Origin of the sequence: Faecalibacterium sp. I3-3-33, assembly GCF_023347295.1 — a bacterium.
Lineage (GTDB): Bacteria > Bacillota > Clostridia > Oscillospirales > Ruminococcaceae > Faecalibacterium.
In genome coordinates this window covers 1,191,727-1,307,069 of the sequence record NZ_CP094469.1, presented here as the reverse complement: position 1 = coordinate 1,307,069, position 115,343 = coordinate 1,191,727, and the positions used below count along the sequence as shown (strand labels likewise).

At 52.5% G+C, this 115,343-nt stretch carries 99 protein-coding genes, 1 tRNA gene and 2 pseudogenes (2 of these 102 only partly in view); 24 read left to right on the top strand and 78 right to left on the bottom strand.

Annotated elements, in window-relative coordinates:
* The 13 genes from MTP39_RS06260 to MTP39_RS06200 form a co-directional block, all read right to left on the bottom strand.
* Nucleotides 1-198, bottom strand: the beginning of a protein-coding gene (locus MTP39_RS06260; protein WP_249241885.1) for a uridine kinase family protein. Its footprint begins 738 nt before the window's first position; the window shows 198 of its 936 coding nt (coding positions 1-198); its start codon is at nucleotides 196-198; its stop codon lies beyond the left edge, outside the window.
* Complete coding sequence (gene hemZ / locus MTP39_RS06255) at nucleotides 164-1,633, bottom strand: coproporphyrinogen dehydrogenase HemZ (RefSeq protein WP_249241884.1); 1,470 nt, start codon at nucleotides 1,631-1,633, stop codon at nucleotides 164-166. The genes MTP39_RS06260 and hemZ overlap by 35 nt, the downstream gene beginning before the upstream one ends.
* Nucleotides 1,634-1,645: 12 nt before the next feature.
* Entirely contained in the window at nucleotides 1,646-2,263 is a 618-nt protein-coding gene (locus MTP39_RS06250) for an MBL fold metallo-hydrolase (protein ID WP_117948238.1), read from the bottom strand.
* A gap of 2 nt (nucleotides 2,264-2,265) precedes the next feature.
* Entirely contained in the window at nucleotides 2,266-2,727 is a 462-nt protein-coding gene (gene dtd / locus MTP39_RS06245; protein ID WP_249241883.1) for a D-aminoacyl-tRNA deacylase, read from the bottom strand.
* A 4-nt stretch (nucleotides 2,728-2,731) separates the two neighbouring features.
* Nucleotides 2,732-5,074: a RelA/SpoT family protein gene (locus MTP39_RS06240; protein ID WP_249241882.1), complete on the bottom strand. Its 2,343-nt coding sequence runs from the start codon at nucleotides 5,072-5,074 to the stop codon at nucleotides 2,732-2,734.
* Nucleotides 5,075-7,207 carry a single-stranded-DNA-specific exonuclease RecJ gene (recJ, locus tag MTP39_RS06235; protein WP_249241881.1) on the bottom strand — a complete coding sequence of 711 codons (2,133 nt, stop codon included), beginning with the start codon at nucleotides 7,205-7,207 and terminating at the stop codon, nucleotides 5,075-5,077.
* A complete protein-coding gene (locus MTP39_RS06230) occupies nucleotides 7,204-8,559 on the bottom strand; it encodes a 5-bromo-4-chloroindolyl phosphate hydrolysis family protein (protein ID WP_249242042.1) in 1,356 nt (451 codons plus the stop codon). The genes recJ and MTP39_RS06230 overlap by 4 nt, the downstream gene beginning before the upstream one ends.
* Nucleotides 8,560-8,569: 10 nt before the next feature.
* Entirely contained in the window at nucleotides 8,570-10,165 is a 1,596-nt protein-coding gene (locus MTP39_RS06225; protein ID WP_249241880.1) for an NAD(P)/FAD-dependent oxidoreductase, read from the bottom strand.
* A gap of 21 nt (nucleotides 10,166-10,186) precedes the next feature.
* On the bottom strand, nucleotides 10,187-11,491 hold the full coding sequence (locus MTP39_RS06220; RefSeq protein ID WP_249241879.1) for a CdaR family protein: 1,305 nt from the start codon (nucleotides 11,489-11,491) through the stop codon (nucleotides 10,187-10,189).
* Nucleotides 11,488-12,390 carry a diadenylate cyclase CdaA gene (cdaA, locus tag MTP39_RS06215; RefSeq protein ID WP_005926885.1) on the bottom strand — a complete coding sequence of 301 codons (903 nt, stop codon included), beginning with the start codon at nucleotides 12,388-12,390 and terminating at the stop codon, nucleotides 11,488-11,490. The genes MTP39_RS06220 and cdaA overlap by 4 nt, the downstream gene beginning before the upstream one ends.
* Before the next feature lie 15 nt (nucleotides 12,391-12,405).
* Entirely contained in the window at nucleotides 12,406-13,572 is a 1,167-nt protein-coding gene (gene ispF, locus MTP39_RS06210; RefSeq protein WP_249241878.1) for a 2-C-methyl-D-erythritol 2,4-cyclodiphosphate synthase, read from the bottom strand.
* A gap of 243 nt (nucleotides 13,573-13,815) precedes the next feature.
* Complete coding sequence (locus MTP39_RS06205; protein ID WP_249241877.1) at nucleotides 13,816-15,498, bottom strand: phospho-sugar mutase; 1,683 nt, start codon at nucleotides 15,496-15,498, stop codon at nucleotides 13,816-13,818.
* Nucleotides 15,499-15,623: 125 nt separating this feature from the next.
* Nucleotides 15,624-15,998, bottom strand: coding sequence for a hypothetical protein (locus MTP39_RS06200; RefSeq protein WP_249241876.1), 375 nt, complete (start codon nucleotides 15,996-15,998; stop codon nucleotides 15,624-15,626).
* Nucleotides 15,999-16,126: 128 nt separating this feature from the next.
* Here MTP39_RS06200 and MTP39_RS06195 point away from each other — a divergent pair, with 128 nt between their 5' ends.
* From MTP39_RS06195 to MTP39_RS06185, 3 genes are all read left to right on the top strand, one after another.
* The gene (locus tag MTP39_RS06195; RefSeq protein ID WP_249241875.1) at nucleotides 16,127-17,665 is read left to right on the top strand and encodes a YifB family Mg chelatase-like AAA ATPase; all 1,539 of its coding nucleotides are present in this window, start codon (nucleotides 16,127-16,129) and stop codon (nucleotides 17,663-17,665) included.
* Nucleotides 17,666-17,696: 31 nt separating this feature from the next.
* Complete coding sequence (locus MTP39_RS06190) at nucleotides 17,697-18,980, top strand: amidohydrolase family protein (RefSeq protein WP_249241874.1); 1,284 nt, start codon at nucleotides 17,697-17,699, stop codon at nucleotides 18,978-18,980.
* Between the two features lie 148 nt (nucleotides 18,981-19,128).
* Nucleotides 19,129-19,599, top strand: a complete 471-nt coding sequence (locus MTP39_RS06185; protein WP_249241873.1) for a GNAT family N-acetyltransferase — start codon at nucleotides 19,129-19,131, stop codon at nucleotides 19,597-19,599.
* A gap of 211 nt (nucleotides 19,600-19,810) precedes the next feature.
* On the opposite strand, the pseudogene MTP39_RS06180 reads toward MTP39_RS06185, so the two are convergent.
* The 7 genes and pseudogenes from MTP39_RS06180 to MTP39_RS06150 form a co-directional block, all read right to left on the bottom strand.
* Nucleotides 19,811-19,933: pseudogene (locus tag MTP39_RS06180) on the bottom strand (type I restriction enzyme endonuclease domain-containing protein); the annotation flags it as partial.
* A gap of 160 nt (nucleotides 19,934-20,093) precedes the next feature.
* On the bottom strand, nucleotides 20,094-22,253 hold the full coding sequence (gnpA, locus tag MTP39_RS06175; protein WP_249241872.1) for a 1,3-beta-galactosyl-N-acetylhexosamine phosphorylase: 2,160 nt from the start codon (nucleotides 22,251-22,253) through the stop codon (nucleotides 20,094-20,096).
* Between the two features lie 27 nt (nucleotides 22,254-22,280).
* Nucleotides 22,281-22,472: a DUF6903 family protein gene (locus MTP39_RS06170; protein ID WP_249241871.1), complete on the bottom strand. Its 192-nt coding sequence runs from the start codon at nucleotides 22,470-22,472 to the stop codon at nucleotides 22,281-22,283.
* Between the two features lie 11 nt (nucleotides 22,473-22,483).
* Entirely contained in the window at nucleotides 22,484-23,380 is an 897-nt protein-coding gene (locus MTP39_RS06165; RefSeq protein WP_249241870.1) for a carbohydrate ABC transporter permease, read from the bottom strand.
* Between the two features lie 12 nt (nucleotides 23,381-23,392).
* The gene (locus MTP39_RS06160) at nucleotides 23,393-24,277 is read right to left on the bottom strand and encodes a carbohydrate ABC transporter permease (RefSeq protein ID WP_249241869.1); all 885 of its coding nucleotides are present in this window, start codon (nucleotides 24,275-24,277) and stop codon (nucleotides 23,393-23,395) included.
* Nucleotides 24,278-24,364: 87 nt separating this feature from the next.
* Nucleotides 24,365-25,735, bottom strand: coding sequence for a carbohydrate ABC transporter substrate-binding protein (locus MTP39_RS06155; protein WP_249241868.1), 1,371 nt, complete (start codon nucleotides 25,733-25,735; stop codon nucleotides 24,365-24,367).
* Complete coding sequence (locus MTP39_RS06150) at nucleotides 25,732-26,010, bottom strand: hypothetical protein (RefSeq protein WP_249241867.1); 279 nt, start codon at nucleotides 26,008-26,010, stop codon at nucleotides 25,732-25,734. Before MTP39_RS06150 ends, MTP39_RS06155 begins: the two co-directional genes overlap by 4 nt.
* Before the next feature lie 141 nt (nucleotides 26,011-26,151).
* On the opposite strand from MTP39_RS06150, the gene MTP39_RS06145 reads away from it, so the two are divergent.
* Complete coding sequence (locus MTP39_RS06145; protein WP_249241866.1) at nucleotides 26,152-27,018, top strand: helix-turn-helix domain-containing protein; 867 nt, start codon at nucleotides 26,152-26,154, stop codon at nucleotides 27,016-27,018.
* Between the two features lie 19 nt (nucleotides 27,019-27,037).
* Nucleotides 27,038-28,147: a phosphotransferase enzyme family protein gene (locus tag MTP39_RS06140; RefSeq protein WP_249242041.1), complete on the top strand. Its 1,110-nt coding sequence runs from the start codon at nucleotides 27,038-27,040 to the stop codon at nucleotides 28,145-28,147.
* Between the two features lie 1,045 nt (nucleotides 28,148-29,192).
* Here MTP39_RS06140 and MTP39_RS06135 read toward each other — a convergent pair.
* The 4 genes from MTP39_RS06135 to MTP39_RS06120 form a co-directional block, all read right to left on the bottom strand.
* Nucleotides 29,193-29,270: transfer RNA gene (locus tag MTP39_RS06135), tRNA-Pro, on the bottom strand.
* Nucleotides 29,271-29,426: 156 nt separating this feature from the next.
* Complete coding sequence (gene uvrA, locus MTP39_RS06130) at nucleotides 29,427-32,294, bottom strand: excinuclease ABC subunit UvrA (protein WP_249241865.1); 2,868 nt, start codon at nucleotides 32,292-32,294, stop codon at nucleotides 29,427-29,429.
* Complete coding sequence (gene uvrB / locus MTP39_RS06125) at nucleotides 32,281-34,338, bottom strand: excinuclease ABC subunit UvrB (RefSeq protein WP_005922217.1); 2,058 nt, start codon at nucleotides 34,336-34,338, stop codon at nucleotides 32,281-32,283. The genes uvrA and uvrB overlap by 14 nt, the downstream gene beginning before the upstream one ends.
* 93 nt (nucleotides 34,339-34,431) lie before the next feature.
* A complete protein-coding gene (locus MTP39_RS06120; protein WP_055186335.1) occupies nucleotides 34,432-35,151 on the bottom strand; it encodes a JAB domain-containing protein in 720 nt (239 codons plus the stop codon).
* Between the two features lie 170 nt (nucleotides 35,152-35,321).
* Between MTP39_RS06120 and MTP39_RS06115 the strand changes: the two genes are divergently transcribed.
* On the top strand, nucleotides 35,322-36,311 hold the full coding sequence (locus MTP39_RS06115) for an RluA family pseudouridine synthase (protein ID WP_249241864.1): 990 nt from the start codon (nucleotides 35,322-35,324) through the stop codon (nucleotides 36,309-36,311).
* Between the two features lie 72 nt (nucleotides 36,312-36,383).
* Here the strand turns inward: MTP39_RS06115 and MTP39_RS14090 are convergent, their stop codons facing one another.
* Nucleotides 36,384-37,511, bottom strand: a complete 1,128-nt coding sequence (locus MTP39_RS14090; RefSeq protein WP_442899423.1) for a sensor histidine kinase — start codon at nucleotides 37,509-37,511, stop codon at nucleotides 36,384-36,386.
* A 249-nt stretch (nucleotides 37,512-37,760) separates the two neighbouring features.
* Nucleotides 37,761-38,468 (bottom strand): annotated as a pseudogene (locus MTP39_RS06105) (response regulator transcription factor); the annotation flags it as partial.
* A gap of 165 nt (nucleotides 38,469-38,633) precedes the next feature.
* Here MTP39_RS06105 and MTP39_RS06100 point away from each other — a divergent pair.
* From MTP39_RS06100 to MTP39_RS06090, 3 genes are read left to right on the top strand one after another with little or no spacing between them, the layout of a single operon-like run.
* Nucleotides 38,634-39,560 (top strand): ABC transporter ATP-binding protein, encoded by a 927-nt coding sequence (locus MTP39_RS06100; protein WP_249241863.1) that lies wholly within the window; start codon nucleotides 38,634-38,636, stop codon nucleotides 39,558-39,560.
* Nucleotide 39,561: 1 nt separating this feature from the next.
* Nucleotides 39,562-40,311, top strand: coding sequence for an ABC transporter permease (locus MTP39_RS06095; protein WP_249241862.1), 750 nt, complete (start codon nucleotides 39,562-39,564; stop codon nucleotides 40,309-40,311).
* A 4-nt stretch (nucleotides 40,312-40,315) separates the two neighbouring features.
* Complete coding sequence (locus tag MTP39_RS06090) at nucleotides 40,316-41,050, top strand: ABC transporter permease (RefSeq protein WP_249241861.1); 735 nt, start codon at nucleotides 40,316-40,318, stop codon at nucleotides 41,048-41,050.
* 136 nt (nucleotides 41,051-41,186) lie between these two features.
* On the opposite strand, the gene atpC is transcribed toward MTP39_RS06090, so the two are convergent.
* The 8 genes from atpC to MTP39_RS06050 form a co-directional block, all read right to left on the bottom strand.
* The gene (gene atpC, locus MTP39_RS06085; RefSeq protein ID WP_005922235.1) at nucleotides 41,187-41,594 is read right to left on the bottom strand and encodes an ATP synthase F1 subunit epsilon; all 408 of its coding nucleotides are present in this window, start codon (nucleotides 41,592-41,594) and stop codon (nucleotides 41,187-41,189) included.
* Nucleotides 41,594-43,006 (bottom strand): F0F1 ATP synthase subunit beta, encoded by a 1,413-nt coding sequence (gene atpD, locus MTP39_RS06080; protein WP_005922238.1) that lies wholly within the window; start codon nucleotides 43,004-43,006, stop codon nucleotides 41,594-41,596. The genes atpC and atpD overlap by 1 nt, the downstream gene beginning before the upstream one ends.
* Before the next feature lie 81 nt (nucleotides 43,007-43,087).
* Nucleotides 43,088-43,966, bottom strand: coding sequence for an ATP synthase F1 subunit gamma (gene atpG / locus MTP39_RS06075; protein ID WP_242915623.1), 879 nt, complete (start codon nucleotides 43,964-43,966; stop codon nucleotides 43,088-43,090).
* Nucleotides 43,953-45,707, bottom strand: coding sequence for a F0F1 ATP synthase subunit alpha (gene atpA / locus MTP39_RS06070; RefSeq protein WP_005922243.1), 1,755 nt, complete (start codon nucleotides 45,705-45,707; stop codon nucleotides 43,953-43,955). The genes atpG and atpA overlap by 14 nt, the downstream gene beginning before the upstream one ends.
* Nucleotides 45,697-46,188: an ATP synthase F0 subunit B gene (locus tag MTP39_RS06065; protein WP_249241860.1), complete on the bottom strand. Its 492-nt coding sequence runs from the start codon at nucleotides 46,186-46,188 to the stop codon at nucleotides 45,697-45,699. Before MTP39_RS06065 ends, atpA begins: the two co-directional genes overlap by 11 nt.
* A 15-nt stretch (nucleotides 46,189-46,203) precedes the next feature.
* Nucleotides 46,204-46,431, bottom strand: a complete 228-nt coding sequence (gene atpE / locus MTP39_RS06060) for an ATP synthase F0 subunit C (protein WP_005922245.1) — start codon at nucleotides 46,429-46,431, stop codon at nucleotides 46,204-46,206.
* Nucleotides 46,432-46,471: 40 nt separating this feature from the next.
* Nucleotides 46,472-47,155 (bottom strand): F0F1 ATP synthase subunit A, encoded by a 684-nt coding sequence (locus tag MTP39_RS06055; RefSeq protein WP_015538221.1) that lies wholly within the window; start codon nucleotides 47,153-47,155, stop codon nucleotides 46,472-46,474.
* Between the two features lie 557 nt (nucleotides 47,156-47,712).
* The gene (locus tag MTP39_RS06050) at nucleotides 47,713-48,177 is read right to left on the bottom strand and encodes a DUF2798 domain-containing protein (protein ID WP_249241859.1); all 465 of its coding nucleotides are present in this window, start codon (nucleotides 48,175-48,177) and stop codon (nucleotides 47,713-47,715) included.
* Nucleotides 48,178-49,248: 1,071 nt separating this feature from the next.
* On the opposite strand from MTP39_RS06050, the gene MTP39_RS06045 reads away from it, so the two are divergent.
* From MTP39_RS06045 to MTP39_RS06030, 4 genes are all read left to right on the top strand, one after another.
* A complete protein-coding gene (locus MTP39_RS06045) occupies nucleotides 49,249-49,566 on the top strand; it encodes a hypothetical protein (protein WP_249241858.1) in 318 nt (105 codons plus the stop codon).
* 17 nt (nucleotides 49,567-49,583) lie between these two features.
* Nucleotides 49,584-49,895 carry a hypothetical protein gene (locus MTP39_RS06040; protein WP_249241857.1) on the top strand — a complete coding sequence of 104 codons (312 nt, stop codon included), beginning with the start codon at nucleotides 49,584-49,586 and terminating at the stop codon, nucleotides 49,893-49,895.
* Nucleotides 49,896-49,904: 9 nt separating this feature from the next.
* Nucleotides 49,905-50,126: a hypothetical protein gene (locus MTP39_RS06035; RefSeq protein ID WP_249241856.1), complete on the top strand. Its 222-nt coding sequence runs from the start codon at nucleotides 49,905-49,907 to the stop codon at nucleotides 50,124-50,126.
* 73 nt (nucleotides 50,127-50,199) lie between these two features.
* Nucleotides 50,200-50,502, top strand: a complete 303-nt coding sequence (locus tag MTP39_RS06030; RefSeq protein ID WP_117554078.1) for a Dabb family protein — start codon at nucleotides 50,200-50,202, stop codon at nucleotides 50,500-50,502.
* Nucleotides 50,503-50,692: 190 nt separating this feature from the next.
* Here MTP39_RS06030 and MTP39_RS06025 read toward each other — a convergent pair whose 3' ends face one another.
* The 18 genes from MTP39_RS06025 to MTP39_RS05940 all read right to left on the bottom strand — a co-directional run bounded on the left by MTP39_RS06025 (nucleotide 50,693) and on the right by MTP39_RS05940 (nucleotide 71,956).
* Nucleotides 50,693-51,802 (bottom strand): hypothetical protein, encoded by a 1,110-nt coding sequence (locus MTP39_RS06025; protein WP_249241855.1) that lies wholly within the window; start codon nucleotides 51,800-51,802, stop codon nucleotides 50,693-50,695.
* Nucleotides 51,803-51,923: 121 nt separating this feature from the next.
* Nucleotides 51,924-52,157, bottom strand: a complete 234-nt coding sequence (locus tag MTP39_RS06020) for a hypothetical protein (protein ID WP_005922262.1) — start codon at nucleotides 52,155-52,157, stop codon at nucleotides 51,924-51,926.
* A gap of 90 nt (nucleotides 52,158-52,247) precedes the next feature.
* Nucleotides 52,248-53,063, bottom strand: a complete 816-nt coding sequence (locus MTP39_RS06015) for a TatD family hydrolase (RefSeq protein ID WP_249241854.1) — start codon at nucleotides 53,061-53,063, stop codon at nucleotides 52,248-52,250.
* Nucleotides 53,060-54,019, bottom strand: coding sequence for a DMT family transporter (locus tag MTP39_RS06010; protein WP_249241853.1), 960 nt, complete (start codon nucleotides 54,017-54,019; stop codon nucleotides 53,060-53,062). The genes MTP39_RS06015 and MTP39_RS06010 overlap by 4 nt, the downstream gene beginning before the upstream one ends.
* Nucleotides 54,020-54,031: 12 nt before the next feature.
* A complete protein-coding gene (gene metG / locus MTP39_RS06005) occupies nucleotides 54,032-56,029 on the bottom strand; it encodes a methionine--tRNA ligase (protein WP_249241852.1) in 1,998 nt (665 codons plus the stop codon).
* Nucleotides 56,030-56,512: 483 nt separating this feature from the next.
* A complete protein-coding gene (glmM, locus tag MTP39_RS06000; RefSeq protein ID WP_249241851.1) occupies nucleotides 56,513-57,898 on the bottom strand; it encodes a phosphoglucosamine mutase in 1,386 nt (461 codons plus the stop codon).
* 406 nt (nucleotides 57,899-58,304) lie between these two features.
* Nucleotides 58,305-58,985: a hypothetical protein gene (locus MTP39_RS05995; RefSeq protein WP_249241850.1), complete on the bottom strand. Its 681-nt coding sequence runs from the start codon at nucleotides 58,983-58,985 to the stop codon at nucleotides 58,305-58,307.
* A 15-nt stretch (nucleotides 58,986-59,000) separates the two neighbouring features.
* Nucleotides 59,001-60,140, bottom strand: a complete 1,140-nt coding sequence (locus MTP39_RS05990; protein WP_249241849.1) for an SPFH domain-containing protein — start codon at nucleotides 60,138-60,140, stop codon at nucleotides 59,001-59,003.
* A gap of 158 nt (nucleotides 60,141-60,298) precedes the next feature.
* Nucleotides 60,299-61,051 carry a glycohydrolase toxin TNT-related protein gene (locus MTP39_RS05985; RefSeq protein ID WP_249241848.1) on the bottom strand — a complete coding sequence of 251 codons (753 nt, stop codon included), beginning with the start codon at nucleotides 61,049-61,051 and terminating at the stop codon, nucleotides 60,299-60,301.
* Between the two features lie 14 nt (nucleotides 61,052-61,065).
* Nucleotides 61,066-63,759: an ATP-binding protein gene (locus tag MTP39_RS05980; RefSeq protein WP_249241847.1), complete on the bottom strand. Its 2,694-nt coding sequence runs from the start codon at nucleotides 63,757-63,759 to the stop codon at nucleotides 61,066-61,068.
* A 177-nt stretch (nucleotides 63,760-63,936) separates the two neighbouring features.
* The gene (locus tag MTP39_RS05975; protein ID WP_249241846.1) at nucleotides 63,937-65,160 is read right to left on the bottom strand and encodes a hypothetical protein; all 1,224 of its coding nucleotides are present in this window, start codon (nucleotides 65,158-65,160) and stop codon (nucleotides 63,937-63,939) included.
* A 1,177-nt stretch (nucleotides 65,161-66,337) separates the two neighbouring features.
* Entirely contained in the window at nucleotides 66,338-66,685 is a 348-nt protein-coding gene (locus tag MTP39_RS05970) for a hypothetical protein (RefSeq protein WP_249241845.1), read from the bottom strand.
* 95 nt (nucleotides 66,686-66,780) lie between these two features.
* The gene (locus tag MTP39_RS05965; protein WP_249241844.1) at nucleotides 66,781-67,830 is read right to left on the bottom strand and encodes an AAA family ATPase; all 1,050 of its coding nucleotides are present in this window, start codon (nucleotides 67,828-67,830) and stop codon (nucleotides 66,781-66,783) included.
* Entirely contained in the window at nucleotides 67,827-68,261 is a 435-nt protein-coding gene (locus MTP39_RS05960; protein ID WP_249241843.1) for an AAA family ATPase, read from the bottom strand. Before MTP39_RS05960 ends, MTP39_RS05965 begins: the two co-directional genes overlap by 4 nt.
* Nucleotides 68,262-68,696: 435 nt before the next feature.
* Complete coding sequence (locus MTP39_RS05955; protein ID WP_178668728.1) at nucleotides 68,697-69,122, bottom strand: HIT family protein; 426 nt, start codon at nucleotides 69,120-69,122, stop codon at nucleotides 68,697-68,699.
* Between the two features lies 1 nt (nucleotide 69,123).
* Entirely contained in the window at nucleotides 69,124-70,386 is a 1,263-nt protein-coding gene (locus MTP39_RS05950; RefSeq protein ID WP_178668730.1) for a PEP-utilizing enzyme, read from the bottom strand.
* Between the two features lie 121 nt (nucleotides 70,387-70,507).
* Nucleotides 70,508-71,152: a PEP/pyruvate-binding domain-containing protein gene (locus MTP39_RS05945; RefSeq protein ID WP_249241842.1), complete on the bottom strand. Its 645-nt coding sequence runs from the start codon at nucleotides 71,150-71,152 to the stop codon at nucleotides 70,508-70,510.
* 156 nt (nucleotides 71,153-71,308) lie between these two features.
* Complete coding sequence (locus tag MTP39_RS05940) at nucleotides 71,309-71,956, bottom strand: hypothetical protein (RefSeq protein ID WP_249241841.1); 648 nt, start codon at nucleotides 71,954-71,956, stop codon at nucleotides 71,309-71,311.
* A 585-nt stretch (nucleotides 71,957-72,541) separates the two neighbouring features.
* Here MTP39_RS05940 and MTP39_RS05935 point away from each other — a divergent pair.
* Nucleotides 72,542-72,856, top strand: coding sequence for a hypothetical protein (locus tag MTP39_RS05935; protein WP_249241839.1), 315 nt, complete (start codon nucleotides 72,542-72,544; stop codon nucleotides 72,854-72,856).
* On the opposite strand, the gene MTP39_RS05930 is transcribed toward MTP39_RS05935, so the two are convergent.
* From MTP39_RS05930 to MTP39_RS05825, 22 genes are all read right to left on the bottom strand, one after another.
* Complete coding sequence (locus MTP39_RS05930) at nucleotides 72,853-73,311, bottom strand: VanZ family protein (protein WP_249241837.1); 459 nt, start codon at nucleotides 73,309-73,311, stop codon at nucleotides 72,853-72,855. The genes MTP39_RS05935 and MTP39_RS05930 overlap by 4 nt on opposite strands.
* Entirely contained in the window at nucleotides 73,308-74,693 is a 1,386-nt protein-coding gene (glmM, locus tag MTP39_RS05925) for a phosphoglucosamine mutase (protein ID WP_249241835.1), read from the bottom strand. Before glmM (MTP39_RS05925) ends, MTP39_RS05930 begins: the two co-directional genes overlap by 4 nt.
* 143 nt (nucleotides 74,694-74,836) lie before the next feature.
* Complete coding sequence (locus MTP39_RS05920; RefSeq protein WP_249241834.1) at nucleotides 74,837-76,069, bottom strand: nucleotide sugar dehydrogenase; 1,233 nt, start codon at nucleotides 76,067-76,069, stop codon at nucleotides 74,837-74,839.
* Nucleotides 76,070-76,112: 43 nt separating this feature from the next.
* Nucleotides 76,113-76,853, bottom strand: coding sequence for a nucleotidyltransferase family protein (locus MTP39_RS05915; protein ID WP_249241832.1), 741 nt, complete (start codon nucleotides 76,851-76,853; stop codon nucleotides 76,113-76,115).
* Between the two features lies 1 nt (nucleotide 76,854).
* Nucleotides 76,855-78,036, bottom strand: a complete 1,182-nt coding sequence (locus MTP39_RS05910; protein ID WP_249241830.1) for a GHMP family kinase ATP-binding protein — start codon at nucleotides 78,034-78,036, stop codon at nucleotides 76,855-76,857.
* Between the two features lie 18 nt (nucleotides 78,037-78,054).
* A complete protein-coding gene (locus MTP39_RS05905) occupies nucleotides 78,055-79,086 on the bottom strand; it encodes an NAD-dependent epimerase/dehydratase family protein (protein WP_249241828.1) in 1,032 nt (343 codons plus the stop codon).
* Between the two features lie 11 nt (nucleotides 79,087-79,097).
* Complete coding sequence (locus MTP39_RS05900) at nucleotides 79,098-80,285, bottom strand: UDP-N-acetyl glucosamine 2-epimerase (RefSeq protein WP_117554180.1); 1,188 nt, start codon at nucleotides 80,283-80,285, stop codon at nucleotides 79,098-79,100.
* Nucleotides 80,286-80,317: 32 nt separating this feature from the next.
* A complete protein-coding gene (locus MTP39_RS05895) occupies nucleotides 80,318-81,514 on the bottom strand; it encodes a polysaccharide biosynthesis C-terminal domain-containing protein (protein WP_249241827.1) in 1,197 nt (398 codons plus the stop codon).
* A gap of 12 nt (nucleotides 81,515-81,526) precedes the next feature.
* Nucleotides 81,527-82,093, bottom strand: coding sequence for a PglD-related sugar-binding protein (locus MTP39_RS05890; protein ID WP_249241825.1), 567 nt, complete (start codon nucleotides 82,091-82,093; stop codon nucleotides 81,527-81,529).
* Nucleotides 82,086-83,132 (bottom strand): polysaccharide biosynthesis protein, encoded by a 1,047-nt coding sequence (locus MTP39_RS05885; RefSeq protein WP_249241824.1) that lies wholly within the window; start codon nucleotides 83,130-83,132, stop codon nucleotides 82,086-82,088. The genes MTP39_RS05890 and MTP39_RS05885 overlap by 8 nt, the downstream gene beginning before the upstream one ends.
* Nucleotides 83,133-83,225: 93 nt before the next feature.
* The gene (locus tag MTP39_RS05880) at nucleotides 83,226-84,686 is read right to left on the bottom strand and encodes a lipopolysaccharide biosynthesis protein (RefSeq protein WP_249241822.1); all 1,461 of its coding nucleotides are present in this window, start codon (nucleotides 84,684-84,686) and stop codon (nucleotides 83,226-83,228) included.
* 107 nt (nucleotides 84,687-84,793) lie between these two features.
* The gene (locus MTP39_RS05875) at nucleotides 84,794-85,990 is read right to left on the bottom strand and encodes an O-antigen ligase family protein (RefSeq protein WP_249241820.1); all 1,197 of its coding nucleotides are present in this window, start codon (nucleotides 85,988-85,990) and stop codon (nucleotides 84,794-84,796) included.
* Entirely contained in the window at nucleotides 85,945-87,033 is a 1,089-nt protein-coding gene (locus tag MTP39_RS05870; RefSeq protein WP_249241819.1) for a glycosyltransferase, read from the bottom strand. The genes MTP39_RS05875 and MTP39_RS05870 overlap by 46 nt, the downstream gene beginning before the upstream one ends.
* Before the next feature lie 4 nt (nucleotides 87,034-87,037).
* On the bottom strand, nucleotides 87,038-88,258 hold the full coding sequence (locus MTP39_RS05865; RefSeq protein WP_249241818.1) for a glycosyltransferase: 1,221 nt from the start codon (nucleotides 88,256-88,258) through the stop codon (nucleotides 87,038-87,040).
* Nucleotides 88,259-88,260: 2 nt separating this feature from the next.
* Nucleotides 88,261-89,436, bottom strand: a complete 1,176-nt coding sequence (locus MTP39_RS05860; protein ID WP_249241817.1) for a glycosyltransferase family 4 protein — start codon at nucleotides 89,434-89,436, stop codon at nucleotides 88,261-88,263.
* A gap of 64 nt (nucleotides 89,437-89,500) precedes the next feature.
* The gene (locus MTP39_RS05855; protein ID WP_249241815.1) at nucleotides 89,501-90,841 is read right to left on the bottom strand and encodes a Gfo/Idh/MocA family oxidoreductase; all 1,341 of its coding nucleotides are present in this window, start codon (nucleotides 90,839-90,841) and stop codon (nucleotides 89,501-89,503) included.
* A gap of 21 nt (nucleotides 90,842-90,862) precedes the next feature.
* Nucleotides 90,863-91,936, bottom strand: coding sequence for a pyridoxal-phosphate-dependent aminotransferase family protein (locus MTP39_RS05850; RefSeq protein ID WP_249241813.1), 1,074 nt, complete (start codon nucleotides 91,934-91,936; stop codon nucleotides 90,863-90,865).
* A 17-nt stretch (nucleotides 91,937-91,953) separates the two neighbouring features.
* On the bottom strand, nucleotides 91,954-93,108 hold the full coding sequence (locus MTP39_RS05845; RefSeq protein WP_249241812.1) for a CDP-glycerol glycerophosphotransferase family protein: 1,155 nt from the start codon (nucleotides 93,106-93,108) through the stop codon (nucleotides 91,954-91,956).
* Entirely contained in the window at nucleotides 93,080-93,982 is a 903-nt protein-coding gene (locus tag MTP39_RS05840) for a GNAT family N-acetyltransferase (RefSeq protein WP_249241810.1), read from the bottom strand. The genes MTP39_RS05845 and MTP39_RS05840 overlap by 29 nt, the downstream gene beginning before the upstream one ends.
* Before the next feature lie 810 nt (nucleotides 93,983-94,792).
* Nucleotides 94,793-96,148: a sugar transferase gene (locus MTP39_RS05835; protein ID WP_249241809.1), complete on the bottom strand. Its 1,356-nt coding sequence runs from the start codon at nucleotides 96,146-96,148 to the stop codon at nucleotides 94,793-94,795.
* Between the two features lie 90 nt (nucleotides 96,149-96,238).
* Nucleotides 96,239-97,828: a DEAD/DEAH box helicase gene (locus MTP39_RS05830; RefSeq protein WP_249241808.1), complete on the bottom strand. Its 1,590-nt coding sequence runs from the start codon at nucleotides 97,826-97,828 to the stop codon at nucleotides 96,239-96,241.
* A gap of 577 nt (nucleotides 97,829-98,405) precedes the next feature.
* On the bottom strand, nucleotides 98,406-98,654 hold the full coding sequence (locus MTP39_RS05825) for a hypothetical protein (RefSeq protein ID WP_249241807.1): 249 nt from the start codon (nucleotides 98,652-98,654) through the stop codon (nucleotides 98,406-98,408).
* Nucleotides 98,655-98,794: 140 nt separating this feature from the next.
* Between MTP39_RS05825 and MTP39_RS05820 the strand changes: the two genes are divergently transcribed.
* From MTP39_RS05820 to MTP39_RS05785, 8 genes are all read left to right on the top strand, one after another.
* Complete coding sequence (locus tag MTP39_RS05820; protein WP_249241806.1) at nucleotides 98,795-99,409, top strand: SprT-like domain-containing protein; 615 nt, start codon at nucleotides 98,795-98,797, stop codon at nucleotides 99,407-99,409.
* Between the two features lie 69 nt (nucleotides 99,410-99,478).
* The gene (locus MTP39_RS05815) at nucleotides 99,479-99,763 is read left to right on the top strand and encodes a hypothetical protein (protein WP_249241805.1); all 285 of its coding nucleotides are present in this window, start codon (nucleotides 99,479-99,481) and stop codon (nucleotides 99,761-99,763) included.
* 69 nt (nucleotides 99,764-99,832) lie between these two features.
* On the top strand, nucleotides 99,833-100,033 hold the full coding sequence (locus MTP39_RS05810) for a helix-turn-helix domain-containing protein (protein WP_117553550.1): 201 nt from the start codon (nucleotides 99,833-99,835) through the stop codon (nucleotides 100,031-100,033).
* A 198-nt stretch (nucleotides 100,034-100,231) separates the two neighbouring features.
* Entirely contained in the window at nucleotides 100,232-100,630 is a 399-nt protein-coding gene (locus MTP39_RS05805; protein WP_112091280.1) for a hypothetical protein, read from the top strand.
* A gap of 54 nt (nucleotides 100,631-100,684) precedes the next feature.
* Complete coding sequence (locus MTP39_RS05800; RefSeq protein WP_249241803.1) at nucleotides 100,685-100,867, top strand: hypothetical protein; 183 nt, start codon at nucleotides 100,685-100,687, stop codon at nucleotides 100,865-100,867.
* Nucleotides 100,868-101,284: 417 nt separating this feature from the next.
* The gene (locus MTP39_RS05795; protein ID WP_055185326.1) at nucleotides 101,285-101,494 is read left to right on the top strand and encodes a helix-turn-helix domain-containing protein; all 210 of its coding nucleotides are present in this window, start codon (nucleotides 101,285-101,287) and stop codon (nucleotides 101,492-101,494) included.
* Between the two features lie 2 nt (nucleotides 101,495-101,496).
* Nucleotides 101,497-103,548, top strand: coding sequence for an N-6 DNA methylase (locus MTP39_RS05790; RefSeq protein ID WP_249241802.1), 2,052 nt, complete (start codon nucleotides 101,497-101,499; stop codon nucleotides 103,546-103,548).
* Complete coding sequence (locus tag MTP39_RS05785) at nucleotides 103,545-104,711, top strand: restriction endonuclease subunit S (protein WP_330221083.1); 1,167 nt, start codon at nucleotides 103,545-103,547, stop codon at nucleotides 104,709-104,711. Before MTP39_RS05790 ends, MTP39_RS05785 begins: the two co-directional genes overlap by 4 nt.
* 342 nt (nucleotides 104,712-105,053) lie before the next feature.
* Here MTP39_RS05785 and gap read toward each other — a convergent pair whose 3' ends face one another.
* The 3 genes from gap to MTP39_RS05770 all read right to left on the bottom strand — a co-directional run bounded on the left by gap (nucleotide 105,054) and on the right by MTP39_RS05770 (nucleotide 108,440).
* Nucleotides 105,054-106,085 (bottom strand): type I glyceraldehyde-3-phosphate dehydrogenase, encoded by a 1,032-nt coding sequence (gap, locus tag MTP39_RS05780; protein ID WP_015538211.1) that lies wholly within the window; start codon nucleotides 106,083-106,085, stop codon nucleotides 105,054-105,056.
* Between the two features lie 199 nt (nucleotides 106,086-106,284).
* Nucleotides 106,285-107,070, bottom strand: a complete 786-nt coding sequence (locus tag MTP39_RS05775) for a hypothetical protein (RefSeq protein WP_249241800.1) — start codon at nucleotides 107,068-107,070, stop codon at nucleotides 106,285-106,287.
* Complete coding sequence (locus MTP39_RS05770) at nucleotides 107,070-108,440, bottom strand: citrate synthase (RefSeq protein ID WP_005922275.1); 1,371 nt, start codon at nucleotides 108,438-108,440, stop codon at nucleotides 107,070-107,072. The genes MTP39_RS05775 and MTP39_RS05770 overlap by 1 nt, the downstream gene beginning before the upstream one ends.
* A gap of 232 nt (nucleotides 108,441-108,672) precedes the next feature.
* Here MTP39_RS05770 and spoIID point away from each other — a divergent pair, with 232 nt between their 5' ends.
* Nucleotides 108,673-109,689, top strand: a complete 1,017-nt coding sequence (spoIID, locus tag MTP39_RS05765) for a stage II sporulation protein D (RefSeq protein WP_249241799.1) — start codon at nucleotides 108,673-108,675, stop codon at nucleotides 109,687-109,689.
* Between the two features lie 179 nt (nucleotides 109,690-109,868).
* On the opposite strand, the gene MTP39_RS05760 is transcribed toward spoIID, so the two are convergent.
* On the bottom strand, nucleotides 109,869-110,894 hold the full coding sequence (locus MTP39_RS05760) for a hypothetical protein (protein WP_249241797.1): 1,026 nt from the start codon (nucleotides 110,892-110,894) through the stop codon (nucleotides 109,869-109,871).
* A gap of 607 nt (nucleotides 110,895-111,501) precedes the next feature.
* On the opposite strand from MTP39_RS05760, the gene MTP39_RS05755 reads away from it, so the two are divergent.
* Nucleotides 111,502-115,343, top strand: the 5' portion of a protein-coding gene (locus MTP39_RS05755) for a right-handed parallel beta-helix repeat-containing protein (RefSeq protein ID WP_249241796.1). It continues 211 nt past the right edge of the window; 3,842 of the gene's 4,053 nt are visible here — the first part of the coding sequence; its start codon is at nucleotides 111,502-111,504; its stop codon lies off the right edge, out of view.

The window sequence follows — 115,343 nt, the reverse complement described above, 5'->3', positions numbered from 1 at the left end:
GCTGGTGGTCTTGCCGCTGGCGGAAGGTCCGGTCAGCATAACGATCTTTGCTCCGGAGCCGCGCACCTTCTGGGCAGCATACTGCACCCGCCGGGCGTAGCTATTCTCGCTCAGCTCGGCCAGCGCCTGCGGGCTGCGGGCTGCTACATTATAGAGGTCTACTTCAACCAGTCGTTTCGGTACCCAGATCGTGATCATAAAACTCAGCCACTCCTTTTTTCCGGTCCAGTACCTCCGCAAAGCGCTGGATATACTCGTTCGGATACTTAAAATTGAAGATGCGCTGCATCCGTTTGCCCCCATCGGCCACCAATTTGGTGCTGCCGCCCGCACCTGCCGAGAGGATGGTCTGGACTTCCTCCATGATATAAATATTATAGTAACCCTCGTGACCCGGCTTGCACCAGCCCACGTTTTCCAGATTTTGCAGCGTATTCTTCTGCCGGTAGAGGTAATAGGGGCGGTAGCCCGCTTCGGCCAGCAGATGGCATTTTTCCAGCATGGCGGCTACGTCCGCGTAGTCGTTCTCCTTCTGATCCTCGATGACGATGCGGGACGCACGCTTGAGGGTAAGGGTGTGGACAGTGATGTTCTCCGGCTGCAAGGCAATGGCCTGCCGCAGGCTGTGCTCAAAGCCCTCCACCGTATCGCCGGGCAGACCGGCAATGAGGTCCATGTTGATGTCCTCGTGCCCGGCGCAGCGGGCATCGGCGTAGCAAGCCAGAATATCCTGTGCCGAGTGCTTGCGGCCGATGTTAGCCAGCACCGTGTCCGAGAAGGTCTGGGGGTTGATGGAGATGCGGGTAGCGCCGTATTCCTTGATGACCGCCAGCTTTTCGGCGTCAGTGCAGTCCGGGCGGCCTGCCTCCACGGTATATTCTACGACCTTGCTCAGGTCAAAATTCTCCCGCACGGTGCCCATGAGCTGCCGCAGCTGGGCAGCGGAAAGGCTGGTGGGCGTACCGCCGCCGATGTAGATGCTGCACAAAGTCAGCCCGGCACGCTCGGCCTGCACCCGAATCTCTGCAACCTCTTTGCACAGGCAGTCCACATAGGGCTGCACCAGCTTGCGGTCGCGGTCCAGATTGCAGCTGACAAAGCTGCAATAGCTGCACCGGGAGGGGCAGAACGGGATGCCGATATACAGGCTGTACGTCTTGGGCGCACTGCCCAGCTGCAAGATCGGCTCCTGCAAGTCGGCAATTTCCTTTGCCATTTCGTATTTTTGCTCCGAGCAGTCGAACCGCTGCAAAAAGAAACGGTCGATCTGCTCTGCGCTCCACCCGGCGGCGCGCTTATCGTGGATCAGCCGCACAGGGCGCACACCGGTCATCTTGCCCCAAGGCGGGCGGATGCCCGTCCACGAGCGCAGCAGGTCATAAGTCAGGCTGGCAAGGGCAAACTCCGGCGTTTCCCCGCCCTGCTCCACCGGCAGCGGCAGCGGGGCTTCCAGCGTTTTGCTCTTTTCTCCCTGCCGCACCAGCACCCGCAGACCGGTATCGGTCTTTTCTGCCCACAGACAGTCCTCGGCAGGCTCCGGCGGGGTCAGGGTCAAGGGTGCCATGGGGTAAAACAGGCGGGCAAGATGCTCCACCTCGTACCCGGAGGGCAGCCCAGTGATATAGATCTTCATGTTGTTCTCTCTTTAAAAAATGTCGTTGCCGCCGCGCAGGGCGCTGCGGATATAATAGTTGTTGTCCAGCTCCGCGCCAAAGGTGGAAAATTCGCCGTGGCCGGGCAGCACCTGTGTTTCGCGGGGGATGGGCAGCTGTGCCAGCTTGCGCAAGCTGTCTGCCATCTGTGCGCTGCTGCCGCCCTCCAGATCGGTGCGGCCGATGCTGCCTGCAAACAGTGTATCGCCGCAGAACAGATGCTCGCCGCACAGCAGCACCACGCTGCCGGGGGTGTGGCCGGGGGTGTGCCACGCGGTAAAGCGCAGCTCGTCCACCGCGATCTGCTCGCCTTCCGTGTAGCCGCAGTCCGCAGCGGAAAGCGGGTACATCCTGTCGCCGGCAAGGTCTGCCTTTTCGCAGTAGAGGGTGGCGTTCCACTCTGCTTTCAGCGCAGCCGCACTGCCCACATGGTCGTAGTGGCCGTGGGTGCACAGAATGGTGGTAAGGGTGGCGTTGTGCTGCTTTAAAATTTCGTCGTAGCTGTGCACCTCTGCCGCCGGGTCGATGACCACGGCATGGCCTGCATCGGAGATGAGCAGAAAGGTGTTGGTATACAGCGGCGGTGCCGCAGGAATGTGAAAGCCTTGCATCGTTACTCCTTCTTCTTCCACTCGTCGGTATCAATGATGATGGTGCAGGGGCCTTCGTTCACCAGCGACACCTGCATGTGCGCGCCGAACTCGCCGTGCTGCACGTCCTTGAGGCCGTGCTTGCCCATCTCGGCAAGGAACAGCTCGTAGGCATCCACCGAGAGGGGCGGCTTTGCAGCCTTGATAAAGCTGGGGCGGTAGCCCTTTTTGGTGTCGCCGTAAAGGGTGAACTGGCTGACCACCAGCGCGGAATAGCCCAGATCCCGGGCGCTCAGGTTCAGCTTGCCCTCCGCATCCGGGAAAATGCGCAGACCCGCGCATTTATCGGCAAGTTTTGGCACGATGTCCAGCGTGTCGGTGTCCCTGACCCCCAGCAGGATCATGATGCCCGGCCCGATGGCGCGGGGCTCGCCGCCTTCCACCCGCACACTGGCGGAGGATACGGCCTGAATGACTGCTCGCATTGCGTTAACTCCTTGTCACCTTGAGCACATCCCGCACCTTGGAAAGGCGCGCCACCACACGGTTGAGGTGCTCGGTATTGTTGATGCCGATGGTCAGGCTGACCACGGCGCAGTTGTTTTCTACCTGACGGGCGTTCATGGCATAGATGGGCACCCGGATATCCGCCAGCGCGCTGAGCACATCCTGCAGCAGCTCGTTGCGGTTCAGGGCAATGATCTCCAGCCCGGCCTTGTAGCTGTCCTTGACGCTGTCTGCCCAGTATGCCTTGACCCAGCGGGGAGCGTTGGAGGGATCCTTCATGCTGGCAACGGCGTTGGCGCAGGTCTGCTTGTGGATGGAAACACCGAAGCCGCGGGTGATAAAGCCCACGATAGGGTCGCCGGGCAGCGGGCTGCAGCACTTGGCAAACTTGATGGGGGTGTTATCGAAGCCCTCCACCACCACGCCGTCGGTGGCGTGCACGCGGCTCAGGTCCACCTTGGGCAGATCCTCCACCGACTTATTTTCTTCGGCCTCGGCAGCCTTGAGTTTCTGCCACTCTTCCTTGAGCTTGGGCAGGCAGTTGGCAATGGTCATGCCGCCGTAACCGATGGCGGCGTACAGTTCCTCGGCGCTGTTCTGGCGCATCCGGCGGGAGCAGCTGTCGATAAAGTCATCCAACTGGTCATCCGGGATGATGATCATCTCCCGGCGCAGCTCCTTGGCCAAGGCGTCCCGTCCCTGCTGGATATTCTCCTCCCGGCGCATCTTCTTGAACCAGTTGCGGATCTTGCTCTTGGCCTCGCTGGTGCGCACGATCTTGAGCCAGTCGCGGCTGGGGCCTTTATCTGCCGGGCCCAGCAGCACCTCAATGATCTCGCCGGTAGCCACCACATGGTCGATGGGCACCATGCGGTTGTTCACCTTACAGCCCACCATGCGGTTGCCCACCGCCGAATGGATGGCGTAGGCAAAGTCGATGCAGGTAGCACCGGTGGGCAGGTTGATGACATCGCCCTTGGGGGTAAAGGCGAACACTTCTTCCGGCAGCAGGTCACTCTTCAGATCGTGGAGCAGGTTACCGGAATCCTCGCTCAGGCGCTGGTTTTCCAGCAGCTGGCTGACCCATGCCAGACGGTCGTCCAGCTTATCGTGGCCTTCGCGGCCCTCCTTGTACTTCCAGTGGGCGGCAACGCCGTACTCGGCCTGCTCGTCCATTTTGCGGGTGCGGATCTGCACCTCAAAGGGGATGCCCTCGTGCCCGATGACGGTGGTGTGCAGGCTCTGGTAGCCGTTGGGCTTGGGGGTGGAGATATAGTCCTTAAAGCGGTTGGGCAGCGGATGGTACATATCGTGGATGAGGCCAAGGGTGCTGTAACACTCGGCCAGAGAATCCAGAATGACACGGACCGCGTAGATATCGTAGATCTCGTCAAAGGACTTATTCTGCATGATGGTCTTGCGGTAGATGCCGTAGATGCTCTTGACCCGGCGCTTGATGGTGGCACCCTCGATGCCGCTTTCCACCAGACGGCGCTCGATGACGCCGGACACCTTGATCAAAAACTCCTCACCGGCGCGCTCGCTGAGCATCCGGCTGATCTCGGCATAGCCCACGGGGTCCAGATAATGCAGACTGCGATCCTCCAGCTCCTCCTTGACGTTCAGAATGCCAAGGCGGTTGGCGATGGGAGCGTACACCTCCATGGTCTCGCGGGCCTTGTCGCGGCGCTTCTGCTCCGGCCAAGCGTCGCCGGTGCGCATATTGTGCAGCCGGTCGCACAGCTTGATGATCATCACACGCACGTCCCGGCTCATAGCCAGCAGCATCTTGCGCAGGTTCTCGGCCTGCAATTCTTCAATATTGGAGAACTGGATCTTGGTCAGCTTGGTCACGCCGTCCACCAGCAGTGCCACTTCCTCGCCAAAGGCGGCTTTCAGGTCGTCCAGCGTGGTGGGGGTATCCTCCACTACGTCATGCAGCAGGGCGGCGGCGATGCTCTCGGAGTCCATGCCCAGATCCAGCACCAGCCGGGCAACTGCCAGCGGGTGGCAGATATAGGGCTCGCCGCTGCGGCGGCACACACCGTTGTGGGCGTTGTTGGCCAGCTCGTAGGCTTTTTGGATCATCTCCATATTGTAAGCCTTGCCGCTGGCCTGAATGGCCTCGCACAGCTTTTCCCATGTTACGATCTCCGGGCGCACCTCAGAGGGCAGCGCCCCCTCCGGCGCGTCTGCCAGCAGTGCCGTAGCGGCTACGGTGGCGGTCTCCTGCACCGGCTGGTGCAGATGGGTCTTGGCAGAGTAGCCGTCCTCGTCCCGTACCGGAGCCGGGACCGGTGCAGTATTTTTCTTTCCCTCAGGCATTTATAGTTCCTCCAGACATTTCAGGATGGGGGCATCGGCAAGGTTCTTTTTGCCTGCTGTCGGCACCAGCTCCCAGAATTTTGCCCCGCCTTTTTCCGCTGCGGTGATCAGCCCCACCTGCTCCAAAGCGGCAACTGCCACCAGCGTTTTGCCGGTCTGCTCCTCGCCCAGCTTTGCGCACAGGGGCTGCAGATCCTCGGCGTGCCAGCGGCGGGACTGCAATTCCCGGTACACGGCAATGATATCCGTGCGGGCGGGAGCAATCTGTTTCTTTTGTTCTTCAGTCAGGGGGGTGCCCCGGCGCAGCGCCTGCACCAGTGCAGCCTGCCGCGCCAGCTCTGCGCCCAGCCCTGCCGGGTGCAGGTCGATGATGCGGCCGGAGAGCTGCGCCCCTCGGGCGGACTCGTACACCGAAAGGTTCAGTGCCGCGTCCACCACATCGCCCAGCGCGTAGGGCAGCTGCTCGGCGGGCATCCCGAACCAGACGGCGTACAGGCAGCTATTGCCCTGCCGCAGCCGCAGGCGGCTGTGCCGCCCTTCCGATACCGGGTACACGCCGTCCACCATGGCACTTTGCAGCAGGAAAACCGGGGTGGGGTTCTCCGCTCCGTAGGGTGCCAGCTGATCCAAGTGCCGCACGCTTTCCACCGTGATACGGTCCAGATGGATGGTCACGTCACAGGTAAGCGGCGGGGTGTGCAGCACCGGGCACTCCCGGGCCGCCCACTCGTTCAGGCGGCGGCGCAGTTCGGGCAGGTTTTCTTCCCGGACGGAAAGTCCCGCCGCCATGGCGTGGCCGCCATAGCGCACCAGAAGGTCGGCACAGGAGCCGATGCAGGCGTGCAGGTTAAAGCCCTGCACGCTGCGTCCGCTGCCCTTGCCCTCGCCGTGCTCGTCAATGGTGACCACGATGACCGGGCGTCCGGTGCGTTCCACCAGCCGGGACGCCACGATGCCGATGACGCCGGGGTGCCAGTCCCGTCCCCACAGCAGCATGATGCGGTCGTCCAGCCGCTCGGGCTGCTGCTCCAGCAATTCCTCGGCGGCTTTGAAGATCTGCTGCTCGGTCTCCTGCCGGTGGGCGTTGATCTCGCCAAGCTTGTGCGCCAGCTCCTCAGCCCTGTCCGGGTCCTCGCAGAGCACCAGCTGCAAAGCGGTAACGGCGTTATCCATGCGGCCTGCCGCATTGATGCGGGGCGCGATGGCGTAGCTGATATTCTCGGCAGTGATGGGCTTGCCCGCAAGGCCGACTTCCTCTAAAAGTGCCCCAAAGCCGGGGCGGTCGGTCTGTTGCAGCTGCCGCAGCCCAGCCTTGACAAGGGTGCGGTTCTCCCCCACCAGCGGCATCACATCCGCCACCGTGCCCACGGCGGCAAGGTCGCCGCAGTAATCCAGCATCTCCTCCGGCGGACAGCCGTCCAGCGCAGCGCAAAGCTTGAAGGCTACACCCGCGCCGCACAGACCCTTGAAGGGGCTGTGGTCGTCCTCCCGGCGGGGGTCAACCACCGCCACAGCCTTGGGCAGGGTGTCCGGCGGCAGATGGTGGTCGGTAATGATCAGGTCCATGCCCAGCGAAGCCGCAAAGTCGGCTTCTTCCACGGCAGAGATGCCGTTATCCACCGTCACGATGAGAGTGCAGCCCTTGTTGTGCATGGACTGAATGGCGTTTTTGGACAGGCCGTAGCCGTCCCCCTCGCGGCTGGGCAGCATACACTTGACGGTCGCGCCCATGCCCTTGAGATGCTGGTACAGCAGGGCGGTAGCGGTCACGCCGTCCACATCGTAATCACCAAAAACCGCGATGGTCTCGCCGTTGTCGATGGCCTGCCAGATGCGCTGGCAGGCGGCGTCCATATCGGTCAGCAGGGCGGGGTCGGAAAGCGCCTCCTCCCCTGCCAGTAAGGTCAGCGCCTCGGCGGGGTCGGTGATGCCCCGGGCGGCAAGGATACCCGCCAGCAGAGCGTTTTCCTTCTGCTGCGCAGCCAGCACAGCCTTATATTTTTCGTCTGACCACGGCGCTTCGTCCATGGCCTGCTCTTCCAGCTGTGCCGCTGCCTGCTCGGCAATGGCGGCGGTCAACTCCCGCACAGCGGTGCGGTCCAGCGGTTTTTGTTCCCAAGCACGGTAGGTCATTCAAATTCCCTCCCGGTCAGGCCGTCGTTGGCCAGCATTCCCTGCAAAGCGGCGATCTCGGAAGAAATATCCATGGCTACGTCCGAAAGCAGATTGTTGTACAAGTTCTCATACGCCTGATTCAAAGTATGCAGGATGCCCGCGATATCCCGGCGGATGGTCTCGGCGTTTTCGCCCTGCTGCCCCTGCACATCGTTATAGGTGTGCAGCAGCTTGAGGGTGGTGGGGATATAATATTCCGCAAAACGGCGGGTCTTGGGCTGGCTTTCCGGGTGTGCTTCCAGCCAGTCGCAGATGGCGGTAGTGGTCTTGTGCATGGCGGCCAGTTCTTCCCGCGCCTGTGCGTCCTGCATAAGCTGCTGCTCTTTTTCCAGCACGGCAGCAAAGCGGCGAGCGGTATCGAGATTGAGCGGAGCATCGCCGGTTTCCACCTTTTCCGGCTGCGGCTGCACGGCGGCAGCGGCAGCGGCAGCTTCCTTGGCGGCGCGGTAGTCCTCTGCCGTCAGGTAGAGCGTCTCGATGTCATCGTCCAGCCATGCGTTCAGCCAGCCCTTATGGATGTAGCTGCGCAGCTTTTTCAGCGCTTTTTTCTTGGTCTGGTGGGTCAGATCTGCCAGCATCTCCACCGAAAGCCCCTTCTGTACGTTCAGCTTTTCGGCTGTATCTGCCAGCAGGCGCAGCTTTTTGGAGGCCGACAGCCGGGAGGCACCGGCGGCGATCATCGCGCCAAAGCCGCAGGCAACAAGGGTCAACACATTGCCTGTGATCTCCAGCACCGTCGTGGCCATGGAAGCGCCGGTGGTAAAGGTATAGGTCATGCCCTCCGCGGCCGTGGCCACCGTGTCACCGATCACGGTCTCCGTAATAAGGCCGGGCAGAAAGGCCTCCGCTGCCACAATGCAGCCAATGCCGCCCAGACCGAAGATCACCGCAAAGGTAATGCCCACAGCCAGCAGCGTGCAGCCTGCGCTATATCGTTTTTTTGCGCTGATACGGATGTTTTCCACCGGGGTAGGCTCCGGCTTTGCAAAGATCTGCCGGAACCAGTCGGGCATCCCGGCGGGGTCGGCATCCGCAGCACCTTCGTTAGAGGTCTGCTTTGCATCCCCGTAGGGGGAACTTCTGCGCCCCTGCCGGAAGACCTTTGCCGCCTCCCCGATGCCATAGTTGGCCGCATGGACGGCGGCTTTGCCCACATCCCACGCCCGGTCACCGATATCCATGCCCCTGCCCTCAAAGCCGTGGGCAAAGGCATCGGTCATGGTGTCGCCAAAGGCGCGCAGCTGGTCTTCCAGCTCCTGCTGTACCTGTCGGCCTTCGTTATTTCGGTTATCGTTTTCACGATCGTACATCAAAATTTTCTCACCCTTCTGCCGGTGCATACCGGCTGATGATGGCGCGGGCCACCCGCAGGCCATCCACGGCGGCGCTCATAATGCCGCCCGCATATCCCGCACCCTCGCCGCAGGGGTAAAGCCCTGCCAGCTGGGTGCACACAAAGTCCTCTTCCCGCTTAAGCCGTACCGGGCTGCTGGTGCGGGTCTCAAGGCCGGTCAGGATGGCGTCCGGCGCAGTGTAGCCCGCGATCTTGCGCTCGTAGGCGCGCAGACCCGCCCGCAGGGTGTCCGCTAACTCCCCGGGCAGCAGTGCGCCCAGATCTGCGGCGGTCACACCGCGGTCGTAGGTGGGCTGCACGCTACCAATATGCAGCTGCCCGCGCCCTTCCAGAAAGCTTTGCACATTCTCTGCCGGGGCGGCGTAAGCTCCGGCGGCACGACCGGCGGCGTAGGCTTTTGCTTCCAGCTCCCGCTGGAAGGCAATGGCGCGGCGAGGGTCGTTTGCAAAATCTGCCCCGCCTACGCTGACCACCACCGCCGCATTGGCGTTTTTGCCGCTGCGGGCGTGGTAGCTCATGCCGTTGGTCACAACACGCTCTTCCTCACTGGCCGAAGCCACCACCTGACCGCCGGGGCACATACAGAAGGTGTACACGCACCTCTCGCCAACGTGCTGGGAGAGCTGGTACTCGCCCCGGGGCAGCGCCGGATGCCCGGCGGCCTCGTGGTACAGGCTTTTTTCGATCTCGCTTTGCAGATGCTCGGCGCGGAAGCCCACGCTGAAGGGCTTGCATTCCAGCACAAGGCCGCTGTCCATCAGCATGCTGAAGGTATCCCGTGCCGAGTGCCCCACTGCAAACACCAGCGCCTCGCAGGCAAAGCTGCCGTCTGTGGTAGTGATGCCCACAAGCTGACCGTTTTTGCGTTCCAGCCCGGTAAGGGCGGTATTGAAGTGCACCTCGCCGCCCAGAGACTCGATCTCCTTGCGGATGGAGGTGATGACGCCGCGCAGCAGGTCGGTGCCCACATGGGGCTTCTGCTTCCACGCGATCTCTGCCGGGGCACCGTGCTGCAAAAACACCTCGGTGACAAAATCACACAGTTCATCCCCGATGCGGGTGGTCAGCTTGCCATCCGAGAAAGTGCCTGCGCCGCCCTCGCCGAACTGGATGTTGGCATTGGGGTCCAGCTGACCGGTGGCGGAAAAGTGCTCCACCGCCTGCACACGGGCATCCAGCGCAGGGCCGCGCTCCAGCACGATGGGGCGGTACCCCTGCCGTGCCAGCAGCAGGGCCGCAAACAGCCCCGCCGGGCCCAGTCCGCACACCACAGGGCGGTGCGCAAGCGGCTGGGTGCCGGGTTGCAGGGTAAAGTCTGCCCGGCGGTGCAGGGCGGCGTCCGGGCAGCGCGCCGCAAGGGCGGTTTCCTCCCCGGGCTGCTTCAGGGTGACTGCCACGGTATACACCAGCTTGGGCTGGCCATGGCGGGCATCCACCGATAGCTTTGCCACGCCGGTGTGCTCTACCTTGCTGCGGGGCACCCGCAGGGTGTGCAGCGCCTTTTCAAATGCCTGCGGCTCCCCTGCGGAGAGGGGCAGACGGATGTTGCGAACCAGAATCATTTGTTGTGTTTTCCTTTTACTTTAGTTGCTTTCGATGCGGCACTGCAGCACATAGCTGCCCAGTGCAAAGATCTTGCCGTTGGAGGGCACATACAGCCGGCAGGCAATGTTCTGCTGGCCGGTAGCCACAGCAAAGTCCTCGGCATCGATCTCAATGACCACCTGCTCGGGGGTCAGGGTCTCCATAGCGCCCTTGGGGCCGCAGAGGATGACGTTCATCAGACGCTCGGTCTCCACCGTCAGCTGATAGGTAGAGGGCAGATTGACCACCTGCACGCAGCTGGCGGGCAGGTTCATGGTCTTAGTCTCCAGCCCGGAGCAGTCAAAGCTGACTGTAATGGTGGAGATATTGTCCAGCAGATAGATATCTGTCGGCAGCTCAATGGGCATCTCGTACACCTTGTTCAGGCTGAAGGTGGAAAGGTCGATGGTGCCGATGGACAAGGTGGACAAGGCGTCGATTTTTTCTGCCGGGCCCGCCACCTTGAGCTGCTTGCAGCTGAGGGCATAGCTCAGCACCGAGTTATCGAACCCGCGCGGTGCGTTGATAAAGTTCACCTTCACCGGCAGGGTGGCCATCTTGTACACTTGCAACGTCACGTCCACGTTGCTCTCTTCCAGCGTGGTGTACTGGAACTTGACCTCCTTGCCGCCGCTGGTGTAGAAGCGCAGGGGGGTGTCCAGCGTGACCGACTCGGTCAGCTCGCTGTCATAGGATGCCTCGGCAGTGCAGGTAGCCACCTTGCTCAGCTCGCTGCTGGGGCCGGACAGGGTGACGGTCTCCTTGGAGACCTCGGTGCTGTAAAGGATATAGCCGTCTGCAATGCGCAGATAATTGGTGGTAACGGTAACGGGCAGGGTCTTTTCCTCCACCACGTCAAACACCACATCCACCGTGTTGTCGCTGCCCTCCATGGTCACGGTCACGCCGTTGAGCAGACCGTTTGCGCCGCGCACCAGCAGCCGCAGGGTCTTTTCGCCGCTGTCGCGCACGCTGGACCAGTCCGGGTAGACCACAAAATCCGAGGCGCTGAGCCCGCCGATGGTGTAGCCATCGCCGGAGAGCTTCAGATTCACGGTCTTATCCTCGGCACTGACGATGCTCAGGCCCCGGGAGGTGTAGGCAGCGGAGTCGTAGGTGTAATCCACCGGCACATTATAAATGGTGTTGGTGGTGCCGGGCTGGACGATGATGGTGACTACCATCCACGCAACGATGGCACCCAGCACGGACAGTGCCAGCCGGATGCGGCGGTCATCCAGAAGATTCTTTTTTTTGCGGACGGCAGGCTTTGCGCCATTCGTCTTGTTCGGCTGGTTGCTCATTGCTGCTCGTCCTCCCCCTTCTGGCTGATCCAGTTCCACAGCTTTTTCGCCTGTTCCACCCAGCTGTCGGCGGTGTTCTTTTCCACCGTAGACTCCTTGGGGATCATCTCATCAATGAGCCGGGTATACAGGCTCTGGCGATCAAAATGACGGATCAGCACACCATTTTTGGCCATGGAGATGATGCCGGTCTCCTCGCTGACCACGATGGCAATGGCGTCGGAGTTTTCCGCAATGCCAAGGCAGGCGCGGTGGCGGGTGCCCATATCCTTGCCCAGATCCAGATTGTTGGAAAGGGGCAGCACGCAGCCCGCCGCCTTGATGCGACCATTCTCAATGATGGCGGCACCGTCATGCAGGGGCGTGCCCTCGTAGAAGATGGTGCCCAGCACCTCCAGATTGACCGCGCTGTTCACCGGGGTGCCGGTGCGCACGATCTCGGAAAGGTTGGTGTGGCGTTCCAGCACGATAAGTGCACCGGTCTTGGTCTCGGAAAAGCGCTCGGCGGCATCGCAGATGGCAATGATAGCGCTGCGCCACGCACCCTTGAGGCTGGGGTCGTTGTAGCGTCCTTTTACGTTGAACAGTTTGGACGCCCACTGGTCGGTCTGACCCATGCGCTCCAGTGCGCGGCGGATCTCGGGCTGGAACAGCACCACAAGGGTGAGCAGACCGACCTGCAGCAGCGAGTTGAGCAGCCATGTAACGGTGCGCATATTCAGGGTGTTGGCCACCAGATACACGACCATGACCAGCAGCGCACCCTTGGCCAGCTGCCCGGCGCGGGTGCGGTTGATGATGCCCAGCAGCTGGTAGATCAGAAACGCGATGATGATGATATCCAGCAGATCAACAATTTTAAAGGTCTGAAAATTTGCGATGATCGCATTCAGTGTCATGCGTGTGTGCCCCCCTTACACAGCTTCGATCAGGGCGACTGCATGGGCGGCGATGCCCAGTCCCTCGCCGGTAAAGCCCAGATGCTCCTCGGTGGTAGCCTTTACGCTTACCGCCTCTACCGGTAGGCCGAAAGCCGCCGCCAGATTGGCACGCATGGCCGGGATATGGGGTGCAAGCTTGGGGCGCTGACACAGCAGGGTGGCGTCGATGTTCTCGATGCGCCAGCCGTGCTCTTTGAGGATCTGCGCCACGCGGCAGGCCAGCTTCAAGCTGTCGGCACCGGCGTACTCCGGGTCATTGTCCGGGAAATGCTGGCCGATATCCCCCAGTGCCGCTGCACCCAGCACGGCATCCATCACCGCATGGGTCAGCACATCTGCATCCGAATGCCCCAGCAGGCCTTTTTCAAAGGGGATCTCCACCCCGCCAAGGATCAGCTTGCGCTGCTCTACCAAACGATGTACGTCATAGCCGTGTCCAATACGCATTTCGGTTTCCTTCCTCTGTGCCGGGCGGGGCAGATCCTCCCGGGTGGTGATCTTCAGGTTTGCATAGTCGCCCTGCGTCAGCTGCACCGGGCGTCCGGTCAGCTCAAACAGGCTGCAGTCATCGGTAACAAGGCGGGCGCGGGCCTCGTCCAGTTCTGCAAGTGCCGCAAGGTACGCTGCACGGTCAAAGCACTGGGGGGTCTGCACCGCATACAGGGTGCTGCGGTCCGGGGTGGTGTGCACCGCGCAGTCCGGGGGCACGGTCTTGCCATCGCCCCGAGCAGCGGCCTTGATGGTATCCTTCACCGGCACCGCCGGGGCAGCCGCACCGCAGCGGGCAGCAGCTTCCAGCGCTGCCGTAATGACCGCCGCGCTCACAAAGGGGCGGGCAGCATCGTGCACTGCCACCAGTTCTCCGTGTGCTGCCAGCACACCGTTTTTTGCGCTCTCGGCACGGGTAGCCCCGCCCGCTACGATCTGCACAGGCTTTGGGCAGTCCGCCGCCTGCTGCGCCACAAACTCCCGGTTTTTGCCTGCCACCAGCACAAGTTCGGTGACCTGCGGGCACTGGGCAAAGGCGCGGATGCTGCGGTGCAGCACCGTTTCGTCCCCCAGATCAAAGCTGAGCTTATCAAAGCCCATGCGGGTGGAGGAACCCGCCGCCACCAATACCGCCGATACAGTTTTTTCCATCTCTTCCACCTACCCTGCCGCTGTGCCGCGCTGCGCACTCACAGCTGCTTATAATAAACCATGTTTTATTATAGCGTATCACAGCGCAAACTTCAACCGATTTTACACAGCAAAAGTGCATCTGTGCTGCATATTTCCTCTTAAACCTTCATCCCTTGCGGGGGAAAGCTTTTGCTCCGGTGAACACAAAAAGGGCTGCTGCACAAAAACGTGCAGCAGCCCTGCAAATGCTTTGGGATAGTTTTACTTCAGGATGGGCTCAATGGCAGCAGCCAGAGCGTCCTTCTGTGCCTGTGCCTCGGCCAGATCCTTGCCCAGCGTGGTGAAGTAGGTCTTGATCTTCGGCTCGGTGCCGGAGGGACGCACCACCACGGTAGCGCCGTTTTCCAGCGTGTAGATCAGCACGTTGGCAGCGGGCAGGCCGGTCTCTTCCGGCTTCTTGTAGTCGGTCACCTTGACCACCTTATGGCCTGCCAGCTCCACAGGGGGCTGGTCGCGCAGCTTCTGCATGATGGAAGCCATCTTCTCCATGCCGGTCAGGCCGGGGAACTCGAAGCTGTCCACCTTATTCAGGTAGCGACCGTACTGAGCGTAGATCTCTTCCAGACGCTGCTTGATGGAGGAACCGATGCTGCGGTAGTAAGCGGCCATCTCGCAGATGAGCATGGAACCGATGACGGCATCCTTATCGCGGACGTAGGGACCGGCCAGATAGCCGTAGCTCTCCTCAAAGCCGAAGATGAAACGATCGACCTCACCGGCAGCCTCGAGGTTGGCGATCTGGTCGCCGATCCACTTAAAGCCGGTCAGCACATTGCGCATCTCCACGCCGTAGTGCTTTGCCACAGCGTCTGCCAGCGGGGTGGACACGATGGACTTGACTGCCACGGGGTTCTTGGGCATGGTGCCCTTCTCGATACGGCCTGCGCAGATGTAATCCAGCAGCAGAACACCCATCTCGTTGCCGGACACCAGCTCATAGCTGCCGTCCGGGCACTTCATGGCAATGCCCACGCGGTCGGCATCGGGGTCGGTAGCCAGCATCAGGTCGGCGCCGGTCTTGGTGGCCAGCTCCAGACCCAGCTTCAGGGCCTCGAAGATCTCGGGGTTAGGGTAGGAGCAGGTGGTGAAGTAGCCGTTGGGGTACTCCTGCTCGGGCACGATGGTAATATCGGTGATGCCCATATCGTTCAGCACATGGGTCACGGGCACAAGGCCAGAGCCGTTCAGCGGGCTGTACACCAGCTTCAGACCGGCAGTCTTGCACAGACCCGGGCGCACCTGACGTGCCTCAATGGCATCGTACAGGGCCTTTTTGCAGTCATCGCCCACAAAGCGGATCATGCCGTTCTCCACGCCCTCGGCAAAGGAGACGTACTTTGCACCGGTGAGCACGTCGGTCTTTTGGATCTCGTCGTAGACGATGGCGGCGGCGTCATCGGTCATCTGGCAGCCGTCCGGGCCATAGGCCTTGTAGCCGTTGTACTTGGCCGGGTTGTGGGAAGCAGTGACCATGATACCGGCGTTGCAGTTATAGTAGCGGGTAGCAAAGCTCAAAGCGGGCACAGGCATCAGGGCATCATAAATGCGCACTTTGATGCCGTTGGCTGCCAGAACGCCTGCGGCGGTCTTGGCAAAGACATCACTCTTCAGACGGCTGTCGTAGCTGATGGCCACGGTCTGGGTACCGCCCTGGGTCAGCACCCAGTTTGCCAGACCCTGCGTTGCCTGACGGACAACGTAGATGTTCATGCGGTTGGTACCGGCACCCAGCACGCCGCGCAGGCCTGCGGTACCAAACTTCAGCGCCACAGCAAAGCGATCCTTGATCTCATCGTCATTGCCTTCGACCTTAGCCAACTCCGGCTTCAGGTCTGCATCCTCCAGATCCGCTGCCAGCCAGCGCTTGTATTCATCCAGATACATCTTGTACACCTTACCTTTGTTTAAAATCTTTTTCCCCGGATCGAAATGGTTTGTATAAACCTATTTATACTATAAACTCTTGCTCCGCTTATGTCAATTGCGTAAAATGGCCGAAGTTTGTGCCCTTAAAACCGACAAATACCACAAAAAACCGGTTCTTCTGCCATATTCATTGCGTTTTTTGATGTATCCAGCAGCTGGTAGGGCTGGTGCACATCCTCCAGCACCTCCAGCCACTGCTCCGGCCCCACGCCGTTTTCGCACAGGTAGCGCAGCAGCCGCATTATCCGGCCAAAGCTGTCTGCCGGGGCAAGCACTGTGCTGCTGCGCACCTTGCCGCCCTGCTCCCGGCGCAGCTGTGCCAGCACCCCCTGCGGGGTGGTTGCGGCACAGTATACCAGCGTACAGGCGTGCTGCAAGCCCTCCAGCTCTGAATAGGTACGGATATACCGGCAACATTCCCCATTTGTCATGATCTCTCGTTCTCCTTTCTGCTGCATTGACAACTTTCCTGTGCTTTACTATAATGATTTCAAACAGTAAAAATTGTCGAAGCATAGCAGATATATCCATTATTTTCCACTTTTGGCATTTTTGACAAACCATGCGCCATGCAGGGAGGGACACCATGTATTCTGTTACCAACAGCTTTGGCCTGAACGGACTGTGCGGCTTTGCCGTTGCAGTGGAGGCCGATGTTTCCGGCGGGCTGCCCGCATTTTCCATCGTCGGCCTGCCGGACTCTGCCGTGCGGGAAAGCGCCGACCGGGTGCGCGCTGCCATCAAAAACCTTGGCTTCCGCTTCCCGGACCGGCGCATTACCATCAACCTTGCCCCCGCCGATGTGCGCAAGACCGGCCCGGTGTACGATCTGCCGCTGCTTTTGGCGCTGCTGACTGCCAGCGGGCAGCTGGAGGATATCTCCGCTGACACCGCCTTTCTGGGCGAGCTTGCACTGGACGGCAGTCTGCGCCCGGTATCCGGCGTGCTGCCCATGGCGCTGGCTGCCGCCGAGCACGGTATCCGGGCGCTGTATGTCCCGGCAGAGAACGCTGCCGAGGCAGCCGAAGCCTGTGCCGACACCATGACCGTCTACCCTGCCCATACCGCCCGGGAGGTGGTGGAGGCGCTGAAGGGCATCCGCCCACTCTCCCCTGCCGCCGCCATCCCCTTTGACCCGGAGGACGCATGGCAGCAGGTGCCGGATTTTGCGGACGTAATGGGGCAGTCTCTGGCGCGGCGCGCCATGGTCATTGCGGCCGCAGGCGGGCACAATGTGCTTTTAACGGGCGCACCCGGCACTGGCAAATCCATGCTGGCAAAATGGCTGCCGGGCATCCTGCCGCCCCTGACCCGGGAGGAAGCGGTGGAAACGACCAAAATCTACTCCATCGCCGGGCAGCTGCCGCAGGGACGCGGGCTGATCTCTGCCCGCCCCTTCCGCAGCCCGCACCACTCGGCCAGCTCTGCCGCCCTAGCCGGCGGCGGGGCACAGTTCCGTCCGGGCGAGTGCAGTCTTGCCAACTGCGGGGTGCTGTTCTTGGACGAATTACCGGAGTTTTCCCGTGAAAGTCTGGAGGTGCTGCGCCAGCCGCTGGAGGACGGTCAGATCACCGTGAGCCGCGCCGCCGGAAGCGCCACCTACCCCAGCCACTTTCAGCTGGTAGCCGCCATGAACCCCTGCAAATGCGGCTACTACGGCCACCCCACCCGCGCCTGCACCTGCTCCCCCAGTGCGGTGCGGCAGTACCGCAGCCGGGTGTCTGGCCCGCTTCTGGACCGCATCGACCTGTGCGTGGAGATGGACCCCATCGCCTTTGACGAGCTACACGCCGCCGCGCCCTCCGAGAGCAGTGCCGAGCTGCGCAAACAGGTGCTTGCTGCCCGCACCATTCAGGCCAAGCGCTACGCTGCCCCGGGCTTTAAAGGGGTGCACTGCAATGCCCAGCTGAACGCCGGGCAGGTGCGGCGTATCTGCCGTATGACCCCCGGTGCGGAGCAGCTGCTGCGCAGCTCCTACGATGCACTGGGGCTTTCTGCCCGGGCGCATGACCGTATTTTGCGGGTAGCCCGCACCGTGGCCGACCTTGCCGGTAAGCCCCTGCTGGACGAGGACTCCCTGCTGGAAGCGCTGCAATACCGGGCACAGGAGAAATTGGACGGATAATGCAAAATAAAACGGAAAGAGGATGGAGCACATGAAGCGCGCATACACAAACTGTATTCTTCTGGACGGCACCGAGCAGATGGAGCCGATACGGGGCAAAGCGCTGCTGACCGAGAACGACAAGATCACCGCCATTGCAGATGCGGGTGTAAGCCTTGACGGCTACGAGGTCATCGACCTGCACGGCGGGTATCTCTGCCCGGGGCTCATCAACCTGCACGTCCATCTGGCGGGTAACGGTAAAACCAGCGCAAAGCCCCGGGATAATGTAGCGCTGGTACGCAAAATATTGAGTAACGGGCTGACCCGTGCCATCGCCTACCGGCTGGTATGTAGCTATGCCAAGCTGGAACTGCTGGGCGGCGTGACCACCGTGCGCACCGTGGGCGGCATTGCGGACTTTGACACCCGCTGCCGGGACGACAGCGCCGCCGGGAAGGTTCTGGCACCCCGCATTCTGGCCGCCAACGAGGGTATCTCGGTGCCCGGCGGACACATGGCAGGCTCGGTAGCAGTGGCGGCGCACAACAACGCCGAGGCGCTGGCGCAGCTGAAAAAGGCCAGTGAACAGAAGGTAGACCTTGTCAAGCTGATGATCACCGGCGGCGTGCTGGACGCCACCGAAAAGGGCACTCCCGGCGAGATGAAGATGCCGCCGGAGATGATCAAGGCCGTCTGCGATGCAGCCCACAAGCAAGGCTACACCGTTGCCGCCCATACCGAATCCCCTGCGGGCGTGAAGGCTGCGCTGGAGAACGGCGTAGACTCCATTGAGCACGGTGCTAAAATGGACGAGGAGACGGTGTGTCTGTACAAGGAGCGGGGCGCTTTCCTGTGCACGACCATCTCCCCCGCACTGCCCTACGCCCTGTTTGACACCGCCGTTTCGGGCGCATCGGAAAAAGACCAGTACAACGGCAAGATCGTCTTTGACGGCGTAGTCGAAAGCGCCAAGACCGCGCTTGCAAACGGCATTCCGGTGGGCTTGGGCAACGATGTGGGCTGCCCCTACATCACCCAGTACGATTTCTGGCGGGAGCTGTGCTACTTCCACAAATACTGCGGTGTGAGCAACCGTTTTGCCCTTTACACAGCCACCCTGCGCAACGCGCAGCTGGCGGGCATCGGCGATGTGACCGGCTCTATCGCGCCCGGCAAGAGCGCAGATTTTATCGTGACCCGCGAAAACCCGCTGGAGGATCTGCGGGCTTTGCAGCATCTGGAGCTGGTGGTCTGCCGCGGCCGTGCCGTGAAAAGCCCCTCTCCCAAGCGCAAAAAAGAGGTAGATGCTCTGCTGGACCCGTATCTTGTGTAAGCAGCCTGTCCAACATATAAAAACGCGAGCAGTCAAAATGGTCGCTCGCGTTTTTGTTTGCTATCGGTGGTTGCATTTTCTCTTTTCCAGTGCCGCCCGGTGTGGTATACTGGAAATGCAAAAACCAGAAAATGGAAGGAGCAAAAAAATGAACATTCGTAAAGCCGAGGAAAAAGACATTCCCAGACTGCTTGCACTGCTGGGGCAGGTATTGCAGATCCATGCAGAGATACGCCCGGATATTTTTATTCCCGGCACCACAAAATACACCGTTTGTGAGCTGGCAGAACTTTTGAAGCAGGAGGATAAGCCCATCTACGTTGCCGTGAACGAGGATGATGTGTGCATGGGCTATGCCTTCTGTCAGCTGAAGGAGCAGCCTTTTTCCACCAACATGGTGCCCTTCAAGTCGCTGTTCATTGACGACCTGTGCATTGATAAGCAGGCGCGCGGGCAGCACATCGGGGAAAGCCTGTTTGACTATGTAAAGCAGCAGGCAAAAGCGCTGGGCTGCTACGAGGTGACCCTGAACGTCTGGGCGGGGAACACTTCGGCAGAGCACTTTTATGAAAAAATGGGCATGAAAACCAAGGAGCGGCAGATGGAGTATATTCTGTAACGCGGGCGAGAACGCCGCGCCTTTACATTGATAAAGCGCAGATTACGGCGGTCATAGACTCACTTTCTTTTCCTTATCGAACAGACGGGCAGCTTTTTGCATACTTGTAGATCTGCCGTGCACAGTCAAGGCTCATTTTGCTGGAAAGGAATCCGATTGTCAAGCACAAATCAACGACATTTCATACAATTCATACTACCATGTTGTCAGTTCACATCTCACACTGGCTAATGACCGTGCTGATTGCCGTATCATATTCCACCGGTGGATACTTAAATTTTTTCAGTAAGTGTTTCACCATCTTACGCATACTCGCACGGGCAGTTTCTTTTTCTGCAGGTCTATTACGCTCGCACTACTAAATTTCTGCGTTTCCAGCCATCTCCATTGCAGCGTTCGATTGACACAGGTTGAGTTATCGGCAGATACAGTAAACACAACGGGCGGCTCTGGTAACAGAGCTGCCCGTTGTGTTCGTTTATGAAAAGGAGAACTTAGATCTCATACCACTTGATCTCGTTGGCATCCAGATGCAGAGCAAAGCTGCTGCCGTCTGTGGTGTAAACGGTGGTGTCCTGCGGCTCGTACGTGTTGTTCACCACACAATACTTGCCGTTCTTGACATAGGCGTGAACTTCTACATTATAATTGGAGCTGAACCATGTATGCAGTTCCTCCTCGCTGTGGGCACTCCACAGGATAGCGCGGTAAAGGGTGCGGCTGTTGGCAAAACTGTAAGGCACACCGCTGATGTACACGGCACGACCCTTGCCGAAGTCGTGTGCCGCCATCTGCACTTCTTTGTTTCGCTGCACCAGCACTTCGGTGCCCTCAAGGGCGTAGATGTTCTTTTTGCCCTCGCCAAAGTCCACGGGTTGGTCGGCGTCCTGCAAGATAAAGTGGTCGGGGTGCTCCTCCCAGTTGTATTTGTCGTAGTTGAGGGTGAAGCCGTTTTCTTCCTCCACGCCCAGCACACTGGCAAGCTGGAGAATGTGGCCCTGATACGGGTGACCGGAAGGCTCACCCACGCCGATAAAGCCGCCGCCGTTCCAGACGAACTTGCGGATAGCGGAGGAGATCTCCGGGTCTTCCCACCAGATGCCGCCGGTGTGTGCGGTGTCGGCATCGCCGACATTGATAATGACATCCAACGAATCCAGCAGATGCGGGTCGTTCTTGATATCCTCAAAGCTGATAAACTTCACATCAAAGGGCGCACCGGACAGCATCTCAATGACACCGGCATAGCTATAGTTCTGCTTGTAATAGAGGGCGTGATGCACCATGTGACAGCCCCAAGCCCGCATTTTACCCCAACAGTTCAGCACGGCCACTCGCTTGACACAGTAGGGTGTGGTGCCCTTGATGTTCTCGTACAGTTCGCGGAACTCGTTGCAGACGCTCTCCACGTAGTCCACGAACTCCGGGAACTGTAAGGCCAGTTTCAGATAGCCGCCATAGCCGATACGGTCGATGGGCTTGCGCAGGATAGCGCGGCGGGCTGTAACCCAGTTCTCCTTGGCTTCCCGCACCGGGTCGCCGCCCTCGTGGAAGGTGTCGGGGAAGAAGTACGGCAGAAAACGGCCCTCGGTGTACTTCACGCCCTCAATGTCAGAGATCAGGCGCAGGGTGGAGCCGTTGCCCACGCTGCCCACCACGGCATCCAGTCCGATGGTCTTGAACTCCGGCATGAAAGGCTCGGTGCCGATCCAGTGATCGCCGAGGAACATCATGGCTTCGCACCCGCACTCGTGGGTGATGTCCACCATCTCCTTGGCCAGCTTTGCCACCTCACGGCGCTGGAAGGCCTGAAAATCCCGGAATTCCTTGCTGGGCACCCGGTACTGGTTGTTATAGTAGCCCTGATCGATGATGTACTCCGGGCGGAACTTGTAGCCCACTTCCTGCTCGAACTGGTTGAGGATATAAGGGCTGACCGAAGCAGAGTAACCATACCAGTCCACGAACTTCTCCCGCTTCAGCTCGTCGAAGATCAAGGTGAACTGGTGGAAGAAGGTGGTGTAGCGGATGACGTTGACATAGGGGTGCTCTGCGATAAATTTGCGCAGGCGCTCCATGGAATACTTGTGGGTCTTGGGCTGACGCACGTCAAAGGTGATCTGGTGCTCAAAGTTCGTCCAGCCGTTGGTGGTAGCGTTGTACATATGCACCGGGTCCCAGATGAGGTAGGCGAGGAAGCTGACCGTGTACTCATGGAACGGCACGGCCTGCACGGTCACGCTGCCGTTCGTATAGCTCCACTGCTCCGGCGGCACCGGCTGACCGGTGGTGCGGTCCATGACCTCCCACCAGCGGGTGATGTCGTCGTTGGTGTTCACCTGCATCAGCTCCGGGCTGATGCCCTTCATCAGCGGGATGGTCACGGTGTCGCCGGGGGCGGTGTAAAAGCCGGTCATGATGTAGCACTGCTGCACCTCGTCCGGATTCGCCTTTGCCCATGCGTTATCCTTGCGGGTGGTATAATAGGTCGAGTAGATCTTTGCATCGGCATCCTTCAGCTGCTGCGGAAAGTCGGTGCCGTCGCAGTCGCGGATGGCATCAGCACCCCACTTTTTTAAGATCTCCAGCGTTTCGGGCACAACGTCCAGGTCTGTGGGAATGGTGACCCGGCCGGTCTTTCTCATTTCGTCCATAGGGATTCTCCTTTACCTCTCTTATCCTTAATCCTGATAGGGCGCATTATAAATGGCCAGAACAGCCAACAGCAACGCTACGCCCACCAGCATGATGCCAAGACCAGCCAGCTGCCCGGTCATTTTCCAGCCGGACACCACCAGCACCAGTGCCAGTACGAACAGCACCAGCATCAGGATCATGCGCAGGGCGGGATGGTTTTTCCAATATGCTTTCATCGTCTGTCACCTTAACCTTTCAGACCGCCCACGGTCATGCCCTGCGTCAGCTGCCGCTGCACGCAGATGTACAAGATCAGGGTGGGCAGCATCACCAGCACAAGGCCTGCGTACATGGTACCGTACTGGGCGGCGCTCTGCTGCGCCTGCATCAGGTTCAAAAGACCTACCGGCAGGGTGCGGGGTGCCTTGGTGGAGCTCATCAGGGTCATGGAGATGATATACTCGTTCCAGAAGGACAGGAAGTTGAACAGGATAATGGTGATGATGGAGGGCTTTGCCATGGGGAAGATGATGCGGGTCATGGTGGAGAAGTAGCTTGCACCGTCGATATAGGCGGCCTCTTCAAAATCGTGGGGCAGGGTGGCAAAATAGCCCGACAGCAGGTAGATGGTAAAGGGCAGGGCCGTGGCAGCATACACCACTGCCAGCACCACCAGATTGTTCAGCAGAAAACTGCTGCCAAAGTGGTTTTTCAGCCACACATCGCCGTCCCGCAGCATCAAAAAGATGGGCACCACGATGTAGTTCACGTTGATGAACAGGCCCGCCATGAACAGGGTGTTCAGTACCTTGCGCCCCTTAAAGTGGAAGCGGGACAGGCAGTAGGCGGCGGGCAGGGCAACGACCAGCAGCAGTGCCAGCGCCAGCGCGGTGACGATGACCGAGTTGAGCATATATTCGCCCATTTTCGCGCCGTTCCATGCGTTGACAAAGTTCTGCCAGTAGAACCCGGCGGGCAGTGCCCAGGGGTTGCCGTAGAACTCTGCATTCTGCTTGATGGAGGCCATGAACACCCATGCCACCGGCACGATGATGGTAACGGCCAGCAGAACCAGCACAAAATAGATGAAAAACTTGTACAGACCTTCCGCAGAGCGGGAAGATTTTTCGGTGGTATTCTGCATCTTCTTCCCTCCTTAAAATTCCAGCGTATCGCGGTTGGTGACCTTGTTGACACAGGCGGACAGGGCAAACGAGAACAGGAAGATTACCACGCCGATGGCCATACTGTAACCATACAGGCCAGCGTCTTTCTGACTGTACATATAGCTCAGCGCCACATCCGATGCGCCGTTGGGCCCGCCGCTGGTCATGGCCTTGACGAAGAGGAAGGCCATGTTGATGGTGGAGATGATGAAGAAGGTCAAGGTGGTGCGGATATTCGTCCAGATGAGGGGGATGGTGATCTGGAAGAACTGGGTCAGCCGCCCTGCACCGTCCAGATTGGCGCTCTCGTACAGGCTGATGGGCACGGCAGACATGGAGGCCATGTACATGACCATGTAGTAGCCGATGGCCTGCCACACCATGGCAATGATGATGGAGGGGATGACCAGTTTTTCGCCCTTCCACAGGATGGGGTCGCTCATGTTGCGGAACAGGCCGATGATGCTGTTCAGCATGCCGTTTTCCGGCTTATAGATGGCAGAGAAGATGCCGGAGATGACGACCACCGACAGGATGTTGGGGATGTAGAAGATGATGCGGAAAAAGTTCTGGCCTTTGATCTTCTCCCGGGTGAGGATGGCGGCAAATACCAGTGCAAAGGCGAAGGTGATCAGGGTGACCGTTACCACCAGCAGGATCATATTCTGCATGGAGCGGATGAACTGGGCGTCCTGCAGCAGATGCTGGAAGTTTTTAAGCCCCACAAAGGTCTCGTTGGGAGAATAGGCACCCCGCTCATACAAACTCATGCGGAACACGTTGAGGGTGGGCAGGATCATAAAGAGGAAAAACAGGATGGTAGCCGGTGCCACACAGAGGAATACGAACCGTTTGCGGCTTTTATCCGTTCTCATAGGGGATTGACCGCTCCTTTCTTGATGGTACTGTACAGCCCAAAAAAGCGGAGGCGGTAAAAACCGCCCCCGCTGGGCAGGGCTTAATTACTCGATGATGTTGGCGCGCATCTGGTCGCTGGCGGACTTGATGCCGTCGATCCACTGCTGCTCGGTCATGCTGCCGGACACCAGAGAGTTGACAGGGTCGAAGAACACGGTGCGCACTTCCAAGCCGGGGATGGCGCTGAAGGCTGCAAAGTTGCCCATGGCGGCCTTTGCGCCGTTGTCGTAGATGGAGTAGAACATCTTGTTGTCGCCTTCCAGACTGTCGGCGATGCCCAGCACAGGCTGGATAGCGCCGCTCTCGGCGAACAGCTTGCAGGCTTCGTCGCTGTACAGGTAAGCCACGAACTGCTTGGCGGCATCCTGATGCTCGGCACCGGCGGGGATCCATGCCTGCTCGAACCAGGTGTAGCTGTAACCGTCGCCGCCGGCCTTGACAGCGGGCAGGGCGGTCATGCCCCACTCAAAGCCGTCTGCACGGGGAGCCTCGGCCATCTCGCCCACGATCCAGGTGCCGTTGGGCATGAACAGAGCCTTGTTGTCCAGCACCAGCTGCTGGTTCTGGGTAAAGTCCTGATCGTTGGCCTGTGCGGGGGTGATGGGGTTGGTGTAGGAAGCCAGCTTTGCCACGATATCAAAGCAGGTCTTTGCCTCGGGGGTGTCCCAGATGCCTTCTTCGTAGTGGGTAGCCTTGTTGAAGAAGTCGGGGCCGCCTGCGGCGTACATCAGCGCATAGAAGAAGGCGTCGAAGTAGCCGGTGGTGGGGTAGGTGAACAGGTAGGTGCCCTCAGCGGCAGCCTTGTCGCCCAGTGCCCACATCTCGTCCCAGGTCTTGGGCACGTCCCAGCCTTTTTCCTTCAGGAAACCGGCGTTGTAGAAAAGGCCGCAGGGGCTGTAGAACATGGGAGCCAGATAGGTCTTGCCGTCGCCGTAGGGGTTGGTCAGGGAGGTGTCGGTAAAGCCGCCGGCGATCTTCTCGCTCACCTTCTTGCTCTCGCCGGGCACGGTCATGCTCAGCACATCGGTGATGTCGGCGATCAGGTTGCCCTTGATGAACTGCTCGGTCAGGGCAGCTTCACGGCCGGTGGCCAGATGGACCACGTCGGGGTAGTCGCCGCCCTGCATGGAGGGGCCGATGACGTCCTCCAGCTTCTTGTCGGTGGTCAGGTCTACCTTGATGCCGGTCTGGGCGGTAAAGGCCTCGGCGACCTTCTTCCACATCTCAGAGCCGTAGCCGGTCTCAATGGCAGCAACCTTGATGGTGACGTCCGCAGCCACTGCGGAAGAAGCAGCGGCAGAAGATGCCGTGCTGGACGCGGTGGAGCTGGCAGCGCCACCACAGGCAGCCAGGCTCAGTGCAGCGGCACCCACGCCAGCCGCTTTCAGAAAATTGCGACGAGAAATGCGTTTCATAGTGTATCCTCCATCATAAAATTCCGTTCAAAACACAGCCGGGGCAAACAGGCTTCGTCCGAGAGGGCTGTGGTTTTTTCTGGTTCCAATATAGAGGTTTTTACGGTTCGTAACAAGGTCTTTGTTGTTTCATTTTTTAGAAATATTGCTTTTTGGAAAATTCTTTTAGCAAAAGCACTAAAATTGGTCAGATTTTTTTGTAACATTTCCCCATCTGTAACCAATTTGACATATTCTTGCACGCCATCAAAGGCAAAAGTATTGATCCTATCCAAAAATCAGGGCTTGCATTTTTTCTTCATTGCCTCTATAATAAGAAAAAACGTACGAAACAACGCATCGTTTTTAGGCTAGTATTTTTAGTATCTTGCTTTTATTTTTATGTTTTTTGTTCTTCGCCTCAAAAGGAGCCATTTATGAGTACCGAGCGATTTGATATCCGCCATGCTCCCGCTCCACGGGAATCCTTCCGGTTGCTGTACATCAGCAAAAGCAAATTTGGCGGCGATTGGAACAGCTCTGCCCACACCCATTCCTGCACAGAGCTGTTCTACTGTCTGAGCGGAGAAGGTCAGTTTTATTTAAGCGGTCAGCTTTATCCGGTCAAACCGGATGATATGATTATCGTCAATCCGCAGGTAGAGCATACCGAGTTGAGCCTGAATGCTTCACCGCTGGAATACATTGTATTGGGCGTTGCTGGCATTGAGATCTTATTTGGAAAATCAGATTCTTCCTACGCCATATTCAACTGCCGAGAAAATCGGGAGCGGATGGTGACGCTGCTCCATATGCTGCTGGCCGAAGCAGACCGCAGTCTGGACGGCTGCGAAACGGTCTGTCAGGATCTGCTGGAAGTGCTGCTCATCTGGCTGGTGCGGTGTACCACGCTTTCTTTGCAGGTAGAGGAAACGCCCCGCTCCGACAGCCGGGAGTGTGTGGAGATCAAGCGTTATCTGGACAGCAACTACCGCGAAGATATCTCGCTGGATATCCTTGCTGAAATCGCCCACATCAACAAATACTATCTGGCCCATACCTTCCAAAAAGAGTATGGCATCTCTCCGATCACCTATCTGAACCGCCGCCGCATTGAGGAAAGCAAATATATGCTGGGCAACACCGGTTACAGTCTGGCGCAGATCAGCGAGTTGATGGGCTTTTCCTCTCCCAGCTATTTTTCCCAATGCTTCCGCAAGGCGGAAGGCTTGACCCCCAATGAATACCGCCGTCAGGTGCGGCAGGGACAACGCCCTGCTCCGTCAAAACGGCATGAAGTATAACGAAAACGAGGAATTTATGATGAAATCCGTTACCCTTTCTCTGCTCCAGTCTGCTGCAAATGCCTTTGATTTTGGCGGGCCTGTGCTCTGCGATGCTCACCACTATGGTGAGGGGCATATCAACAACACCTTTGTGATCTGGCGGGAAGATCATTCCAAACGCTTTATTTTGCAGCGCATCAACACAGATACCTTTACTGACCCGGTGGGCCTGATGGAGAATGTCTGCAGCGTGACCCGGCATCTGCGGGCGAAAATTCTTGCCGAGGGCGGCGACCCAGCACGGGAAACGCTGAATGTCATCCCAACTTTGTCGGGGTCGACTTGCTATCTGGATGCAGACGGCGGCGCATGGCGTGCCTACGACTTTGTAGAAGATACCATCTGTTTGCAGCAGGTCGGCAGCGAAGCCGACTTCCGCACCGTGGCCGAGACACTGGGCAAATTCCAGAACCAGCTGGAGGATTACCCAGCCTCCACCCTCCACGAAACCATCGCCCGCTTCCACGACACGCCCAACCGCTATGCCAATTTTGAAAAAGCCCTCGCCGCCGATGCACTGGGCCGGGCAAAAAATATCACGTCAGAAATCGAATTTATCCATGCGAGGGAGCAGGACTGCCATGTCCTGCTGGATCAGCTGGCAGCTGGCGAAATTCCTCTGCGCGTCACCCACAATGACACCAAGATCAACAATGTCCTCATCGATGCCGCTACCGGAAAAGGCATCTGTGTCATTGACCTCGACACCGTGATGCCGGGACTTTCGGCCTACGACTTCGGCGATTCCATCCGCACCGGTGCCAACGACTGCGCTGAGGACGAACCTGACCAGAGCAAAGTCCATTTTGACCTGCATCTGTACGAAGTGTTCGCCAAAGGGTATCTCTCCACTGCCGGGGCATCCATGAACATGGCAGAAAAAAAGAGCCTTGCATGGGGTGCAAGGCTCATGACGCTGGAATGCGGCATCCGTTTTCTGACTGACTATCTGGAGGGCGACCATTATTTCCATATTGCTCGCCCGGATCACAACCTCGACCGCGCCCGCACCCAGTTCACACTGGTGCGGCAGATGGAAGAGGTTTTCGATCAGATGCTGGAAATCGTCTGCCCGGACAATCACTGATTTCGCAATCTCCTCCATTCGGATACAGCAAGAAGCATGGACGCTCTCCTTCTCGGGGGCGTCCATGTTTCTTTTTACAGCTTATCCCTACACACCCATCAAATCGTCCTTTGAGGACGCTGGGAGCGTCGAGGACATGATGCGCTGCAGCAAATTATGAAAGCTCTTTTCAGCCCTGACCAATCACAATCCCCCAATGGCCATCATTGCAGCTGTAAATAGAAAAAACAGCTCAAGCAGCCTCCTATAAGTCCTACTATCACCGCTTTGCCGCAATAATTTTTTTCAAATTATCTTGATGCACCGTTCAATGCGCGATATTCTCTGTCACAAATCCCGCTGCTTTTGTGGATTGGCTTGAAGCCATCCACAAGATGTGGTCGTGTTCATTTTGAACACAGCCACAGAAAGTGGTTGGCTATCACCGTGAGACCCACCACTTCAGTGAGGAGAAGCCCACGAAAAACTTACCGCCCCGCAACACACCCGATTCATTTTACCGCCGATTCACCCGACAAAATCATCGCTGCGCTGCGTGGGCGGTATTTTTCTTTTTCGCAAATAAAATCTTATGTAGTTGTTCAATCTTCCAAAATTTGTTTTTAGTTGTTGAGTGCACAACCTCAAAATGTTATTCTTGTGTTTGAAAGAAGCAGGACGTAGTGTCCGCACTGTGCCCAGCTTTCTTCATACTGTACCTTGAACCCTTCATAAGCCGTCTGAACGTGATACTGTGCCACGACCTCACACTTTCTGTGGGCGAGCCGGACAACGCCGCTGCACAAACAGGGGCAGGAACTTCGTTCGGTGTGAACGGTGACCCCATCACATGAGCAGAGCCCCGCTACTTATTTTTTGCGTCTTAACAATTTGGAAACATTTGTAGAACTTGTCGGGGCGAGGCCTCTCCATCTGCTAACGCAGACCGTTCTGCCGCTTAAAAGCCCCACTGGGGCTTTCATTGCTTCGCAAACGCTAATTTTCCGAAGAAAACAAATAATCCGAACCCATCTCCTATCGGAAATAAGTTCGGATTATTTTTGTTTGGTCCGAGTGGCGAGAATCGAACTCACGGCCTCTTGAACCCCATTCAAGCGCGCTACCAAAACTGCGCTACACCCGGATATCGACCGCCGCTTCCCTACCGAAGCGTGGCGACAAGAGATATTATACTCAGGCAAGGCCGTTTTGTCAACAGATTTTTTAATTATTTTTGGTTTTTTCTGAGAAAAGTCTGATTTTTACACGGATACGCGCTTTTTTGTTTTTGCTGGTTTTTTCAGTGTTTTTCCGCTTCTGCGGCACGCTGCGCGCGGTCGCGTTCCAGCAGTGGGCGCAGGTACTGGCCGGTAAAGCTGCCGGGCACGTCAGCCACCTGCTCCGGGGTGCCCTCGGCCACGATCTCGCCACCAGCGCTGCCGCCCTCCGGGCCAAGGTCGATGATATGGTCGGCGCACTTGATGAGATCCAGATTGTGCTCGATGACGATGACCGTGTTGCCCACGTCCACCAGCTTTTGCAGCACCTCGATCAGGCGGTGCACGTCTGCAATGTGCAGACCGGTTGTGGGCTCATCCAGAATATACACCGTCTTGCCGGTGCCGCGGCGCGCCAGTTCGTTGGCCAGCTTCACACGCTGTGCCTCGCCGCCGGACAGGGTGGTGGCGCTCTGCCCCAAAGTAACATAGCCAAGGCCAACGTCCAGCAGGGTCTGCAGCTTGCGGGCGATCTTGGGCTGGTTGGCAAAGAACACCACCGCTTCCTCCACGGTCATGTTCAGCACGTCCGCAATGGTCTTTTCCTTATACTTTACTTCCAGTGTTTCGCGGTTGTAACGTGCGCCCTTGCACACCTCGCAGGGCACATAGACGTCCGGCAGAAAGTGCATTTCGATCTGCAAAATACCGTTACCTTCGCAGGCTTCGCAGCGACCGCCCTTGACGTTGAAGCTGAACCGTCCCGGGCCGTAGCCGCGCATTTTGGCGTCCTGCGTCTGGGAGAACACGGTGCGGATATCGTTGAACACGCCGGTATAGGTGGCGGGGTTGGAGCGCGGGGTGCGGCCGATGGGCTGCTGGTCGATGCCGATGACCTTATCCACAAATTCCAGCCCCTCTACCCCATCGCACTTGCCGGCGCGGGAGCGGGCACCGTTCAGCTCGCTGGCCAGCGTTTTGTACAGGATCTCATTGATGAGGCTGGACTTGCCCGAGCCGGAAATACCGGTGACACAGATGAACTCCCCCAGCGGGAAGCTGACGTCGATGTTACGCAGGTTATTTTCCCGTGCGCCCTTTACGATCAGGCAGTGGCCGTTGCCGGTGCGGCGGGTCTGGGGCACCGCAATGCGCTTGCGGCCGGAAAGGTAGTCGCCGGTAATGCTGCGCTTGGCCTTGCAGATATCCTTTACGCTGCCTGCGGCTACGATCTCGCCGCCGTGCACACCGGCACCGGGGCCTACGTCCACGATATAATCCGCGCTGCGCATGGTGTCCTCGTCGTGCTCGACCACGATGACCGTGTTGCCCAGATCCCGCAGGTTTTTCAGGGTGGCGATGAGCTTATCGTTGTCCCGCTGATGCAGGCCGATGGAAGGCTCGTCCAGCACATAGAGCACGCCGGACAGGGCACTGCCGATCTGGGTGGTCAGGCGGATGCGCTGGCTCTCGCCGCCGGATAGTGTGCCCGCCGCCCGGGCCAGCGTGAGGTAATCCAGACCCACGCTCTGCAAAAATTGCAGGCGGTTCTTGATCTCCTTCATGATCTGGCCGCCGATCTGCTGCTGCTTTTCGGTGAGGTTTGGCTCGTTTTGCCGGATAAATTCCAGCTCGTCCCGGATGGACATCTCACAGAACTGGCTGATGTTCTTGTCCCCGATGGTCACGGCAAGCACCACCGGTTTCAGGCGCTGCCCGTGGCAGTCCGGACACTCCACACCGGACATAAAGCTGCCGATCTCTTCCTTCATCCACTCGCTGCTCGTCTCGCGGAAGCGGCGCTCCAGATTTTCCACGATGCCCTCAAAGGTGTTGTAGTACACCCCGCTGCCGAACTCGTTGGTGCGGTGCATCTCGATCTTTTCGCCGTTGGTGCCGTAGAGCAGGGCGTTCACCGCCTCGGTACTCATCTCCTTGATGGGCGTATCCAGCGTAAAGCCGTATTTTTTGCCAAGGCCAAGGTAGTACATCTCGCTCACAGAGCCTTCGGCGTAGTACCAGCCGCTGGCCTTGATGGCTCCCTCCCGGATGGAAAGGCTGCGGTTGGGCAGAATGCGGTCCTCGTCCACCCGCATAAAGGTGCCAAGGCCGGTGCATTTTTCGCAGGCGCCCAGCGGATTATTGAAGGAGAAGAGCCGGGGCGACAGGTCGCTGATGGAGATGCCGTGCTCCGGGCAGGCAAAGTTCTGGCTGAAGGTCATGCACTCGCCGCCGATGACGTCCACCTCGGCTACGCCGCCAGTGAGCGCCAGCGCAGTTTCCAGCGAATCGGCCAGACGGCTGCGGATGCCCTTGCGCAGGGCAAGGCGGTCTACCACGATCTCCACCGTGTGCTTGATGTTCTTTTCCAGACTGATCTCCTCGTCCAGATCATACAGGTTGCCGTCAATTTTCACGCGGGCATAACCGGCGCGGCGGGCGGCGTCCAGTTCCTTCTGCTGGGTGCCCTTGCGCTGGCGCACCACGGGGGCTAAAATCTGGAACTTGGTGCCCTCCTCCAGCTTAAGGACGGCATCCACCATTTCGTCCACGGTCTGCTGGCTGATGACCCGTCCGCACACCGGGCAGTGCGGCACGCCGATGCGGGCGTACAGCAGGCGCAGATAATCGTAGATCTCGGTCACGGTGCCCACGGTGGAGCGGGGGTTGTGGCTGGTGGTCTTTTGGTCGATAGAGATGGCCGGTGAAAGGCCGGTGATCTCGTCCACATCCGGCTTATCCATCCGTCCCAGAAACATCCGGGCATAGCTGGAAAGGCTTTCCACATAGCGGCGCTGGCCGTCCGCGTAGATGGTGTCGAAGGCCAGACTGGACTTGCCCGAACCGGAAAGGCCGGTCATGACGATCAGCTTTTCCCGCGGGAGGGTCAGATTGATATTTTTCAGGTTGTGCTCGCGGGCACCCTTGATGATGATCTTATCGTTTGCCAAGGTATTTTCTCCCTTTTCGTTGTGTCTGTGCATGGTTCTGCTTGCGTTCGGTCTCGGCGGCGGAGTCCACGGTGGGGTTCTCGCCCCGGCGCAGACGGTCGATCTGATCCCGCAGGAAGGCTGCGTGCTCAAATTCCAGCAGTTTCGCGGCCTCCTTCATCTCGCGGGTCAGGCGCTCAATGGCAGCTTCCCGCTCCATCTTGCCCATGCGGCGGGTGTTGCGCTTGGCGTTTTCGGCCTTATCGCTGATCTCGATGCTGTCCGCAATAGCTTTGACGATGGTTTTGGGCACGATGCCGTGTTCCTCGTTATAGGCCATCTGGATGGCGCGGCGGCGCTCGGTCTCGGTGATGGCACGCTCCATGCTGTCGGTCACCACATCGGCGTACATGATGACCATGCCCTCCGCGTTGCGGGCGGCGCGGCCGATGGTCTGGATCAGGCTGGTCTCGCTGCGCAGAAAGCCCTCCTTGTCGGCATCCAGAATGGCCACAAGGCTCACCTCCGGCAGGTCCAGACCTTCGCGCAGCAGGTTGATGCCCACCACCACGTCGATGCTGCCCAGACGCAGATCCTTGATGATCTCCATGCGCTCGAAGGTATCCACCTCATGGTGCATATACTTGACCTTAATTCCCTGCTCGGTGAGGTAATCGGTGAGATCCTCGGCCATTTTTTTGGTCAGGGTGGTCACCAGCACCCGCTCCTGCCGCTGAATGCGGGCGTTGATCTCGCCCAGAAGATCCACCACCTGCCCTTCCACCGGGCGCACCGAGATGACCGGGTCCAATAGACCTGTGGGACGGATGACCTGCTGCGCCACCTGTGAGCTGTTCCGGCGCTCGTACTCGCCGGGGGTGGCGGAAACAAAGATCATCTGGTTGAGTTTGGACTCCACTTCCTCAAATTTCAGGGGGCGGTTATCAAAGGCAGACGGCAGACGGAAGCCATACTCCACCAGCGTTTTTTTGCGGGCGTAGTCGCCGCCGTACATGGCGCGCACCTGCGGCAGAGTGACGTGGCTCTCGTCCACGAAAAGCAGAAAATCCTCCGGGAAATAATCCAGCAAGGTGGTGGGCATACTGCCCGGCGCGCGGCCGGACAGCACCGCCGAATAGTTCTCGATGCCCTTGCAGATGCCCACCTCGTTCAGCATCTCGATATCGTAGTTGGTGCGCTGGGCAATGCGCTGTGCTTCGATCAGCTTGCCCTCGGCGGTAAACTGCTTGACCTGTGCGTCGCACTCGGCGCGGATCTTTTCCAGCGCAGCAGCCTTTTTTTCAGCGCTGACGATATAGTGGCTGGCCGGGAAGATGGCAACGTGCTTGACCACGTTCTGCTTGGAGCCGGTCAGGGGGTTGAACTCGGTAATGCGGTCGATCTCGTCCCCGAAAAACTCCACCCGGATGGCAAGCTCGCTCATATAGGCCAGATAGATATCCACCGTGTCGCCGTGCACCCGGAACTTATTGCGTACAAAATTCACGTCGTTGCGCTCGTATTGCAGGGTGACCAGCTTTTTGCACAGCTCGTCCCGCTCCATCTGCATCCCGGGGCGCAGACTGATGACCATGCTGCGGTAGTCGATAGGGTCGCCCAGCGAGTAGATGCAGGACACCGATGCCACAATAATGACGTCCCGCCGCTCGGAAAGCGCCGCCGTAGCCGAGTGGCGCAGGCGGTCGATCTCGTCGTTGATGGCGCTGTCCTTTTCAATATAGGTATCAGTGCTGGGAATGTAGGCCTCCGGCTGGTAGTAGTCGTAGTAGCTGACGAAGTACTCCACCGCATTGTTGGGGAAAAACGAGCGGAACTCGGTACACAGCTGCGCCGCCAGCGTTTTGTTGTGCGCCAGCACCAGCGTGGGACGGTTGCACTGGGCAATGACATTTGCCATGGTAAAGGTCTTGCCGCTGCCGGTCACGCCCAGCAGGGTCTGACAGCGGTCGCCCCGCTGCACCCCCTCCACCAGCTGCGCGATCGCCTGAGGCTGGTCGCCGGTGGGGGCATAGTTCGACACCAGCTCAAATTTTTCCTCTGCCATCGTTTTCTCCCTTCCGTACATATAACCACAATCTGTTGTTGTTTCAAGTTGTATTATAGCACGCACATTTTATAATGTAAACAGTTTTTTGTTTTATGGCCAGAACAGCGTACCGGTCTTGAAGTCGTAGATGGGCAGGCGGTTGGCGTCCCGCATGGAAAAATACTCGGTGTCGGTCAGGATAAAGTGATCCAGCAGATGCACATTCACCAGCCCCAGCGCCCGGGCAATGCTGCCGGTAGCGTCCATGTCCTCCAACGAGGGCAGCGCCACCCCGTTGGGGTGGTTGTGGCAGAGCACCACGGCATCCGTGCCGCCCTTGATGGCGGCAGCCACCACGTTCTTGATATCCAGACTGACCCGGTCGGAGGTGCCCTCCCGCAGCCAGACGGCGGCGCGCACCCGCTTGCGGCTGTCCAGACTGACCAGCATGGCGCGCTCGTAGTCCGACCACGCAAACTTTGCCATCAGGTAGCTGCCCATCTGCTCGGTGGTCTTGATGCAGCGGGTGGTGCTGGTGCGGCTGCGGCCATAGTACCGGCTGATTTGGGGCAGCAGATGCAGCATCCGGGCGGTAGAGGGGCCTACCCCCTCTACCGTGCACAGCTCTTCCTCACTGGCCTCCAGCACCGCCGCAAAATCCCCGAACCGGTCGATCAGGTCGTGGGCGATGCCGTTGGTGTCCTTTTGGGCGTTGGTCAGGTAAAGCACATATTCCAGTGCCTCGTGCTCGGCCAGACTGTCCAGCCCGTAGCTCTGCACCCGCTCCCGCATCCGCTGGCGATGTCCCTTGTGCCGTTTATTCTCTGCCATGGCGGTACTCCTTTTTTCTATGTTCTCTCCTTATAGTACCCATTTTGCGACGCAAACACAAGCGTTCTGCAAAAATAACCCGGATTTTGCACCGGAATGCGCGTTGACTTCCCGCCCCGCCTGTATTACTATAAAAGCATGATTCTGACAAAAACGATGAGGATAGCTTTATGAAACAATTTACTGCCACCGCCAACGATGACGGCGTGCGTCTTTCGCGCTTTGTGCAGAGCGTGACCCGCGATTTTCCAACCAGTCTGCTGTACAAGAGTTTCCGCAACAAGCGGGTGAAGGTGAACGGCAAAAAGGCCGCGCCGGAGTACCGTTTGCAGGCGGGGGATCTAATCGAGCTGTACATCAACGACGAGTTTTTCCCGCCCGAGGGTGCAAAGCCGGTGCAGAAAACTGCCCCCAAAAAGCAGCCCAATCAGCCCAAGGTGACCGTCATCTACGAGGACGAGAACCTTGCAGTGCTGTACAAACCCACCCATCTGCTGTGCCACAGCGACCGCACCGGCGATGCCAATCTGGTGGACGCGTTTACCCAGTACCTGACCCAGAAGGGTGAATACGACCCCCACGGTGAGAACCGCTTCAAGCCCGGCATCTGCAACCGGCTGGACCGCGGCACCGAGGGTCTGGTGATCGCTGCCAAGAACTACACCGCCCTGCGGGACATGAACGAGATCATCCGCACCGACCTGCTGAAAAAGGAATACTACACCATCACGGTGGGCATCCCGCAGTCCGGGCGGTTCACCGCATGGTGGGAGCACGACGAGAAGAACAACAAGGTCAGCATCCACGCCCATCAATCCCAGGACGAACGCCGCAAGCAGATCATCACGGATGTGGACGTGCTGCGCACCGCAGGCCCCTTTGCCCTGTGCAAAATTGGCCTTGTCACCGGGCGCACCCACCAGATCCGCGCCCATCTGGCCTATCTGGGCAAGCCGGTGCTGGGCGATATCAAATACGGCAACCGCAAAATGAACGAGCGCACCGGCACCAAGACACAGGCGCTGTGCGCTGTGCGCATCAGCTTTCTGGATGTGCCGGAGGAAAACACCCTGCACTACCTCTCCGGCAAGGTCATCAAACTGAAAGACCCGCAGATCTTACAGCAGTTTGATGCACTGGACAAAAACAAAGAAGCATAACAATAAGACCGCTGTTTGCAACAACTGCAAGCAGCGGTCTGTTTTTTTGCGCTATTTTCTTTTTTGCCCCGTTCACGCCCGGCCGGGCAGCCAGACCGTTGTTTTTGCCCCGCAGGGGGTGTTCTGCCCGAACACTGCCCTGCCGCCATGGGCGGCGGCGATCTGCTGCACTACATACAGGCCAAGGATATGAGGCGCATTTTCGGCAGGCTCCGCAGCGTTCAGCGCCGCAAGAACGGCAGCCGGATAGCCGATGCCGTCATCCGCTACGGTCAGGCAGAAGCGCTCCCCTACCCGCCGGGTGTGCACGGTAATATTCACCGGCTTTGGGTTATGCCGGACGCTGTTGTTCATCAGGTTTTCCAGCAGCCGTGCCAGCAGCGCCTCATCTACCGAAAGCACTGTCTGCTCTGCCGGTTCTTCCTGTTCCAGTGTGATCTCGCAGTGCTCTGCCAGCGGGCTTTCGCAAAACTGCGCCACCATCTGCCGGAACAGCGGCCCTGCCCGGAGGTCTTTCCGGCGCAGGGGTTGGGCACCGTATTCCAGCTTACTGGTCAGGTTCAGGTCATCAATGAGAGTGCGCAGCTTTTCGCACTGGGTGCGGATGCCGGTCGCTTTCTGCCGGGAACTGTCCGGCAAAAGTGCATCCTGTTCCAGCTGCTCCGCCCAGCCTAAGATGAGCGCCAGCGGGGTGCGCACGTCATGGCTGACCCCTGCGATCCACTGGGTGCGGGCGTTGTCCCGCCGGGAAAGCATCTCATTTTTGGCTTGCAGCTGCGCCCCGGTCTGGTTCAGCTTTTCTGCCAGTTCCCCGGCAAAACCGTCGGTAGACAGTCGGACGGTCTGCCCCTGCGCCAGAGCATCCAGACCGTTTGCCACGGTCTCCAGCCGCTTTGCCCCCCGCCAACTCAGCCAGAAGCAGAGCACCAGCCCCAGCAGCAGCATTCCCAGCGCTGCTGCCGGGAGCACCCGCACCATGCTCAGGGCAAAGTCCGGTGAGCTGTAAATGCTGTACTTCCACAGGCTCCCCTTTGGCAGCCCGATGACGAACAGTCCGTAGGGTTCTGTCCAGCAGAACACCGGGTAATCCGCCAGATACCAGCGGGCAAATCTGGCGATATCGCCGGGCGTGTAGGCACGGTTCAGCTCCTGCGGCAGGTCGTAGCTCCAGCGGATGTTTCCCACATCGTCCAGTACCATCGCCCACTCGTAGCCATTCATCCACTCCTGCGGGGTGCGTTCTGCCCCAAAGGCAAGCCCTTCGGCGGTCTCCACCATGGAATCTGCGATCTCGCTGGATGAATACTCCCGCTGCGGCAGGCGGCAGCTCTCCTGCCAGCCCAGCCAGCCCAGCACTGCAACACCGGAAAACAGCAGCAGCAGAACGATGCCCACCGCCGCCAGCACATACCGCCGGATCAGACGCACAAAGGTTTTCATGCTTCTTCCCCCCTTTGTCAGCTTATAGCCAATGCCCCGCACCGTCCGCAGAAACTGCGGCGCACCGGGTTCGGCTTCCAGCTTCTCCCGCAGATGCCGGATATGTACACCCAGACTGTTCTCGTAGCCATAATAATCTGCGCCCCAGACCGCCGCACAAAGGGCATCGTAGGTAACGATGTGTCCCCGATTCTCTGCCAATTTCCGCAGCAGCGCCAGCTCGGTAGCGGTCAGCGCCAGTGTTTTGCCCTCCGGCAGGGTAACAATGGCATCATTCAGGTCTACGCACCGCTCCCCCAGCTGCAAAGGTGCCGGTTTTGTACGGGACAGCTCTGCCCGGTACGCCCGCTGCAAAATATGCTGCACCCGCAGCAGCAGTTCCTGCATCAGAAAAGGCTTGGTCAGGTAGTCGTCTGCGCCAAGCCCCAACCCGAACAGGCGGTCGGCATCCGCGTCCCGTGCGGAGAGGAACAGCGCCGGAACATCCGCTTTTGCCCGCAGCGCCCGGAACAACGAAAATCCGTCCCCATCCGGCAGGTTGATATCCAGGATCATCAGCTCCGGCTGCTCTGCCGCAAAGCAGCCGCGGGCAGCGGCGCAGCTTTGGGCAGTTCTGATATGGCCATATCCTGCGCCCCGCAGCTGCTCACACAGCAGTGCCAGCAGTTCGGCGTTGTCATCCACAATGAGAAGCTTTGCATCATAAATGGTATCCATAAGGGCAGTTCTCCTTTCCCGCCTTTACTATACCACACTTTTTGCGCTGCGGCGGAAAACGCCTGCAAATTTAAGGGTAAATTAAGCTGCGCTTCCGGTCAGTTTAAGGCAGCGGGTGTATTCTGGCATCGTTCCGAAACACATGAATGCGAAAGGAGACCATTTATGAAACCTGTGATCGAGACCCATACCCTTTGCAAAAGCTACCATGGCCGTCCGGTGGTGGATCATTTGAATCTGACTGTCCCGGAGGGCTGTGTTTACGGCTTTTTAGGCCCCAACGGTGCGGGCAAATCCACCACCATGAAGATGCTGTTGGGGCTTGTGCACCCCACCGGTGGCAGTGTGGAACTGCTGGGGCACACCCTGAACGAAGCAAACCGCATTGCCCTGCTGCGGCAGACCGGCAGCCTGATCGAATCCCCCTCCGGTTACCTGCACCTGACTGCCCGGGAAAACCTTTCCATCGTGGCTGACCTGAAGGATGTGGACCGGAAGGACATCAGCCGGGTGCTGGAGATCGTGCACCTGACCAAGGACGCTGACCGAAAGGTTGGGCAGTATTCCCTTGGCATGAAACAGCGGCTGGGCATTGCCATGGCGCTGCTGGGCAGCCCCAAGCTGCTGATCTTGGACGAACCTACGAATGGTCTGGACCCGGCAGGCATTCAGGAGATGCGCAGTCTGATTGCTTCCATGCCCCAGACCACCGGAGCCACCGTGCTGATCTCCAGCCACCTGCTGGGCGAGATCGAGCAGATGGTGGATCAGGTGGGCATCCTGAACCACGGCAAGCTGCTGTTTGAGGGCTCCTTGCAGCAGCTGCAAAAGCACAGCCGGGGCGGCATTCTGCTGCGGGTGCTGGACGCACCCAAAGCCGCAGCCGTCCTGCAGCAGCAGGGAGTAAAAGCCGCTGCACCGGCAGACCAGCCGGACACCCTGCAGCTGCCCCCGCTGCCGGACGAAGCGCTGGCGGCGCTGGTCTGTACCCTTGCCGAAAGCGGCGTGGGTGTGGTTGGCCTGACGGCCCAGACAAAGAGCCTTGAGGACATCTTCCTCAGCCTGACCCAGACCAGCGGGGAGGTGGCGTAAGATGGCAGCTTTCCGTACAGAACTGCAAAAAGCCCACCGTCGGCACGACCTTGCTCTCTGCCTGCTCATCCCCGGCATTGTCGTTCTGTGGGTGGGCGGCCTTGCCCCGGCAGACCCGGAGGAGCTTGCCAACGGTTACAGCGCCCTGCTTTACAGCCTGCCCGTCATTGAGGCTATTCTGATGCCGGTGATGATGGCAGTGCTGGCCTCCCGGTTGTGGGATATGGAGATCAAAGGCAACACCGCCAAGCTGCTCTACACCCTGCAGAGCCGCCGAAGCCTGTTTGCAGGCAAGGCGGTCTTTGGAGTGCTGGAGGTGCTGTTGGTCACGGTGCTGGAGCTGGCCTGTGTTCCGGTGCTGGGGCGTGTCCATGGTTATACCGAAGCCTTTCCCACTGGGCAGCTATGCTATCTGTTCGTCTGCACGCTGGCTGTGGACGCAATGCTCTTCTTTGGAGAATTTCTGCTGATGCTGTGGGTAGGCAACCCCCTGCCGGCGCTCTGCGTGGGCATTGTAGGGGCGCTGGTGGGGCTGTTCTCTGCTTTTATGCCGCCGCTTGTCAGTTACTTTGTGCCCTTTGGGTACTACATCCCTCTGAGCGCCTACGAAGTGGCGAACTGGGACCAGGCCACCCACACCGTCACCTACGGCACCCGCCCCTTCAACTGGGGGCTGCTGGCCTTCACCCTTGCGCTGGGCGCTGTGCTGTTTGCCCTTGCGTGGCGCAAGGTACAGGACGAGGAGGTATAAAACCATGCTGAAACGCTGTATTCTTGCGGAGAACCGCAAACTCCACGCATCCCCCATCTGGGCAATGTTCTTTGTGCTGCCCATTCTTTCGGCCACCTATGGCACCTTCAATTATCTGCAAAATCTTGAGATCCTTACCGACGGCTGGTATAGCCTGTGGACCCAGCACACCCTGTTTTATTCCATGCTCTTCTTCCCTGCCATGGTAGCCACCTATGCTGCCTACTTGTGGCGGCTGGAACATCTGGGGCACAACTGGAACCTGATCATGGCAAGCCCCGTACCGCCGCTGGACCTGTTTGCCGCAAAGTTTGCGGTGGTGACAAAGCTGGCGCTGCTGACCCACGGTTTTGTGTTTGCACTGTTCGTGTTCTGCGGCAAGGTATTTGCCCATCTGCCCGGGCTGCCGCCGGTCACCTTACCTCTGTTTTTACTGCGGGGCCTGCTGGGTGCGTTGGCTGTCATTGCCGCACAGCTGGTGCTGGCCATGGTCATCCGCAGCTTTGCCGTACCCATTTTTCTGGGGCTGCTGGGCGGCATTACCGGCATCTTTATCAGCTCCAAGGGTCATGGGCTGTTGTGGCCCTATTCCCTGATGCAGCTCGGTATGAACTCCAACAGAAGTGCGGATGCTCTGGTGGGCAGCTACGGGCTGTTTGCCTTCAGCTGCATCTTCTGGCTAGGAACGATGTTCCTTCTGGCATGGCTGCTTTTACGCCGGGAGGATGTGCGGGCATAAGGCACGGCAGCGCGCATGACGATTTCCAAAAATGACCCTGTGACACAATTTTCGCATCGTTGACAGACAGAAAAACCTCCCCATGCAGTTGCCCTGCACGGGGAGGTTTTTGTTATATGGGAATATGTGCGCTTCCTTAACGCTTATACTTTGCAGCGGTCTGCAAACGCTGCATGGCACGATCCAGCGCAATTTTGCTCTGGTAATACTCGTGCATGCTCTGCTTATGCTGCAAGCGTTCCTCGGCGCGGATGCGGGCGGCCTCGGCACGATTCTTGTCGATGTCCTCCGGGTTCTCGGCGCTGTCCACCAGCACCATCACATAGGCGGGGGTCACCTCAGCAATGCCATCGCCCACCAGCACATCCCGGGCCTTGCCGTCCACTACAAAGTGGAGGATGCCCATGTGCAGCGCCACCAGCACCGGGTTATGCCCGGCCTGTACGCCGTAGATGCCATCGCTGATGGGCAGGGTCAGATCCTCGCAGTCGCCCTGATAGAACTCGCCGCTGGATGCTGTGATGCTCAGCATGAACTTGTTCATCAGACGGCACCGCCCTTTTCCTCAGCCAGCTTCTTTTCTGCCTTTTCGCGTGCTTCCTCCAGCGTACCTACGTTGAAGAATGCCCACTCCGGCAGATCATCGGCCTTGCCGTCCACGATGGCGGCAAAGCTGCGCACGGTATCCTTCAGGGGCACATACTTGCCCTTGAGGCCGGTAAAGTTCTCAGCCACGGCAAAGGGCTGGGACAGGAATTTCTGCAGCTTGCGGGCGCGCATGACGGTCAGCTTGTCGTTCTCGTCCAGCTCGTCCATGCCCAGAATGGCAATGATGTCCTGCAATTCCTGATAGCGCTGCAGAATGGACTGCACCTTGCGGGCTACGCGGTAATGTTCCTCGCCCACGATGTCCGCCTCCAGAATGCGGGAGGTGGAGGCCAGCGGGTCCACAGCCGGGTAGATGCCCTGCTCCACGATCTTACGGGACAGCACGGTGGTGGCGTCCAGATGAGCAAAGGTGGTGGCGGGGGCGGGGTCGGTCAGGTCGTCGGCAGGCACATAGACGGCCTGCACCGAGGTGATGGAACCGTCCTTGGTGGAGGTGATGCGCTCCTGCAGAGCGCCCAGCTCGTTGGCCAGCGTGGGCTGGTAGCCCACGGCAGAGGGCATACGGCCCATCAGGGCCGAGACCTCACTGCCGGCCTGCACGAAACGGAAGATGTTATCAATGAACAGCAGCACGTCCTTGTGGGTCTCCTCACGGAAGTACTCTGCCATGGTCAGGCCGGTCTCGGCCACGCGCATACGGGCTCCCGGGGGCTCGTTCATCTGACCAAAGACCAGTGCGGTCTTGTCCAGCACGCCGGAGGCGTTCATCTCGCCCCACAGGTCGCAGCCCTCGCGGGAGCGCTCGCCCACGCCGGTAAAGATGGAGTAGCCGCCGTGCTCGGTGGCCACGTTATGGATCAGCTCCTGGATCAGCACGGTCTTGCCGACACCGGCGCCGCCGAACAGGCCGATCTTGCCGCCCTTGGCGTAAGGAGCCAGCAGGTCGATGACCTTGATGCCGGTTTCCAGAATTTCAGTCGCAGGCTTCTGCTCTGCAAAGCCGGGTGCCTTGCGATGGATGGGCCAGTGCGGCAGCTCGTCCACAGCGCCCTTGCCGTCAATGGGGCGGCCCAGCGGGTCGAACATCCGGCCCAGTGTGCCCTCGCCCACAGGGGCGGTCAGGCCGTGGCCGGTAGCTTCCACCGGCATACCCTTGCCCAGACCCTCGCTGGCAGAAAGCATGATGCAGCGCACCGTGGTCTCGTTGACGTGCTGCGTCACCTCCATGGTGCGCTCGGTGCCCTCTGCGGTCACGGTAAGCGCCTCCTGCAGGGCAGGCAGCCTGCCGGCGGTGAACTGCACATCCACCACGGGGCCTGCTACGCGAATAATAGTTCCCTGTATCATTTGGATTGCCTCTTGTCAAATCTTGTTTGTCCAACGAACCCTCTCAGTCATCGCTGCGCGATGCCAGAGAAAGTTCCTTTATTATGTCCGGTCCTGCACGGCAGCTGCGCCGCCGATGATCTCGGTGATCTCCTGCGTGATGGAACCCTGACGGGTGCGGTTGTATTCCAGCTGCAAGTCCCGGATCATGTCATTGGCGCTCTTGGTAGCAGAATCCATGGCGGTCATGCGGGCGCTCTGCTCAGCGCAGAAGCTCTCGGTCATGGCACCAAAGATCATGCCGTGCATATAGATGGGTGCGATCTGCTCGAATACCGTCCATGCGTCCGGTACCAGTTCCACCTCGCCCTTGGGGTCGCCCAGACCCTTGGGAGCAGGCTGCAAATACCGCCGGTCCAGCGGCAGCAGACGCTCCATGACAGGCTCACTGGTAAGGGCGTTCTGGATCTTGGTGTAGACGATGTAGATCTCGTCCAGCTTGCCGGACTTGAAGTCATCAATGGCGTCTACCGTGATGTCGCGGGCACGCTGCAAAGTGGGTGCGGTTGCGCTATAACGGAACTCCTCCACAAGGCGGGGGTCCCGGTGACGCAGAGCGCGGTAGCCCACCTGACCGATGACATAAAAGCGGTCGTTGGGGTCTGCGTGCTCCCGCAGAAACTTGAGCAGGTTCTGGTTATAAGCACCTGCCATGCCCTTATCGGCAGTAAGCACCAAATACGCCCGCCGGGGGTTTTCCAGATTCCGCTCATGGAAGAAGGGGTGCTCCGGCTCCTCCGGCAGATGCGGCACAACACGGGAGATGGTATCCCGCATACGGTTGAAGTAAGGGGACACATTCTGGTAATTCTGCCGTGCCTTGCGCAGCTTGGACGAAGAGATCAGGTACATGGCATTGGTGATCTTCATGGTATCCTGAATGCTCTCGATGCGCTCCTTCAGCAGCTTACTGGACGACATGGTCATTGCCTCCCGCATAAGCTTTCCAAGCGTTCAGGATGGCATCCACCCGGTCGGGTTCCAGCTTGCCGTCGGCATCGATCTTCTGCATGGTGCCGGAGACGTCTGCACGGAACTGCCGCACAAAGGCAGCGGTCTTTTCCCGCTGCTCTGCGGTAGGCAGGGTGTCCAGCAGGCCGTGGGAAGCCAGCACCAGAATGACCACCTGCTCGGCATCGGACTTAGGCTGGCACAGCGGCTGCTTGAGCATTTCCATCAGTGCCTTGCCGTGCTCCAGCTGGCGGCGGGTCTCGGCGTCCAGATCGGAGCTGAACTGTGCAAAGGATTCCATCTCCTTATACTGTGCCAGCTCGATACGCAGGTTTGCGTTGGCCTTTTTCATGGCCTTGGTCTGGGCAGCGCCGCCCACACGGGAAACCGACAGACCCACGTTGACAGCCGGGCGGTTGCCGGCGTTGAACAGGGCGCTTTCCAAGAAGATCTGACCATCGGTGATGGAGATGACGTTGGTGGGGATGTAGGCCGAAACATCGCCGGCCTGCGTCTCTACAATGGGCAGTGCAGTGATAGAGCCGCCGCCCAGATCATCCCGCATACGGCAGGAGCGCTCCAGCAGACGGGAGTGCAGGTAGAACACATCGCCGGGGTAAGCCTCACGGCCCGGAGAGCGGCGCAGCAGCAGCGAAATGGCACGGTAGGCCACCGCATGCTTGGACAGATCATCGTAAACGATGAGCACGCTCTTGCCCTTGGCCATGAAGTACTCGGCCAGTGCAGTGCCCGCATAGGGGGCAATGTACTGCAGCGGGGCAGAATCCGACGCAGTAGCTGCCACGATGGTGGTATAGCTCATAGCGCCGTGCTTTTTCAGATCCTCGGCCACGCGGGCGATGGAGGAAGCCTTCTGACCGATAGCAACATAGATGCACAGCACATCCTTGTCCTTCTGGTTCAGGATGGCATCGGTAGCAATGGAGGTCTTACCGGTCTGGCGGTCGCCGATGATCAGCTCACGCTGACCGCGGCCGATGGGGAACATGGAGTCGATAGCCAGAATACCGGTGTGCAGCGGGGTGTCCACGCTCTGGCGCTCCAGAATACTGGGTGCCTGCTTCTCAATGGGGTTATACCCCTCGGCCTCAATGGGGCCTTTGCCGTCGATGGGCTCGCCCAGCGGGCTGATGACACGGCCCAGAAAAGCATCGCCCACCGGGATACCGGCGCGCTTGCCGCTGCGGGTGACCATGGTGCCCACACCAACGGTCTCGGCACCATCGAACAGCATAACGCCCAGCTGCTCGGGCTCTACGCTTTCCACCATGCCCTTGGCACCGTTTTCAAAGGTGACGATCTCGCCGTACACAGCGCGGTTCATGCCGTCAATGTGCACGATGCCATCGGCAGAGGAGATGACCACACCGCCCTCTGCGGAGGTCTCGGCGGGCTTGTAGTCCTCGATGCGGGTCTTGAGGGTAGCCAGCGAGGGCTTGCCCTCCATCATTTTGTCCAGCTGATGACGGCCGGAATTGTCGAACACGCGGTCGCCCACCTGCAGGACATAGCCGGAAAGCAGGCTCTCGTCCACGGTAATGTTCAGGATGACTTCCGTGGCGTCATACAGCTTTTTGATCTCCGACTTGATGCGGTCCAGATCTTTTTCGCGGAGCTTATGGGCGCAGCGCAGGCTGGCCTTGACGATGCGGTTATCCGCAAAAAATTCACGACTGAATTCAGTTGCCATTGCCTGCACCTGCTTTCTGCAGCAGATCGTCCAGCAGCTGATCATCATCCTGGGCGGTCAAATTATGTTTCAAAAGCTTTTCGCACATGGAGCGTGCCAGTGCCGTAGCCTGTGCATCTGCTTCCCGCAGCTTGTTCTGGCGCTCGATCTCCACAGCAGCCTTACCGGCAGCCACGATCTCATCGGCCTGCTTCTGCACATCGGCCAGCAGCTGCTGCTTTTCCACCTCGGCCTGCTTCTCGTAGGCTTCGCGGCGGGCTGCGGCTTCGTTATCCACATTACGCAGCTTGTCCTGTGCGGTCGTAAGCGCTGCGGCAGCCTCGGTCTTGGAGGTCTGTGCCGCTGCAATGTCTGCCTCGATCATCTTCTGGCGCTGATCCAGCACGTTCTGGATGGGCTTGAACAAAAACTTGCGCAGCAGCACATACAGGATCAGGACATCCACCACGGTCCACAGCAGGTTCAAATCCAACTTCAGCATTCGTCCACGCCTCCGTTACTGGCCCAGGAACAGGATGATCAGCAGTGCAACGACGAAGCCGAAAATTGCGGTACCTTCTGCCAGAGCAGCGCCCAGCAGCAGGTTCGTCTGGATCTTGCCGGAAGCCTCCGGCTGGCGGGAGATGGCCTCCGTTGCCTTACCCGTTGCAATACCAATGCCAATACCGCCGCCAATGCCGGTCAGCGCTGCAATGCCAGCGCCCAGAGCTACCAAACCACTCATAGTTCTATCTCCTTTGTAATTACAGTTTTAAATGTGTTGTTTATTCCTCGCCGCCGATGCTCTCTTTCATAAACAGTGCGGTCAGGAACACGAAAACATAGGTCTGGATCAGACCATCGAACAGGTCAAAATACAGGCTGAACACCGCCGGGACGAACACCGGCACCACCAGCTTGAGCAGTTCCATGATAACGAACGCGCCCAGCACGTTGCCGAACAGTCGCATACACAGACTGGTGGGGCGAATGGCGATCTCGAGGATGTTCATGGGGGTCATGATGGGGGTAGGGGCTGCAAGGCTCTTAAGAAAGCCCGCGCCGCCCCGGGCGCGAACGCCCGCATACTCGATAAGCACGATGCTCATCAGCGCCAGTGCAGCGGTCACATCCAGATCCTTTGTGGGGGGCTTTACGCCGAACACACCGATCACGTTGGAGCAGGCAATGTACAGCGCCACGGTCATCAGGTAGGGCACATAGCGGCTGCCCTCCTTGCCCAGCAACCCTTCAAAGAAGTTTTTGCCAAGGGAGTACAGCGCTTCCAGTGCTGCCTGACGCTTGCTGATGTGATCCACCTTCAGGTTGCGGGTAAGCAGGATGGAGCCCACCACCAGCAGCAGCATGATCACCCAGCTGATGACCACCGATTCCGGGATCTGCAGCGAGCCGACCTTGACATACTCCACGGTAAGCTCTTCCATCAGAGCCTGCGTCAATTTGTTCATTTGCTTTTCCTCCTTCCTGCAGGGATAGGGGTCTGCGGGCGGGAGCCGGGCGTGCGGCGCATCCCCGGCCGAGGATCTGCCGCGCACCTTTGCTCCGCGCCCCTTCACACCTTCTTATCGCGCGAAGAAAAGACCATTTACCGTGAAAAAAGCAAGGAAGGCGCTGCCTGAATGCTGTCTGCGCCCTCCCCTTTCTTTGTCGGTTTCGTCTTTTTTCGTTGTGTATAATAGTACGATTGCACAAAATTGGCAAGGGTATTTGTGCACATTCTACATTTTACCCGGTAGCATTGCACCGGTAAAACAAAACTGTTGTACAGGGTGCACAATTTCAAGTTAAAAAAGCATATAATCTGTACAATTTTCTTGGATCTTTCCAGTGCTTTGCAGACGTATTCTGCCGGTTTTGGGAAATATTTCCGCAAAAATAGCCGTACCGTATAGCTTTTATATATCAGGTATATAAAAAACGTATAGGTATCTTCCCCGGTATGTTTTGGTGGCATCTTATGTATATTCCTTATACATATTTATTATAGAATCGCAGACAAACCGTCTTATGCGCCCTGCTTTTCCCCGCGGCGGAACACCAGCCGGAAGATGGCACGGGCAAGCGGGCCGCAGTACAGCATCTGCCAGCACAGCGCCATGGGCATATTGCAACCCCAGGTGTGCACCCACATCCCAAAGCTCGGCTCTTTGAACAGCAGCGTTGCGACCAGGCTCATCACCGGGCACATGATGCACACGATCATCAGCGAGATGGCGTAGGTGACGAACTGCGGGCGGTCTGTGGGGCGCATAAACAGGAATGCCAGCTTTGTGGCCAGCTTTTCCACCACAAAAAATTCCAGCACAAAGGCCACCGGCACCATGATCGGCATTTCGTGCAGAGCCATAACAAAAGTAGCATTGGTCACGCTGTTTGTGTTCAGCGCCACATTGTAGACGATCATACCATAGACCATGATAGCGGCCATGACAATGGTAAAGAAGATGCGTTCCGGTAATGTTTTAGGCATTTTGATTGATTCTCCGTTTCTTTTTTATGCAAATTTTCGCCGCAAAAAAGCCGCCCCGCGAAACTTTCATCTCGCGGGGCGGCGGCGACTACCATTCATTGGCGCTATTTTAGCACAAATAGAACCGGCGCATAATACCTTGCGGGCACTTTCTCCCCTTTTGTGGAAAATCCTTCACAAACGACCCGGAACTTCTGGGCAATTTTTTCGCACCGCCGCAGGTTTCAACATTGCACAAAAACAGATCCTTTTCTTTGTACGGTCTGCCAATAGACAAAACGTGCATCTTCCTGTATAATTAAGCCAGAAACCAGAGAAGTACAGCAGAAGCTCAAAAGAGAGTTACTCCCGCTGACTTTAAGAAGAAAGGAGCGAAGACCGATGGTTGATATGGAACCCGCACAGCAGGGACAGGCTGTCGGGGTTCGCTGAGAAGCAAAACAGAGGCTCACCACAAACGGGATGTTTCCCCCGTATAAAAACACAAAAACAGAGCCGGTCTTGAGCATCAATAATGCGATAACACGACAACCTGTCGATTCAATTCTTCCCCAGAGCGTTCAGATAGATCCGCTGGAGATGATTCTTATGAAAGTATCAACGATCCGGAGAACCTTATTTGAATAGCTGAAAAGGAGTTCTACCAATGTACTAGGTAAGACGTTTCCCTTGCAAATCTAACTCGAAAGAATGTGGTAATATGAAATTCATCCTCATGAACCGTTTGCCGCAGTCCAACAGTTGAGAAAAGGGTCAGTCCAATGTACAGTTGATTTTCATCCCCTTGCAAAGTACCTAAATTCTGAAGAAACGTTTCTAAGGAGAGTCACCCTATGAAACCCGTATTCCGAAAATGAGGTCACCAAGGAGAAGAGGCTTATGACTCCGAAGAAGTAAGTATCCAGCCGGACGAGGGCTTGCAACCGCCTCGTCCGGCTGGTTTTATTTTATGTTGTTTCAACAAATAGTTGATGCGCAATTTATGCAGAATTTACGCAGGAAGGTTGAATGCCGTCCTTGTGTTTTTGCCCCCTTATGTTATAATATGGTAAAAGATGGGAGGTGCATCTTATGCAGCTGGCGTTTGGCTGGTACAACATCCTTGAGCTTTTGTTCTGCCTTGTGGCGCTGTGGATGGGCATCCGCGACCTGCAAGGCAAAGACCCGCTGATCTACACCTTTTTCAACCAATATGACCGCGACCCGGAATACCGCGCCATGTGGCAGAAGAAAAACGGCGTGTGGGAGATCTTCAACGCAATGGTTCTTGCTTCTTCGCAGTTTCTGGGCAACTTCCCTACCCTGAGCAACGGGGTACGCACCATTACAGTCATCGTTGATGTGATCTACCTGATTTTGTACGAGATCTGGGAGCACAGCGCGGACTGAACCGCCGGGAGGTAGCTATGAACCTGAACCTTTCCACTTCAGACTGGCTGAACGCAGCACTGGGCGTGCTATTTTTATACCGCGGCATCCGGGATCTTTACAATAGCACCGGCACCGGCTGGAGCAGTGAGGACGAAAAGAAGCACTTTCGCAAATTATTCGGCATAGCATCGACCATCGGCGGCGCGTTCCTGTTAGTCAATATTTTTCTTCCCAAGGTAGAGCCGCTGCACTCTATTTTGATGGTGGCAGCGCTCGTGTTCAGTGTTGCTCTGCTGATCTCACATCTGTGCTATACCCTGAGCAGGGACGACAAAAACAAAAAGTGAGGTTTTTTTATGGAAGTCATCGGCGCAATTTTAGTCGCGCTTTTCGGCATCGGGTTCGGCATTTTTATGGCGCTGCAGCCGGAGGATGCCATTGCCTTGCGTTCCCGTGGGCGGTATACGCAGGTGCCCGAACCTACGGAGGAGTACATCCGGCTAACCCGGTTGGAGGGCATCGTAGTTTCGGTACTCTGCGCCGTGCTTCTGGTGGTGCTGCTGTTCGCGCCCACGTAAGACTTTCCTGTTTCCTCTTGCGGATTCTTTCTCGCCCTGTTACAATGAGAAAAAACGCAGGAGGTTTTTTGTTATGGTCAAGCACGTTATTCTCTGGCAGCTGAAGGACGAGTTGTCCGCCGAGGAAAAATCCGCCGTCAAGGCCGGCATCAAAGAGGGGTTGGAAAGCCTTTCCGGCAAAATTCCGGGGCTTGTGGATATCCACGTCAACATTGATGCTCTCCCCTCCTCCAACGCTGACCTGATGCTGGACACCACCTTTGAGAGCGCCGAGGCGCTCAAGGGCTACTCCACCCACCCGGCACATGTGGCAGTGGCAAACAGCAAGGTGCGTCCCTACTACAAAAACCGCGTCTGTCTGGACTACGAGGTGTAAGGCAGCAAGGCAGGAGGATGATTCAAGCTGCCCTCCGCGTATGCTCTGGACTTTTTCAGCGGAATAGTGATTTTATAATTTCGACATCCCGGAGCGTCTGCGGACGCTCCGGGATGCCATTTTATGGAATGAACTTACGCAAAAAGGGTCATTGCACAAACCGTGCAATGACCCTTTTTATGTTTTTCTTTTACTGTAGGCGCGGAATAAGCTCTTCCCGCAGAATACGAATATCCTCCTCTGTTCGGATGGCATCAAGCTGTACCAGCAGATTCAGCTGATCTGTTGCCGCATCGTAGCAATACAGACTTGTAGTATCCATTACCAACATCGTATTCTGCCATATCCGTTCCTGCCGCAGAACGCGTTCCTCCCGCAGGTCTGCCCACTCTGCATGACAGTATTTTTTCAGCTGGCCGTGCAGATGCTGTTCGGCCTGAACATTGAGCTTTATCTCCACAAAGCACCATTTTCCACCCAGTTTGACTGCATTATCGGCAAACCCGGTACGTTTATCATCCCTATGACACGCACATTCTGAAAAGAACTTTTTCTGATCTCCCAGCACGCGCAGAAAATAGTCCACATAAAACCGTCGGAACTGAATTTCCAACGTAAACAATCGGCGATATGTCTGTGTGACTTCAAGCCAATTTTCTGGGTTGATCTTTTGCAGCGGCAGCGGGATCGCTCTGCTCTCCAGCAGATATGGCGGCAATTTATTTCCGATTGCAAGTAATGCTTTCAGACGCTCAAAGTCACTTCCCACCACAGGCGTGATAGCACTTTGGCGTGAAACGAAAATAAAATCTGAAAACTCAGAAATATCTACTGGGCACGGCAGCAAACATATTTCATCTATTTTCGCAAAGATCCTGCGGCTTGTTATGAAGTTCACATTCAGTTGCAGTTCCTCTTCCTCGCTCATACCGGGATGCGCATCGTAAAACGGTTGCTCTGCAACTTTTCCAATCGCCAATATTTTTCCGCCGTACTTTTGGTAAAGTAAGCGTGCCCGCTGCAACGCATTCCAAAGTCTCTCATATTCTCTTTGCGATAGATGTTCTTTTTCTTTTTTCAATGCGGTCTCCAAACGGCGGATATTCTGAATGGCCGTTTTTGCATGAAAAAACAGTACAATATCACCGGGAACCGTCCACTTAGGCACTGTCCACTCCACCCACTCTGAACACATTAAGACTTCAGTGTCAAACTGGTCGGCATAATGGTCAAGTTCTTCCACGTTCTTAGGGAAACTCACATTGTTTAAATAAGCTTGCACATTCATCCTGTTGTTCACCCTTTCCTCCTCATTTTAAAGGATTTACAAGTCCAAGAAACCACACCAGCTGCCATGCTACGCGAAAAGGGTCATTGCACGGTTTGTGCAATGACCCTTTTTCTATCAGTCGATGCTGAACTTACTGAACGAACTCCACGGTGTACTCAAAGCCGTACTCTTCCTGCAGCTTCTTGACCTCGGGCTCGCAGTCCTCGATGAAGGTGGGAGCGTAAACAGAAGCGCCGTTGTGTGCCTTCTTGTAGTCCTCCACGATCTGCTGCAGCTTTGCCCAGCCCTCGTTGGCCTTGTTCTGGTCGATGCTGTCGGGGAAGTTGATGATGAACTCGCGGTGTTTGGGAATACGTGCCTTCATAATAGTGATCTCCTTATTCTTATCGTTTTCAATAAATCAGCTTTTTATTCAGAAGCGGAGCGCTTTGCCCCGCGACCTGCGGAAAAACGGTTACAGCCCGAACACCCTGCGGGCGTTTGCGGCGGTGGCGCAAAACACCTCTTCCGGGGCAAGCGCTTTGCGCTGGGCGATGTACGCGCCCACATAGCGGATAAGGGAGCTGTCACAGCGGGTGCCGCGCACCGGCTCCGGTGCCATATAGGGGCAGTCGGTCTCCAGCACGATGGCGTCCAGCGGCAGGGCGTCGATGGCCTTGGCTGCGCGCTTGGCACCGTTGAAGGTGCAGGCACCGCCAAAGCCAATGTACAGCCCCTGTGCTGCCAGCTGCACGGCATCCTCGGCGCTGCCGGAATAGCAGTGCACAATGCCCTTGGGACGGTACTTTTTGAGCAGTGCGTAGACGTCTGCGTGCGCCTGCCGGTCGTGCACGATGATGGGCTTGTCCAGTTCCAGCGCCAGCCGGATCTCGGCTTCAAACAGTGCCAGCTGGGCGTCCTTGGGCACAGGCCAGTGGTAGTCCAGCCCGCACTCCCCTACCGCTACCACCTTGGGGTCATCGTAGTAGGGCATCAGGGCCTGCATCTCAGCGGCCCAGTCGCCGCCGTACACCGACACCGTGGGCGCGGGGCCGTCCTCGCCGCAGTCGGCGGCGGGCAGCAGGCTTTCCGGGTGGATGCCAACGGCTGCTACTACCCACGGGTAGCGGTGCGCCAGCTCCAGCACCCGGGGCGCATCCCCGGAGTGGGTAGCCTGCTCGCACACGCCTACCACGCCCTTGCCGGGCAGGCTGTCCAGCAGTGCAATGCGGTCGGCGTCAAAGGCGCGGGCACTGTAATGGGCGTGGGTGTCAAAAATCGGTCCGGTCATACCTTCTCCTTTTGGGCGGGGGCTTTATTCACCAGCCAGATGCCCACGCACACGAACACCAGCGCCGCCAGATACTGCCAGCGGAACAGCGGCTCGCCGTTGAGCACGGCGCTGAGCAGCACGTTGGCCACCGGGTTGACAAAGCAAAAGATGGAAATGCGGCTGACCGGGTTGTTTTTCATCAGCAGTGCCCACAGGATATAGCCTGCGCCGCAAATGAAGGCCAGATACAGCATGACCACCGCTGCCAGCGCACTTTGCACATGGAGACAGCCCCCCATAACGGTGCCCAGCACAAACAGCGCCAGCCCGCCCACAAACAGGTTCAGAAAGCAGACAGCAAAGCTGTCAGCTTTTTTGGTGACCGACTTATTCCACGGGCCGGACAGGGTGAAGATGACGGTCGCCGCCATCATGCAGAACACGCCCCAGCCGCTGCCGCTACCGTGGTTGCCAAGGGTGCCGATGAGCACGCCCGCAAAACCCACCGCACAGCCCAGCGTTTTTGCCGGGGTCATGCGGTCTGCATTGCCGTAGATAAAGTGTGCAAAGATGACCCCCAGAAAGCTCTGGGTGCTGTTCAGGATGCTGCCAAACGCGCCGGTGAGCATAGCCACAGCGATGTAGTAAAACGCATACTGTGCTGTGGTCTGCCACAGACCCAGCGCGCAGCACTCAGCTGCCACCCTGCCCCGGGGCAGGCGGGGTGCTTTTCCCTGCAGCAGGATGCTGCCCAGCAGCACCAGTACGCTGCCCAGCATGAACCGCACCCCTGCAAAGCAGAAGATGGAGGCGGTGTTGCCGGAGTCGATGGAGAACAGACGGTAGCCCAGCTTGATGAACGGAAAAGCCGAGCCCCACAAGACATTGCAGAAAATAGCCAGCAGCACGGCGCACACCGGCGTAGCAAAGATCTTATCCAGCTTTGCCGAACGGACGGCTGTATTGTCAGACATAATACTCCTCACTTAGTGGATCCGGCTGCCCACGGGGACATCATCGCCGTAGAAAGCAATGGAGCAGCCGCCGTCAGCGGTATCGGCAGCGAAGATCATGCCCTCGCTGACGTACTTGCCCTTGAGCATGGGACGGGGTGCCAGATTGCACACGATGCCCAGCTTTTTGCCGATGAGATCCTCCGGCTTAAACCACTTGGCAATGCCGGACAGGATGCAGCGCTCCCGCTCGCCGTCAAAAACGGTGAGGTGCAGCAGCTTCTTGCTCTCCTTCAGGTTCTCGCAGGCGCGCACCTCGGCCACGCGCAGCTCCACCTTGCAGAAGGTGTCAAAGTCGATCTCTTCCTCATGGGTAAAGTCCACGGTGCTTTCCTCAGCGGGGGCGGCAGCCTTCTTCTCGGCTTCCTCCTTGGCCTTGTTGGCAACAGCGGCAGCAGCCTTGCGCTTCTCGTCCTCTTCCTTCAGGTGGGCGATCTCCTTGGCCACGTCAATGCGGGGGAACAGGGCTTCTCCCTTGTGCACGGTGTAGGTCTGCTGTGCGCCGTAGGTGGTCTTGGTCAGATCCAGTGCGGAAGCGTCCAAACCCAGCTGCTCCATCATCTTGGGGGCGGTGGTGGGCAGGTAGGCGTTCAGCAGAATGCCGCACACGCGCAGTGCCTCGCACAGGTGGTACAGCACGCTTTCCAGACGCTGCTTGTTGGCCTCGTCCTTTGCCAGTGCCCAAGGTGCGGTCTCGTCGATATACTTGTTGGCGCGCTGGATGACCGCAAAGATCTCCATCAGTGCCTGCGGGATGGTCAGGTCGTCCATGTCGGCGGTGACCTTGGCGGTCAGCTCGCTGACCATGGTCTCCAGCTCGGTGTCGATGGCCTCGGTACCGGCCACATTATGCACAGTGCCGCCGAAATACTTTTCGCACATGGCCACGGTACGGCTGAGCAGATTGCCCAGGTCGTTGGCCAAGTCGCTGTTGATGCGGTTGATCAGTGCCTCGTTGGTGAACATACCGTCGTTGCCGAAGGGGATCTCGCGCAGCAGGAAGTAGCGGATGGCGTCCACGCCGTAGCGGTCGCACAGGATGACGGGGTCCACCACGTTGCCCACAGACTTAGACATCTTGCCGCCGTTCATCAGCAGCCAGCCATGGCCGAACACCCGCTTGGGCAGGGGCAGATCCAGTGCCATCAACATGGCAGGCCACAGGATGGTGTGGAAGCGCAGGATCTCCTTGCCCACCATGTGCAGATCGGCCGGCCAGAACTTATCGTAGTCGTGGTAGGTCTCGTTGCCGTAACCCAGTGCGGAGATATAGTTGCTCAGAGCATCGACCCAGACGTACATGGTGTGCTTGGGGTCGAAGGGCACGGGGATGCCCCACTTGACCGAGGTACGGGACACGCAGGTATCCTGCAGGCCCTGCTTGATGAAGGCGATCATCTCGTTCTTGCGGCTCTCGGGCTGGATGAACTGGGGGTTCTCCTCGTAGAGCTTCAGCAGGCGGTCAGCGTACTTACTAGTCTTGAAGAAGTAGGCTTCCTCGTGGGCATCGTAGACCTCGCGGCCGCAGTCCGGGCATTTGCCGTCCACCAGCTGGCTGTCGGTCCAGAAGCTCTCACAGGGCTTGCAGTAGTGGCCGATGTACTCGCCCTTATAGATATCGCCCTGCTCGTACAGCTTGGTGAAGATCTTCTGGCAGCTTTCCATGTGGTAGTCATCGGTGGTGCGGATAAAGCGGTCGTAGCTGACATCCAGCAGCTTCCACAGATCCTTGACGGTGGCAACGATCTTGTCCACATACTCCTTGGGGGTGACGCCGGCATCAGCAGCCTTATCCTGGATCTTCTGGCCGTGCTCATCGGTGCCGGTCAGGAACATGACGTCGTAGCCCTGCATCCGCTTGAAGCGAGCCAGTGCATCGCAGGCCACGGTGGTGTAGCTGTGGCCGATGTGCAGCTTATCGCTGGGGTAGTAAATGGGGGTGGTGATATAAAATGTCTTGTGTTCGCTCATGGGGTTCTATCTTCCTTTCTTTTGGTTCTGCAGCTGTTCCTGCAAGCAAAAAGCGCTCCCGCCCTGCCGGGTATAACCGGACAAGGACGAGAGCGCTGAACCTTCGTGGTACCACCTTGCTTCGCCGCGCCCTTGCAGGCGCAGCCTTTAGCCGGCAAAAACCGGCCTTTGCGCGGTAACGGGCGCACCCCGTCGCAGGCTCATTGTTCACCTGCGCGGCTCCAAGACCATCTTCGGCACCGCGCGGCCTGCCCGGTTCCATCCTTCGGGCTTTCTGTCAGGCGCAGACGGTGCGTACTCTTCTCTTCACAGCCAATTTGACACAATTTTCAGTGTTGCTTCTATCATACGCAAAAAATGCGGTTTTGTCAACAAAAAGATGCAGAATCGCGCTGCCGGAAACGCAGCGAATCTGTATTTTGATGCATAAGCAACATCTGCTATGTGCCCAACAGAGCGGTGTATCTACCGCAGCGCCCGGTTTCAGATAGCGTATCCCTTGGCCTTGATGACCTCCACCACCTGAGAAACGTACTTCTGGCAGGTATCGTGGTCGGGGGCTTCCACCATCACGCGGACAAGCGGCTCGGTGCCGGACTCGCGCACCAGAATGCGGCCGGTATCGCCCAGCGCTTCTGCCACAGCCTTGACGGCCTCCTGCACCGCCGGGTCGTTCTGCGCGGCCTTTTTATCGGTCACGCGGACGTTTTCCAGCACCTGCGGATAGATCTTCAGGGGCTCAGCCAGCTTGCTCATGGGCATCTTCTTTGCCAGCATGACTTCCATCATCTTCAGACTGGTCAGGATGCCGTCACCGGTGCTGGCGTACTTGCTGAAAATGATATGGCCGCTCTGCTCACCGCCGATACGGCAGTTGTTCTTAGCCATGTATTCGTAAACGTACTTGTCGCCCACAGCGGTCTTAGCGTAGCCAATGCCCTGCTCGTCAAAGGCCTTGTACAGACCGAAGTTGGACATGACCGTGGTGACCACCGTGTTGTTCATCAGCTCGCCGTGCTCCTTCATGTAGCAGCCATAGATGTACAGGATGTGGTCACCGGTGATGACGTTGCCCTTCTCGTCCACGCACAGGCAGCGGTCAGCGTCACCGTCAAAAGCAAAGCCAACGTCCAGACCGTTCTCCACCACAAACTTCTGCAGACCTTCGATATGAGTAGAACCGGCGTTGTTGTTGATGTTCAGACCATTCGGCTTGTTATTGATAACGTAGGTATCTGCGCCGAGAGCATCGAACACAGACTTAGCAATATTCCAACTGGAGCCGTTGGCACAATCCAAACCGACCTTGACACCCTTGAAGGAGTAGATGCCCAGCGAGATCAGATAGCCCATGTAGCGGTTGCGGCCGGACACATAGTCCACCGTACAGCCAATGTGCTCCCGGTGTGCAAAGGGCAGCTCCGGCCAGTCCTTATCGAACACATGGAGCTTGCCGTCGATGTAGTCCTCCACCAGCAGCAGAGTCTCCTCGGGCATTTTCTCACCGTAGCAGTCGATCAGCTTGATGCCGTTGTCATAATACGGGTTGTGGCTGGCAGAGATCATAATACCGCAATCAAAGTCATCCACGCGAGCGATGTACGCCACGGAAGGAGTGGTGGTGACGTGCAGCAGATAAGCATCTGCTCCGGAGGCAGTCAGACCTGCGACCAGACTGTACTCGAACATATAGGAGCTGCGGCGGGTATCCTTGCCAATGACGATGCGGGCGGGCTCGTTGTTGCCGTTGCGCTCGCGCAAGGCGTTGTAGTACCATCCCAAGAAGCGGCCAACCTTGTAAGCGTGGTCAGCGGTCAGATCAATGCCTGCTTCCCCACGGAAGCCATCGGTTCCAAAATATTTTCCCATTCTTGATTACCTCGTTCCCAAAAGCGAACTTTTAGTAGTGTATATGCTTTCCCCCGTTGCCTGATGCCCCTGCAAAGAGAGATATCTTCATCTGTAAAGTGCATCGAATCGGGGGGCACTGTAAGTTCAGTATAGCACAATTCTTGGAGCAAATCATCCATTCTGCAAATTTTCTCCCTGCAAGTAGATAAATAAACACGAGGTTGCCGTAAAACAGCGCCCTTTAGACAAGCAAAGAGGCACCTGATTCTGACATCGGGTGCCTCTTTGCTTTGTGGAACTGTGCATTCACCGGGCGGTTGCTTTGCGCAGATGCTCAGCTTTTTCTGTGCTCATTTTTTAAGACTTGCCTTTGCATCTTCAACATAGCAAGGGTGCATATTGGCAACTGTCTCATTTCAAAATGTTAGTTTTTCACTTGCAGGATTCGATTTCTCTCGTTTGCCAGACGCTCGATCTTATTCACACTTGCGTCAATCAAAACATCATTTTCGCTACGGACTGCATTTTCCAGACATTCCAGCTCACGCACGACCTGATTTTCAAGGCTCTTTGTTGTAGCACAGGATCTTGCGGGGCTGGTGCTGATCAAGTCGTACAGCTTCTGAATTTTGCGATAATTATTTTTGCCCTTGACTTCCGATAACAGTTCTTTCAATTTCATCGAGCAGCCACGGATATACACCATTTCATCCTGATGCCGTTCCGCAGCTTGTGCTGTATAGGTATCCGCAATTGCATTTATAAACAGTGCAACTACAAATCCAATCATTATTGCAAACTGACTAAACAAGGGGAGTTTGTATCCCGCAGGGCTCCAGACAATAAATATCGTGCCGATTACAAACTCTACCGCAAAGTATGTACTAGTGATCGTATAAATAGAGTTTCTTGACATGACATACTGCGTCCCCTTTTCTGCCAGAAACGGAGCAACCAGTACGACCAGAAACGAGAAATGAATAAACACATACGAAATCCATGCAGAGGCAGAATGATCCAGTCCCCAAACGCCGAAATAAATAACATTGATTAGCAGTAAAATCGCCAAATTGATCAAGATCTTTAAGGTTTTTACCTTTTTCATAATCATTCCTCCATGTTACATTCGGCTTAAAATTTCTTTCATTTTCGTGTCATAAACTTCCTGAGGAATCAGCCCTGCTTCCAACATTGTTTTCAGCTTCTTCAAAGTTTCGATGGGGTCCTCTTTGCTTTGCATCTCGCTTTGCACAAAGCGACCCGAAGGCTGCGGCTGCGGTGCTGCGCTCTGTACCGGTGACTGCTGTACGGGAGCAAACATCTGCTGTGCCATACTGGCGAAAACCCCTCCAGCCGCCATGCCTACCCCCATGCCTGCACCAGCAGCTGCCACTCCGCCTGCTCCCGGATTTGCTGCCAATGTTTTGAGAGCATCTGCTGTTTGCTGCCTTGCCCATTCGTCACCAAGAATCTGCTGGACAGCTTTGTCCGCTTGTGCGTTTCGCATTTTTGCGATTCCGTCCATGCCGATTTCATCATAACGTCTGCGCAACGCATCATCCAGAACGTCTAAAGACGCAATAGAAAATTTGATCAGCCGCAGACCATATTCTTCAAATGTCGTCGATATGGAAGGCTCGATTTGTTCTGCAATTTCTTCGATATGTTCCTCAATGCCATATAACTCTGTCGTTGTTTCGTTAAGATAGCGCGTCAAGTTTGACCGAATCTTTCCCTGAAATTCACTTGCGAAGAAATCGTCGATCACTTCCTGCTGGTTAATATAATTATATCCGTTGCCAACCAGCTTTGTCAAAAATATACCCGGGTTCGAGATCTGAATCTTATACGAACCTCTTGCGCGCAGCTTTGTAGCCACGCCAAGCATTTTATCACGCACCTGAATCGGTGACGAGGTTCCCCAAAGCAGCTCCATGCTGTGGGATGTTTTTACAAAATATACTACACAGTTAAAAGCCGAAACACCGCCCGAAAGCATATTGCGGAGACGTCCGATAAACGGATAGTTTTCCGTAGAAAGCTTATAAGTACCATTTTCAAAAATCTGCTCAATTACGCCGCCTTTGATGAAAATAGCTTGTTCGCCAGGCATAACGACCAAGGTTGAATTTGTATTAAAATCTTCCTCCGGCTGACGCCAAATAATCGCATTAGCATGCCCGGAATTTTTAATTACATCGGTAAAGTGTTTTTTTCCGCCAAGATAAGCTGCTTCATTCGGATTTTTAAAAATAGGCATATCAATACTCCTTTACTTTCATCTGCTGAAATCAGCTCTGCATCATTTTCACAAATGCAATGATTATTAAGACCAGCTCAAAAACAGACACCTTCAGAAAAACCTTGCAAGAAACCGGAACCGATCGTTTTGCACGAGAAAAACAAGCCGACAACTTTTTACTTTTCCACTTTTCTTATTTTTCCGCTTTCAAGCAATTCCTCTGTGCTCATATAGAGCGGCTTTCCATCCTCACCGTATAAGCGCTTCCCGTATTCATCCATTTTAGGGAAATTATACTGAAAGCTGCCATTATCGCCTGTCTTGTCCTGCCACGGCTGATATGCAATACCGCTCTGATCCACTTCCAGTCCATCTTCGACCACTTCGTATGTAGACAGGGTTCGCTTATCTTCTACATCCGGCAAATTCAACGAGTCATAGTCTGCTCCCTCCTCTGCAAAATAACGGCCTCCGGTATCTGAATGTGTATATTGATCGAAGCGCGTTCCTTGCGGAACATTGATAGCTTCTTTTTCGCCTGTCGTGTCAGGCCCATAATTCACTTTCAGCGTACCTTCTTTTATATAGTCTGGATCATCATAGTCGAACACCTTTTCATTGACAGCACCAAAATCGTCATCGCTAAGTTGTCGGAGTTCATCGTCCCAAACAACATCTTCCTCGATTGACTCTTCTGTTTCTTCTGTTATTTCCGTTGAAACTTCTTCCGATGTGTTTTCGTCCAAAAATTCAACGTCTTTTTCATCGCAGGCATCCTGACATACTGTATAATTGACACCATCGTCCGTCCAATGAATATCCTCATCATCCTCGACAATTTCAGTGTCAGTCATATCTTCTTCGGTCGCAGTTGTATCTTGTTCAACATCTGAACTTATGTCACATGTTTCATCGAATTCATCATCCATTTGTTTTCACCTTCTTACTTTTTCAATGATGCCTCAATTTGCGCATCTGAAACCCTGATCTTTGTTTCATAGCGAATTTTTCTCCACAAATGTACTTTGACGCAAGAAAGAAGCTCTCTGCTATAGGGTTCGTCATTAAGTTCTGCTACGATCAAGGCAGAAATATGGGCAAATACTTCTTTCAAGGACGAAAAATCCGCAGTATCCGATTTCAGGTTTCGCACAAAAATTCGACGCGCGATTTCCTTTGCCAATAAGCGGCGATTATAGTCGCAACAGGTTCTGCAGCATGGAACAATTTCGCAATACGGATACGGGCGCAAGAACTCTGGCTTGTTTCTCCAGTATGTGCTCAACGATGCGATGGAGCTGTCCGAAAGCGAAATGTCAATATTGTTCTCCAAACGATAATTTGGTGTCAGAATTTCTTCAGCTGCGTCCAATCGGTTAAAGAACAGATATGCTTCACCCGGCTTCAAACGTGCCATCCGAGCCGATTGTGTCTCGTTCAGCCCCATACTATCCGATAGGATTTGACGATCCATCGCCTCCACGATTCGGAAGGCGACCTTCATATCGGTTAAAGCTACCACATCTGTCGAAACTTTTCTCGGTGATTGATCTGCAATTATCATTCCAACACCATACGAACGCAGCTCTGCGAGCATCCGCTTAATCAGACCTTGCGCAATAGCACTGGGGTTGGCCTCTCCTACTCCCGCAAAATTTGTATCTGCGTCTAAAAGCACATGGGCTTCTTCCAAAAGGATCACATTTCGCAGGCCGCCTTTTCCAATATAATTGCTGTTCACATAAGCGAGGATCGAAAGCAAGACCAGAGAAATAATCAACGATTTCTGGTCACTATTTTCGATTGCTGACAGCTCGATAACCGTAGGCTTTGTTAGGAGATCCTCGATTGGAATGGAATAATAATTATCAAACAGCCTGGCCAGACTATTTAGCCGAACCACACCGGCCCGGCCAATATTTCGTGCGTCTCCTGTATAACCAATGCTGTCAAATGTCTCCCGAAAACATTTAATGAAATCCGCTATATTAAATATCTTTCCCTTGTCGCTGACAGTATAACTGTCCAACCATCGAAAATCCGAATAGCAATTATGAATCGCATCCTCGAAGATCTTGTCCAAAGGAGTTGCCATTGAAACTGCTGCTGCAAAAGCAGTTTTCAAAGTGGATTTATACGTTTCAAGCCGAACATTTTTAGGGGGAACGAATGGGTTAAAAACAAAGGGCGAGATATAATTTTTTCCCGGAGTGAATATCTGCAGTTCTGGAATACTTTGAATCAGGGCACGGTATTCGTTCTTTGCCGGTTCGATAACCAGAAATGGTATCTTGTGTTTTTTCCACAACTGATCCAGTAATCCCACCGAGAATGTTGTTTTGCCGGAGCCTGGTGTTCCTACAACCAGCATATGCTTTGCTATATCGTCCAGCTGAATGCCAATTGTATAATTTTCACCAGAAGATTTCAGAACACCAACCGTAATGTCTCCTGCATTGATCAGATTATCTGAATAGGTTTGACTGTTTTTTATTGACTCGTTGATCTGTAATCCCGCGCGAATTGTTGAACCACCGATCGGTAAACGAAAAATTTCACTGGCTTCTTCTGCGGTCAACAAATATGGGAGATTATACAAGGCAGTATAATATCGATTGGGAATAGACCAGATCTCTGGATTTCGTTCAGCCTGCAGCAATACTTCATGAATTGCCCATGGCAACGGATAAAAATTCCCGCACAGATTGACCTCCTCTGTTTGAAGGCGGATGAATTTTATCTGTGCCTTTGAATTGCATCCAGAATTCAGTTGCCCGTATAATGCGGATGCAACACTATCTCCCTGCAAGCGACTTCCATATACTACAAAGTTAAAATCAAATAATGCCTGATCCTGATTATCGTGATAAAAGCGGTATGTTTCCAATGGATTGCTTGCGCTTGCAAAACTAACGTTACCGATCCCCTGCTCCATTATTCCATGAGACAACGTATCGAGCATTTGGAAATTCTGTTCCAGGGAAGCACGTGTTTCCGGAGCCAGCACCGTCGGGATCAGCTGGATCGATACTGCAACATTTGGAAAGCCCATCAGGCTATTAACCAACTTGCTTAAACCTGCTGTGCTTTCTGGAATTCTATCAAACCCAAGACAAGAAGGCATCAGCATATTCTGCAAATTGATCAGCTTTTCGTCCTTGACCAATGCTATTATGGAGGACGTATCCACTTCTCTCAAAAGCGGCAAAAACGCCTCGACGTCAACATCACTATATGTGTATTTCTGAAGCCGCAGCGTTACCGTACATAGATTTGCCACCTTGTCTAGCAAGGATGCTACCGTAGCCTCATCTTGCCCGATTCCGCGTAAAATCAGAAACATGCGGATAGCGGCCTGATATGGCTGATTTTGTACAGGTTCTGTACACCATAGCAACTCTATTGCAACATCAGGAAATGAATTTTGAGAGGAGAGCGAAAAGTTTTTGCAGCTTTGATAGACTTCAGCTAACATCCCCATCATGCCATTTTGGAAATCTCTAATGGCATCCATTTCATTTGAATATTGCGGCACCAAAATAGAGTAGTCTGGCACAGACACAATTTCAATTACTTTTGCCCCAACAATTTCGCCACTTGCAATTCTTTTGAAGCGAATCAATTCTGTTTTTTCCATAGTTTTCCATTAAATCAATCATTGAAAATCACAGAAAAAATCGGATACCAAAAATGTGAATGCAGTTTTATGGAAACCACATTCACATTTCAAATCAAGCAAATTATTTCTGTTCGGAAAAGCCGCCTTCAAGTCCCTTATCTTATAATGCTATTTCGCTATTATAAGATAAGCGCTTTAAACGGTAGCATATTGACTGTCGCTCAAATCGTCCATCTGCTCATACGGAGAATAAATTCCCTTTAGTGCACGATCCTTCTGCATAAAGTGTTTCACAGCCTCATCTGCCTGCGCGTTGAAAGCATCCAGCTCATGCTTTAGAGCGCCATAAGCAGCCTTATATTCCGCAGACTTCTTGTTATGCAGATAAATAATTGCACCCGCTCCGGCAGCACACAAAATCCCGACAATGAAACTCTTAGAATTTCCCACAAACTGAAGTGCCGCCAAGATCAGCGTCACAATTGCCGCAATTTTCAAAGCATTCATTTTAGGTTTCTTCAACGCTTTAATCGCAGCAGTCTTTTCGCTCAAGAACTGAACTCTCTTGGGGTCAAGAGGCACCTCGGTGTAAAAACTACGCTTTCCAGTCGAAGAAATGTAGAGAGAATACTCCTTGTCTGCATAAACGTATACAATATGATAAATGCCCAGAAAAATGCGTACGATCTCATCTTTCTGTACACTTGAACTGCCAATCGTGAGGTCTCTTACACGCTTGCCCGCCAACTGATCATACGCCTTTTGCTTTAAGCGATTCTCAATTTCAGGACGAACCAATTGATTAAATGCCGATGCCTGAGGCATATTGTAATCAAACGTGTTAACATCAGCCGGATATTCCAGCTCTTCAATATCAACCAAGCTGTCAGGCGAGCAATTCATATACAGCTTTTTTACAACATCCGTAAATTGCTTGTTGCCACTGGCAACAAGCGTCTCAGAAGACGACACGCTACCGCTCATTTGTGTCCATTCCACATAGCGTTCTTTTTCCACACGAACCTTGTCGCCCAGATCAATTGCAGTCTTATGCTCACGAATATTACCCGCATCATAAGTGTAATTTCCCATGGCATTGCAATAAAACAAATATGCAGGCACACACAAATGCTCTTCTTTTACAATCTCTACGCGTTCCAGCAAATCCAACGGCATGCAAGGCGAGTTTGTTAAAGCTTTAACGATTCGTTCGTGAAGTGCCCCAACATCTGCGGCAAGAGGCATACCACTGTTAATGTTTTCTTTTGCCTGAATTTCCGCATTTTTTACCAGACCCTCAATTACGCATTCCGTCCGGCAGGAAGGGCAAACAACTTTTCCCTTCGATCCCTTAGGTATAACAAGTGGCGCTCCGCAGTTATTGCAGTGAAAACTTTTTACCGTCGATTCTGACATCATTGCATGATTCCTCCGTGATTAAATTTTTCACAACCCTATAATGTCATTATATTTCTGTCTTTTAATAATGTCAATATTAGTCATAACGGATATTACCTTATCATTCTGTGCGTAGCAACCTATTTTTTGCAATTTATCGAACGTATCAGCTTTTCCTTCGTTTCGTCAGACAAATCGCTTAGTCCAAATCGATAAAAGATCCCGTGAAGATAGGTAAAGGGTGGCTGCACCTGATCTTACAACCGCCCCGTATCGTAATCTTTCCATCACATAAAAACACCCTTCCTCTCACGGAAATCCGCAAAAGGAAGGGTGTCGAGCTCAATATCCTGTTGTCGTACCAATCACAGCATATTCGTACCGACAAAGCCGGTACCAGCCATTATTCAGCACAGCACCTCAAGCACTTTTGAGCGTAGAGCTGTAATTAGCAGTTCTCAGCGAAGTACTTAATGGTACGGACCATCTGAGAGGTGTAGGAGTTCTCGTTGTCGTACCAAGACACGACCTGAACCTGATAGGTGTCGTCGTAGCTACGCTAAATTTTCACGATTTTTTTGTGATCGTTCATAATTTCGAAACAACAGTTACAGTACCACAGCATACCGTTGTCGTACCAAAACCGGCTTGTTCGTACCAAAATTATACCACGTTTCAGCGTTATTTTCAAGGTTTTTCGCAATTTTGTGTTTTTGGATGTTTTTGCATCGTTGTGCGTTTTATGCGTATACATTTTTCATGTGATATCGCGTGCATTCCTCGGAGCGTCCGGGGCCCGGGGCTGCCGCCGGGGCGTTCGCCCTGCCCAGATGTGCTCCTCAGGGTGGGTGTGATGCGGGGTCGGATGATGGATTGATGGGTGTATTGATGGACGGAATTGCGTGATGGGTTATTGCTGATTTTTGAAGGTTACTTTTGAAGTGATTGAAGCTGTTTTGATGTGCAGACGGATTTAACTACTTCTTATCCGTGCTGTTCATTGCTGTTTATTTGCCCAGTACCTACTTTGCCTGTGCTCTCCCCTGCTACCTCATCTGCTGAAATTTCACCGGAAGTGATTTTGGACTATGGAATAAAAACAGGTATCTTATTGTTTTATATAAAACAATCGTTCTGTTATAAAACCGCATGGATGAGATTTTGTAACCACACCCACACGGTTTGAGGTTTAAAAAGATTATTTCAGCTTTTCGAGGATCTCGTCAGCAGTCACACCGCTTGCCAGCAGCTTCTTCAGCACATTCTCGGCTTCTGCCTTCTTCGTAGCCTCGGCAGCCTTCGCCTCAGCGGCAGCCTTCTTGGCCTCCAGCTTTGCGATTTCTTTTTCGGTCTGTTTGATCTCCGCTCTCTGCGGTTTCAGGCTCTCACGCAGCGACTTTATGTCAGTCTTCAGTTCTTCAATCTGGGCAACAGTCTTGGAAAGGCCCTCTTCAAGCATCGCCTTATCCTTCTGCAACTTCTTGATCTGGGCATCGAAGTCAGGAGACGCGGTAGTACGGTTCTTACTGCCTTTGGTTCTAGGCATAGGATGATACCTCCGAAAGAATATGTAAGATTTGATGATAGTATAACACTGTGGGAATTAGATGGCAATTCTTGCTGTATAGCGAATATTAGTATTTATCCTGCCAACATTGGCGCAACAATAGCCTTAATCTGTCCCACTGTATAAGCATTAGAAACCAAAATATCCGAAAACTCATTCAACACCACTTCTTTGGGTTCACCACATGCTACAGAAAGTTTTTCAAGCACTACATCCATCTTCTGTTTAGCCCTTTTTCGTGGTTTAGGGGAATTACAAGAACGATATTCATTCGAATTAACTATTATTGACGGCTCAGTATGGAATTTCGTTCTAATACGATTAACTATATTAACATCCATTCTCTCAAGCTTTTCAATCATCCATACTTCAGGCGTGCAGCCCAAATTAAAGATAAATCTGCGGTTTTCATTATAAAAACGCGCTATCTCTTCATCATTCGGAATCGTTTCTGTAAATACATCTGCGTCCCACACTGCACAGACCACAGACCTATTCAAAAGTTGGCTTTTCGTATTTATTGCCAATTCCGCCGTTTGTTTGTAGCCTCCAACAGGGACAATGCAATTTGTAATTGTTTTAAATCTATTATCCTCTTCGCAGCATGTTTGTATCATTCGCTTTAGCAATGTTCTTGCCATGTCATCTTCGACAAAGAATACTGCATCATAAATGACATTGTCAATAAAATCCACATTTCCGATTGCCTTTGCTGGATAGCATGGACAAACCGCATCATATTTTCCATTCTCGGTTTCTTCAATCGAAATAATATGATTTTTATCTGCAGACTTTATCATCGTTACCGAATGGGTAGAAATAAAAATAGTTAAGTTCTTTTGTTGCGCCACTTCAACTAGATAATCATATAACTTCTTCTGTACCCGAGGATGTAAAGCCATTTCTGCTTCGTCCAATAACACTATGGCATCATTTTCAACTGTATTTAGCTTTTCAACCAATCTAAGTAGTGCTATTTCACCCGTACTGAATCGCTTTTCGGAATAGTACTGGCCACGCCTTTCCTCTATGACATAAAAGAATGTTGCATGTCTTCCTCTTCCATTGGCTATCCTCAACCTCTTAAGTCTGTCAAATTTATCAGTCTCAAAAATACGATTCAAATTGCGCTTAACGTCAGGATCAGCAGCAACAAAATTTCCTCTCCGGATTTCTTCTTTAGGTACATCAATTCTATTCGAGTCCGCTCGAATAAATACGGTCTGCGTATAGCCAAAATTATCCAGAAGATTGCTATGGCCCTTAGGCGAAACTGCCCAACGGCTACTTTTTTTCTAAATTTCAGTGATGTTGGTGGATTATCTGTGTCATATGTAATTTCAGCTTCTGCGTATTGATCAACTTCTCCAAAACTTCTCGATGCGCTAAATCCTCTTGCAAAAGCATTTTTATTACAGATTCTATCTATACAGACCAATAGAGTCGTTTTCCCAACACCATTAGGCCCTACAATAAGATACACACCTTTCGACTGTGGAAAAACGAATTCTAGATTTTTAATATTTTTGGTCTTTTTTATAGTGATTTTTTTCATAAGTACTACCCTATCATTAATCGACTATATTGTTTTTGCATCTTAGCCACATTCTCATGTGTTGCCTGTCGCTCACCGCGTAGAGGTGTGCAAAATTTCAAGCGGCAAAGCTGTGAGGGGGGGGACCAACTGGTAATTCTCACAGCTCAAATTTTATACCACCAGCTACTGGCCTTCATGGATAAAAACAAATTCAGACATACATGTTTCTACCTGTACTCATCATCTACACTTTGAGATGGAAACTTTTTAACGAGCAATATTTTTAAGAATTTCCATTTTCATAAATTCAATGATATCTAGAGAAAGCATCCCGGAGCTATTTCCTTTTACCCGCCTATTTTACGCTAAAAACTTAGCTTGAGATTCTTAATTTAGCTACTTTAAAAAGCCATCCAACCCTAATCTCAAATTTCAAGTGCTACACGATTTAAATTAATCTCTTAAATCAATTAAAATACGATCCAATACGGTTCTATCAACTGAAGTCGGCCCAAATTGAATTACGCGTGGCCATCGTTCATCCTTCCATGTTGTTCCATATTTAACAAGTTCTTTTGAATAACGTGGAAACGCATGAAAATGAACGAAATTATCTCGCATCATTGCCGCAATATAATTAAATTTCTCCGCACCAAATTGTTCTTTACATTTTTTTTCAAACCAATTCATTGCACTCGAAAGCTCAGCGCTCTCCTCTGGAAGCATTTCGCCAAATGATTCACACTCTCTTTTTAATACAAAAATACAATCTCCCAAGGTGTTTTGACCTTCTCGAAGAAGAATTAGCCAATACTGAAACTCTTTAACAAGATTAACATCCGGATTAAAGGCTTCCATAAAATTGGAATCACTTTTCATTTCATTTTCCTCCTTCAATTTTCAATAGTGATTCAAGTGGCAAATTATAAATTTCGTCAACTCCTTTACCATCATTTTTTCCTACGCACCTAGCAATCCCTAAAAGTCCCCAGTTTATGTATGAATTAATACTGCTTGATGTATAAAAATATTCTTCAGACAATTGATAAACCAATGGAACAATAATTCTAAAAGACTCATAGTCTTTTAGCAAATTCCTACTATTGGGCATCATCGTAATACGTTGTATCAGTGCATCATCAATTCTAAGTTTATCATAATTTAGCGTACCATCCCATATGTGAGGATATGCTTTTTCAATCCGCCACCGTTGAGACACGCCAGGATCAACTTTTGATTTAATACAGTTTTCAACATAAATTGAGGTTAATCCCAATATATCTCTTGACGTATCATTACCAGTGATCATACTTTCAAAATCAACATAAGCATCTAATAATTCATCTGAAATAGCTTGAGACATAAGTGAGTATAAAAACAACTGCCGATACAATTTAATTCCAATCTTTATAATGTCAAGATAATACTTAGTACTATCACTATTCTCTTTAATCTCAATCGCTCTCAACGTGCTCCTTATTTCTTGAATAACCCGCTCCCTTTCATGCGATTTTTGAAATAGCCATTCCGGATTTTTAAGAACAAATTTGCATATGTCAACGTTAAGTGGTGCGCCTTTAACTACTATGGCTCCAAAGCTATTCTGAACCACTGTAGCTTCCGGCAATCCAAACAAGAACTTTCCGCTTTTCCCAAATACTGGTGCGATAATATCAAATCTAAGTTTTTGATATGCACGTTCTGGCCGCGGACAATACCATTCCCTATTTACTGAAATATCTGTCACTTCAAATTTTTCTGTTGCAATTGATTTGTAAATTGCTCCATGTTGACTATGAATTGCTGTTTTTCCTTGTGAAATTTCATTTTCACACCAATGCACCTCACCTTTTTCCCCTTCAATAACAATTTCCTGTCCATCATTAATAATGCTAACCGCATCCTTTATTCTAAGTACACATGGTATTTTAAGGCTTCGCAGTATTCCAGCACCATGACTTCCAATATTTCCCGATTCTGCAATGACCCCTACTACATTCTTGCTCAAGCTAACTAACAGCTTTCTATCTAAGGTTTTCATAACAAGAATTGTACCAGGGGCAATTGTTTTTGTTGCAAACACGCTATCAACAATGATAGCCTTACCACGTACAGAACCCTTACTAACACATAATCCCTTCATTTGTAACTCCTATAAAAGTTTTCTAACCTGAAGATAATATATCACATTATTTTCTATTTGTATTTCCACCTCAACATGTGACTTTAATAAATCTTCTAATATCTTTATAGAATTATTTAGTTCAATCACAATATCCATCAAATGGAACTGTCTCCGGTTTCTCCACAATCCTGTTGTCTCTACTCACACTGATGAATTCCGCATCAATTGTTCCATCAACTATTGCAGATGTACTTCCAGATGCATATTCAATCAACATTATAGGAAGCTCGTTTACTATATCGAATGATTGTATCACCGCAGCAATCTGTCCTGATATATATTGTTGAATAATCACCGCCATTTTTACGTTATCTTTGTTAATTCCTGTTAATTCATAATACCCCTTTGCTTTTTCATCAAGCGAAGAATCCCATATGCGCTTCAAATATTGATACGGTGCATTTTCCTTTTCATAAACAAACGATTCAAATACGCCTGCACTTGATGTATCATCCGTATTCTCTATGTTTGCCGAAGAACGAAAAATCACCCGCTTCGTTCCAAATTTAGAATCGATAGCTTTTAGTATAGCTCTATTAAGCTGTTCCGAGTCATCTTTTCCTTGAATATAGTTTCCGTAGGGTATTGCATTTAAAACGATTGCATCCGGCACATTAAAGCCATTCTTCTTGAGAAGAAACAAATAATGTGCTTTGCCCCCACACAATTCTTCATTTTGGCATATTTCGCATATTTCGCTCAACTCAATCAAATTCTTATACATCTGACATTATTCCCTTAGTTCTTATTTGGTCGATTTTTTCTTGTAATTGTTTCTTTTCTTCCTCATCAAAGCTACTTTCGAATTTCTGATATAGCATTCTTATTTGTTCAATATCAGTTATATTAATCGCCTGTTCCCATAATTCTTTAAAATACCTTATATAATAATATATGCTATTTCTTTATTTTCTATTATATAATAACGTGGTGTTTCTCCTTCGCTGTAGGGACTTCTAGTCGAGATAAATCGATCGTCTATTATGCCGAATGTCGGAAATGAAAAAGTCTGCGGCAATTCATAATAAGCATAAAAAGAATTTTCTTTCTCACTTCCAGCTAGTAGTCGATCCAAAAGATTGGAGTAATTGTTTTTTCTCACGCGTACTATATGTCTAAACTTAATATTTTCATTCTTACAGCAATCTGTAATATGGTTCCATATTCTGCTTCTCGAATTAGGGGATTTGGTTCTCGTTGAAGAATCTAATGATGCCGTATCTACGGTATGTTTTCCGTTCTTGACAAGCAATTCCATTGCGTCAACCCAGTCGCTGCTGTTATCAAAAAAACGAATCTGTGTAGGTGAAATTTCAGATACAATATTTTTTAAATCATTTTCTATATTTCTCCATTTTTGGTCTTCATCCATGTTATCCAGTATAAATGTTGTCGAAATAAGTATCAGCAACAGCAGAATCATATACTGATATAAATCCACCGGTGCTTTTATGGTTGTATACACAAGATATCCTATAGCAATAAAAACTGTAATGTAGGACACAATACGTTTAAGCCACACAACCATATATGCCTGCATCCTTTCATTATTATTGGAAATTAAATATTTTATAAATTATATTCAAAAAGCTATATAATAGGAATCCTATATAACCTTATTTTTATAGATTAACAATATACAATCTTTCACTGTGAATATACTATGCTCAACCTGAGATTTCGTTTTTTCATTTCTATTTCATGTATTTCTCTGCAAAGTCATAACTCCCATTACCTCGACTCGTATAGTTACTCGCTTTAGAACTAAAGCCAAAAGCATACCATAAGCAACGGCGACAAAACCGCTTATCTTATCATCTACGTTTTAGGAGCAAGCCAATACACAAACTATAGAAGCAATCCCAAAGATCTCCAATTCAACTACCCTAACTAAGCCCATTCTATCATCTTTGCTACATTCCCATGTGTTATCTACCGCCAACCACATAGAGGGATACAAGATTTCAAGCAATGAAGCTATAAGAGTCACACCTCTACAATTCAAATATATACTATATAGGCTTCGTTTTCAAGGATAATGGGCAAAATCGGACATATATACATCCAAGTGTCCGTGTTAATCATCTATGCTTGAAGGCAGAGGTGATTATAAATGAAATTCGATTTCAAACGCATCCGTCATCAGAATCCCGGTGATATCTGGGAGGACACCCCAGAGAAGCATTCTCTCGCTCACACCATCCTTGACCTGATGCTCTCCCCTACATACCGTCTGCCCTTGACTGTGAACACAGTCCGAATCTATAAAGACCGGAACTGCTTCTCAGTTTGCCCATGGTGCAAGAAAGTCGTCGAGTACGAATACCAATCTTACTGCGGCGGTTGTGGACAATATCTTGATTGGTCAAAGTTGGATGAGGCTAAGGAAGAGTTCATCGGGTGGGATGGCGTAGAAGAGGATGATTAAGCCACCTTCCCCGCAAGCCAGATTCCCACCGCAGTACCCAGTGTGTTGAAAAGAATATCGTTCACATCTGCCATGCCTCTGCCTGTAATATACTGGAGAACTTCACAGCACACAGAGAGCATGAAAGCTGCAATAACTATTCTCTTTCTGTTTGCTTTCCATCTTTGGCTTGTCCAACTGAATGGAACATACAGAATCAGATTCAACAGATTGCCTGCCCATACGCCAGCATTCGGCCACAGCTTCAGATGCAATCGGATGTTCTCGTTGTACCCCGGCGCACGGCGTAAGAGCGTGATATAAAGGATTAAGAACACGCTGTAAGCAGTTGGAAGCCATTGCCTGTCTTTGCGATTAAACCATGCGAGTAACCCAAGGACTATCAGAATGACGCATTCGCCTACTGTCAGGTTCGCACTGGTGCTGTAGTGAATCTGATGCAGAAGTTCTCTCAAACTCCGTAACCCCGGCTCTTGATGGTCTCCACAACCTGAGAAACATACCTCTGGCAGGTGTCGTGGTCGAGGGCTTCCACCATAACGCGTACAACCGGCTCGGTGCCAGACTCTCGCACCAAAATGCGGCCGGTATCGCCTAGAGCCTCGGCAACCTTGGACACAGCTTCCTGCACAGCGGCATCGTCCCGCGCAGCTTTCTTGTCGGTCACACGAACATTCTCTAGAACCTGCGGGTAGATCTTCAGGGGCTCCGCCAGCTTGCTCATGGGCAGTTTCTTGGCAAGCATTACTTCCATCATCTTCAGGCTGGTCAGGATGCCATCACCAGTGCTGGCGTACTTGGAGAAGATGATGTGACCGCTCTGCTCACCGCCAATGCGGCAGCCGTTCTTGGCCATATACTCGTAGACGTACTTGTCACCCACTGCCGTTTTAGCATAGCCAATACCCTGCTCATCAAAAGCCTTATACAGGCCAAAGTTGGACATGACCGTGGTAACGACGGTGTTGGTCAGAAGTTTGCCACGCTCCTTCATGTAGCAGCCGTAGATGTACAGGATGTGGTCGCCAGTGATGACATTTCCCTTTTCATCCACACACAGGCAACGATCAGCATCGCCGTCATAGGCAAAACCAACGTCCAAACCCTTTTCAACCACGAATTTCTGCAGGCCTTCGATGTGGGTAGAGCCAGCGTTATTATTGATATTCGTACCGTTAGGCTGTGCATTGATGACGTAGGTATCAGCTCCCAGCGCATCGAACACAGACTTGGCAATATTCCAGGAACTGCCGTTGGCGCAGTCCAGACCAACCTTGACCCCCTTGAAGGAATAGATGCCCAGAGAGATCAGATAGCCCATGTAGCGGTTGCGACCGGACACATAGTCCACCGTGCAGCCGATGTGTTCCCGATGAGCAAATGGCAGCTCCGGCCAGTCCTTGTCGAACACATGGAGTTTTCCGTCGATGTAGTCCTCCACCAACAGCAGAGTTTCTTCAGGCATCTTCTCGCCGTAGCAGTCGATCAGCTTGATGCCGTTATCGTAGTAGGGATTATGGCTGGCAGAAATCATGATGCCGCAATCAAAGTCATCCACACGGGCAATGTAGGCCACGGAAGGGGTGGTAGTGACGTGCAGCAAGTAGGCGTCTGCACCGGAAGCGGTCAGACCAGCCACCAGACTATACTCGAACATATAAGAGCTGCGGCGGGTATCCTTGCCAATGACGATACGGGCAGGCTCGTTATTGCCATTGCGCTCGCGCAGGGCGTTGTAGTACCAGCCGAGGAAGCGGCCAACCTTGTAGGCGTGGTCGGCAGTCAGAGTGATTCCAGCTTCTCCGCGGAAGCCGTCAGTTCCAAAATACTTTCCCATTATAATTTTTTCCTCATCCTAAGAGCGATTTGACGATTATATGCTTTAGCCGGGAGAGAATCCCGTTGCCTGCTGCTCACCACGGAGAGGTAGCACACTTAAGCAGCACAGCCATGTGGCTGAACACATAGCTGCGATAAGTATTAGTCTCTGCGGAACAGGTCACGGGTGTAGACCTTAGCCTGAACGTCATCTAGACAGCTGTCATAGCGGTTGGCAATGATGGCCTGACTGCGGTTTTTGAATTCCTCAAGATCATTCACAACCTCGCTGCCAAAGAAGGTAGTGCCATTGTCCAGGGTCGGCTCATAAATGATGACCGTTGCGCCCTTGGCTTTGATGCGCTTCATGACACCCTGAATAGAGCTCTGACGGAAGTTGTCAGAGTTGGATTTCATGGTCAGACGGTATACGCCTACCACTACATTGTGCTCCTTACTCGGATCATAAGCCTCGTTAGCTTCGTATGCGCCCGCAATTTCCAGCACACGGTCGGCAATGTAATCCTTTCGGGTACGATTAGATTCCACGATTGCTTCAATCAGGTTCTCCGGAACATCAGCATAGTTGGCAAGAAGCTGTTTGGTGTCCTTGGGCAGGCAGTAACCGCCATAACCAAAGCTCGGGTTATTGTAATGGCTGCCAATGCGGGGATCCAAGCAGACACCCTCGATAATCTGCTGGGTGTTCAGTCCCTTCATCTCGGCGTAGGTATCCAGTTCATTGAAGTAGGACACACGCAGAGCCAGATAAGTATTAGCAAACAGCTTGACAGCCTCGGCTTCCGTAAAGCCCATGATCAGGGTGTCGATATTCTCCTTGATTGCACCTTCCTGGAGCAGGCCTGCAAAGGTGTTGGCAGCCTTCACCAGACGAGCATTGTCTACATCGGTACCTACAATAATGCGGCTCGGGTACAGATTGTCGTATAGAGCCTTCGATTCCCGCAGGAACTCCGGGCTGAAGATGATGTTGTCACAGTGGTACTTTTCACGCACAGATGCCGTAAAACCGACCGGAATCGTGGACTTGATGACCATGATGGCATCAGGATTATACTGGATCACCAGCTTGATGACAGCTTCTACTGCAGAAGTATCAAAGAAGTTTTTCTTGCTGTCATAGTTGGTAGGTGCTGCAATGACAACAAAGTCTGCATCCTTATAGGCGGCTTCAGCATCCAGCGTGGCAGTCAGATTTAAGTTCTTTTCTGCCAGATACTTTTCAATGTACTCGTCCTGAATGGGAGATTTACGCTGGTTAATGAGATTAACTTTCTCCGGGATAATATCCACCGCCATGACCTCATGATGCTGCGACAGCAACGTGGCAATAGACAGACCGACGTAACCGGTACCTGCAACTGCGATTTTCATAGTCTTTCTCCCTTTCTATACATTCTTCCATCCTTAGCAAGACTTATGCCTTGATTCCCTGATACTCCTGCTGAACCTGCTGATAGCTTTCCAGATTTCCAATGTCATACCGCTTGCCCGGCATCTCCATAGCTTGCACATCCGCTACCGTGCACAGCCATGCAATAAAGCTACCCGGAGCATCAGTACCACACTTCTTCTGTGAAATTGCATCCTTGACCTTTTGGGCATCCTCTCGGGTGTAGACATAGAAGGGAGGGCAACACCAGTGGCTCTTGGGTTGGGCTGGCTTTTCTTCCATAGACAGAATTCTATCCTGGTCGTCGAGTTCCACCACACCGCATTTGGTGAGTTTCTTTTCGCTGGGCTCATAATAGCGCATGATGCAAGAGGTTTTCTTCTCGTCGGCATAGGCAACAAACCTGGAGAGGGAGAAATCCAGCACGTTATCACCGGCAATCACCAGCAGGTCATCATCCAGCCCCAACTGGTCAATGGCAAATTGCACATCACATACAGCACCAAGCCGGGTCTCATTGCTGATTGTTCCATCGTCCACCACCCGGATATTCTGTTTCTTGGTTGCCGCCCAGTCTTCAAAATGGTGGGCAAACTTGTGGTTGCTAATGACCACATAGGTATCCACCAAACCAGCGGTATCAATGTCATCCACCAGCCAATCTAAGATGGTCTTATCCCCTACCTTCAGCAAGGGTTTGGGAAAGTTCTCCGTCAAGGGATACAGGCGGGTTGCGTATCCCGCGGCCAAAATCAAGCACTTCATATTAGTCCTCCGTCTTATGCCCTACGCCGTCCGCACTCTCGCACAGATGAAAACTGTACTTGCCACGCATCTCCGGGAATGCGGTGAGATATTTCCGCTCCACTTCTTCCCGAATGACATCTGTCTTGCTGGGATCAATCAATGCCATGCAACACCCCTTAAAGCCAGCACCGCTGAAGCGCCCACCATAAATGCCAGCGGTCTCCCTCATAATCTCGTAGAGTTTGATCTGCTCCGGCGCACCGGACTCCCAGTTGTGGATGCTGCTCCAGCCAGATTCAAAGGACAGGCGTCCATACTCTTCCAAATCGCCTCGCCGCCATGCTTCCGCACCAGCTTCCACACGCTTGAACTCCGTATACCAGTGCTCGCAACGTCTTGCCCATTGTGCCGGCAGCTTGTCCTTGTATGTCTGGTAGATTTCATACGAAACATCACGGGCATTGGCCTCATTAAACTTTCCGTACTCCAGACCCGCAAAAGCCTGCAAAGCGTAAACACCGGATCGCAGTTCATCCACCCGCATATTATATTTAGAGCCAGTCAGACTGTGCTCCAATCCACTGAAAAACACCGCAATCTTGTAGGGCTTCATATTGGGATTCGTGGGAATCAGCTCGTAGCTGTTATCCTTACAGTCCAGATACAGCAAGTGGTCTTTTTTACTCAGAACCTCACAGCTCTGATCCAGGGTTCCCACATTAACGCCCACGTAGTTTTTCTCTGCATCAAACGCAATGCTGATCAGTTCAGACGGCTCCAGTTTAATTCCATTGACTTGGCACAATGCATCTAGGAAGGACAGTATCACCGCTGCAGAGGAAGAAAGCCCTCCGATGGGCAAAGAGCCCTCAATGACGCCACTGAGTCCGACTGTCAATGGGTACCGATTGCTCAGCGCCCAGGTAGCGCCACGCAGATAGTCTGCCCAGTCGCCGGTTTTTTCGCCAATCTCCCGGATATGCCACTGGGCACGTTTCGGGAATTGAAGACTGCACATTTCAACAACGCCATTCATCTTTGGCTTGTATGCAATATGGATTCCTTTATCAATCGCAAGTCCTGTGATCTTTCCTAAGTTGTGATCACTGTGGGCACCAATGGGGCAAATCCGATAGGGGCAAAAGCTAATGTCCACGGGATCTTTTCCATATATTTCGTAGAATCTTTCCTCGCAGCGCATATAATTCCTCCCACCGCCTTATTCCATATAGAACTTTTTATACCACTCAGCAAACTTCCGCAGGCCCTCCCGCAGTGGGGTATGTGACTTAAAACCGAAGTCACGCTCCAACGGCTCAGTGTCAGCAAAGGTCACAGGCACATCACCGGGCTGCATGGGAACCAGCTCCTTGTGAGCCTCAAAGTCATAGTCCGCAGGGAGTACACCGGCACGCACCAGCTCCTCCGACAGGATCTGCACAAAGTCCAGCAGGTTCTCCGGGTTGGAGTTGCCGATATTGTAGACTGCATAGGGCGGAATGGGCAAACCATCCTCGCCATTCTTCTTTTCAGGAGCTTTCGCCATCACACGGACAACGCCTTCCACGATGTCATCCACATAAGTAAAGTCCCGCTTGCAGTTGCCGTAGTTGAAGATCTTGATAGTTTCGCCGTTCACCAGCTTATTGGTAAAGCCAAAATATGCCATATCCGGACGACCAGCAGGGCCATAGACCGTGAAGAACCGCAGACCAGTAGAGGGGATATTGTAGAGTTTGGAGTAAGCGTGTGCCATCAGCTCGTTGGACTTCTTGGTAGCCGCATACAGAGAAACCGGATTGTCCACCTTGTCATCGGTGGAGTAGGGCACCTTCTTGTTGCTGCCATAGACGGAGCTGGAGGATGCGTACACCAGATGCTCCACCGGATAATGACGGCAGGCTTCCAGAATGTTGTAGAAGCCAATCATGTTGCTCTCAATGTAGGCATCCGGGTTGGTGATGGAGTAACGCACACCTGCCTGAGCACCCAGATTGACCACAATATCCGGGTGATATTGCTCAAAAATGCTGTTGATAAGTGCCTTGTCTGCAAGATTTCCTTTTATAAAGGTATAGTTTTCAAATTTCTGAAGCTCCTCAAGGCGAGCTTCTTTGATGCGAACATCATAATAATCGTTCATGTTGTCCAGGCCGATAACCTTGGTATCCGGCTCAGTGGTCAGAATACGCTTGGCAAGGTTAGAGCCGATAAAACCGGATGAACCGGTGATGAATACTGTTTTACTCATCTTTTTCACACTTACCCTTTTCTCCACACCATCTTATTAACTACGTTTACATAACCCTGAATGATGCGAACCACCTTCATGGACACGGTCTCGTCCACATAATCAGGGCAGGGCTTACCCAGAACGCCCTTTTGCTTCATCTCGATTGCCATATCGGTAGCGTTGAGAAGCTCACGAGTAGTAATGCCAGCCAGAATAAAGTCACCAGCCTCCAGCGCCTCAGGGCGTTCCGTACTGGTGCGGATGCACACAGCGGCGATGGGATGACCAATAGACAGATAGAAGCTGCTCTCCTCGGGCAGGGTGCCGGAGTCGGAGACGATTGCCAGAGCGTTCATTTGCAGCTTGTTATAGTCGTTGAAGCCTAGCGGCTCATTGACCCGGACACGAGGGTCGAGTTTGAAGCCACTCTTTTCCAGACGGTGCTTGCTGCGGGGATGGCAGGAGTAGAGAATGGGCATATCGTACTTCTCTGCCAGCGCATTGATGGCAGTGAACAGACTCAGGAAGTTCTTTTCAGAGTCGATGTTCTCCTCACGGTGGGCAGACAGCAGAATGTACTTGTCCTTCTCCAGTCCCAGACGCTCCAGCACGTCGCTTTTCTGGATCTTCTCCAGATTCATGTGCAGGACTTCCGCCATGGGAGAGCCGGTCTGGTAGGTGCGTTCCTTGGGCAGTCCGGTGTCCGCCAGATACTTCCGGGCAAACTCGGAATAGCACATATTCACGTCAGAAATCACATCCACGATGCGGCGATTAGTCTCCTCAGGCAGGCACTCATCCTTGCAGCGGTTGCCTGCCTCCATATGAAACAGCGGGATGTGCAGCCGCTTTGCGCTAATGGCGGACAGACAGGAGTTGGTATCGCCCAGCACCAGATAGCCCTCCGGCTGCAATTCGGACAGAAGCTCATAGCTGCGCCCCAGAATGTTACCGCAGGTCACGCCCAGATTCTCGCCAACCACAGGCACAAGAATGTCCGGGCCATATTCCCCGAAGGTGTTCTTCAGTTCGAAATCCTCCCAGAACACGGTGGAAAGGTTTCTGTCCCAATTCTGATTGTAATAGACCACGCAGCAGTCAAAATATTCCCGGCAGCGCTTAATCACCGCCGCCAGACGAATAATTTCCGGACGGGTGCCGCAGCCGATCATGACCTTGGTGCGCCCGTCGTTTTTCCATTTAAAATTGTGTTCCATAATATCCTCCTAACGTCAACCAGTATCTTTTCTTACACCGGATCGAAGAAGGTATCTGGATGATTCGGGTTGAAAATTTCGTTGCAGGTCATCACCGTCACCAGATTCTCTGTCTCCGACAGGTTGATGATGTTGTGGGTCCAGCCGGGAACCATGTGGACAGCCTCAATCTTATCCCCGGAAACTTCGAACTCCACCGTTTCCCCGGTGTTGATGTTCCGCTCTTGGATCAGGCCGTGACCAGCGACCACAATGAACAGCTCCCACTTGGAGTTGTGCCAGTGCTGCCCCTTGGTGATTCCGGGACGGCTGATGTTGATGCTCACCTGCCCACAGTCAGCGGTATGAACCAATTCCGTGAAAGAACCACGGTTGTCCACGTTCATCTTCAGGGCATACTTGAACTTGTCCGTCGGCAGGTAGGTCAGGTACAGGGAATACAGCTTCTTGGCAAAGCTGCCGTCCGGCATCTTGGGCATCATGAGCGTAGTCGGCTGTGCCTTGAACTCTTGCAGCAAGTCCACAATCTCTCCCAGCGTAACCTTGTGGGTCACAGGGACACAGCAGTAGCGACCGTCTGCTTTCAGAACAGTCTCTACACCGTCAAATTCACAGTGCTGTTCCTTGCCTTCCAGCAGGTCAAACATACCTTCTACCAGATCGTCGATGTACAGCAGTTCCAACTCGGTGCTGCGGTCGTTGACGGTGAAGGGCTCATCGTTGGCAACTGCCCAGCAGAAGGTGCTGACGGCACTGTTGTACTTGGGGCGGCTGCGACCCATCAGGTTGACAAAACGGTAGACCGCTACCTTCGCACCGGTCTCCTGAGCATACTGGAAGAACAGCTCCTCGCCAGCCTTTTTGCTGCGGCCATACTCGCTGTTGCCGAAGCGACCAGCCAAAGTTGCCTGAATGGAGGAGGACAGCATGATGGTTGCCTTATTGTTGTGCTTTTTCAGGCAGTTCAGCAGGTCGGATGCAAAGCCAAAGTTGCCCTTCATGAAGTCTTCTGGGTTTTCCGGGCGATTCACGCCTGCCAGATTGAACACAAAGTCTGCTTTCTGGCAGTATTCGTCCAACTCCTCCGGGGTGGAGTTCAAATCATACTCGAAGATTTCTTCAATATCCAGTGCCGGGCGGGTCTTATTTTTCCCATCCCGGATGTTTTTCAGGTTGTTACACAGGGCGGTTCCCACCATGCCCTTGGCACCTGTGACTAGAATGTTCATCCTATCACCTCTTTAATGTACTGCGGTGCAGTCCGGAATATCTGCGCCATCCGGCACAGTTGCATTATTGCAGATGGTGCAGTTGCTGCCGATGCGGGCAAAATTTCCCACCGTTGCGCCGGTGCGAACAACGCTGTTGGTGTAAATCAGGGCGTAGTCCCCTACCGCTGCATCACAGTGGACCTCTGTTCCGGCATTCAGCAGAACACCGTTTCCCACAGATGCACCATTCTGAACACAAGCGTTTTGCAGCACCACACAACCGCATCCCAACTTGGCGTATGGGCTGATGTAGGCACTGGGAGCAATGATGTTGGGGAACGCATAGCCAAGTGCTTTTGCCTTCTCATACACCTGTGCCCGGAACTGATTGTTGCCGATGCCTACCACCAGCAAGCTGTACTCTTTCCGCAGCTCCGGTAAATCGGCAAGGCCGCCAACCACCGGAATGCCACAGATCTCAGCACCCACAGACTGTCCATCATCCACAAAAGCGCAATCGTATTGGAGCATCGCCTGCTCCGCCACCATGCGCCCGAAGCCACCGGCACCACCCAGCAGCAGCTTTTCCTTAGACATTCGGGATACCCTTCAGTTCGTTCTGGACATATTCGGTGGTCAGGATCTTCTTAACAGTTCCTTCCACATCCAGACGGGTAGTGTTATGGCTGGTGTAGGACTCGTCTGCCATAGTATGTACCTCGCCGTTGACGACAAACTTATCGTAGTTCAGGTCACGGTTATCCGCAGCAACACGGAAATAATGGCCCATATCCTGGCTGCGCAGACGCTCCTCACGGGTCATCAGAGTCTCGAACAGCTTCTCGCCGTGACGGGTGCCGATGATGTTCGTACCGGTATCGCCGAACAGCTGCTGGACGGCCTTTGCCAGATCGCCGATGGTGGAAGCGTCCGCCTTCTGGATGAACAGGTCACCGGGATTGGCGTGCTGGAAGGCGAACATAACCAGGTCCACAGCCTCGTCCAGATTCATCAGGAAGCGGGTCATGTTGGGGTCGGTGATTGTGATGGGATTGCCGGCCTTGATCTGGTCAATAAACAGAGGAATGACGGAACCACGGCTGCACATAACGTTGCCGTAACGAGTGCAGCAGATGGTAGTGCCACCACGCTCAGCAGCTACACGGGCATTGGCGTAGATGACGTGCTCCATCATAGCCTTGGAGATGCCCATGGCATTGATGGGGTAGGCAGCCTTGTCGGTGGACAAGCAAACAACACGCTTGACACCGGCATCAATGGCGGCGTGCAGCACATTATCAGTGCCGATGACGTTGGTCTGGACAGCTTGCATGGGGAAGAACTCACAGGAAGGAACCTGTTTCAAAGCGGCAGCGTGGAAGATGTAGTCAACACCGGGCATTGCGTCACGGATGGACTGCGGATTGCGGACATCACCGATATAGAACTTGACCTTGCCAGCAGTCTCCGGATGCTTGGCCTGAAGTTCATGGCGCATATCGTCCTGCTTCTTTTCGTCACGAGAGAAGATACGGATTTCCTTCAGGTCAGAATCCAGAAAGTGCTTCAGAACGGTAGAACCAAAAGAACCAGTACCACCAGTGATCATAAGGGTTGCGTTATCAAATGCAGACATTTTTATTTTCCTCCTAATATGATATATGTTCAGGGATAGTCGCATGACAAGTTGTCAGGCCTCTATCCAATCCCTAGCAAAAATATGACGATTCTATTTATTCACTTTATGTCGCAGTTTATAAAAGAAATCATAAGCAATTGACCTAATACTTGGAAACATCATTGCGACAACCGCATATATGAGCATACAAACAAAAATTCCCAGGATATTGATCCACCAATCACATTGTAGTGATACAAACCAGAATCCAAACATCCCCATAACTGCGGTTGCTACAATACTCGGTATCAATTCTGAAATCACTTTTCTTGTTGAGATTCCGGCTACAATTCTTACCGCGGAGCAGTGGACAATCATCCCGATGACTCGAACCAGTGCACGTGCATAAGAGAGATATCCAAATCCTTTTTTTGCTCCGAAATAAACAACGGGAACAATGGCAATGATCTGGATTATCTGAATTATAACAGACACCTTAGGTTTTCCCTTTGCAATTAGTACATCCCCATTGTAGGAATTGAACAAAATTGCAAAGGAGCTTACCAATCCCCAGGTTCCCATCAGTGTCGATGCTTCTATCCAATCAGGTCCCAGACCAATAAGGCAAACTGTATCTCTAAATATGAAAAGTCCTACTCCCATTGGAATAAGAATCAATCCTGAATAAAAGCTAAAACGATAATACACTTTTCTAAACTCAGCATCGTCACTCTGAAGTCTCGATAATGCTGTAAGCAAAACTGGAACCATCGATGCAGATACGATAGCAAACACTTGATTTATCAAACTCATCGAGGTTTTATAAAGGCCCAAGTAGTAAGAAGACAGAATACTGCCAACAATGAAAACATCACCCCAGTTTATAATCCAGACCAGTACTGATTCGAGCAATGACCAGATAGAAAAGCTGAGCATACTCTTTAAAAGAGAAAAGCTGTATTGAAGTTTTGGTCTCCATTGTAATAATAGCAACATTGTCACTACCGTAATAAGGTTACTTGCAATTGTTCCGATTATCATTGCCCAGTAGGATCTTGTAATTATTCCCAAAGGTACTGTGACAAAAACAGGAACTAGAATTGTCGCTATGCGAGAAAAAAATAGTGGCTTAAAATTCATCTCACGTTTCAGCAGAGCGATTTGAATGCTTGAAAAAGATGTAAGAGGAAGATTTGCGCAAGCAATTATTATCGCCATTTTTTTCCCAGGGCAGCCTACCAAGCTCGCTATCGTTTCTGCAAAAACAGCGATAATTCCCCACATCGAAAATGAAATAAAGAGGTTTGTCCAGAAAGCCACATTCGCATATTTATCTATAGACTCATTATCGCCTGTTTCATGCTGAATGATATATTTCTGAAATCCTGCATCTGTAAACAAATCACAAAAACTAATAACAACGTTTACAGAAGCTACAATGCCAAAGATTTCTGGGGCGAGCACTCTGGCAAGGATCATACTAGTTATTGGTGTGACTAATTTAGCTACTATCTCAGTTAAAGAAGACCATTTCGTTGCAGAGATTAGTTTTGAATTAAAACTGCTATTCAAATAAAAGCTCAACTCCCTTCTATATGAGCCACCCTAATGTTTAGGCACCTGTGTGTACAACTGTCGTATCACGAATTGTCGTTCTAATCAACTATTACTTCCTCCTCTTATACCATGCTAGAAGCATCTAAATCCTTAATAGACACCGCACATAATATTGGAAAAAAGAAAAAGGGAAGTGAGTAAAGATAGGTAACCTGGCCAAACTCAATAACCATTAGTCCAACCAAAGTTAAGAGACAGTATCTACTGATTGCATCATGTCTATTTCGGTACGAAGTATGAAGTCCCCAAAAGTACAAGCCATAATATAATATAAATCCAAAAATCCCGGCTGATGCTAAAACCTCAGCGTAATTATTGTGAGCATAGACACCAAGATAATTTACAACATTTCCAAATCCCAAGCCAAATGGATGATTAGTAAAAAGGTCAATTGCGCCCAATGCAAGCATAAGTCGATCACTATCCGATCCTTTATACATACTATACGCTTTACTAGTATTAAAAAAATCGATTTTATGTCCAACCAGAAAATAAAGGGGTTCTATGTTCATTAAGGCTAAGTATAAGCCAACAATACCGATAAAGGTAATAAGCTTATACTTGAATTTCATATCGCTGTTTGCCATAAAAAAAGTAATAACAAAAAAAGGCAGGATTTTTCTTGTTCCTGTTAGCAGTGCTGTACCTGCAATAAATATCAAGCAACCATAGAACACTCTTTGAATCCATAGCTTCTTTTGACTTCTAATCAAATACAGCCACGCTGAAAAAGCAAAACACATATTCATTGCAACTATATTGACATTGCCACCCGCAATATCTGCGCCAATCCGACTATTGGTTGCATATTTTAACTCTGTAAATGACAATGAACTACTGAGAAATCCTGCCAGCAACTCTGCTCCGCATATAATCCCACTGAAAGCAATGCTAGAAATAAGAGGCACCGGAGTTTTTCTTTTAAATAAATATAACGATATACAAAGTGCCTTCAAACAATTCTTAATAAGTGAAATTGTGGCAGTTTCTACCGATGGTCTATCGTGAAAAGTCAATAAAATAATAGCAAATCCAGCAACCATGCACGCCCATTTAACGACGGGATTTAATGGCATTTTCTTTTCAGTAAAAAGTAGCCAAATGAAATACAAAAAGAAACCTGCCTGAATTATCGAAAACAGCTTTGAAAACCGGGCATTCTCAAAAACGAATGTTGCAAGGACAAACAATCCGACAATGTAATCATCAGATGTTATTCGGCTTGTGTCTCTACGACTTTTGACAAAAATTCCTGCCATCTCCTCGCCACCTTTCCCTTCTCTAACACCTCATTTATCCGTAAAGAATTCGATGAGAGTTCAAGCTGTGCTTGGGAATCATTCACTAAATTACAAAGGGCATTTGCGATACCTTCCGGTGTCGATTTCTCAAGCAAATATTTTTCAATTCCGCACATATCAAACAATGCGTATGCGCCGCCTCCGCCACAATCGGTAGAAACACACGGTATACCAATAGACATGGCCTCCATCAATGCATTCGGCATACCTTCGAACTTCGATGTTAGAATAAACGCGCTAGAATTTGCTATTGCTCGCTGGGGATTAGTAGTTTTCCCTTTCAATATAATGTAATCCGATAAGCCGTTATCATGTATATATTCTTGGTATCCTACTTTATCTGGACCGTCTCCAAATATTTCCAAACAGTACTCAGGATTCTTCGCATGAAACAGTTCAAAAGCCTTCATCATTTTATAATGTGACTTTTGAAAATCATCTAAGCGCGCTACTGTTGAAATCACTTTTTCATGATTATTAATATCCCAGCGCACTCCGCTGTCAATAATTGGGTTTGGAATAATACCAACCGGTTTTTCTCCACAAATCGATTTGAAGTAATCTGCAATAGTATTTGTTTGAAAAACATATGCGTCTGCAAAACGGTACAATATATCACGTTCCAACCGTTCTTTTTTTGTTCTCGGGTCAAACACGGGATCGTTTCTCTCACAAACGACAAGCGGAATATCTGATTTCAAAAGACTCATAATTGTGTTCACATTGCAGACCGACCCAAAGGAGACAACTATATCTGGCTCGATTTCATGAACATTCTTCTCAATATATTTCCATCTTTTGAGTAATCTGCTTATTCTATTTCCCGTTGCCTTTGCTCCAAATGTCTTTATTGAATCAACAGTTTCCCTTACCTCATAAGGCTGCTCGAGGAGAATGACTGCAACCTCATTCCCTTTTTTAGCCAATTCTCCCATCACAATTGAAAGGACTTTTTCTGCGCCACTATAGTTCATAGCGCCTATTACAAAACAAATTCTCATATCATTATTCCAATCTGCCTATTAGCTCCAATATTTTTTGGCACTGCTTTTCGGGGTTTTTTTCTTTGACCACAAAATGTTTAGCCTTTTCCCCCATTTTTATCCTTTCAGTTTCAGGCAAATCCATGGCCTTTCTTAATGCTTCTTCCATCCCATTTTCAGAATCTTGAATAACAAACATATTGTCATAATATTCTTCTGGTATCCCCGCCAACTTATAACCTAACATTGGAGTTCCTGACAACATATACTCTAATGTCTTCGAAGGGAAACTATATTTCGCCATTTCCTGGTTTTTGCGTGGGTTTATAAGGAGTGCGGCTTCTCGCTGATGTTTCATAACAACTGCATTCGGCGCAGATCCCATTATTTTAATACGCACATCCCTCTTCGCATACTCGCAAACGGATTCCATATCTGTACCATCACCATAAATCACCAGTTCCCACTCCGGGTCATCAATTTGAGAAAATGCACTAACAAGATCAATGACTCCATATTCCCTTTTTATTCCACCAGCATACAAGATTTGTTTTTTCTTCTTGATATCGTCAACGTCAATCGTATTATCTATAGTTGCCATGCCTTCAACTACTGTATAATTGATATCTGTTGTAAACCATTCCTTCATGCTATCTGTCAGGAGAACATATCCATCAACATTCTTTAGTGATCTATGGAATAAGAATTCCTCAATTTTTTTCCTTGTTCTGTAAACCGCGCTTTCCTGTACTTTTGTCACGTTCATGTACATCGGCAAGTCCGGTATAATATATATAACCTTAATACTGCTATACTTTCTTTTTATATATCCCGCCAACTGGGCAAATGGAGTTGTCATTGCATAAATCAGAAGCACTTTTTCTCTACCAGAGTCTACCGATGCCCATTTATCCAACTCTCTTTTAACCGTGTAATATCGACTAAGAACCTTTATTCCTGCAATATTAATGAATCCAATATTTATGTCATTCTTCTCCGATCCGTGACCAAAGTGAAATGTCGGAATCATTATTTTACGATACAGTCTAGGATACGAACCAACATAGATTGAATTAAAAATTGTAACGTTTTCGCCCAATCCATCTAGCCCTTTAACAATTCCCCACTGGAGCTTATTTGCTGCATTTTGTACACCGGTCAAAGAATACTTATTAATCTCATCTACATATTCTTCAGGAAACAGACCTGTCAAACATACAATATCCTGTTCTTTATTTTTCATTGTTATGCTCCAGTAATAAGTCGTGAATATTCATTCGAATTCTTTTCTCTTTCAAAGTACTGATGGAACTTTTCATCCAAAAATGTTCTGTCCTTCAAACTCTTCTTTAAGTTTAAGACCGATTCAGCAAGACATTTTGCATCATCACTTGGTACAAAAGCACACAACCCATTTTGTTCAAGTATATTAAGTAATTTAGATTCTCGACCAATACAAAACACGATTGGTTTACCGCATGCTATACATGTTGCTGTTTTACTTGGCAGAGCAGTTCGGTAAATATTGGGTGCAAGAGGAATCACATTTACATCTGCCATAGCATAAATGCTAGGAGCCAACTCTGACGGCTGCATCGGCCAGAAAGAAATATTGCTTAACCCTTCTGCTTCGTGTTGAAGCCGTTCCTTATACATGCCATCTCCAAAAATATGAAAGTGAACGTCTTCTTCATCCTGCATAAGTTTTGCGGTTTCTACTACCACATCTACATTCTGCATAGTTCCAATGTTGCCTGCATAAACAACATTAAACTTATCCGTAGATAAAAACTTCGCTATTTTTTCGCTATATACGTCTTCATAACGGTACAAACTATCAGTGTAGCTCCAGTTATACACAACCTCAGTTTTTTGCGAATCTGCGCCTTTTTCAATCAGCAACTCTTTCATATCTTCCGAAATTGTGATTATTTGATCCGCATGACGGTAGGCATATCGTTGCTCTGCAGAAAGAATCTTATACACTATTCCTTTCGCACTACCGATATAGGCGGCATTTTCCGGAAAGATATCCTGCACATTGTAGGTTAGTCTTGCCTTTGGCAATAATCGCTTAACCATAAATGCCATAACTCCTGCGGCATTACTTGATTGACTAAAAACAGCCTCACAATCTCTGTGTTTCCAAATCGCTTTACGGCAGCGCCAAATATACCCCAATCCTGCCAGGTACCTTCCGGTCAGATTTCCTTTGGCTGCCATTTGACACGGCACGCAGTCCGTTGTTACACCGAGATCGACAAGTTCCTTTGGCAGGACATCGAGTGGTCCCCCCGTATTCTGTTGAATAATATGTACGGTATGACCATTAGCGTATAGTGCCTGAACTATGGCTACCAACAAGTGTTCTGATGGCGTTCTTCTGTCAAAGCTGCCATCCATCCACATCAATACTTTCATTCAATTTCTCCATTACAACGTAAACGGCACTAGGCGTTGGTAGATGACTAGTGAACACATGTCATCATCCTATTCTTACGAGGTTCTCACCTTTTCTGTATTTGTCAAACGCATCAGCAATTTTTATTGAAACATCTTCTTCTATGCTGCTGACATTTACCACGCTGTTGATTGCTCGTATAAAAGCTGCTATTTCGTAGCGGATGCCCTCACCTTCCAGTTGGTAAAAATATCGCTTATTGTCCGTTTGATTCTCAAATCTAACTTCAAAATAATCTGTTTTCCACCAAGGAGCAGGAACATATACATAGCCTTTTGTTCCCGAGATAATAAGCTGCCCCTCTGCCTTTACGCCCATACCAACCCTAGCTGTTGCCACAGCATTGGGATAAATCAAATTCATCTGGGTAAACCTGTCATAATGATGTTGCTGATCATAAAAACTTGAAACAAATTGTTCCGTACAGTCATTCGTACCCAGCAACTGATAAATTGGGAGCAGTGCCGTTGGCATCCAAGCCTCAAATCCTGACCAAACATGATTCTGTTCTTCTAGGGTTGGTGCCTTTTCCCTTAGACTGGTACAGACCGAATCTATTGATACCACCTGCCCAATTTTTCCACTTTTTATTAGTAGAAGGAGTCGATCATACGCAGTAGCATACGCAGTTTTGATTGACTCCATAAGAATAACCTGATGTTGCCTAGCCGATTCGAAAAGTTCCCTTACTATTTCCGGATTAGTTGCTATCGGTGATTCTACTAGAACATGCTTACCTGCAGCTATTGCTTTACGTATCTGCTCCTCATGCTGTTGTGGAACACTAACCAGATAGACTGCATCACACTTTCCCAAAAGTGCCTCAAAGGTTTTGCAGTTTTCGATTCTCCCATCTACTTCTTTCAGAATTTCTGCATTTTCCGAATATACTGCAGTCACCTCAACACCGTTGACAAAAACAGACTCGTTTAAATGCTTGAGCAATAAAGGGTCTTCTCCAACAAGCCCCAGTCTAATTTTTCTCTTCTCTGCTCTAATTTCAGAACTAGAAATCCCCTCGGTTCTCGGAAGATATACTACCTTACAATAGTCATTCAGATAGTCAAACTTCCCAACCCAATCAGAGCCAACCGTGAAAATATCTACACCGTACCTGCGAATGTCATCTATCTTTTGACCCTCATATTCCTCCACAATGATCTTATCCGCAAGCCCTGTAGCACGTACTGCCTCAATGCGCTCCATCAATGACTGCTGCACATTGATTTTTCCGCGAGTTTTATCAAAATCATCTGCCGTAACACCTACAATTAAATAATCGCCCAGTGCTTTTGCGCGTTCCAATAGCTTAATATGACCATAGTGAAGCAAGTCATAGGTACCATATGTAATCACTTTTACCATATCTTGCTTCCCTCCACACAATCAAAGAAGTCCACGCTTTTGCAAATCCTTAAATGCATTCACAAGCGTAGTATTGTCCTCTTTTGTTAACGCACCAATATGGCCCACACGGAAAATGGTTTCCTTCATTTCACCGCCATTGGGGCAAATCCAGATACCATACTCATCCTTAAGTGTTGTAAAAACATCGTAAGCCGAAACATTCAAAGGATGTAACGGCGTTACCGCATTAGACATCGATTCCGATACGATTTCAAACGGAAGTCCCTTGATTTTTTGTCTAAAATCCCGGGCAAGTTCAGAAATCTTCTTGGTTTCGCTCTCAACGCCACCTGCGGCTTCGATTTCCTTCAACCGAACATTAATCTGCCGAAGCGTTCCAACCGCTGGTGTGAAAGGCGTCTGCCCCCGTTCACCATTCTTTAGCGCAGATTTCAGGTTAAGATACATACACTTCACTTCACGGTTCTCTACCCGTTTGACAGCCTCACTCGACAAAACAATTACTGATACGCCCGGAGGGCAAGCCAATGCTTTCTGGGATCCCGTAATCATCACCTGAACGCCCAATCGCTTCATCTCAAACTCGTCCGCCAGGAATGAGCTGATAGCGTCAACAACCAGAAAGATTCCATTTTTCTTGCAGAACTCACTGATCATTTCCATGTCGTAGTGAACACCCGTCGATGTTTCATGAACATTAACTAGGAAACCTGTAAAGCCCTTGCCATCGTATAAAGCCAGCTGCTCTCTATTTAACGCCTTACCCGGCTCCAAGCAAATCTCCTCATAGGGGATTTCATGAATTTGACACAGTTCCACAAAGCGTTGTCCAAAGCTACCGCCATTTACAACCAAGACCTTGTCCGTCTTGTCAAAGACATTCATAACAGTGGCTTCCATAGATGCCGTTCCAGACCCAGTAATAAACACTACTCTGGCATCATCTTCTGCCTTTGCAAATTTTTTCATCAGATTCTCGTTTTCAATCATGATGGTCGAAAACTCAGGGGTTCTAAAGTACGGAACCTGTTCAGCCCCAATAGAGCGCACTGCATCATCCGACATTACCGGACCAACTGTAAAATTAAGCATTAATATCCCCACCTATCTTATTTCAAAAGTTTTTTCGTACAGATTTCAGTCGCATGACCACCGACTTCAATATGACGGTCTCTAAACGCCTTTGCCTTTTGGCTTTCCAAATCGTAATCCGCGTTTAGGATATAGCTGAGAACCTCGTCCTCTGTATGACAAATTCCTGATGGAATTTCCTTATCCAAGTCGAAGTAGAATCCACCGCGAGCCTTATTGTAATCTTCAAAGTCATACCCAAAGCACACAATCGGTCTCCCCAGAATGCAGTAATCCATGATAATACTGGAGTAGTCCGAAATGAGGTAATCTGCTACCATTAACAAATCATTTACTACGGGATAATCCGATCCATCTCGAACAAAATCATTAAAGCGAATGCCGAGCATCTGTCTAGTATTCACATGAGCCCGAATAATGAGGACATAATTATTGCCCAATTCATTCTCCCACTTTTCCAGGTTGATGGGAGGCTTCAGGTTACAGGTCTTGCCGCCATCCGTAGATTCCCTCCACGTCGGCGCATACAAAATCACTCTTTTATTCTCCGGAATACCAAATTGTTTCCTCAGCTCTTTTTTCTTTTCTTCTGTGCACGAATAAAGCGCATCATTTCGCGGCAGCCCAGATAACAAAAGATTCTCCGGAAGAACTCTAAAGTCCCGTGTAATAATCGGCTCCTCGTATCTGCCAGATATGCAGAAATAGTCGATATGATCCCAGTTGAAATCATTTCGTCCTTCGACCGCATTACCCATTAAATTGATTGCCGGGCCATGCCATGTGTTCATATAAATCTGGGATTTCTTCTTATATTTCAATCCCCGTTCAATATTTACACTTGCAACCCAATATTTAGCTTTCAACGTGGTAATAAAGTACTTTGGCGTATCTATTTTTACTTTATCACACGTCAGCTGCGGAAAATCTTCTGGATGTTCAAACGCCCATACATAGTGATAGCCTTCTCCATCCTTTGTATTCCTCATATACTCGTAGATGGCCCTAGGCGAATCATTATATTGTTTTCCGCTGAACGAAACAAATAGAATCATTTTTTCGTCAACTTTTACGAATAGGCCAATAAATTTCAAAACTGCGCTACCCGCCCCTATAAAAAAACTCATAAGCCACGGCGTATGTTTAAGAAGATACTCCAGTTTCCGCTTCATCGTTATAGATCCCTCTCAAATCAATTTCCAAATTCTTTGTTATATAGGTTTTTCCGCCAAGATCATACTTGTATTTTTCTGTTCCTCTCAACAGGTTTAAGCACCGGATTTTTTCCGAATGGTAACACTCTTTAATAATTTCATTACACCAAATCAGTCCAGGACTGTATCGTCTATACTTTTCGTTTATCGCAAGGCGCGGTACCAGGATAGAGCCCTTATCTATAAATCCCTCTAAAAATGCCGCTACCTCTCCGTCAATTAGCAGCGCACAAACTGTCCCACGCTCCTTAACAACTCCCTTTGATACATAATCAGCATAATGTCCGATTTGCGTTGACAAGCCTGTTCCATATCTACTTTGAAGTCTACCTTGATATACTTTCATGCACTTTTTATGCAACTGCCGTTTTTCTGTACCCCCCCCCACATAAAATTTACATTCATAGACCTTTTGATCTGTTGACATGCGGTTGTACGCCGTTCTAATATTCTGCTTTGCGTGCTTTGTCAAAGAAGAGAAATAGTTATCATATGTTTCTTCTTCCAACTGCACCGCAACATTTTCAACATCGGCTTCCGAAAGAAGCTCTCGTTCTTCCACAATTGATTTTATTGCTGCATAGGTTTTGGATTTCGCATCAATAAATCTCACACAAAACACATGAATGCTGTTTCTCTTGAGAAAATCAAAGAACGTCTCAAATGCTTCTGTTAGCTTTTGAAGAGAAATATCGCCATAAATACAATCCACATAGTCAAAGCACTCAAGACTTCCAAGCAGATAACATACTCCATTTTTATTCTTGTGTGTATCAGAACCAGATCCGTGTTTTCTTCTTGCAATACAAAAGACCGTACCTTTGTCTGGCATTTTAGTAAATATCTGAAGCCCAATACATTTTCCAGCATTTCTGATGTCTGAAAAAATCCTTGAACCTTCACTTTATCAAATTCTTTATTAACTTGAACCCCATTTTTTATTTCAATAACATTCACTTTGCTTATTCCCTCCACTAAAACAGTCCAGATTCATTCTCCAAGAGTCTGAGCCGTTTTTCCTTATAAAGCTCCACTAATCGTCCTCATCAGTGTGAGCCACACTGATGCTATGTACTGTACCGCTGCAATGAACGTTTCTGCGACAAATCATTGCCACAGTAACTCCCGTCTTTATCCCTGATGGCACTATCTGCGCCAACCGCTCACCAAACCTTTGCTCACACTCGCCCGTGTGAGAATCTCATCGGCGCAGAGGTTCTTTTACTATCGGTGATTTCTCATTTTCTTCATCTCGGTACACTCTGGACTAAATATCACCTTACTGTAACAATCATCCGTGAGCCTCATTTTCGGCTCATAGCCCCGCAACAGTAACCGCTTCATTTGTTCCAGACTCCACAAAGCCTCGAAATATGCCGTAGCACCAACACTTTTCGGCATTTTCGCTGTCTTTTCCCCTTCTGTGTACTCTGGTATAAACAGCTCTTTACCGTAGCGTCCTTATGAGCCGTACACCCTTATCTTTACGACCGATTTCAGCCCCGGATGATATTTTCATCATCCTGCAAGGCTCGAAGAATGATAATGTCATCGAAAGACCTATGTTTATGCCTGGTGTCACTTTTTTCGGATTTTCGCTCGTTTTTTGTCTATATTGCTATAAAGCCAAGCAGTCCAGCCGTTATTTTTTGCCACTCATGGCAGTGGTCTGCCCCTCGGAAACGCCCTCGGTGCTTTCAGGCATAAACAGGATCTTCACAGTCGCCAGCATGATTTTCAAATCCTCAATCAGACTGGGATGCGCAATATACATCAAATCCATCTGCAGCTTATCGTAGGGGGTGGTGTTATACTTGCCGTACACCTGTGCATAGCCGGTCAGACCAGCCTTAGCCTGCAGGCGCAGCGCAAACTCCGGCATCTCCTCGCAGTACTGTGCGGCGATCTCCGGGCGCTCCGGACGAGGGCCCACAACAGACAAATCACCCTTCAGGATGTTCAGCAACTGAGGCAGTTCGTCCAGACGGCAAGCGCGAATGATATGACCGACCTTTGTAATACGGTCATCCTTGTCGCCGGTGGAAAGACGTGCCACGCCATCCTTTTCTGCATCCACGCGCATGGAGCGGAACTTTAAGATTTCGAACTGCTTGCCATCCTTGGTCAGACGCACCTGCTTATAGAAGGCGGGACCACCATCGGATTTGACTGCAATGGCTGTGATCAGGAACAGCGGGCTCAAGATGATCAGTGCCAGCAGTGAGATCACAATGTCCATCGCGCGCTTGATGAACAAGAACTCTGGGCTTGCCATGTAGCGACCGACACGCAGCATCGGCAGATGGAACATATGCATCGGCCAAGCGCCACTCATAATAACGTCGCCAACGCGGGGAATGACGAACATATTGATGCCCTTCCCTACGCAGTGCTTCAGGATAATATTTCGTTCGTGGCTGTGAACACCACTGACAAAAACAGTCTCCATGCCGTCCAGAATGCTCAGGTCTGCCAAGCACTCCGACACGCTCAGGGTGACCTGCACATCGTATTTCTGGCTCAGACCGTACTCGTTGATGAGCTTTTCCATACCATGACGCACATCGTAGACCACAGCGGTCTTCTGCGGTGGGAAGGTCTTGTAGTACCATTTATGTGCGCAGGATGCCCAGATCGCAGCCATCACCAGCTGTCCCACAATTGCTGCGATACCCGGCAACAGGTTGCAAATCTTTGCGGACATCAGGCAGATCACAATGTACAAAATACCATCGGTTGCCATAGCGCCAAGGATCTGGCCGTACACAAGCTCTGAGACCCGCTGCATCGACATCCAGAACGCATCGTAGATTTTACCGAGTACAATGTACAGGATAAAAAACAGGCCTAAAATCGCAAAATGCCCCTCCCATGCCAGATTTGCATAGGTCTGGTGCGAGTAGTACAGGAACCAGCAAGCCGCAAACGGCAGCTCGATCATCAGAACATTCAGGATCTTCACGACCCTCAACATCACATCATGCTGAATCTTTGACATAATCCTCTCCAATAACTCCTTTAGATTTTCTTTTTACGACTCACGTAACTTCTCCGACCCAAATTGCAGCAAGTGCTTTGGATCGCGCTATCAACTACACAAACCGATATCTTCCCCCGTTTTGTGGTTAGCTGAAACATTCAGTTTTTCGCTTTCCCTATGAGGTCCTTGTGCCAACTCCAACCGGCGCGGTCTCGAATCCGCTTTCTCCCACCGCATCCCAATCTCATCCAGCTTTGAGATACGCTCCTCTGTCAGGACAGCGCAGCTTTTTTCAGGATTATGACGAGTATACCGCTGCCGCTTGACCCAATTTCCAAGGTTGTAACCGCCCGGTGACACATATTCTGCCGGGATATTCAGGTTGCCGTGTTCCGCATAGTAGATGCTGGCCTCAGAGAAATAGTGCTCCCAGCCGGAAGAAAGGCTCGCCTGCAGCTGCTCGAACAGCACCCGGCAGTCGTGCACCTGCTCGATGACCTCGAACCGCTCGGTGACAATCTTGTCGCCCTCACCGTTGGCATAGAGCCGATGAACGGCCTCCTGCATCTCGCTTTGCAGACCGGAAATGCTGGTCAAACCCTCAAAGTTGTTGACCACATCGAGAATCAACGGGGCTGCGGTGTCCCCGGCGGTCAGGGCGCGGCCAATCTGCTGCTTGTAGATGATGGGCGAGATGGTAGGTCGGAACAGGATGACGCCCGAAATGCCTTCCACATGGACACCCTCGTTGAGCATATCGATGCAGAACAGCAGCTTCAGCCGGTTGCTGGTGTCTGTCTTGAAGTCCGCAAAGGCTTTGTCCGTGTTCGGGTCATCTGAATAGGCCTGATACACCACAACGTCCGGGTTGACCCCAGCGAACCACTCCGGCACATGGGACACCATCTCGTCCATGTGCTCCTTGTTGGCGCAGAACACAATGTACTTGCCAGTCTTATTCGTGATATGATGTGCAAAGACCCTATCCAGACCATCCGCTTGTTCCAAAGCGCGGCGCAGCGCGTCCAGATATTTCTGGTTCACATCCTGAATGCCCGGTGCTCGCAGGTTATCCACCCGCGCCTGATACTTCGCAAGTGCTTTCTGATACTGATAAACCGTGGTCACATATTTCGGGGCAGGCAAAATACCCCTGACGACTGCTTCGCCAAGGTTCATGTCGCTTGCAATATGTCCATCGAAAAGTTCTTCGGCCATGTCGCGGTTATTATCCAGATAGCGGATGTTTGTTGCCGTCAGCCCAAGTAATTTTGCGTCCGGGCATAACTTTAATAAAGCCAGCGTGCTTTCGCCCCAGCATTCCGCGCCGGCACGGTGGAATTCATCGAGTATAAGATAGGCAGGCTTCTGCGCTGCTATTTCGTCCAGCTGCGCCTGCGTGCAGCACATCAGTTTGGCGTAGGTATAAAAGTGAACGTTTGCCAACGGAAAATCCGGGTCGTTCCTTTTCAGGCTTTCCAGCTGGGTCTTGAAGATATATTCACTGAGAGAAAGCCAAATCACGACCTTGTCCGGGTTTTCCTCGATCAGTTTGAACGCAATATAGCTCTTTCCGGTGCCGGTCGGATGAACAATGGCAGCCTTGCCATACTGGTCCATCATCCGGACTGCCGCATGATATGCTTTCTCGTTGTGCTCAAACAGACGCAATGCCACCTTGTTCACCCCTTCCCGCATAAAGGGGTATCCTCCACATGAAAAATGGAGAATACCGATCTTTCGACATCGTTGTTTGAATTCTTCTATTATTTTATCATGGTTATATCTGGAATTCAATAGAAATCTCTACAAATGTATCCCCACCTGACCTTAGAAAAACCTCGCAGAAGCCGGAACTTTTTTGCACATTGCCCAGTTTCGCATGAAAGCTCCAGATGAAATCATCGATGGACAAAATGTGTGGTCATATAGTTGTCCAAGGCGCTGGAGAGTGCAGTCTGGTGTGATAGCCGTTCCGATGTAATGACAGCCGTTAAATAGAACGCGCCCCTCGCACTGAAAAGCCGGTTTATGCCGTCACATTGATCAGGAGTTCTGACGAGGCATATCGCACAGTACTACATAGTTTTTACTCTCTTCCCTGCTACCCCTATTATATATAGGTATAACTTGCATCCCGTCACTGCAGCTACCACCTGCTCTGGGTCAGGCTATTTTTTACGCTAAAAAGGCCCCCGCCGATCACATTTCTGTAAAAGGCAGAGGCTTTCTGCTTCTAGATTTTAATCAGGTCTGGGGAGATGGAACAACTATCTCATTCTACCGAGTTAGCGTCCCCTTCCAGATTTTTAACTACCCCCGGGGTGTCTGACATGGCGTTTTCCTGCTGCATTCTGGCACATACAGCTTCGTAGATATAGGCGTTTACGCTTTGTCCCGCCTGTTTCGCTGCCTGCTGGATAGTTACTTTTTCTCCTTTGGGAACCGATAGCTCCAAACGGTCATAATTATTTTTCACATATTTGTGAACTGCACGCTGTTGTGCTGCACTCGTCTTTGCCATTGATTTTTCCTTCCGTACATTATAGTGTTTATTATAGCATCTGTGGCCCATTCTCGTGAATATACAATTTGCACAAATTAACGCCCAAATCATTGTACAACATTCCATCTTGATATCGCGCTGCCGGTCAGCTGGAAAAGATGTTCCGCGAGCTCAACAAGCACTACTTTGCAGGCAATCTGCCCGAGCCCATCATCAGCCTGAAAAAGACCCCGTCTGCATACGGTCATATCACCTGTTCCAAGGTCTGGCAGGCAGGCGGCGAGAACAAGTACGAGATCAATATTTCGTCGGCTACCCTTGACCGCCCCATCGAGGAGACCGCTTCCACCCTGCTGCACGAGATGGTGCACGAGTACTGCATGGAGACTGGGATCAAGGACACCAGCAACAACGGGGTCTACCATAACCGGCGCTTTAAGGAGCAGGCAGAGGCACACGGCTTGACCGTCGACCACCACGAAAAGTACGGCTGGACCATCACAAGTCCGTCCGAAGAGCTGCTGGACTTCATCATCTTCCAAGGCTGGCAGGATATTCAGATGGGCGAGCGGCTGGCGTGGTCGGATATGGCAGGCACCGGAGCAGGCAGCAAAGCACCCGGCAGCAGCCAAACCGGAGCGCCGAAGCCTCCCAAGGCAAAGAGCAGCACCCGGCGGTGGGTATGCCCCAAGTGCGGTACCATCATCCGGAGCACCAAGGAAGTGCGGGTCATCTGTGCAGACTGCATGGAGCTGTTCGTGAAGGCCGACTAATCACAGCAAGACAGAGAGCGAGGGCACGAGTGAGAGTAGTTCTATATATAAAATTACAGGAGGCTCCTCATGGATACTTATAAAATCGCTATTGACACCTTTCTTGCCGAGACATCCGAGTGCAAAGCCAGTGGGTGCGCCGTCTTTACCGGGGCAGACATCGCATTCCAAGACATCCAGCTGCACACGCACCGGAACAAGTCAGAGCCGCATTTCATGGCCGGACACACCATGCTTTCTGTCCCCTTTGCCAGCCTCCTGAGTATTGAAAAGCTGGTATTGCGAGATATCCAGTCCACCGAGTATGAGATCATCACCAAAGAGGGCGGCACCATTACCCTTGACGTTGTTTAAAAGTGGATCCGTAAAAACAGAGATTCGCCGGGCTGTGAGAGGACGCCCATTATTTAAAGGAGAGCAGCCATGACCATTATATCAGAACGTTTGCAGCACCTGCGCCTGACGCACGGCTATACCCAGACCGAGCTTGCCCGAACCATGGGTGTGACCCGCCGGGCAGTCTACGCATGGGAGCACGATAAATGCCCCGAGATCCCCCGCCTGATCCAGCTCGCCCAATTCTATCAGGTGTCGACCGATTATCTGTTAGGGCTGACCGAGTAAGGTGTCCCCGCCACCGGACGCCTTACCGGATACTTTTTGCCTGCTATAGTGCGGTCAACCATCAGTCCGCGCGATGGCAGCCACAACGCTCCATATTTTTAACAGCACACTTGTAAGTCCATCTTATCGGATGCATCGTTTGGTAGACTTCAGGTACAGCAAAAGCAAACACACTTCAAAATACAGGAGGAAACTATTATGGCAGGCGCTTTTTCGTTATTTTTAGGGTTGTTGGGTCTTGGTGCAGCTGGTGCAGTCAGCGCGGGACAGAACGCAAAAATCAAGAAGGCAGATTATCAGTATGGCGAGGAGCATGGCCTTCATGGCACCTCTGAGGTTCTGCAAATGCGGGAGCGAGTGCGTAAAGAATGGTGGAGCATCTGCGGCAAAACCTACAACGCATGTGAGCGGCCTGCATCGAGTTACGGCGACCTCAGCAGAACCCCGTGGTGCTATCTGAAAAAGCGCTGGTTCATTGATCATCTGAACAAAAAGGGCATCCCTTATGATGATTTGGTCGTGGATGATGTTACTGGCGTTACCTTCTACGAGAGCCAGAAAAGAACGTCCCAAGCATATATGAGAAAGCTGCGGTAATAGACATCGCGCCCATCGTCACCACTTCTATCAGCAGCAGGAGGAGGCAAATTTATGGCTAGAAATAAAATCTTGGTGCAAATTATCGATCATGAGAACGAAAATTCCGTGCTGGGACAAGACTACTTTGCATCAAGAGAAAAAGCAGAAGAATTCAAACGGATCTCAGACCGCGCGTATGGCAAGCTTCTTGGTGAAGGTCAAACCAGAATCACCACTGAGATCATTGAATGCTGACACCAACCATCATTTCCTGTATCCTCTGAATGGTCGTCCCTCTGTCGTGACCATGCTCGAGTTGCTTTATAATGGTGTCGCCCGCTATGACGATCTTTCTATCCTGAAATAAGTGTACTTCAATAGCAACACCCCGCTACTCTATGCCGAGTAGTGGGGTGTTTTTTCGTCTTGATATAGGGGCGGGAACTTTAACGACAAATACATATTCCCGTCTCTACAGCCGCTTTGCCTGTTGCGATGAGAAACTTGTAAAAATCGAATTGATTTATAGCCGATATATCAGGGGCTTGTGTTCAAGACAACACAAGCCCCTTTTTATCTTGTTTTAGGGACAGGAAGCAAATTTATGCACATTCGTTGAAAATTTCACGTTTATGTGATACAATGTATTTTAAATGGAAGGAGGGAATCGCTATGGCTGTAACCTACAAAAAATTATTTCACATATTGATAGACCGCGGTATAACTAACGCCGAGTTAATGGAGAGGGCTGGCTTTAGCGCAAATATTATTACCCGTATCAAGCACGATCATTATATATCTCTCGATAGTATTGAGAAAATTTGTAAAACTCTAAATTGTGGAGTTGATGATATTTTAGAATTTACAGATGAGGAGAAATAACGATGGCATCAAAAGCTACTGTTCAGTCGGTAGAGCCGAATATTGCTGATTTAGTGAATGGCTGGCTCAAATCATATAAAGTGGATTATAAATTGGAGCAGGAATCCTTAAACACTGAAATCGACCAAGCCTTAAATGATTATTTTTCCAAGAGTGGCGGAAAGGGCGGCAATCGACCTGATACAAAACTACTGTTACTGGCCAATGATGGAAAATACTATCCAATTTTGATTGAGTATAAGGGATACAAAGATAAGCTTGTCAAACTGGACGCCGAAGGAAATGTTGCTAACAGAAATGCAAAGAACCAGCCGGATTTTTCCACTATCAATTCCTATGCAGTAAATGGTGCGGTTCACTATGCTAATGCAATTCTGCACTACACGAGTTATACCGATGTTATTGCCATCGGCGTCACCGGCTACAAGGAAATCAGTGGAAAGCTCAACCATCTGATTGGTGTGTACTACGTTTCCAAGAACAACTTTGGCGTTGGGCAAAAGGTTGATGAATACACCGATCTCTCCTTCTTGAAGAAAGAGTACTTTTCTGCATTTATCGAAAAGGTCAAACAATTATCGCTTTCTCAGGACGAAATTGAAAAGCTAAAAGAACGTAGAGAGCAGGAAATTACTGCAAGCCTTGTCAAGCTGAATAACGATATCTTCAAGAGTGAAAAAGGTCTGAGTGAAAACGACCGTGTCTATCTTGTTGTTGCTTCTATTATGGCTACCCTTGGTGATGTGGAGAACAACGTATATCCGCTTACCAAAGCTGATTTGAAGTCGTCCAACGAAAGAAACAATACGGACGGCGATATTATGGTTCGCAAGATCGAGTCCTTTCTCGATGCCAAAAAGCTTCCCAAGGACAAGAAAAACCTGATTGTGCGAACTTTGCAAAACACACTTACTACTGACAATATTAACAAAGCGGACGATGGCGAAAGTCAGTTAAAACGAGTATTCATCAAGATTGTTGATGACCTTGGTGTTTACTATAAAATCGGCTTGAATACGGATTTCACCGGAAAGCTATTTAATGAAATGTATTCATGGCTTGGGTTCACGCAGGATCAGCTCAATGATGTGGTTTTAACACCGCCCTATGTTGCGACGCTTCTGTGCCGTCTTGCAAGAGTGAATAAAGACTCCTTTGTGTGGGACTTTGCCACTGGTTCGGCTGGTCTGCTGGTAGCCGCCATAAATGAAATGTTGGCTGATGCCAAAAAGAAGATCAAGTCACCCGAAGAGCTGGCACACAAATCAGCAGAAATCAAAGCAAACCAGTTGTTAGGCCTGGAGATCCTGTCCAATGTTTATATGCTTGCTGTGCTCAATATGATCATGATGGGTGACGGCAGCTCTAACATTTTGAACAAGGACTCTTTGAAGTTTGATGGTCATTATGGCTTTGGCAAAACAGACGAAAAGTTCCCTGCGGATGCGTTCATTTTGAACCCGCCCTACTCTGCAGAGGGCAACGGAATGATCTTTGTTGAAAAAGCTCTTTCCATGATGAATAAGGGCTATGCAGCTATTATCATTCAAAACTCGGCTGGCTCTGGCAAAGCAGCAGAGTACAACAAACGAATTCTGGAGCACAGCACACTTCTTGCAAGCATCAAAATACCGATAGACTTGTTTATCGGAAAATCAAGCGTGTTGACCAACATATACGTTTTCCGCGTTGGTGAAGCCCATCAAAAGGATGATGTAGTTAAATTTATCGACTTCTCCAACGATGGTTACACCCGTTCTGACCGCAAAAAAGCAAGCAGAAATCTGTTTGATACCGATCGGGCGAAAGAGCGCTATCAGGAAGTTGTAGATTTGGTTCGTTTTGGAAAAACGAAGCTTAATATTCTTACAGAAAAAGAATACTACGAAGGGCATATCGACCCAGAAAAAGGCAACGACTGGAATCAGACAGCTCCAATCGATACAAGACCTACACTGGATGATTTCAAAAAGACGATCAGCGATTATCTTGCATGGGAAGTATCAACGCTTCTGAAAAATCAGCCGATGGAGGATGACCGCCTGGGAAAATAGAAGCCTCACTTAACGAAAAGCTGCAAGCGGTTAAGTGGGGCGAATATAAGCTTGGCGATTTATTTGATGTAGACTCTTATACGAAGAGATTTGATGCAAACAAGGTAGTTATAAAAGAAAAAGGCGAATATCCGTATATAGTCCGAACAAGCATAAACAACGGGCAGAAAGGATACATTGATGAAGATCATCAATACTTAAACAAAGGTAACACTATTGCATTCGGTCAGGATACTGCTACAATGTTCTACCAAGAAAAGCCCTATTTTACAGGAGATAAAATCAAAGTATTAAAACCTAAGCTTGGTAGGTTCAATAAAAACAACGCTCAATTCTTCCTCGTTGCCATGAGAAAACCGTTTGAGCTGTTTTCTTGGGGAACTTCAAGTTACAATGTTGAGATAATCAAAAAACAAAGAATCGTTTTGCCTGTCAAGGATGACAAAATCGACTTTGATTTTATGGAGTCGTTCGTCGCTGAGCTGGAAGCTCAGCGGGTCGCTGAGCTATCCGCTTACTTGACAGTAAGCGGATACGACAATTACGAATTGTCGGTTGAAGAGCTTGACGCTCTTCGAAACTTCAGTGATCAAAACGATAATGATTGGGGTACATATACGATAGGAAATCTGTTTGAAAAAGTTAAAACCAAGAAGCTGCCTTACAAAGCCAAGGAATTGCCTAAGCAGCCCACGGATGATTATATTCTGCCCTGTCTGACTTCAAGCTTCCAAAATCAGGGCTTGAACTATTATGCACCCAAATCCGGGGCAACTATATTGAGCAATGTGATTTCTATTCCTTCCAACAGCGATGTCTACAGAGCATATTATCAGACAAGAGATTTTACCGTTTTGTCCGATGCTTATGCGATTCGGTGGAAGGCCAAAGAAATTGAACTTTCCCCAAATCAATACCTGTTCATGGTCATGTGCATTAACAAGGTAACCGACCTGCCTATTTATTCTTATAAGAACAAGCTCGGTGGTTGGAATGTTGTAAAGAACAAGAATATCCGATTGCCCGAAAAGGATGGAAAAATTGATTTTGCACTTATGGAGGCTTTTATATCTGCTATCAAAAAGCTGACTATCAAGGAAGTTGTTCTTTACAGTGACCGAAAAATTGCAGCAACCAAAGAAGCAGTTTCAAAAACTGAATAATTGACAATGAGCAAGGCGATCAACTGTAAAAAGTTGGTCGCCTTTGTTTTATCATCATACAGCAGACTTAACCCCATATTCCACAAAAAAGCAGGGCGCAGCCTTATAAATTGCGAATTGACCTTTTGTCAAATGGCGACACTCGCAATCAAACAAAAACCAACTCTTGCTTCTTTCAGCAATATAACAAAACACCCTTCCTCTCACGGAAACCCGCAAAAGGAAGGGTGTCGAACTCAATATCTTGTTGTCGTACCAATCACAGCATATTCGTACCGACAAAGCCGGTACTAGCTGTTACTCAGCACTGCACCTCAAGCACTTTTGAGCGTAGAGCTGTGATTAGCAGTTCTCAGCGAAGTACTTAATGGTACGGACCATCTGAGAGGTGTAGGAGTTCTCGTTGTCGTACCAAGACACGACCTGAACCTGATAGGTGTCGTCGTCGATCTTAGCGACCATGGTCTGGGTAGCGTCGAACAGAGAGCCGTAACGCATGCCGATAACATCGGAAGAAACGATCTGATCCTCGTTGTAGCCGAAGGACTCAGAAGAAGCAGCCTTCATGGCAGCGTTGATAGCTTCCTTGGTGACATCCTTGCCCTTGACAACGGCAACCAGCAGGGTGGTAGAACCGGTGGGAACGGGCACACGCTGAGCAGAGCCGATCAGCTTGCCGTTCAGCTCGGGGATGACCAGGCCGATAGCCTTAGCAGCACCGGTGGTGTTGGGAACGATGTTCTGTGCGCCAGCACGAGCACGGCGCAGGTCGCCCTTGCGCTGAGGACCATCCAGGATCATCTGGTCGCCGGTGTAAGCATGAACGGTGGTCATGATACCGGAAACGATGGGGAAGGTCTTGTTCAGGGCGTTAGCCATGGGAGCCAGGCAATTGGTGGTGCAGGAAGCAGCGGAGATGACCTGATCCTCAGCGGTCAGGGTCTTCTCGTTGACGGAGTAGACGATGGTCTTCAGGTCGTTGCCTGCGGGAGCAGAGATAACGACCTTCTTTGCGCCAGCCTGGATGTGAGCCATGCTCTTCTCCTTGCTGGTGTAGAAGCCGGTGCACTCCAGAACGACATCAACGTTCAGCTCGCCCCAAGGAGCATCCTTTGCGTCCTTAACAGCGTAGATCTTGATCTCCTTGCCGTCGACGATGATGGAATCCTCGGTGGACTCGACAGTGTGCTTGCCCTCGCCGATCTTGCCGCAGAAAGAGCCCTGAGCAGTATCGTACTTCAGCAGGTGAGCCAGCATCTTGGGGCTGGTCAGGTCGTTGATTGCGACGACCTCGTAACCCTCAGCATCAAACATCTGACGGAAAGCCAGACGGCCAATACGACCGAAACCATTGATAGCAACTCTAACAGCCATTGTAATAGTACCTCCTAATTATTTTACCCATAATCGGATAAATCACGGTATCTTTATTGTAGACCAAAACCGGCAAACTTTCAAGTGTCTGCTAAAAAATTAACAACACAATTTTATCTTTTTTTGCTTTTGTACGATTTTATGCACCCTTCCACAAAGCTTTTGTTCAATTGCACCAAGGGTGCACTGCCGTTTTTTGTCAGTTATTTCCAGCTTTTCCCTTCCCGGTACAGGCAACCCCCATGCCGCCGATGCAGCAAAGCGCAAGGCCGGAAAGCAGCTCCGGCAGCGCTGCCGCCATACCGCCGCTAAGACCCGCTGCCAACAGCAGGAGCACCCGGGGCAACTCCCAGCACAGGCACAGACAAAAGGCTGCAAGCGCCGCTGCGTGCAGAGTACGTCCGTTTTCCGGCCGGGGCAGATATAGAGTGCGCGCCAGCGCCGCCAGAAACAGCAGTGCCGCCATCTCCTGCCAGACCGCTGCCGTAGGCTGTACCCGGTGCCAGCTGGAGCTGTTCTCCATAAAGCGCATCAGCACGTTCCAGTAGAACAGTGCACTGCCCGCTATGGCCAGCGGCAGACCGCCGCCGGGCGTTTTCCAGCCGTCCCGGCGCAGCCAGCTGCGCCCGAGATTGCTCAGCCACATGGCACAGGCTACCTCCAGCAGAATGCGCACAAAGGTGCTTACCGTACCGGCTGCAAACACGAACTGTGCTGCACCGGCAGCCAGCATACACACCGCCCCGGCAAAGGCCAGCACGCCAGCCGCCGGGCGGCGGCTGCGCAGCGGCGTCTCAGGCAGCGGGCGGCTGCGTCCGGCCAGCACTGCGGCCAGCACCACAGCGCCCAAGGCAAGATACCGCCACCATACCGCGCCTGCGGTGCACAGACCGGTGGCGGCGTCCGTAGCAAAGGCAAGATCTGCGCTGCGGCCAATGCCAAGCAGCACGCAGAGTAGGACAACAACGAACTCTAACGATTCCATTAACGTTCCTCGATGGGCTTATATTTCTGGCGCACGCCCAGATACTTGTAGGCCGGGCGGATGATCCGGTTGGCAAAGATCACCTCTTCCACCCGGTGTGCGCACCAGCCCGGCACACGGGCGATGGCGAACAGCGGGGTGTACAGATCCTCCGAGATGCCCAGCATGTTGTAGATCAGGCCGCTGAACAGGTCCACGTTGGCACACACCGGCTTGGAGCTGCCCTTTTCCTCAGCAAAGATGCCGGGTGCCAGCCGCTCGATGCTGCACAGCATGTTGTACTCTTCCTCAAAGCCCTTTTCGTAGGCCAGATGCTTTGCGCGCTGCTTCAGGATGACCTCACGGGGGTCGCTGATGGTGTAAACCGCATGACCCATGCCGTAGATCAGGCCGGAGCCGTCGCCCGCCTGCTTGCGCAGGATGCGGCGCAGATACTCGCGCACCTCATCGTCATCCTCCGGGTTCTCAACATGCTTGAGGATATCCTGCAGCTGGCGGTTGACCATCAGGTTCGCGCCGCCGTGCTTGGGGCCCTTCAGGGCACCGATGGCCGCAGAGATAGCCGAGTAGGTGTCCGTGCCGGAGGAGGACAGCACGCGGGTGGTAAAGGTGGAACAGTTGCCGCCGCCGTGGTCTGCGTGCACCAGCAGGCACATATCCAGCAGCTTTGCCTCCTCGTGGGTGAACTTCTGATCCGGGCGGTAGGTGCTGAGGATGTGCTCTGCCGTGCTCTGGCCGGGCTTGGGCAGGTGGAAGAACATGCTCTGCTTGTCGTAGTAGCGGCGCTTCATCTGGTAAGCGTTCACCATCATGGTGGGCATACTGGCGATCAGGTTGATGCTCTGGTTCAGAATATTCTCAAGGCTCAGATCCTCGGCGCGGTCGTCATAGGAGTACAGGCCCAGCACACAGCGCTGTAACTTGTTCATGATATTGGGCGAGGGGGCGTTCATGGTGTCCATGAAGCCGTCCGGCAGGGCGCGGGATTCTGCCAGGATCTCGCAGAAATCGTCCAGCTGCTCCCGGGTGGGCAGGCTGCCGAACAAAAGCAGCCAGATCACTTCCTCAAACACGAAGCGGTCGTTGCGGTAAGCCTCGTCCACGATCTCGTTGATGTTGACGCCCCGGTAGATCAGCTTGCCGGGGGTGGGGATCACATGACCCTCCTGATCCTTTTTGTAGCCCACAACGTCGCAGACGTTGGTCAGGCCGGCCAGCACGCCGGTGCCATCCGGGTTGCGCAGACCGCGCTTGACCCCCAGCCGCTCGCTGGTCTCCGGGTCGATGTAGTTGTTTGCGATGTACTCCTCGCACAGGGTACGCATGGTCGTCGGGTCCAGCGTCGCCACTTCTGCGTGTGCAAAGTTCATAGGAGTGCTCCTTTCCGTCTCTTACTTTTTATACTTTCCGATCCCGTCCATCCTACGCTCTGATGGACATACTTTTATAATATCGCTTTTGTGCAGTAAATTCAAGCGCTAAGTGCGCACTTCTCACCGCAAAGCGCAAAAATACCGGTTTTCCTCTGCGCATTTCCCGCCGGTTTGCACGCTGCCGGGCTTATGATGTTCCCAAAGCTTGCGTTCCGGGAGGAGGTCTCGTATGAAACGTTCCTTTTTGCTGCTGTGCGCCGTTCTGCTGGTGCTGGGCTGCGCACTGCCGTGTGCTGCCTACCGCCTTGCCCGCACGACCCTTGCGCAGGGTGCTGCTCCGTCCGCAGCCGAAGCCGCCTCTGCCGCCTCGGAGGAAAGCAGCGAGCAAGAAGCTCCCTCCCCTGCCGACACGACCGATACCATCTGCTTTACGGATCAGAGCACCGGGCAGGCGGTAGAATTGCCGCTGCGGGAGTACCTGATCGGAGCAGTTGCTGCCGAGATGCCGGTCAGCTGGCCGGACGAAGCACTGAAGGCGCAGGCGGTGGCGGCGCACAGCTACGCCCTCTACCGCCGGGACCACAGCACCGAGGAAAACGGCGCATGGTTCACCGCAGACCCCGCCCGGCGGCAAGGCTGCCTGACCGATGCGGTGCTGCACAGCTACTGGGGCACTGCCTACGCAGCCAACTACGCCCGGCTTTCCGCGCTGGTGGACGCGGTACAGACGCAGGTGCTGTATTATGGCGATGCCCCCGCCGGGACAAGCTACTTTGCCATGTCCAATGGCCGCACCGAGGCCAGCGAAAACGTCTGGGGCACTGCCCTGCCCTATCTTGTACCGGTGGACAGCAGCACCGACACCGCCGCCGACAACTACGAATACACCCTGAACCTTTCCGCCGCCCAATTACAGCAGCTGCTGGCGGAGCGGCTAGGCATCGCCGCTGATCTTTCGCAGCAGGCGCAGTGGTTCGGCGCGCCGACGCTCACCCCTTCCGGCTATGTGGGCACCCTGCCGGTATGCGGGCAGACGGTGCAGGGCACCGCTCTGCGCAAGGCGCTGGGGCTGCGCAGCGCCTGCTTTATGGTGGTCTGGCAGAGCGGAACCTTTTCCTTTACCACAAAAGGTTATGGACACGGCGTAGGCATGAGCCAGTGGGGCGCAAAGGCACTGGCCGAGCAGGGCGCAGACTACCGTGCCATTCTGGCGCACTATTACCCCGGCACGGAGCTGCGGGGGTAACAGCGGAAGAACAAAGACGATTTTGAATGGTCTCCGCACTGCTCTGACCATATTCAGCGGAAGAAATATTTTAAATTTTGTGGTTCAGAACCACTTTTTTCACGGAAAGCTTTTTTATATTATGCAAACAGGGCTGCTGCACGTTGCTTCGTGCAGCAGCCCCAAATTATTTCTTTTTATCAGCCGAACAGCTGTGCGAACCAGCTTACGGTGGTCTCGGCGGCAGTCTCTACCGTGGTCTCCATCTGTTTGACCGTCTGCTGCAGCTTAGTGCCCTCAGTATCCTTGACCGACCAATACGTCTGGGTACTGCTTGCACTGCCGGACACCGTGAAGTCCGAAGCGAAGCACAGGCTCTCGCCCGCAGAGTCGGTCACCAGCACCATATAGGTGTAGCTCCCCTCCGGCAGCTCTCCGAAACGGATCTGGCTGTCCAGCGTGTTCAGCGAGAAAGCGGCGGCATTCACCTGCGCCACCGCACTCTGCACGGTCTGGTCTGCCGCATCCAGAACAGCCACCTGCACACTGGTCAGGGTGGTGCCGCTGGCGCTGTTGGCTGTACCGGTCAGTGCCATGCCGCTGCCGGTGCGAAGATTCACCGGGTAGCGCACGCCCTCCAGCCGCAGCCCATCAGTCTGTGCCGCCACGCTGTTGTGATCTGCGGTGACGTACCAGTAACAGGAAGATCTTGCGATGGACACGCTGGAGCTGGTAATGGGGATGCGTCCGTAACCGATGTTCCCCGCCGGGTCGGAGCAATAGAAAATACCGTTGGTATAGTCGGTCAGCAGCACCGCATGGGGCTGGGTGCGGTCGTAGAGGACGATGCCCTCCGGGTGCTGCTCCAGCAGGGAGATCAGCACCGCCGTTTTGCTTTGCAGCCCGGAGGGCAGGGTGCCGTAGCCCACCTGCATCTCCTTATATGTAAAGCTGTGTGCAAGGCCGTTGGCCCATGCTGTGGAGCGCACACTGTTCTCGGTCACGTTCGTCCAGTCGCTCAGCCCGTCAAAGTAGGCACGGCGGCGCAGCATCATTGCTGCAGAGGCCAGCGTACAGGTGCCGCCCCGGCTCTGCTTGAAGTAGAAACCTGCGTCCACGTTCAGATCCACCGCCAGTGCAGCGGGCAGACAGGTAAACAGGAAAGCAAGGCTCAGGATCAGGGTCAGCAATCGTTTTTTCAGGGCGTGCGGTGCGGTGGTATTCACGGTTCGGTATTTCCTTTCTTATTTCTTTGCGGATCTCATAGGGATCTACCGCTACAAAGTATACCAGTCTGTCATTCTTTTGTAAACAATTCTCCGTCTTTTTTCTCAATATCAACACGTTTAGGGGATATCCATTGGTTGCTTTTTACAAATTTTTCTGAAATATTCCACGCATTTGACAAAATTTCGTTCTACCCACCGCGCAACTGTGAAAATATATTTCTTTTTTCGCCCGGCGCGCGGAGCGCAAAAAAGTCGGCAGCCCTGCACATTCGTCCCGGCATTTCACAAAACAATTCCCTCTCTGAGCCATGCAGCAGCCAGCCTATCGTTATCTGCCGCAGTTGGGGCAGTAAATGTCCCCAATTTTCCATAATTCATATACTAGTATACAAGTTCGGAATAAACATTTGCCCTATTTCGCCTTCATTTATCGGCATTCTGCCCAATAATGCCTTCAAAAGTTTATATCAAACGCCAAAGTTGTTTTGTTTTGCTAAATATTTCTTGTAAAAGTGTGAAATCCATGTTAACTTGAATACAACATTGTGCACGCCTGTACGGACAATCTCGTGTCCGGCAGCGTGTACGGAAAAGGAGAACATCCATGAAAAAAGCAAAGCAACCCATCCGGCGCACTCTGGCCGGGCTGCTGGCAGGTGCGCTGCTGCTGGGCATGACGCCGCTGGCTGCATTTGCAGAGGACAGCACCTCTGCAAGCGGCTGGCAGTTCAAGGCCTTCGGCACCTCCTCCGCAGCAAACGTCAACACCCTCGCAGAGGGTGCAGACATCCACAGCAAAGTCACCCTGAACGCCTGCACCGTCAAGGAGGACGGCACCATCAACAAAAAGGGCGGCAAGTTTGTTGCCGACTCCCCCGCCGATGGTCTTTCCTTCTACTACACCACCATCGACCCCACCAAGGAAAACTTCTATCTGCAAGCCGATGTGACCATCGACTACGTCAACCCCGCCCCGGACGGTCAGGAGGGCTTTGCGCTGATGCTGCGCGACAGTCTGAGCGGTTCCGGCAGCTACTTCTCCAACCAGATCTCCGTTGCCGGTACCAAGCTCCCGCTGGACGGCGTAGAGATCAAGGACGCCGTGGGTGTGCGCAGCTACACCGGCATCATCTCCAACGAGACCGCCGCCTCTAATGAGGTCAAGGCCACCCGCGCTGCCTTCAGCAGCCAGACCATCAAGCAGGGCGACACCTACCGTGTCAGCCTTGCCAAGACCAGCAACAGCTACGTTGCCACCCAGTATGCCATCAATGCGGACGGCACCACTGGCACGGTCATCGGCTCTTCTACCCTGTACATCCCGGCAAAGAACAGCACCGCCACCAGTGTTTCCAAGTACGCGGAGCTGGACGACCCCATGACCGTGCAGGAGGCAAACAAGGCTTATCTGGGCTTTGCAGCTGCCCGCGGCATGAATGTGACCTTCTCCAACGTCACCTACACCACCAGTGCATGGAATGCCTCGGAGTGGACCTTGCAGCCCACCAGTTACATCGACCCGGTGTACCAGATCACCAGCCCCTCCACCTGCACCGGCAGCAGCTACGCGCTGGCTTTCAAGGCCAATGCAGACGGCACCGCCAAGGTGTACGCCAACGGCAAGCTTGTGGACAAGGACCTTGCCGTCAAGGCCGGCGAGACCCTGACCCGGAGCTACACCGTGACTCGCGACACCACCTTTAAGGTGGTGTTCACCCCGGACAAGAACTACGTCATCAGCGCCTTTGAAAAGCTGAGCAGCTACAAGGCCGCCACTATTGAAAAGAAGGTCTCGCTGCGGGCTCTGGGCGCAAACGGTATCATCGTGGTCACCCCGGACGGCAGCGCAACCCACAACGGCACCAGCGCTGCGGACGCCGTAGACCTGCAGACCGCGCTGAACTACGCCGCCGCAGGCCAGACCATCCAGCTGGCAGGCGGCACCTACCACCTGACCGGTGAGCTGAAAGTAGAGCGCGGCCGTGACGGCACCGCCGAGGCTCCCATCACCCTGACCACCGCAGACGGCAGCTACGCCACACTGGACTTTGGCGGCGTGGGCACCGGCTTCAGCGTCTGGGGCAACTACTGGAACATCAGCAAGCTGAACATCACCAACACCAAGGACGGTGCCAAGGGCATGCAGCTGGCCGGCAGCCATTGCGTGCTGGAGCAGATGAACTTCTACAACAACGGCAACACCGGCTTGCAGGTCTCCGGCCTGTCTACGGACAACAAGGCACTGTGGCCCAGCTACAACACCATTAAGAACTGCACCTCTATGAACAACGCCGACCGCGCCATGGAAGATGCCGACGGCTTTGCCGCCAAGCTGACCACCGGCGAGGGCAACGTGTTTGACGGCTGCATCGCAGCTTACAACGCCGACGACGGCTGGGACCTGTTCGCCAAGGCTGCTACCGGCTCCATCGGTGCCGTTACCATCCAGAACTGCGTTGCCTACAAAAACGGCTACCTGATGCTGGCCGCAGAGCCGGTCAAGAAGCAGCCGCTGCAATTCCCCACCGTTGCCTGTGACGCAAACGGCAACCTGAGCTTTGGCAATGTGGCCACCACCATCGAGGCAGGCAACGGCAACGGCTTCAAGATGGGCGGCACCAACCTGCCCGGCAACCACAAGCTGCTGAACTCCATCTCCTACGACAACGCCGCCAAGGGCATCGACTCCAACTCCTGCCCGGACGTAAAGGTGTACAACTCCACCTCCTACAACAACGAGGGCTACAACGTTGCACTGTACACCGGCAATAAGTCTGCCGTGACCGACTACGCCGCTGACGGCATCATTTCCTTCCGCAAGGGCACGGACGGCAAGGAGCAGCTGGCACTCCAGAGCCAGAGCAGCACCGCTGTCTACGGCCCGGAAAACTTCTATTGGGACGCCGAGACCCAGACCAGCCACAACAAATCCACCAACACCGTCACGGTGAAGGAGAGCTGGTTCCAGAGTCTGGATACCTCCGTTGCCCCCACCCGCAACGCAGACGGCAGCATTGATATGCACGGCCTGCTGCTGCTCACCGCCGAGGGTCTGGCTACCACCGATGCCGGTGCGCGCGGCGCCGTGTGGGGTCAGGCAGAAGCCGCCAAGGCCACCTTCTGGGTGGTGGGCGACTCCACCGTCTCCCCCTTCAACGACAGCTATTACCTCCCCCGCGAGGGCTACGGCGAAGAACTTGAGAACTACTTCAACGCCAAAGTCTACAATCTGGCCGTTTCCGGCGCATCCAGCAAGGACTTTACCGGCATGGCCAACTACGCCACCCTGCTGAAGGGTTCCGACACGGTGCCCGCACTGGGCGATGCCGCCGGGGACAAGTTCCTGCTCATCGGCTTCGGCCACAACGATGAAAAGACCGAGCCTGCCCGCTACACCAACCCCAACGGCGACTACAAGACCGAGGGTTCCTTTGCCAACAGCCTTTACGTCAACTACATCCAGCCCGCACTGGAGCGCGGCGTTATCCCCGTGGTGTGCACCCCCATTGCCCGCCTGACCGAGGCGAACAACAAGGCCAGCTATGACGGTGCTTCCGGCCACAAGACTACCACCGTCACCATCGGTGATGCCGTCTATGAGGGCGGCGACTACGCACAGGCCATCCGCGATATGTGCAGCGCGCTGCACCTCATCTGCGTGGACCTGACCGATGCTACCATCAATGAAAACATCGCCATGGGCAAAAAGGCACAGTACACCCACAGCTTTACCGGCGCAAAGGCCGACAAGCGCGGCAAGCTCTCCCCCACCGGCCTTGACTTGACCCACACCAACAGCTACGGCGCAAAGCTGAACGCATGGCTTATTGCCCAGCTTACCGCCGATACCCCGCTGGGCGCTTACAACCGGAACAAGGCAAAGCCCACCTACAAGCAGTTCTACGGCGATGCCGCAAACCCGGACTATGTGCCCTCCAGCTACGCCGCACCCACCCAGACCAGCAAGCTGTGGCCTGCCTTTACCGATGCCAACGGCACGGTATGGAACGGCTCTGCCTTCGGCAACGTAGGCGGTGACGACAAGATCTCCGGCGGCGATTTCACCGCCGCTGTCGATGGCCAGAACATCACGCTGGGCGTTGCCAACAACCGCGGCAAGATCGCATCCACGGTGGACGGCCTGATGATGTACTACGTCCAGCTGCCCGCCGGCACCAATTTCACCCTGACCGCAAAGGCCACCGTGAACAAGCTTGCCAAGAACAATCAGGTCTCCTTCGGCCTGATGGCGCGCGACGAGATGTACGTTGACACCAGCATCTCCGACCCCATGGGCGATTATGTGGCCGTGGGCACCCGGAATCAGGGCGCTGTCAACTGCTTCGGCCGCAAGAGCGGTGCGCTGTATGACGGCCCCGCCGCAACCGCAAAGTACGGTGCAGGCGATACCGTGGACCTGAAGCTCGTAGGCACTGCCGATGGCTT

Coding starts and splice junctions, on each gene's coding strand:
- hemZ (WP_249241884.1), bottom strand. CDS start 1,633: ATGAAGATCTATATCACTGGGCTGCCCTCCGGGTACGAGGTGGAGCAT.
- MTP39_RS06250 (WP_117948238.1), bottom strand. CDS start 2,263: ATGCAAGGCTTTCACATTCCTGCGGCACCGCCGCTGTATACCAACACC.
- dtd (WP_249241883.1), bottom strand. CDS start 2,727: ATGCGAGCAGTCATTCAGGCCGTATCCTCCGCCAGTGTGCGGGTGGAA.
- MTP39_RS06240 (WP_249241882.1), bottom strand. CDS start 5,074: ATGCCTGAGGGAAAGAAAAATACTGCACCGGTCCCGGCTCCGGTACGG.
- recJ (WP_249241881.1), bottom strand. CDS start 7,207: ATGACCTACCGTGCTTGGGAACAAAAACCGCTGGACCGCACCGCTGTG.
- MTP39_RS06230 (WP_249242042.1), bottom strand. CDS start 8,559: ATGTACGATCGTGAAAACGATAACCGAAATAACGAAGGCCGACAGGTA.
- MTP39_RS06225 (WP_249241880.1), bottom strand. CDS start 10,165: ATGATTCTGGTTCGCAACATCCGTCTGCCCCTCTCCGCAGGGGAGCCG.
- MTP39_RS06220 (WP_249241879.1), bottom strand. CDS start 11,491: ATGAGCAACCAGCCGAACAAGACGAATGGCGCAAAGCCTGCCGTCCGC.
- cdaA (WP_005926885.1), bottom strand. CDS start 12,390: ATGACACTGAATGCGATCATCGCAAATTTTCAGACCTTTAAAATTGTT.
- ispF (WP_249241878.1), bottom strand. CDS start 13,572: ATGGAAAAAACTGTATCGGCGGTATTGGTGGCGGCGGGTTCCTCCACC.
- MTP39_RS06205 (WP_249241877.1), bottom strand. CDS start 15,498: ATGTATCTGGATGAATACAAGCGCTGGCTGGCAGCGGATCTGGAGGAT.
- MTP39_RS06200 (WP_249241876.1), bottom strand. CDS start 15,998: ATGCAGCAGAAAGGAGAACGAGAGATCATGACAAATGGGGAATGTTGC.
- MTP39_RS06195 (WP_249241875.1), top strand. CDS start 16,127: ATGTATTCTGTTACCAACAGCTTTGGCCTGAACGGACTGTGCGGCTTT.
- MTP39_RS06190 (WP_249241874.1), top strand. CDS start 17,697: ATGAAGCGCGCATACACAAACTGTATTCTTCTGGACGGCACCGAGCAG.
- MTP39_RS06185 (WP_249241873.1), top strand. CDS start 19,129: ATGAACATTCGTAAAGCCGAGGAAAAAGACATTCCCAGACTGCTTGCA.
- gnpA (WP_249241872.1), bottom strand. CDS start 22,253: ATGGACGAAATGAGAAAGACCGGCCGGGTCACCATTCCCACAGACCTG.
- MTP39_RS06170 (WP_249241871.1), bottom strand. CDS start 22,472: ATGAAAGCATATTGGAAAAACCATCCCGCCCTGCGCATGATCCTGATG.
- MTP39_RS06165 (WP_249241870.1), bottom strand. CDS start 23,380: ATGCAGAATACCACCGAAAAATCTTCCCGCTCTGCGGAAGGTCTGTAC.
- MTP39_RS06160 (WP_249241869.1), bottom strand. CDS start 24,277: ATGAGAACGGATAAAAGCCGCAAACGGTTCGTATTCCTCTGTGTGGCA.
- MTP39_RS06155 (WP_249241868.1), bottom strand. CDS start 25,735: ATGAAACGCATTTCTCGTCGCAATTTTCTGAAAGCGGCTGGCGTGGGT.
- MTP39_RS06145 (WP_249241866.1), top strand. CDS start 26,152: ATGAGTACCGAGCGATTTGATATCCGCCATGCTCCCGCTCCACGGGAA.
- MTP39_RS06140 (WP_249242041.1), top strand. CDS start 27,038: ATGAAATCCGTTACCCTTTCTCTGCTCCAGTCTGCTGCAAATGCCTTT.
- uvrB (WP_005922217.1), bottom strand. CDS start 34,338: ATGGCAGAGGAAAAATTTGAGCTGGTGTCGAACTATGCCCCCACCGGC.
- MTP39_RS06120 (WP_055186335.1), bottom strand. CDS start 35,151: ATGGCAGAGAATAAACGGCACAAGGGACATCGCCAGCGGATGCGGGAG.
- MTP39_RS06115 (WP_249241864.1), top strand. CDS start 35,322: ATGAAACAATTTACTGCCACCGCCAACGATGACGGCGTGCGTCTTTCG.
- MTP39_RS14090 (WP_442899423.1), bottom strand. CDS start 37,511: ATGGTACTGGACGATGTGGGAAACATCCGCTGGAGCTACGACCTGCCG.
- MTP39_RS06100 (WP_249241863.1), top strand. CDS start 38,634: ATGAAACCTGTGATCGAGACCCATACCCTTTGCAAAAGCTACCATGGC.
- MTP39_RS06095 (WP_249241862.1), top strand. CDS start 39,562: ATGGCAGCTTTCCGTACAGAACTGCAAAAAGCCCACCGTCGGCACGAC.
- MTP39_RS06090 (WP_249241861.1), top strand. CDS start 40,316: ATGCTGAAACGCTGTATTCTTGCGGAGAACCGCAAACTCCACGCATCC.
- atpC (WP_005922235.1), bottom strand. CDS start 41,594: ATGAACAAGTTCATGCTGAGCATCACAGCATCCAGCGGCGAGTTCTAT.
- atpD (WP_005922238.1), bottom strand. CDS start 43,006: ATGATACAGGGAACTATTATTCGCGTAGCAGGCCCCGTGGTGGATGTG.
- atpG (WP_242915623.1), bottom strand. CDS start 43,966: ATGTCGTCCAGTAAGCTGCTGAAGGAGCGCATCGAGAGCATTCAGGAT.
- atpA (WP_005922243.1), bottom strand. CDS start 45,707: ATGGCAACTGAATTCAGTCGTGAATTTTTTGCGGATAACCGCATCGTC.
- MTP39_RS06065 (WP_249241860.1), bottom strand. CDS start 46,188: ATGCTGAAGTTGGATTTGAACCTGCTGTGGACCGTGGTGGATGTCCTG.
- atpE (WP_005922245.1), bottom strand. CDS start 46,431: ATGAGTGGTTTGGTAGCTCTGGGCGCTGGCATTGCAGCGCTGACCGGC.
- MTP39_RS06055 (WP_015538221.1), bottom strand. CDS start 47,155: ATGAACAAATTGACGCAGGCTCTGATGGAAGAGCTTACCGTGGAGTAT.
- MTP39_RS06050 (WP_249241859.1), bottom strand. CDS start 48,177: ATGCCTAAAACATTACCGGAACGCATCTTCTTTACCATTGTCATGGCC.
- MTP39_RS06045 (WP_249241858.1), top strand. CDS start 49,249: ATGCAGCTGGCGTTTGGCTGGTACAACATCCTTGAGCTTTTGTTCTGC.
- MTP39_RS06040 (WP_249241857.1), top strand. CDS start 49,584: ATGAACCTGAACCTTTCCACTTCAGACTGGCTGAACGCAGCACTGGGC.
- MTP39_RS06035 (WP_249241856.1), top strand. CDS start 49,905: ATGGAAGTCATCGGCGCAATTTTAGTCGCGCTTTTCGGCATCGGGTTC.
- MTP39_RS06030 (WP_117554078.1), top strand. CDS start 50,200: ATGGTCAAGCACGTTATTCTCTGGCAGCTGAAGGACGAGTTGTCCGCC.
- MTP39_RS06020 (WP_005922262.1), bottom strand. CDS start 52,157: ATGAAGGCACGTATTCCCAAACACCGCGAGTTCATCATCAACTTCCCC.
- MTP39_RS06015 (WP_249241854.1), bottom strand. CDS start 53,063: ATGACCGGACCGATTTTTGACACCCACGCCCATTACAGTGCCCGCGCC.
- MTP39_RS06010 (WP_249241853.1), bottom strand. CDS start 54,019: ATGTCTGACAATACAGCCGTCCGTTCGGCAAAGCTGGATAAGATCTTT.
- metG (WP_249241852.1), bottom strand. CDS start 56,029: ATGAGCGAACACAAGACATTTTATATCACCACCCCCATTTACTACCCC.
- glmM (WP_249241851.1), bottom strand. CDS start 57,898: ATGGGAAAATATTTTGGAACCGATGGCTTCCGTGGGGAAGCAGGCATT.
- MTP39_RS05995 (WP_249241850.1), bottom strand. CDS start 58,985: ATGAAAAAGGTAAAAACCTTAAAGATCTTGATCAATTTGGCGATTTTA.
- MTP39_RS05990 (WP_249241849.1), bottom strand. CDS start 60,140: ATGCCTATTTTTAAAAATCCGAATGAAGCAGCTTATCTTGGCGGAAAA.
- MTP39_RS05985 (WP_249241848.1), bottom strand. CDS start 61,051: ATGGATGATGAATTCGATGAAACATGTGACATAAGTTCAGATGTTGAA.
- MTP39_RS05980 (WP_249241847.1), bottom strand. CDS start 63,759: ATGGAAAAAACAGAATTGATTCGCTTCAAAAGAATTGCAAGTGGCGAA.
- MTP39_RS05975 (WP_249241846.1), bottom strand. CDS start 65,160: ATGATGTCAGAATCGACGGTAAAAAGTTTTCACTGCAATAACTGCGGA.
- MTP39_RS05970 (WP_249241845.1), bottom strand. CDS start 66,685: ATGCCTAGAACCAAAGGCAGTAAGAACCGTACTACCGCGTCTCCTGAC.
- MTP39_RS05960 (WP_249241843.1), bottom strand. CDS start 68,261: ATGAAAAAAATCACTATAAAAAAGACCAAAAATATTAAAAATCTAGAA.
- MTP39_RS05955 (WP_178668728.1), bottom strand. CDS start 69,122: ATGAAAAGTGATTCCAATTTTATGGAAGCCTTTAATCCGGATGTTAAT.
- MTP39_RS05950 (WP_178668730.1), bottom strand. CDS start 70,386: ATGAAGGGATTATGTGTTAGTAAGGGTTCTGTACGTGGTAAGGCTATC.
- MTP39_RS05945 (WP_249241842.1), bottom strand. CDS start 71,152: ATGTATAAGAATTTGATTGAGTTGAGCGAAATATGCGAAATATGCCAA.
- MTP39_RS05940 (WP_249241841.1), bottom strand. CDS start 71,956: ATGGTTGTGTGGCTTAAACGTATTGTGTCCTACATTACAGTTTTTATT.
- MTP39_RS05935 (WP_249241839.1), top strand. CDS start 72,542: ATGAAATTCGATTTCAAACGCATCCGTCATCAGAATCCCGGTGATATC.
- glmM (WP_249241835.1), bottom strand. CDS start 74,693: ATGGGAAAGTATTTTGGAACTGACGGCTTCCGCGGAGAAGCTGGAATC.
- MTP39_RS05920 (WP_249241834.1), bottom strand. CDS start 76,069: ATGAAAATCGCAGTTGCAGGTACCGGTTACGTCGGTCTGTCTATTGCC.
- MTP39_RS05915 (WP_249241832.1), bottom strand. CDS start 76,853: ATGAAGTGCTTGATTTTGGCCGCGGGATACGCAACCCGCCTGTATCCC.
- MTP39_RS05910 (WP_249241830.1), bottom strand. CDS start 78,036: ATGCGCTGCGAGGAAAGATTCTACGAAATATATGGAAAAGATCCCGTG.
- MTP39_RS05905 (WP_249241828.1), bottom strand. CDS start 79,086: ATGAGTAAAACAGTATTCATCACCGGTTCATCCGGTTTTATCGGCTCT.
- MTP39_RS05900 (WP_117554180.1), bottom strand. CDS start 80,285: ATGGAACACAATTTTAAATGGAAAAACGACGGGCGCACCAAGGTCATG.
- MTP39_RS05895 (WP_249241827.1), bottom strand. CDS start 81,514: ATGAACATTCTAGTCACAGGTGCCAAGGGCATGGTGGGAACCGCCCTG.
- MTP39_RS05890 (WP_249241825.1), bottom strand. CDS start 82,093: ATGTCTAAGGAAAAGCTGCTGCTGGGTGGTGCCGGTGGCTTCGGGCGC.
- MTP39_RS05885 (WP_249241824.1), bottom strand. CDS start 83,132: ATGTCTGCATTTGATAACGCAACCCTTATGATCACTGGTGGTACTGGT.
- MTP39_RS05875 (WP_249241820.1), bottom strand. CDS start 85,990: ATGGCAGGAATTTTTGTCAAAAGTCGTAGAGACACAAGCCGAATAACA.
- MTP39_RS05870 (WP_249241819.1), bottom strand. CDS start 87,033: ATGAGAATTTGTTTTGTAATAGGCGCTATGAACTATAGTGGCGCAGAA.
- MTP39_RS05865 (WP_249241818.1), bottom strand. CDS start 88,258: ATGAAAAATAAAGAACAGGATATTGTATGTTTGACAGGTCTGTTTCCT.
- MTP39_RS05860 (WP_249241817.1), bottom strand. CDS start 89,436: ATGAAAGTATTGATGTGGATGGATGGCAGCTTTGACAGAAGAACGCCA.
- MTP39_RS05855 (WP_249241815.1), bottom strand. CDS start 90,841: ATGGTAAAAGTGATTACATATGGTACCTATGACTTGCTTCACTATGGT.
- MTP39_RS05850 (WP_249241813.1), bottom strand. CDS start 91,936: ATGCTTAATTTTACAGTTGGTCCGGTAATGTCGGATGATGCAGTGCGC.
- MTP39_RS05845 (WP_249241812.1), bottom strand. CDS start 93,108: ATGAAGCGGAAACTGGAGTATCTTCTTAAACATACGCCGTGGCTTATG.
- MTP39_RS05840 (WP_249241810.1), bottom strand. CDS start 93,982: ATGCCAGACAAAGGTACGGTCTTTTGTATTGCAAGAAGAAAACACGGA.
- MTP39_RS05835 (WP_249241809.1), bottom strand. CDS start 96,148: ATGTCAAAGATTCAGCATGATGTGATGTTGAGGGTCGTGAAGATCCTG.
- MTP39_RS05830 (WP_249241808.1), bottom strand. CDS start 97,828: ATGCGGGAAGGGGTGAACAAGGTGGCATTGCGTCTGTTTGAGCACAAC.
- MTP39_RS05825 (WP_249241807.1), bottom strand. CDS start 98,654: ATGGCAAAGACGAGTGCAGCACAACAGCGTGCAGTTCACAAATATGTG.
- MTP39_RS05820 (WP_249241806.1), top strand. CDS start 98,795: ATGTTCCGCGAGCTCAACAAGCACTACTTTGCAGGCAATCTGCCCGAG.
- MTP39_RS05815 (WP_249241805.1), top strand. CDS start 99,479: ATGGATACTTATAAAATCGCTATTGACACCTTTCTTGCCGAGACATCC.
- MTP39_RS05810 (WP_117553550.1), top strand. CDS start 99,833: ATGACCATTATATCAGAACGTTTGCAGCACCTGCGCCTGACGCACGGC.
- MTP39_RS05805 (WP_112091280.1), top strand. CDS start 100,232: ATGGCAGGCGCTTTTTCGTTATTTTTAGGGTTGTTGGGTCTTGGTGCA.
- MTP39_RS05800 (WP_249241803.1), top strand. CDS start 100,685: ATGGCTAGAAATAAAATCTTGGTGCAAATTATCGATCATGAGAACGAA.
- MTP39_RS05795 (WP_055185326.1), top strand. CDS start 101,285: ATGGCTGTAACCTACAAAAAATTATTTCACATATTGATAGACCGCGGT.
- MTP39_RS05790 (WP_249241802.1), top strand. CDS start 101,497: ATGGCATCAAAAGCTACTGTTCAGTCGGTAGAGCCGAATATTGCTGAT.
- gap (WP_015538211.1), bottom strand. CDS start 106,085: ATGGCTGTTAGAGTTGCTATCAATGGTTTCGGTCGTATTGGCCGTCTG.
- MTP39_RS05775 (WP_249241800.1), bottom strand. CDS start 107,070: ATGGAATCGTTAGAGTTCGTTGTTGTCCTACTCTGCGTGCTGCTTGGC.
- MTP39_RS05770 (WP_005922275.1), bottom strand. CDS start 108,440: ATGAACTTTGCACACGCAGAAGTGGCGACGCTGGACCCGACGACCATG.
- spoIID (WP_249241799.1), top strand. CDS start 108,673: ATGAAACGTTCCTTTTTGCTGCTGTGCGCCGTTCTGCTGGTGCTGGGC.